Below are 112,513 nucleotides of genomic sequence, written 5' to 3'. Positions count from 1 at the left end.
CTCGGAAGTCGGCATTACCGCTGAAACGCTTTCCGAAGTGGCCGATGTCGTCCTTACGGCCTTTGCGCAATGGCAGCAGATCGGCGCAATGATCGAAAGCATCCGCCTCGGCGCGAAACGCGACATTGATGCAGCCGAAGACGAAGCTGAGGCCCGCGCCATTGTTGATGCCATCATCTGGCCTTCTGCACAGGTGCAAATATGACGGCCGTAGTCGGGGTGCTCCTGGACGAGTTGCGCGGCCTGTTATCGATCGAGCATGACGGTTCGATCACGTGGGACGAGCTTCAGGAACTGAAAAACGAGTATTTCGGCGCTGATGCTGTGGCGATCGAGGTTTATCCACCGCACAGCCATGTCGTGAACAGTCTGCCTATGCGCCATCTCTGGAAGCTCGGATCGGGCGAATATTGGCCCGATCTGACCGGCCAGAAGCTGGTTGGCGATCTGACCTTGCGTGATCGCGAAATCCTCACACGGTCAGAGATTGAGTTTCACCAACAGAGAGCCGCTTCGCGCGCGACGGAGAATGGACGGGCATGACGGCTTCACGATATGGGACTTCACCTAATGCTTTTGCAGTGGAAGTGTCGCCGGAAATGGCGACAGCGATCCATCAGGGCGTATGGGAAGCAATCGCCGGTCAATGGTCCTTGCCCCGCCTAAAAGAAACATTAGCAGCAAGGCGCGTGCCCGGCTTTGCCGATCTGACCTTGCGTGACCGGGAAATTCTCACGCGAACCGAACTGGAGTTTCTCGGCCGCAAGCCGAGCTAGGGACGGCCACGTCAATTCGTGGCGGCGGGCCGATCCGGCAAGATAGAACCCGCCCGACAGCCATACGAGATAACCGTCGCATCCGCGCCCTTTCGGGCAAGCGGCTTGTGACTGATTCTTGGATATCCGTACATATGAACCTTCAATCGAACTTCACCGCCGTTGATCCGGTTTCGCCGCCTGCTGCTTACATCGGTGGCAAGCGGCAGCTTGCACGACTCATCTGCGAACGCATCGCGGCGGTGCCTCATTCAATCTATGCAGAGCCGTTCGTCGGCATGGGCGGCGTGTTCTTCCGGCGCTCGTTTGCACCTCGCGCCGAATTCATCAATGACCGCTCCGGCGATGTGGTGAACCTGTTCCGCATCCTTCAGCGGCATTATCCGCAGTTCATGGATACGCTTCGCTTCCAGATCACCAGTCGCCGCGAGTTCGAGCGCCTGAAGGTCAGCGACCCGGCTACCCTTACCGATCTGGAGCGTGCTGCCCGATTCCTTTATCTCCAGCGCCTATCGTTCGGCGGGAAGATTGTCGGTCGCACATTCGGTATAGATCGCAGCGGCGGTTCCCGGTTCAACCTGACCACGCTTGCGCCTTTGCTTCAGGATGTGCACGAACGCCTTGCGTCGGTCGTAATTGAAAACCTCGACTGGTCCGCGTTCATTGATCGGTACGACCGGCCAGAAACGCTGTTCTATCTCGACCCGCCATATTGGGGGACGGAGGATTATTACGGCAAAGAGCTATTCGGGCGCGATCAGTATGAAGTCATGGCCGACCGTCTCGGACGACTGGCAGGCCGCTTCATCCTTTCGATCAACGATGTGCCGGAAATCCGTGCGATCTTCGCGGGCTTCAAGATCGAGGAAGTCGCACTAACTTATACGGCAGCAGGTGGTACCGGAAAGCCTGCTCGTGAAGTGATCATTTCTCACTGAGGGTAAAACCATGGAGCCTACGCTCGGCAGTCTGTGGCGTGATGAAAACGAGACACCGACTATTTGGTTGTGCGGATCGCAACTGAGGATATGGCGAGCCGCTGCAAGAATGGTGATCAGGCTTATCTGTGGGGTTGGTCCGATACCAGGGACGCATACAGCCTGATTGCTATCTCCCTTCGCAACACGAGCAATAACTCGACAGTGTTCATGAAGGTGCCGGTTACGATTCGTTTGGAGGATGACACCGCCCGGTGGGGATTGATCGTGCTGTATCAGGATAGGAAGGACAATCGCCTCTGGGCGGAATATGCCGACGAGTTTCTCGACGGCCGATACCAGCAGCTCACCGATGCCGATAGATGAAATCGTGTACGCCACAGCATGCCTTGACGTTCGCACAATAAGAGGGGCTTAAATGCCCCTCAAGCTATCTTTAAAAGGACGCTATTGGAAACGCGGTTTGCTGCAAAACCCGGTGTCAAACACTGCAAAATGCGACGGCGCGCTACAGTTGGAAAGAGAATTTTTCGGTAGCGGTTAGCGAATGGTAGCGGAGGAGGGATTCGAACCCCCGACACAAGGATTATGATTCCTCTGCTCTAACCTACTGAGCTACTCCGCCACGCGTCGCTTTGCAGAAGTTTTGTCGTCGCCGTTTCCGGTGGGACAAAGCATTGTTCCTGCAAGGAATGGCGGCGGTATATGTGGGGAATGAAACCCTGTCAAGCACTCTTCGCACAGGTTTCGTCTTGTTTTCCATCATTTGCACCGATAAGGAACTGTGCATAAGCAAAGGCATAGTTTCATGGCACCTCGTATTGCGGTTTTGGGTTGCGGCTATTGGGGCGGCAACCACATTCGTACCCTGAAGAGCCTCGGCGCCCTTCAGGCGGTCTCCGACGCCAACCCGGCAAATGCCGAACGATTCGCTTCCGAATTTGGCGTTCCCAATGTTCCGGTTGATGAATTGTTCACCCGTCCCGACGTGGACGGCATCGTTCTGGCCCTGCCTGCACAGTTCCACGCGCAATATGCGACCGAAGCTGTGAAGAACGGCAAGGATGTTCTCGTCGAGAAACCTATTGCGCTCGACGTCCCTTCGGCGGAAGCCGAAGTTGAAGCCGCGCGCGAAAATGGTCGCATCTTCATGGTCGGCCATGTTCTGCGGTTCCATCCGGCCTTCGAAAAGCTTCTCGACATGGTCAAGAGCGGTGAACTCGGCGATATCCGCTATGTTCATTCGCATCGCGTCGGTCTTGGCAAGTTCCACGCGCAGTTCGATGCGCTGTGGGACCTGGCGCCGCACGATCTGTCGATGATTCTCGCCATCACCGGCGAGGAACCCAGCGCCATTCGCGGCGAAGGCACGGCCATCATCGACCATCTGAACGATTTTGCGCATGTTCACCTGGAGTTCCCGAGTGGCATTCGCGGGCATCTTTTTGCCTCGCGGCTCAATGCCTATCGCGAGCGGCGCCTGAGCGTGACCGGCACCAAAGGCATGGCCGTTTTCGACGACGGCGAGCCGTGGGACCGCAAGCTCGCCTTCTACAAACACGAAGTCTGGCGGGAAAACGACCAGTGGGCTTTCAAGTCGGCAGAGCCGATCTATATACCCGTCGAGGAAGGCATGCCACTCACCCGCGAGTTGCAGCATTTCCTGCGTTGCATCGAAACCCGTGAAACCCCGCGGACTGACGGCAAGGAAGCCATCAGTGTCTTGCGGATCTTGACCGAAGGCTCGGTGCAGCACACCAGATAAGACGTTCGCGGACGGAGCTTTACGTTTCGTCAAGCGGTGTTACAGCATTCGCAAAACTTTGAACGCCCCGGCCATGGCAGGACGGCGCGCAAGCGAATAAATAGGTGCCAAGGATTCGCACGTTGGTTCGTGCGAGGCCAACTCTATGGAGCCAACATGCAGTTTATTGATCTTGGGGCGCAGCGCGCGCGTATCGAAGACCGTCTCAATGCCGCCATTTCCAAGGTTGTTGCGGAAGGCCGCTATATTCTCGGGCCTGAAGTGGCCGAGTTCGAGCAGAAGCTCGGTGAATATCTGGGCGTTGAACATGTGATCGCCTGCGCCAATGGCACTGACGCCTTGCAGATGCCTCTGATGGCGCGCGGCATCGGTCCCGGCCATGCCGTTTTCGTTCCGTCCTTCACCTTTGCTGCGACTGCGGAAGTTGTGGCGCTGGTCGGAGCAGAGCCTGTTTTCGTTGATGTCGATGCCAACAGCTACAACATGAATGTCGAACAGCTTGAAGCTGCCATTGCCGCTATCCGCAAGGAAGGCCGTCTGGAGCCGAAGGCAATCATTCCGGTCGATCTGTTTGGCCTTGCTGCCGACTATAACCGCATCACCGCGATTGCCGAGCGCGAAGGCCTGTTCATCATCGAAGACGCTGCGCAGTCCATCGGCGGAAAGCGCGACAATGTCATGTGCGGCGCATTTGGCCATGTAGGTGCGACCAGCTTCTACCCGGCCAAGCCGCTCGGTTGCTATGGCGACGGTGGCGCGATGTTCACCAACGATGCCGGGCTTGCGGATACGCTGCGTTCGGTGCTGTTCCACGGCAAGGGCGAAACCCAGTACGACAATGTGCGCATCGGTATCAATTCGCGTCTCGACACGATCCAGGCTGCAGTTCTGCTGGAAAAGCTTGCGATCCTCGAAGACGAGATGGAAGCACGCGACCGTATCGCCAAGCGTTACAACGAAGCGCTGAAGGATGTGGTGAAGGTTCCGGCTCTTCCCGCTGGCAACCGTTCTGCCTGGGCGCAATATTCCATCGAAAGTGAGAACCGCGACGGGTTGAAGGCGCATCTTCAGGCTGAGGGCGTTCCGTCGGTGATCTATTATGTGAAGCCGCTGCATCAGCAGACGGCCTATAAGCATTATCCGGTTGCGCCGGGCGGCCTGCCGGTTTCTGAAGCTCTGCCATCGCGCATTCTGAGCCTGCCGATGCATCCCTATCTGTCGGAAGCCGATCAGGACAAGATCATCGGCGCCATCCGTGGTTTTCACGGTAAGAAGGCCTGATCTGATCAGTTCGTTGAAGAAAAAACCCGGCGAAAGCCGGGTTTTTTTATTTGCCAGTTTTTTCCAGCCGTTTTTCGACGCGTTTGGCGACGAAGCGGGCAATCGCCGGTCCGGCGAAAAGCACCACGAAGAACCGGCTTGTCTGCATGGCGATGATGAAGGGCAGGTCGACATTGGTGGATGCCGCGATAATGGCAACCGTGTCTGCGCCACCGGGGCTTGTCGCGAGGTAAGCGGTGAGGGGATCAAGATCGAGCAAGTGGCCAAGCGCCATACCGAACAGACCGCAGACGGCGATCAGGATCAGGGTCGAAGCCAGAACGGCGGGAAAAGCCCGCGCCGCATGGGCGATGATTGCGCGTGAGAAGCCAAGCCCGATGCGCCAGCCAATCAGCGTATAGCTGATCGCCAGCAGCCATGGCGGCAGATCGATGGTCATGATGCCGGTATCTTGCAGGATCGCGCCCAACACCAGCGGCACCAGCATGGCGCCCGTTGGTATGCGCGAGATATGCCCCAGAAAGGCACCGCCAAGGACGAGAAGCAGCGTTGCGCCGAGGCTGGACGGGTTGAGTGGTGGGAACCAGTCTACCGCGGCAGGGGCCGCCATCTCCACGCCCGCGCCAAGGCGCACGACGAGCGATGCTGTGGTCGCAACCAGCACGACGCGGAGATACTGCATGAAGGCGACGAGGCGCGCATCCGCGCCGAAGGATTCCGCCATCAGCGTCATGGCGGTGGCAGCACCCGGTGACGAACCCCACACGGCGGTGGTTCCCGGCAGGACGCGGAACCGCGCCAGCAAATAGCCGATCAGTGTGCTGGCAAACAGCACGAAGAGCATCGAGACCAGGATAATCGGCAGGTGCCTGCCCATATTGGAGAAGAACTCGGGCGTGATGGCGCGGGCAATCAGCAGACCGACCACCGCCTGCGCAAGTGTCGAAAGCTGGCTGTGGACGCGCACGGTACTTTCGCCAGCCGCCATCAGGATGCCGCCGACCATTGCGCCCAGCAGCAGGGCTGCCGGAAGATGCAGAACTTCGCCTGCAAAAATCAGGACAGCCGACACCAACAGAAGCAGGCCCCACTGGAGCAGCTTCGGGATTTTCCTGAAATTGAATTTGTCTGGGGCTGGTTGAAGCCCTGAGGGGGCGGATTTTTGCATTGCGCTTCTTCCCTACATGCGGGTGAGGCGGGATGCAAACCAAGTTTCCATGACTGCGACGGCGTTTGTTGGTAACGGATTGCCGTTCGGTGGGCAGGCTATGCATAGACGAAAAGACGCCGCCCCTCGCAAGAAGGGCGACGCCTGAAAAAGAACAATCGTTTTGCCGTGGATCAGCCGATCATAGCGCGACGCTGATTGGCCGGGCGCTCGACGACTTCGCGTGGCGCCTTGCCGCCGTCGCGCTCTTCCAACGCTTCCGCCTTGGAGAGTTCGATCTCGGCCACGGCCAGTTCTGCCTCGGCTGCTTCCTTCTGCGACATCAGATCGCCGATCGAACCGAACAGGTTGTCACGCCGCTGGCGTGCAGCCTTGGCGAAGGTCGGATAGGCAAAATGATTGATATCGGTGATGCCAGCCTTCTTTTCTTCCGACAGGATCTGAGCGTCGAGTTCCCCCGCCATTCGCTCGAACTCGCCGATCATCAGGTCAAGCTGGCCCAGTTGACGGCGCTTTTCCTTCACCTGGAACAGTTTAAGCCTCACCAGGCTTTCACGTGGCTTCATACGCAATACTCCTTGAACACCAACCAGCTTCCATGTGTTGGGGCGTTCCCCCCGGACTTGAAGCACAATCGTATCGACTTCATTTCAAGTCGATCTGATTGGGCTTTATTAACAGGTGTGAATAAACAAAAAACGTCCGTTCACACCGCGAATCCCCCGCGAATCCAGCCCCTACAGGGGGAAAGCGTCGCGGCCGTTGTCAGAAATCACCGTTTACAACGAAACAAAAAGTTAAGATTTTGCTCGTTTGGTAACCATTCCTTTACCGGCGAGGTTAATCATACGCGTTAGGACTTAAGGCTCGGTAAACCTAATGTGCTTTTTGAGCAACAGGTGAAAGCTAGAGTCGAATGAATCGCTTAGCGAAGATTCTTAAAGCGATGCTTTAGAGTCGGGGAGACGTGAATCTCTTTACGATTCAAATCGCTATAAGAATTTTCTAAACAGGGCATAAATATGCTTGCCAACCAGAATCATATTTTGTTAACCATTTGCTGGCACCTTCATACAGAGGCAACGACGGTTCCGTGTGCCGCCTTGAGGGACATCTGGTCGGCTGCGGAAAGGGGATAAGAGATGCGCGTCCTTTTGATTGAAGACGACAGTGCTATCGCACAGAGCATTGAGCTGATGCTCAAGTCCGAGAGTTTCAATGTCTACACGACCGATCTGGGCGAGGAAGGCATCGATCTCGGCAAGCTTTATGACTACGACATCATCCTGCTGGATTTGAATCTGCCGGATATGTCTGGTTACGAAGTTCTTCGTACATTGCGCCTTTCCAAGGTGAAAACGCCGATCCTGATCCTCTCCGGCATGGCCGGCATTGAGGACAAGGTTCGCGGCCTTGGCTTTGGCGCCGACGATTACATGACTAAGCCTTTCCATAAGGATGAGCTGATCGCGCGTATTCATGCGATTGTTCGCCGCTCGAAGGGCCACGCACAGTCGGTCATCACCACGGGCGACCTGATCGTCAATCTGGACGCCAAGACGGTGGAAGTTTCCGGCCAGCGCGTTCACCTGACGGGCAAGGAATACCAGATGCTCGAGCTTTTGAGCTTGCGCAAGGGTACGACGCTCACCAAGGAAATGTTCCTCAACCACCTTTATGGCGGTATGGACGAGCCGGAACTGAAGATCATCGACGTCTTCATCTGCAAGCTGCGCAAGAAGCTTGATGCGGTTTCCGGTAGCCAGAGCTACATCGAGACCGTCTGGGGCCGCGGCTATGTGCTGCGCGAGCCGGATGCCGAACTGCGCGAAAGCGCCTGATCGGCCCCGGCCTTACGGTCAACGAACAAAAAAGCTCCGCTTCGGCGGAGCTTTTTGCTTTTGGTGCTATTGTATCAGGCTGCCTTATCGCGGCGTTTCGCCAACAGTCGGGCGAGGGCGTTTTTGCGGCTCGGCGCTCATCAGAAGAGCGAATTGCTCGGTGAGATAAGCGCGGTCGAAGGGCTTCAATATATAGCCATCGGCGCCGGAACGCTTGGCGCGCATGATGCGCGTGACGTCGAGCTCATAGAGGCAAACGATAATGCGCGGATGCTGGCCGTCGGGCAGGGCGCGCAGGTCGGGAATGACTTCAAGGGCCGTCATATCCGGCAGATCGAAATCGAGAAGAATGATATCCGGCATGCGCGATGCGCAACTGTCGAGCGCCTCATGCCCGGTGGAGACTTCGGCAAATTCTGCGATGGAATCGGACAGGATACGGCGTGCGACCTTGCGGATGACGGATGAATCGTCAACCAGCAGGCAATAACCGGCCATTGCTTCGTCTCCCATCAACTTTCCCCCAGAGCGGCAACGAAGCTGCCGAAACACCTCACCGCGACACGATATTTGCCTGCTGTCTTGTCAGCAGGAGCGCGGGCGGACCCGCGCGCCTAAACCGCTCACTCGGCGGAGAATACGATATCTTCTGCCGTTGCGTGAATGGAAATCGTCATGCCGGCTTCTTCAGCGAGCAGCAGGGTGTAATAAGGCTGGACGGAATGCGCGTCGATCGGCTCTTCCGGGGTGGCGCCGGAATGCAGCTCCAGGAACTTCGGCGGAACACGCAGCATGCGGCCCTTGACCGTGATGACAAAGCGCGGCTCTGTATCACCGCCTTCCAGGCGTACGGCCAGCGAGCCGCCACGCGGGATCGCGCCATTGGCGATCAGAAGCATGTTGAGCAGCAGCTTCACCTTGTTCTTCGGCAGAAGCACGCGGGTGCCTTCCCAGGTCAGCTCCGGCTTTTCATTCTTGAAATATTCGGTGGCGACAGTCTGCGCGTCACCCGTGTCGATCTGCACGCCTGCCGAACCGGCGGCGCCAAAGGCAATGCGGGCGAACTGGAGGCGGGCCGAAGCGTTGCGCGCGCTCGACTTGATCAGCGCCATCGCATCTTCGTCTGCGCCGCCTTCTTCCAGCAGTTCAAGACCATTGTTGATCGCGCCAACCGGCGAGATTATGTCATGACAGATCCGGCTGCACAGAAGCGCACCGAGGTCGAGTGCGGAAAGGGTAACGGGTAGTGGCATGGCGCTTTCTCCGGAACGCGGATGGACCCGGCTCCGCGGCGCTTCGGCCGGACGGTCGCGTCCTGATCGGTTAACGAAACCGCACGTAAACTTGTCGTTTCCCGCGCGGCATGATGGCGGGCGAATCGCCCTGAATGTCGGTTTAACTGGATACACGCCATGCTGGAAAGCCGCAACAAAGCTGTCTTTTTCGAAAGCCGGATCGCCTGTCGTGCGCTAATGTTTTCCGCGTCGGCTTTTCGCCTTTCAAACGCCAATTTCGTTTCATAAAGATTTGGACAACATATTAGCGCGTACAATATGCGCGATTCGACGCGAAAGCCCGGAAGAGGCAGCGTCATGCTTTTAACAGGGCGTCAGACAGAGAAGCGGTAGCCAGAAGGAATTAAAAATGGCCATACCATCCCTGTCGCAAACCAGTTTCCGCAATGCGGCGTATTCTATTGCGTTTCTTGCGGCACTGATTGTCTCCATCCTCGCTCTGCCGCATCAGGCACGGGCGCAGAACACCTACACCGCCGAGGAAATCGTCGATTCCGGTCATCGGTTTTTCGGTTCGGCTTCAGGCGGACTTGCCAGCGCTGTCGAAAAAGCGTTCCAGAGCTTCGGCCTGCCGAACGGCTATGTTCTTGGCGAAGAAGGTTCCGGCGCTTTCATCGGCGGCCTGACCTATGGCGAAGGCACGCTTTATACGAAGAATGCCGGTGACCATAAGACCTACTGGCAGGGGCCTTCCCTTGGCTGGGATTTCGGCGGTCAGGGCTCGCGCGTCATGATGCTCGTCTATAATCTGGACGATATCCAGAACCTCTACGGTCGCTATGCGGGCGTTGCCGGTTCGGCCTACGTGGTCGCAGGCGTCGGGTTCAACGTGCTGAAGCGCGAAAACATCGTGCTCGTACCGATCCGCACTGGCGTCGGCGCAAGGCTCGGCGTGAATATCGGCTATCTGAAGGTTTCAGCTGCCCCGACCTGGAATCCGTTCTAAGTCGTTGTGAATTGCTGGTTGCGCGAAGGCTGTTCTGCACCCGGAATGTTTCGGTGCTAGAAAGCCTTTTGCGCATTCCAGCCCTATGCGCTACCATCGCTTGATGGTTCTGTTTGGCTGCAAAAAGCTCAACTTCGTGTGAAACCTTGATCCAGTCGGCACTTTTCTTCCTGCTTGGCGTTCTTGTGACGGTTTTCGTCCTGATCCTGCTCGGGCCATCGGTCTGGCGGCGCGCTTTCTTTCTGGCGCGACGGCAGGTTCAGGCCGAGTTGCCGATTACGCTTGCGGAAATTCGTGCAGACAAGGACGGTTTGCGCGCCGAATTTGCCGTGGCCATCAGCAAGCTGGAGCAGCAGTTGAAGCGGGAACGCCAGAAGGCTGCCGAACAGGCCGTCGTGCTTGGCCGCCAATATGAAGAGCTGAAGCGCATTCCCTTGCTTGAGGAAGGCCAGTCCGCCATTGAAAAGAAACTGGCTGAACAGGATCAGATGCTGTCGGACGCCAGGGCGTCCCGGCAGGCGGCATCGGAAAAGTCTGAAATCCTGCAAGCCGAGCTAGAACGAATGCAAAGCCATTACACTGCGCTGGAGGGGCTTGCGGATACGCTGCGTATCGAGATAAGCGCTAACGAGGCCGAACGTGGCCGCTTGTCGAGCGAGATGACAGAAATGCGCCGTGACCGTAAGGAAGCAACTGCCCGCTATAACGAGCTTTCAACGCAGCTCACTTCGGCGCAGACGGAATTGAAGAGCGAGAAACGCCGGAATGGCGATTTGCAGCAGAAGCTGGAAAAGCTGATTTCCGAACTATCGGATGCACAGGAAAAGCTGGAACGTTTTTCGCGTGCTGGTGCCGTGGCCCATGCGCTGACCGATACGGATCAGGCGGAGATCATGCGCCAGAATGCAGCTCTTCGCGAAGAAATGGCGGAGCTTGCTGCGCGCATGGTCGCTGCAACCGCTGAAAAGGAAGGTCCCGATTCGCCCATTCATGGCATTCTGCAAGCGGCAGAAACAGCGGCGGGCGGTAAGAGCGTGAAGAACGGCAAAGCCGTTTCCAAAAGTCTCGCAAGCCGCATTCAGGAATTGCCCAAAGCCTGATCGATCCCTGATCCGTTATGAATCGGAAACACCGGGCCAGAGCGGCTACGATTAAGACGGAATCGTGGAGCCTCACTATCTATTTGTTTTTACGCATTATCCTGCGCATCGAAGCGGGACCAGAAATCAGTCCAGTGGACTGATTTCCCCGCGTAGGCGCTACGCACTTTTGCTGGAAATGCTTCAAATGCGTCTGGCCGGTGTTTCTGTTGTTTGGCGATTCGTATCAGCCGTTGGTAATCACATCCGACCAGTCAGGGTGACGGGTCGCCTGCGCATGCATGAAGCTGCAACGCGGAATGATTTTCCAGCCATTGCGGCGCGCATCAAGAATGGCGTTCTTGGCCAGCGCCTGTGCGGCACCTTTGCCACGCATCGCTTCGGGCACGCGCGTGTGATCGACGGAAATGAGGGACGGCCCCAGCCTGGTGTAGGTCATTTCGGCTTCGCTGCCATCCAGCGACGCCACATAGCGTCCGCCATCGGAACTGTCTTCCTTGCGAATGTCGATATTTCCGCTCATGCCATCCTCCAGTGTGAACGCATACAGTCTTCAACATAGCACTACAGTTGCATTCTTCGTGATGCCGGACTGCAAAGAGCAATTTTCTGCGTTCCGGTGCTCACGTACCTTGAAGTACGCTCCGCTCCGGTACTCGAAAATCACTCTTTTCGCCGCGGCCTGACGAATTTGCAACTGTAGTGATAGGAATGAATTGCGCAAACAAAAACCGGCCCAGTGGGCCGGTTTTCAATTTATCAGATCCATAGGCTGGATCGGCGCGGATGATTGAACACAAGGGTTCAAGCCCGGCCCGATCCATCAGTGCCGATATTGCTGAATTCTGGTCGTCCTGAGACCGGCGAGACCATGCTCGTCGATTGAGGATTGCCAGCCAAGGAACTCCTCCACCGTCAATGTATAACGCTGGCATGCCTCCTCAAGGCTCAGAAGCCCGCCGCGAACAGCAGCGACAACTTCGGCCTTGCGGCGGATGACCCAGCGCCTTGTATTGGCGGGGGGAAGGTCCGCAATGGTCAGCGGGCTGCCATCGGGACCAATTACATACTTTATACGCGGTCTTACCAGATCGGTCATTGTACTCTCTACACAACACTCAAGGACCTAATCGAGTGTGAGACTAGCGCCACAGCTTTAAAAATTACCTAAACCGCCGGTAACACTCTGGTAACACTTGAAAAAATTTTGACGAAAAATGAGCCGACCGAAGCAATTCGGCCATTTTTCTGCGAATTTCACGGGGAAGTGTGGGGGCTGGGTCGCAATTCGACCAATGTTTATTCTGCGACACCTTGGCAAATTGCCGCAGTTTCGCCTATATAGGCCTTAGAAATCTGAATTTTGAGAAGCAGGGCGCATGCCCGGAAGCTGGAATCAATCATGAGCCTGAACAGCCTCGATCTGCCGGGAAAGCCGGAAGACACGCGCGTTGTCGTCGCCATGTCGGGCGGCGTCGATTCATCTGTTGTGGCCGGGATTCTCAAACGTGAAGGTTATGACGTCGTTGGCGTGACGCTGCAGCTTTATGATCATGGCGCAGCGGTTCATCGCGCCGGCTCCTGTTGTGCAGGACAGGATATCGAAGACGCCCGCCGCGTTTCGGAAAGCCTCGGCATTCCCCATTACGTCCTCGATTACGAAGCGCGCTTCCGCGAAGCCGTGATCGATCCGTTTGCGAATTCCTATGTCAGCGGCGAGACGCCGATCCCATGTGTCTCGTGTAACCAGACGGTCAAGTTTGCTGATCTTCTCCAGACCGCGCGCGATCTTGGCGCCGACGCTCTGGCGACCGGGCATTATATTCGCAGCCGTGCAAATGGTGCGCATCGCTCGCTCTATCGTCCCGTCGATACCGACCGCGACCAGAGCTATTTCCTTTTTGCGACCACGCAGGAGCAGATCGACTATCTGCGTTTCCCGCTCGGCCATCTGCCAAAGGCGCAGGTGCGTGAAATCGCCGAGGAAATGGGCCTGACGGTTGCCAAGAAGCAGGATAGCCAGGATATCTGCTTCGTGCCGCAGGGCAAATATTCCGACATTATCTCCAGGTTGAAGCCTGAAGCCGCCAATCCGGGCGATATCGTCCATATCGACGGTCGCACGCTTGGCCGTCACGACGGCATTGTGCATTACACGGTCGGCCAGCGCCGCGGCATCGGCGTGGCCACCGGCGAGGCGCTTTATGTTGTGCATCTCGATGCCGCCAATGCGCGCGTCATCGTTGGTCCGCGTGAGGCGCTGGAAACGCACAAGGTGTTCCTGCGTGATATCAACTGGCTGGGTGATGGCCCGATCAGTGATCTGCCGGAAGGTGGAATGGAAGTTTTCGCCAAGGTTCGCTCCACGCGTCCGCCGCGCCCTGCCGTTCTGCGTCATGGGGATGGGAAGACCTGGGTTGAACTGGTCGATGGCGAAAGCGGTATTGCTCCGGGACAGGCCTGTGTGCTTTATTCCGACGAGAGCAATACGGCGCGCGTCTTCGGCGGCGGCTTCATTGGCCGGTCCGAACGCGAACCGCAGGCGGAAGAAATGCTGCGTCGTCTGGTGGCCGGAACGGCAAACGCTTCGGCAGCCTGATCCGTTTCAGAAGCGATTGAAAAACATCAAGGCGGGTGTGAAAGCACCCGCCTCTTTCTTTGCGCGCGAATTATTGAAACCGGCTGAAGCGCGACAGGGCGATGCCGGAAGCTGTGGCGACATTCAGGCTGTCGAATTCCTTCGACATGGGAATGCGGGCCGTCTGCAGACGCGCCAGAAGCCGTTGCGGCAGTCCTTCGCCTTCGGTGCCAAGCAGCAGTGCCTGACGATCATGTCCGGTTGCCTGATAGATGCTGGTTTCCGATGACGGGCTCAGCGCCAGCACGTTGAAATCGGCATCTTGGAGCGCACCAAGAATCTCATCGATACGCCCGCCATGAAAATAGGGTACTTTCAGCGTTGCGCCGACTGAAACGCGAATGGCCTTGCGATAAAGCGGGTCGCAGCAGGTTTCGTCCATCACCACACAATTGGCCTCGAAGGCGGCAGCGTTACGGAAAATGGAGCCGACATTGTCATGATTGGATATGCCGCACAGCACCGTGACCAGTGACCGTTGCGGAAGCGTGGCAAGCAAGTCAGCCAATTCCGGCTGCGGCTTGCGGCGACCGACGGCGAGAATGCCGCGGTGAACGTGAAAGCCCGCGACGGCATCCATGACGGTCTGCGGCACGCAATAGACCGGGGTGCCCGCAGGAATCTGTTTCAGCTGTTCCGTCAGTCCGTCGAGACGATTTTCCAGCACGAGCAACGATTCTGTCTCAAAGCGCGCGGTGGAAGAGAACAGCACATTGATGACGACCTTGCCTTCGGCGATGAAACGCTTCTGGCGTCCGACGAGGTCTTTTTCGCGAATGTCGCGATAGGGGAAAAGACGTTCGTCAGCCGGATCGTCTATTCTTTGGAGACAGCCGTGCAAATGATCTTCTTGTTTCATTGCACGGCTGTAACCTCATGCTTTAGGCGATGGCTAATACCGGCTGTTCCTGCCGGCGCGGTGCCGGACTCATATAGAGACTTGAGAGCGTCGACAACATCAACTCGATATGCGGTGACGAAACCATGTAGTAAATGGTCTGGGCATCGCGTCGGGTCGAAACAAGGTCGAGAGCGCGCAATTTGGCCAGATGCTGCGACAAGGCCGACTGACTGAGGTCAATGGCTTTGGCGAGCGCGCCAACAGACATTTCATTGTGTAGCAGCTTGCATAAAATCAATAGTCGCTTGTTGTTTGCGAGTGCTGAAAGAAAATCTGCTGCCTGTTCTGCATTTTCTGTTAAATCACAAAAAGTATGTTCTTTATTCATCTGCTGTCATACCCCCGTAAGACCGCTGGTAGGTTCAAATGACGGCCCCTTTTTGGAACACGCAAGTCAAATTTAATGGTTGGTATTTGGTTTGAAAAGACCTTGCTTAAATTCGCCCATGTTTAAATCGCGCAAATTTGTCCCAAAAAGAGCATGAATCCGTTTCAGGCGGGCGAGGCGGTCATTTTTAGCAGTTCTGCGCGCACTTCGGCTGCGCTGGCGCAGCTCCGCGAGAAGGGGAGTCGAACGATCTCATTGCCAGCTGCGATGTCGAGACCATCGGGGTCTATCCCCACCACCTTCAACGGCCTAGTCGCTGTGCCGGTCATCTGGCTGATGCGGGCAGCGATGGCATCTTCTCCGTTTTCTTTGACACTATCAAGAATGTCCTGTTCGTTGGGAGCTATACTTTCGGCGGTGGCTGCGGGACAGATCAGGTCCTCGGTTGCGAGGATGAAGGCTTTGCCGAAGCCGCCATTCAGGCTGGCGCCAAGCACATTCATGCGGAAGAACGCGAAGTCGCCAAGATCGACATAAAGCGCGCCTTTTGGATTGTGGTTGAGATAGCGGCGGCGCAGGCGTGGATAATCATCCGCTGTCCGCTCGACCCTTTCGGCGTCGCAATGCAACGTAATACGCGGATGGGCAAGCGGGTCGCCCTTGCCGGGTTCGCCCAGCAGCAGAGAGCAGGCGGGATTGGCGATGAGGCCCGGCGTGTGCGCGGCCAGCCCCGAAACCAGAATGAGCGGCGTGCCGTCCGTGTCGGTCGCGACTGCAACGCGGCTTGCCAGCGGGCGGCCTGTTTTCGCATCCAGCACGGCCAGCGCGCCATAGCGCGCCGTGCGCATCAACGTCTTTGCCAGCTGAATGGCTTCCGGCGTTGTCGGCCTGATGGGAGAATCGATTGGCTCTTTGGTCTGGTTCATCGCGCTGTCATAAACTTGAGTAAGATAATCCGCTATTAGCTGGTTTCTGCACAATGGAACAGGCCTGCGCACTGATATTTGCCCGCAATTTCAGCGATTCCAAAGATGCCGTGCAACCGCTGCGTGACGTTATGCGAAAATTTGCGCAAATAATATTATGATTTGACCGCCTTTAGCGCAATATTCCGCAATATGGCAATTTGAAGAAATTAAAATCTAAAAATATAGGTGATAAACGCATAAGAATGTGAACTGGTTCTAACAATTGCGCTTGCAAAGTGGGGAACCAAGCGTTTCGATAGGCCAGGCTGCGGGCAATGGGGCGCGCGCGGCACACTTTTCCGTGGAGGCGGACAATAAATGAAAATGTACAAAACACTCCTGGCTGCAACCGCGCTGGTGGCTCTTATGAGCGGTGCTGCTTCGGCAAAGACTTTTGTGTATTGCTCTCCGGCATCGCCTGAAGGCTTCGATCCGGCGGCATATACGGGCGGTGACACGTTCGATGCGTCTGCGCATCCGGTTTATAATCGTCTTGCCGAATTCGAGAACGGAACGACCAAGGTTGTGCCGGGTCTCGCTGAAAGCTGGGACGTTTCCAGCGACGGTCTGGAATACACCTTCCATCTGCGCAAGGGCGTGAAGTTCCATTCGAACGACTATTTCACGCCGACCCGCGAGTTCAATGCGGACGATGTGATCTTCTCGTTCGATCGCATGCGCAACAAGGACAATCCATGGCACCAGTATACCGCAGGGATCACCTACGAGTATTTCGACAGCATGGAAATGGGCGCGCTGATCAAGGACATCGTCAAGGTTGACGATTACACTGTCAAGTTCGTGCTGAACCGTCCGGAAGCACCGTTCCTCGCCAATATCTCGATGCCTTTCGCTTCGATCATCTCGAAGGAATACACCGACAAGCTGGCTGCCGACGGCAAGAAGGACGATCTCAATCAGATTCCGGTCGGCACTGGCCCGTTCCAGTTCGTCGCCTACCAGAAGGACGCCGTCGTTCGCTTCAAGGCCAATCCCGACTATTGGGGTGGCAAGCCGAAGATCGACGATCTCGTCTTCGCAATCACGACCGATCCAGCTGTGCGCGCGCAGAAGTTGAAGGCTGGCGAATGCCACCTGATGTCCTATCCGGCTCCGGCTGACATCAAGGGCCTTCAGGCCGATTCCAACCTCAAGGTTGACGAACAGGCTGGCCTGAACGTGGCTTATTTCGCGTATAACACGCTGAAGGCGCCTTACGATAAGCCGGAAGTCCGCAAGGCGCTGAACCAGGCTATCAACAAGCAGGCCATCGTCGAAGCCGTGTTCCAGGGTCAGGGCCAGGTTGCCAAGAACCCGATCCCGCCGACAATGTGGGGCTATAACGACAAGGTCGAAGACGACAAGTACGATCCGGAAGCTGCCAAGAAGGCTCTTGAAGCCGCTGGCGTCAAGGATCTCAAGATGAAGCTGTGGGCGATGCCTGTCAGCCGTCCGTACATGCCGAACGCGCGTCGTACCGCTGAACTTATGCAGTCCGATCTTGCCAAGGTTGGCGTCAGCGCCGAAATCGTTTCGATGGAATGGGGCGAATACCTCAAGAAGTCGTCCGACAAGGACCGCGACGGTTCCGTCATCCTCGGCTGGACCGGCGACAATGGCGATCCGGACAACTTCATGGGCACGCTTCTCGGCTGCGCTGGCGTTGGCAACAACAACCGCGCCCAGTGGTGCTACAAGCCGTTCGAAGACCTGATCCAGAAGGCCAAGGTTTCGACCAGCCAGGAAGAACGCACCAAGCTTTACGAAGAAGCGCAGGTGATCTTCAAGGAGCAGGCTCCTTGGAACACCATCGCTCACTCGACGGTCTTCGTGCCGATGTCGGCCAAGGTTACGGGCTTCAAGCAGAGCCCGCTTGGTGACTATCGCTTCGAAGATGTTGATATCTCCGAGTAAAGTCTAACAACACGAGTGTGGTGGATTTGAGGTTCCTTTTTTGCGTGGCATGCGCGTTCAGGAACCTCAAATCCGCAAACCACACTCGATTCAATTGGTTGCCGGTTTGGTTTGAAACCGAAATTCGTTCACGCCTCATCCAAGAGGTATACGAATTTCGGTTTCGTCAAACCGGGGGCCGGGTGTGGAGGGTTCCTCCGCACCCGGTCGGAGTTTTTGTATGTTTCGTTTTATATTAAACAAACTCATCTATCTGGTGCCGACCTTCATTGGCATCACGATCGTTGCTTTCGCTTTCGTCCGGGTCCTGCCCGGCGATCCCGTTCTGCTGATGGCAGGCGAGCGCGGCGTCAGCCCGGAACGCCATGCAGAACTGATGGCGCAGCTCGGCTTTGACCGCCCCATCTGGCAGCAATATCTGGATTATGTCTGGAACCTGCTGCACGGCGATTTTGGCCAGTCTCTGGTGACCAAGAAGCCTGTTCTCGTTGAATTTTTCACGCTGTTTCCAGCTACGGTAGAGCTGTCGATCTGCGCGATCATTGTGGCGATCTGCCTTGGCATTCCGGCAGGCGTCATCGCCGCCGTCAAGCGCGGTTCCTGGTTCGATCAGGGCCTCATGGGCATTTCCCTGGTTGGTTACTCGATGCCGATTTTCTGGTGGGCGCTTTTGCTCATCATTTTCTTCTCGGGCATATTGCAGTGGACGCCGGTTTCAGGCCGCATTTCGCTCCTCTATTTCTTCCCGTCGGTGACGGGTTTCATGCTGATCGACAGCCTGATGTCGGACCAGAAGGGCGCGTTCCTTTCGGCGGTCTCGCATCTCATCCTGCCGACCATCGTGCTGGCGACCATTCCGCTCGCGGTCATTGCGCGCCAGACGCGCTCGGCGATGCTGGAAGTGCTGGGTGAGGACTATGTGCGCACCGCCCGCGCCAAGGGTCTGCCGACGCGCCGCGTCGTGGGCATTCACGCGCTGCGCAACGCCATGATCCCCGTCATCACGACAATCGGCTTGCAGGTCGGTGTGCTGATGGCCGGTGCGATCCTGACGGAGACCATCTTCTCCTGGCCTGGCATCGGAAAATGGATGCTCGATTCCATTTTCCGCCGCGACTATCCGGTCGTGCAGAGCGGTCTGCTGCTGATTGCCGCCATTATCATGGTGGTCAATCTGGTGGTCGATCTGCTGTACGGCCTGATCAATCCGCGTATCCGGCATAAGTGAGGGTATCATGACACACTCAGCTATTCAGCCGGAAGCCGCAAACGACATCGGCAAGATGCGCGCGCTGAAGGATTTCTGGTTCTATTTCAGCGTCAATCGCGGCGCGGTTATCGGCCTCTACGTCTTCATGGCGGTCATTCTCGTGGCCATTCTGGCGCCGGTCATTGCACCGCATAGTCCTGTCGATCAGTTCCGCGACTACATCAAGCTGCCGCCTTTCTGGCAGGAAGGCGGTTCGACCCAGTTCCTGCTTGGAACGGATGAGGTGGGCCGTGATATTCTGTCCCGCCTGATCTATGGCGCACAATATTCGCTGCTGGTCGGTTTCGTCATCGTCATCATTTCGATGTGCCTCGGCATCACCATCGGCCTCATCACCGGCTATTTCGGTGGCGGCGTCGATACGGTGTTCATGCGCATCATGGACGTGATCCTGGCATTCCCGTCGCTGCTGCTGGCGCTGGTTCTGGTGGCTATTCTCGGGCCTGGCCTCATCAATGCCGTGCTTGCGATCACGCTTGTCTTGCTGCCGCATTTTTCTCGTCTCACCCGCGCCGCCGTCATGGCGGAAAAGGAACGCGAATACGTGACCGCGGCCAAGCTTGCCGGAGCAAGCAGGCTGCGCCTGATGTTCAAGACCATCCTGCCGAACTGTCTCGCGCCCCTCGTGGTGCAGGCAACGATGTCGTTTTCCAACGCCATCCTCGACGTGGCGGCATTGGGCTTCCTTGGCATGGGCGCACAGCCGCCAACGCCGGAATGGGGCACCATGCTCGCATCGGCGCGCGAGTTCATCACCAGCGCCTGGTGGATTGTGACCTTCCCGGGTCTGGCAATCCTGATCACTGTTCTCGCCATCAATCTGATCGGCGACGGTCTGCGCGATGCGCTTGACCCGAAACTCAAGAGGAGCTGATCGATGGCTTTGCTTGAAATCAAGAACCTTACGGTTTCGTTCGATACTTCGACTGGTCCTTTCAAGGCGGTCGATGGCATCGATATCACGGTCGACAAGGGCGAAGTTCTGGCCATTGTCGGCGAGTCCGGTTCGGGCAAGTCGGTCGGCATGCTCGCAGTGATGGGCCTTCTGCCCAAGACCGCGACCGTGACGGCGGACAAGATGTCGTTCGACCGCAAGGATTTGCGCACGCTTTCCAGTTCGGAGCGCCGCCAGATCATTGGTCGCGACATTTCGATGATCTTTCAGGAGCCGGTTGCGAGCCTCAATCCGTGCTTCACGGTCGGTTATCAGCTTGAAGAAGCGCTCAGGCAGCATATGGGCATGAATGGTTCGGCGAGCCGTGCTCGCGCGATCGAGCTTCTCGAACTGGTTGGAATCCGCGATGCCTCTGAGCGTCTCGGCAGCTTCCCGCATCAGATGTCGGGCGGCCAGTGCCAGCGTGTTATGATTGCTATCGCGATTGCCTGCAATCCGAAGCTACTGATCGCTGATGAGCCGACCACGGCTCTCGACGTGACGATCCAAAAGCAGATCCTCGATCTGCTGATGCGGCTTCAGGTGGAGCATGGCATGGGCCTGATCATGATCACCCACGATATGGGTGTCGTCGCCGAAACGGCGGATCGTGTCATCGTGCAGTATAAAGGTCACAAGATGGAGGACGCCGACGTGCTGTCGCTGTTTTCCGCACCGAAAAGCCCTTACACGCGCGCGCTTCTGTCGGCTCTGCCGGAAAATGCGACAGGCGACCGTCTGCCGACGGTGTCGGATTTCGCTTTTGACGAGACCAGTGCAGGAGAAGCGCGATGAGCGAGATCGTTCTCGAAGCGCGCGATATCAAGCGCGATTACCATGTCGGCGGCGGCCTGTTCGGCAAGCCGAAGGTGGTTCATGCCGTCAAGGGCGTCAGCTTCAAGCTCGAAAAGGGCAAGACGCTGGCAATCGTTGGCGAATCGGGTTGCGGCAAGTCCACACTGGCGCGCATCCTCACCATGATCGATCCGCAGACTTCCGGCGATCTGATGATCGGCGGCAAGGATGTGAACATCGCTCGTGACGGGCTGACCGCCGAAATGCGCCAGAAGGTGCAGATCGTGTTCCAGAACCCTTACGGTTCGCTCAATCCACGCCAGAAGATCGGCGATGTGCTGGCCGAACCGCTGCTGCTGAACACGAATATGTCGGCGGAAGAGCGTCGCGCCAAGGCGATGCAGATGTTGTTGAAGGTTGGTCTCGGTCGCGAGCACTTCAACCGCTATCCGCATATGTTCTCGGGCGGCCAGCGCCAGCGTATCGCCATTGCGCGCGCGCTGATGCTCAATCCGAAGCTGCTGATTCTCGACGAGCCGGTTTCTGCGCTCGATCTGTCGGTGCAGGCGCAGGTGCTGAACCTGTTGTCCGACCTGCAGGAAGAGTTCGGTCTCACCTATGTCTTCATCAGCCACGACCTTTCGGTGGTGCGCTATATCGCTGACGAGGTGATGGTGATGTATTTTGGTGAGGTGGTTGAATACGGGTCGCGTGACGACGTGTTCAACAATCCGCAGCACGATTACACGAAGAAGCTGTTTGCCGCGACGCCGCGTGCGGATGTGGATGCCATTCGCGCCCGCGTCGAGGCGCGTGCCGCCGCCAGACAGGCCGCACAGGCTTAGAGCATTTCCAGCAAAAGTGCGGAGCGCCTACGCGGGGAAATCAATCCACTGGACTGATTTCTGATCCCGCTTCGATACGTAGGATAATGCTTAAAAACAAATAGCTAGAGCGGTTCCACGATTCCGTATTAAACGGAACCGCTCTAGCCGCTCGATAATCCATTTATTGGAAATTCAGAGCTTGGTATAAAATAAAAACGCCGCATATTAAAACGTGCGGCGTTTTTGTTTCGTTTACAACTTGAGTGCGAGGACATTTACGATACACTGGCAAAATTTAATTCATACGGTGATCAGATGCGTATTTTATTAATACTTTTGTTTTCTGTCCTTATTCTTGTTGCCATTGCCGCCGTCTCTTTATGGGGAATTTTTCATTGATGTAGGCGCATCAGCGTTGTTGGTGCCAGGCGAGCGCCCGGACGATATCATCGGCCGCGACCTTTCCGATGATGTTGCCATTCTCGACGATGCCGACATCGCCGCTGCTGTCGGCAACGGCATTCATCAGCTCGCGCACCAGCGTTTCCCGTCGCGCTGTGGCCGCAAAGGGGCGAGGGGCGGCGTTACGGTCGAACGGCGTCATGATATCGCCCGCGCGCAGCACGCCAAGCGGATTCATGTGAGCGACGAAATCGGCGACATACTGGTCGGCGGGTTGCAGCAGGATTTCCTGCGGCGTTCCGCATTGCACGATGCGCCCACCCTCCATAATGGCGATGCGATTGCCGATCTTCATGGCCTCATCAAGATCGTGACTGACGAAGACAATGGTCTTTTTCAAGCGCGACTGGAAGGCCAGAAGCTCGTCCTGCAACCGCGTGCGGATCAGCGGATCAAGCGCCGAGAAGGGTTCGTCCATCAGCAGGATCGGCGCGCCGGTGGCAAAGGCGCGGGCGAGACCGACGCGCTGCTGCATGCCGCCGGATAATTCACCGACCTTTCGCTTGGCCCAGTCCTGAAGCCCGACTAGTTCGAGCTGCTGGCGGGCCTTGGAAATGCGCTCTTCTTTGCCCATACCGGAGATTTCCAGCCCGAAGGCGACATTCTCCTCGACGGTGCGCCAGGGCAGCAGGCCGAATTGCTGAAAGACCATCGAAACAAGTTCGGTGCGCAGATGGCGCAGCGTGTTGCGATCCGCCTTGCCGACGTCGATGCCCCGGTCGCCATCCCGCACCGTGACGCGGCCGCGCGAAATCGGGTTGAGCCGGTTGATGGCGCGCAGCAGCGTGGACTTGCCGGAACCGGACAGGCCCATCAGAACAAGGATTTCGCCTTCTTCAATGTTGAGCGTGCAGTCGTGGACGCCAAGCACATGGCCGGTTTCGGCCTGAATCTGGGATCGCGTTGCACCGCGATCAGCAAGCGCCAGCGCATTATCCGTGTTCTTGCCGAAAATGATGCAGACATCTTCAATTGCGATAATGGTCATCCGCGATCTCCTATTTCTCGCGCCCAGCGCGGAAGATGCGGTCGAGCACAATGGCGACCACGACGATGACAAGGCCAGCCTCGAAGCCGAGCGCGGTGTTGACCGAGTTCAGCGCGCGGACGACCGGAACGCCAAGACCATCGGCACCCACGAGAGCGGCGATAACCACCATCGAAAGCGACAGCATGATTGTCTGGGTCAGGCCCGCCAGAATTTGCGGCATGGCATAGGGCAGCTCAATCTTCCAGAGAAGCTGGGACCGGGAAGCGCCGAAGGCTTCGCCAGCTTCGATCAAGGAGGATGGCGTGGACGAAACGCCGAGATGTGTCAGACGCACCGGCGCGGGCAGAACGAAAATGGCTGTGGCGAGCAGGCCGGGCACCATGCCAATGCCGAAAAAGACGATGGCCGGGATCAGATAGACGAAGGTGGGCAGCGTCTGCATCAGATCGAGCACCGGTCGCATGGCCGCGTAAAGCGTCGGACGATGCGCTGCGGCAATGCCGAGCGGAACGCCGATGGCCATGCAGAGAACACAGGACGAAAGCACAAGCGTCAGCGTTTCCAGCGTGCGGTCCCAGTAACCCTGATTGAGAATGAACAGAAAGCCCAGGATCGTCAGCACGACCACCGAAATGCGGCGCTGGATCAGCCAGGCAATCACTGCGAATATGGCGATCAGCAGCAGCGGGTGCGGCAGTTTCAGGACGAAAAGCAGGGCGTCGATCATGCTTTGCATGACCGCTGCCAGCAGGTCGAAAAAGCCACCCATATTGTTCGTCAGCCAGTCAACGACCGTCTTTGCAGTCGGTCCAACCGGAATTTTATAGTCCGTCAGCCAGTTCAACGATGAAGTCTCCTGCTGCGTGCCTGAGTATCTACAGATGGAAAGGCCGCGGGTTTAACCGCGGCCTGCGAGTGCTTCACATCAAAGGCCGAGGGCCGATTTGACGGCAGGCAGACCATCCTTGCCGTCAACCGTCGTCACGCCTGCGAGCCACTTGTCGAGCGCAGCGGGATTGGCCTTGAGCCAGTCGGTCGCAGCCTTCGAAGGCTCTGCGCCATCGTCCAGAATCTTGCCCATGATCTCGTTTTCGAGGTCGAGGTTGAATTCGAGATTGGTCAGGAACTTGCCGACATTTGGGCATTCCTGCGTGTAGCCTTTGCGCACATTGGTTTCGACCTTGGCGCCGCCGAGGTTCGGACCGAAGAAGTCATCGCCGCCGGTGAGATAAGTGATCTCGAAGCGCTTGTTCATCGGATGCGGTTCCCATGCGAGGAACACAACCGGCTCTTTGCTCTTGATGGCGCGCGCAACCTGCGCAAGCATGCCCTGTTCGGAGGATTCCGCCAGTTCGAACGACTTCAGGCCGAAAGCGTCCTTGTTGATCATGTCAAGGATCAGGCGATTGCCGTCATTGCCCGGCTCGATGCCGTAGATCTTGCCGCCGAGCTTGTCCTTGAAGGTGGCGATATCCTTGAAATCCTTCAGGCCTTCGTCGGCGGCATATTTCGGCACGGCAAGCGTATACTTCGCGCCGGTGAGGTTGGTACGCAGCGTCTCAACGCTCTTGTCATCGAGATAAGGCTTCAGATCAGCGCTCATGGAAGGGTTCCAGTAGCCGAGGAAGACGTCGATGTCCTTCTTGCTCAGCGATGCATAAGTCACCGGCACGGATAGAACCTTGATATCGGTCTTGTAGCCGAGGCCTTTGAGAATTTCGGTCGCAACCGCAGTCGTCGAGGTGATGTCGGTCCAGCCGACATCGGAAAAACGCACGGTCGAGCAGCTTTCCGGTTCGGCCGCGAAGCTGGCAGCAGGTGCCGCGAGCATTGCCGTTCCCGTGGCAAGCGCAGCAAAGGCAAGCGTATAGGTCAGTTTCATTGTTCTCTCCATTTCCGGGCCGTTTTGACGGTTTGCTTATTTTTCCGGTTCCGGCTTTAGCAAACACCAAAGATTGCGCCGTTCAAGTACCACAGCGGCGAAAATATTCTCGATTGCGACGTCTGTCTCTTTTGTCGTGATGAGAACGAAAAAATATCCCGCACTTTTACCGGAACGGCTCCAAGTTGCGCCATGTTACGGATCGGCCCCCCGGTTTCAACCCTGTCGCGCCAAAATGCCGGATAAAATCAGTTGGATGAGCGATCGCGGTTGTCGAAAAGACGAGCGCACTCTATTTGAAGAGGAACAGCGTTTCTTGCTCGCTGCTTTTCGGGAAACGGCGTTTTTTACGACGGCCCGATGTGCGAGCGAGAATGGTTCGAAGCCCCGGAATTGCGGGCCAATGGAAGGATGATTGATAGTGTGGAATGCAGTACGGGCCGTTTTCTCCTTCCTTGGTCGCATGATTGCGGGTTTGGCCCGGCTGATAGCCGTTCCACTGGCCGCTTTATGGCGGGTTTATCTGAAGTTCGGAATATTGTGGAAAGCCGTGATTGGCGTCGTCGTGGTCGGTCTGGCCGCGCTCTATATTTATTTTATCTGGCAGACTCAGGTCTGGACCAATTTCGACCCGGACTATCCGGCAAAGTATAGCTATCAGACCGCAAACACGCCCGGCGAGGAAGTAAACTCGACGCCTGCCGTCGCGCCGGAGCCAGCACCTTCCACCGCGCCCGCGACCGAGAACAGCAATCAGCCATCTGCTGAAACACCGGCGGCAAGCCAGCCGGTTCAGGCGGCGCAGATACCGTCATCGGCCCGCAAGTGCTCGCGTTCGGCGATTGCCGAGGTTGCCGCCGACCTTACCGATTTCAACGTGAACCAGAATGCGTGGATTTCTTCCATGCTGCTCTACAAGACCGGTTTCTTCGGTCTGGACTGGGATCGCACACCGTTCCTCGACAATAAGGCTTCGTTCCAGCGCGGCATCAATGCCGCTGTGCGCCGCACGGCGATTGAACTGGTGGACAATATAGGTCGTCTGCGCGGCACGTCGCAGATTGATGGCGATCTGCAAAAGGCCCGTGGCAATCTGCAGTTTGCGGAGGATTCCTGGTATTTCGGCCTGAGTCCGTTCGGCCCCAAGACCCCGACGCCCAGCTATTATCGCTCGGCGATCAAGGATCTGCGTTCGTTCAACACGCGTCTTGAAAACTGTCAGGCGACCTTTGATGCCCGCGCCGACAATCTGATCCAGTTTGTCGATCGCATCGCCAGCGACCTTGGTTCGACGTCCGCAATTCTCAAGGACCGGGCGGAAAACTATCATAATGGCTGGTTCGACACCCGTGCGGACGACCGTTTCTGGTTCGCCTATGGCCAGCTTTACGCCTATTACGGCCTGCTCCGCTCGGCGCATTCCGATTTCCGCGGCGTGCTGGCCGAAAAGCACCTTGATGGCGTGTGGGACGAGATGGAAAAGCAGATGCGCTCGGCGCTCGACATGCAGCCTTTCATCGTTTCCAACGGTAGCCCGGATGCATGGTTTACACCGTCGCATCTGACCACGATGGGCTTCTATATTCTGCGCGTTCGTTCCAATCTGGTCGATGTGAAGCAGGTTCTGGAGCGCTGACGGGCAATGGAACTGCCTCCGATTTTGCGTCAGGCGGTGGATGCCGCGCTTGAGGGCGTGGCATTGGCCGATCTCAAACGCGCTTCCGATCTTCTGTCGCGCCGCTATCGCGCGGAGACCCGGGACGGTCGCCTGCATATTTCCGACGATCTGGCCGCGAAGGCCTATCTGGCGGCGCGTCTGCCCGCGACTTATGCGGCGGTGCGGGCCGGTCTCGACGGTGCTGCTGAAGTCCGCCCGGATTTTGCGCCGCAATCCATGCTCGATGTCGGGGCAGGGCCAGGGACGGCCCTGTGGGCAGCCCGCGGATGCTGGCCGTCGCTTGAAAACGCCACGATGATCGAGGCAAGCCCGGCCATACGCGCGGTCGGCAGCAGCCTCGCCGGAAACAGTGGCTTTGCATCGCTCGACTGGCGGGCGGGCGATGTGGTGAAGGAAAAGCTCGATTTTCCGCAGGCCGATCTCGTCACCATCGCCTATGTGCTCGATGAACTGGCCCCCGATGACCGTCGCAAGCTGGTTGCGCAGCTTTGGGCGTCCACGCGGCAGATGTTCGTGATTGTCGAGCCAGGAACACCTGCGGGCTGGCAGCGTATTCTTGATGCGCGCAGGGCGCTGATCGAATTGGGTGCCGTGATTGCCGCGCCCTGTCCGCATCAGCTGGAATGCCCGCTGGTCGCACCGGACTGGTGCCATTTCTCGCGGCGCGTGGCGCGTTCGCGCATTCACCGCATGACCAAGGATGCGGAAGTGCCGTGGGAAGATGAAAAATTCATCTATCTGGCGGCAGTGCGCCAGCCGTCCGAGGCGGTTGAAGCGCGGGTCATTGCGCCGCCGCGGGTCGGCGGCGGCAAGGTTTCAGTGAAGCTCTGCAAGGGTGACGGAACAGCGGAAGAGCGCCTGTTCACCAAACGCGATGGCGATTTCTTCCGCTGGGCGCGCCGCGCCGATTGGGGCGACGCTTATCTTGAAGAGCCTGCGCGTTAGAGCGGTTCCTGTTTTGATGGAATCGTCGGAACCGCTCTATCTATTTGTTTTTACGCATTATCCGACGCAAAACCGCTTCGCACTTTTGCTGGAAATGCTCTAGGAAGCCTGCAACACCACACGCGGGGCAGGGCGGTTGATGATGAACACCATCGCCGCCGCCGCAAGGCACATGGCGCCAGCCAGAACGAGTGCCGGCGTATAGCTGTCATAGTCGGTGCGGACGAATCCCGCAAAACCGGCAGCCGCTGCCGCGCCGATCTGGTGTCCGGTAAACACCCAGCCAAAGACCAGACCGGCCTTTTCCGGGCCGAAACGTTCGGCGGCGAGCTTTACAGTCGGCGGCACCGTTGCGACCCAGTCCAGACCGTAGAAGACGGCGAACAGCGCCAGTTCATAGACCGAGAAGTCGGTGAAGGTCAGATAGATCAGCGACAGGCCGCGCAGCGCATAGAACCAGAACAGCAGCCAGCGATTGTCGAAACGGTCCGACAGCCAGCCGGACATGATCGTGCCGATCAGGTCGAATGCGCCGATGACGGCAAGGATACCAGCCGCACCGACCGGCGCGATGCCATAGTCGCCGCAAAGCGTGATCCAGTGGGTCTGGATGAGGCCGTTTGTCGAAAAGCCACAGACGAAGAAGGTCAGGAACAACACCCAGAATGTGGCCGTGGAGGATGCTTCACGCAGGGTGACGAGTGGCGAGGCGAGCATGGCGCCAAAGCTCTTCTTCGGTTCCGGTGCGGGCAGCGGTGCCGTGCGGCCATAGGGCTTGAGGCCGATATCTGCCGGGTGATCGCGCATCAGTGCCAGAACCAGCAGCAGCGCAACGGTCAGAAACCCGATGACGATGGTGAGCGACGTGCGCCAGCCGATGCTCTGGCTGACACTGGCGAGGATCGGCATGAAGACGAGCTGGCCGGTTGCATTGCTGGCCGTCATCAGGCCAACAACGAGGCCACGGCGCTTTTCAAACCAGCGCGCGGCAACGGTCGCGCCCAGCACAAGCGCAGTCATGCCGGTGCCGACGCCGATGACGATGCCCCAAAGGCCCACCATCTGCCATTCCTCAGTCATGAAGATGGAACCGACGAGGCCGCTGGCGATCAGGATCAGCGCTGCGGTTACAACGCGGCGCAGGCCGAACTGGTTCATGAAAGCAGCGGCGAAGGGACCCATCAGGCCGAACAGAACCAAACGCAGCGCCATGGCGAAGGAGATATTGGCGTTGGTCCAACCGAATTCGCGCTGGAGCGGTTCGATCAATATGCCTGCCGAACCCATGGCGGCAGCCGTTGCCAGCATGGTCAGGAAGGTGATGGCGGCGACAACCCATCCATAATGGATGTTTCTCTGTTCGAGAACGCGTGCGAGGCGGGCAGATATCATCTTGAGCGCTTTCGGTTAGGACCATTTTTGCCAAAATGGCCACGGATAGGAAGGCGAGCGGCGGCGTTCGTAGCGATCACAGCCCGCTCCGTCATTGTTTCCAGTCAATTTTAAGTAGGGGATCGCGTCCACCGACTTCAGAGTGCCTGAAGCAGCGCCTGCAACTGTTGAACCCCATCATTTCCAAGTTTGGTCTCGATTTCTTCCTGGGCTTTGTCCCAGAGGGGACCGCCACGGGCGAGAAGGTCCCGGCCCGTATCGGTCAATCTGATATTGGTTTCGCGGTGATCCTGACCGTCGCCGGGCTCGATCAGGCCCATCCGCTGCAGCACCTTGGCATTGCGCCCCATGGTTGAACGATCAAGCTCCGCCATGCGCGCCAGTTCGGTGATCGACAGCGTTCCCGCACGGTCGAGCCGACGCAGCAGACTGAACTGTGCGACATTGATGCCAAGCGGTGCCAGCGCCTCGTCATAGATGGCCGAGGTCTTGCGTGATGCCTGACGCAGAAGGATGCAGAAACAGGAATGTGCCATGATGCGGGTATATACCCGTAATCATCTTTTGACAAGCACTCTCTTGCAGGGAAGGTGATGATCCTGACAGCAGCTGACCGCGATAAGCGGCCTTTTAAACCGCGATATGCGCGGTTTCCTTGACTTCTTCCATGACGGCATAGGTGTGCGATTCCCGCACACCGGGCAGCGAAAGCAGCGCTTCAGAGAGAAAACGACGATAATGGTCCATATCGGAAACGCGGGCTTTGACGAGATAGTCGAAGCCGCCCGCCACCATATGGCATTCCAGAACGTCGGGATTGTTGCGCGTAAAAGTCGCAAAGGTCTCGAAGACTTCCGGCGTCGTGCGGTCGAGTTTGATCTCGATGAACACAAGCATGGCGCGGTCGAGCATCTTGGGCGACAGCCGTGCCGAATAGCCCAGAATGTAGCCTTCGCGCGTCAGGCGCTTGACGCGTTCGGCTGTGGCTGTCTGCGAGAGATTGATGCGATCGGCAAGCTCGGTATTGGTCAGGCGCCCGTTCTCCTGAAGGGCCTGCAGGATATTCCGGTCCATGGCATCAAGGTTCTTCATGCGTGTGTCCCCAAATGGTCGCCTGTTCGTGGCGACTCTTTTCTTCATGCATTCATTCTGAATTAAGTCACGGGAATGAATCTGAAATCGGGGCTGGGCGCAAGACGAAACTTGGTGGAAGGCCGACAAATTTACGGGGGCAGTCGCGGCTTGTGTCAAATACGAACAGGTAAGATCGAATCAATTACTAGTTGCCAAGATTATGCAACCCATGGTAGTGTTTGGCCATACTAAAAATCGTATTACACTTATAAATTTAGTCATTTGGGGGGCGTGGAGCCTCGTTGTGATCAGGCAAGGCACCCCGCTTCCTTGTCTGTATGTCCTCATTAAGGACAGGGAAAAGTCCGGACCTTCCGTGGTGTCCGGACTTTTCTTTTGCCCGCTGCGCAGGTCTAGCAATAATTCTGACAGGTGTATGCCTGACAGAATTATCAGGTATCGCATTGCTGCCGCCGTGGAAAAAGCGGGCTTGAAATTTTCCGGTTGCAAGGGGCGGGGCGGAGCGCTAACACTAGCGCCCATGAACATTTCGCACATTCGCATCAACGGTTGGTGGTGGGCTCGCTAAAAGCGGCCACGCAGGCGTTTGCGCATATGCGTTCAGGAGACAGGGCCGCTGGGATTATCCGGGCGGCCTTTTTGTTTGGCTGCCCGAATGGGACCGAAGCCCGGAAATATTCGAAAAACCAAAGCAATTGGGATTAGCCGACCATGAATGCGAAGATAGCGGATAGCGAGATATTTCAGCACGAAACGGCCGGCGGCATTGTCGTCGAGCGCGTGCGCCATCTCACTGCGTATAAGGGCGCCATCGAAACCTACATCGATGTGCTCAATGAAAGACGCGGTGCAGTGTTCTCGTCCAATTACGAATATCCGGGCCGCTACACGCGATGGGATACGGCAATCGTCGATCCGCCGGTGGTCATCACCTCGCGCCAGCGCACCATGCGCATCGAGGCATTGAACGCCCGCGGCGTGATCCTGCTACGCCCCATTCTGGAGACCGTGCAGGCCTTGGGCGAAGTGACGGTGGACGCATCCACCGAGGACCGCATCGAACTGACCATCGCGGAGCCGACCGGCGCATTCACCGAAGAAGAGCGCTCGCGTATGCCTTCGGTATTTACCGTACTGCGCGCCATTGTCGGGCTTTTCTTCTCGGAAGAAGACGCCAATCTCGGCCTCTACGGTGCTTTCGGCTATGATCTGGCATTCCAGTTCGATCCGATCCAGTACAAGCTGAAGCGCCCCGAAACCCAGCGCGATCTGGTGCTGTTCATTCCCGACGAGATCTTCGTCGCCGACCATTACGCCGCACGCGCCTGGGTGGATCGCTATGAGTTCAGCTGCGGCGGGTCTTCCACGCATGGTCTGGCACGGGCAACGCCTTCCGAGGCGTTCAAGCCATCGGAGCGCACCTTGCCACGCGGCGATCACAATCCGGGCGAATACGCAAAGCTCGTCGAGCGCGCCAAGGATAGCTTCAAGCGGGGCGACCTGTTCGAAGTGGTACCGGGCCAGACTTTCTATGAGCGCTGCCACACCGCACCGTCGGAAATCTTCCGCCGCCTGAAGACGATCAATCCGTCGCCTTATTCCTTCTTCATCAACCTTGGAGAAAACGAATATCTGGTCGGCGCATCGCCGGAAATGTTTGTGCGCGTCAATGGCCGCCGCATCGAGACCTGTCCGATTTCGGGCACGATCAAGCGCGGCGAGGACGCGATTTCGGATTCGGAGCAGATCCTGAAACTGCTCAATTCAAAGAAGGATGAATCCGAACTGACCATGTGTTCGGATGTGGACCGCAACGACAAAAGCCGCGTCTGCGAGCCGGGTTCGGTGCGGGTGATCGGTCGCCGCCAGATTGAAATGTATTCGCGCCTGATCCACACGGTCGATCATATCGAAGGTCGCCTGCGCGACGGCATGGACGCCTTTGACGGCTTCCTCAGCCACGCATGGGCTGTGACCGTGACAGGCGCGCCGAAATTGTGGGCGATGCGTTTTCTGGAAGAAAACGAGCGCAGCCCGCGCGCGTGGTACGGTGGCGCCATCGGCATGATGCATTTCAACGGCGACATGAATACCGGCCTGACGCTGCGCACCATTCGCATCAAGGATGGCGTGGCTGAAATCCGCGCCGGTGCGACGCTGCTGTTCGATTCCAACCCGGAAGAGGAAGAAGCCGAAACCGAGCTGAAAGCATCGGCTATGATCGCGGCTGTCCGTGAGGCACAGAAGAGCAATCAGATCGCGGAAGAACGCGTTGCCGCCAAGGTGGGCGAGGGCATCTCGGTCCTGCTGGTGGATCACGAAGATTCCTTCGTGCATACGCTGGCCAATTATTTTCGCCAGACGGGTGCAACCGTATCCACGGTGCGTTCGCCGGTTGCCGACGATATTTTCGACCGCGTCAATCCTGATCTCGTGGTGCTTTCGCCCGGACCCGGCTCGCCGCAGGATTTCGACTGCAAGGCGACCATCGACAAGGCCCGCAAGCGCGAACTGCCAATTTTCGGCGTCTGCCTTGGGCTGCAAGCGCTGGCGGAAGCCTATGGCGGCACACTGCGCCAGTTGCGCATTCCGATGCACGGCAAGCCGTCGCGCATTCGCGTGTCGAAGCCGGAACGCATTTTCTCCGGTCTGCCGAAGGAAGTGACGGTCGGACGTTATCATTCGATCTTTGCCGATCCGGAGCGTCTGCCGGACGATTTCCTCGTCACGGCGGAAACCGAAGACGGTGTGATCATGGCTTTCGAGCATAAGAAGGAGCCGGTGGCGGCTGTTCAGTTCCACCCGGAATCGATCATGACGCTCGGCCATAATGCCGGTATGCGCATGATCGAAAATGTGGTCACGCATCTGGCGGGCAAGCATAAGAAGCGCCGCAGCAACTACTGAGCGGGCCCGTAATCATCGGCATACTCAACCGGTCGCAGGCACCCTGTGGCCGGTTTTGTTTGGGGTGTCGAGGGCGCATTTTCGCTGCTTGCTGTAGCAACTCATTTGCAACTGTAATGCCTTGCATTTGCAGAAGAAAATTAAATGCGATAACTGAAAAAACAGGGGTACGAACTTGGACCAAACTGGGCTATAGAGCGGTCATTAAAATGCTATTGCATAGGACTTGACCGGCTTCGGGAAGTTATCCCGGGTTCGAGTCGATACGCATGAGTGATGGGCCTCGAATTGGCCAATTCCCGATTTTCGGGCCGTAATTAAGACAAATCAAAGGTTCGTCATGGACGCGAGTGCAAGAGTTCGGCGGCTAGCCGCGTGGTCGATTCCGGTTGCTCTGGGAGTGATGGGTCTGAAATATGTGGCCTATCTGCTCACAGGCTCCGTGGCCCTTTATTCGGATGCGCTCGAATCCATCGTCAATGTAATTGCGTCCATGGGCGCGTGGTGGGCGATCAGCGTCAGCTATAAGCCCGCCGACGAAAACCACCCCTTCGGCCATCATAAGGCGGAATATATATCGGCTGTTGTTGAAGGCGTGCTGATCAGTGTCGCGGCGCTGTTGATCTTTCGGGAAGCCTGGTTTGCACTGGAAACGCCACGCCAGCTCGAAGAGCCATGGCTTGGCCTTGGCATCAACGCTGTCGCTGCCGCCATCAACGCTGTTTGGGCGATGCTGCTGATCCGCATCGGGCGCAGCGCGCGCTCCCCGGCGCTGGAAGCCGATGGCAAGCATATCATGACCGACGTTGTCACCTCGGCTGGCGTGCTGGTTGGCTTGGTTGGGGCGGTCGTCACCGGCTGGGCGATACTTGATCCACTGCTCGCCATTGTCGTGGCGCTGAATATTCTGTGGCAGGGCTGGCATGTGATCAATTCGTCGGTACAGGGCCTGATGGATATTGGCGTCGAGCCTGTCGAAGAAATGCGCATCCGCGATGTCATTTCGGCCAATGCCGCTGGCGCCATCGAAGTGCACGACCTGAAAACCCGTATTGCCGGACGCGTCACCTTCATCGAGTTTCATCTGGTTGTCGCAGCCGACATGAGCGTTGGCGATGCGCATGTGATCTGTGACCGCATTGAGGATGCGCTGAAGCAGCAGATCAGTAGTGCCCGCGTGGTGATCCATGTCGAGCCGGAGGACGAAGCGAAGCTGCCTTTGGGGACAAGTGCTGTGCCATTCGCCTGATTTAAAAACAGGTATGACTGAGGCAGCTGTCGTAAATCCATCTTGCGTCGGCCAAATCGCGCGTGTAAAAGCTTGACCATGATGACGAAGAACGCAACATCTCTGGAACATTCGGCTGCCGCCACTGGCGCGCGCGTCGATGTTTGCGTTCTCAACTCGCTTCTTACCCTCGGCCTTAGCGGCGATCGCCGGGCTCGTTGAAGGAGCGTCCGGCGGTCGAAAACGGTCCCGCTGGCCTGTGCTCCTTTTCAGAAAACCCTTATAATCGATCATGAATATCCGTGCTTGACGAGCTGTAATGCCGTCCAGAAGCCGGGAGGAAACGAGAAATGAACCAGTCCGTTATCACGCCGCAATCCGTAGCCAAAGCCGAACGTAAAGGCATGCGGGACGCAGCCACCAAATATTCGCCGTTCCCGGCCCCGAAGCTCGATGACCGTACCTGGCCATCGAAGCGGATCGAAAAGGCGCCGATCTGGTGTTCGGTCGATCTGCGTGACGGCAATCAGGCGCTGATCGACCCGATGGGCCATGACCGTAAGGAGCGCATGTTCCGTTTGCTGGTCGATATGGGTTTCCCGGAAATCGAGATCGGCTTCCCATCCGCTTCGCAGACGGATTTCGACTTCTGCCGCTGGGCGATTGAACAGGGCAATGTGCCGGACGAACTGGATTTGCAGGTTCTGGTGCAGTGCCGCCCGGAACTGATCACCCGCACGTTCGAAGCTTTGGAAGGCGCAAAGACGCCGATCATCCATTTCTACAATTCCACCAGTGAATTGCAGCGCCGCGTGGTTTTCGCCAAGGATGTGGGCGGAATCAAGCAGATCGCGACCGATGCCGCCAAGATGATCATGGATATGGCTGCCAAGGCAGGCGGCGGCTATCGCTTCCAGTATTCGCCGGAAAGCTTTACCGGCACGGAACTGGATGTGGCGCTGGAAATCTGCAATGCGGTCATCGAGATCGTGAAGCCGACGGCGGACAACAAGCTGATCGTCAATCTGCCGTCCACGGTGGAAATGAACACGCCGAATGTCTATGCCGACCAGATCGAATGGATGTGCCGCAATCTCGACAATCGCGAGAACCTGATTATTTCGCTGCATCCGCACAATGACCGCGGTACGGGCATCGCTGCGACGGAACTGGGCCTGATGGCCGGTGCCGACCGCGTGGAAGGCACTTTGTTCGGCAACGGCGAGCGCACCGGCAATGTGGACGTGGTGACGCTGGCGCTGAATATGTACACGCAGGGCATCGATCCCGAGCTGGATTGCACCGACATCAATCGCATGAAGGATGTCTACGAATATTCGAACCAGCTGAAGATCGCGGAGCGCCACCCCTATGTCGGCGAGCTGGTCTATACCGCCTTCTCCGGTTCGCATCAGGATGCGATCAACAAGGGCATGAAGGCGCGCAAGTCGGCCAATTCGCCGGTTTGGGAAGTGCCTTATCTGCCGATCGATCCGCAGGATGTGGGCCGCTCCTATGAAGCGATCATCCGCATCAATTCGCAGTCGGGCAAGGGCGGTATCGCCTATATCCTGCAGGCCGATTACGGCTTGAACCTGCCGCGCAATCTGCAGGTCGAGTTCCGCGAAATCATCCAGCAGATCACCGACGACGAAGGCAAGGAATTGCCTTCGAAGCGCATTCATGAAGAGTTCCAGAAGCTCTATGTGACGCAGTCCGATGCCCGCATCAAGTTCGTGGATCACCACACCATTCCCGATCCGGAACAGAAGGGCCGCCGCATTCTCACCGCCGAAATCACCGATAACGGCGTGACCAAGAATATCGAAGGCAAGGGCACCGGTCCGATCGACGGTTTTGTCGACGCGCTGTCCAAATATCTCGGGGTGAAAATGTCGGTGGTGGATTATTCCGAACATTCGCTCCAGCAGGGTTCGGACGCATCGGCCATCTCCTATGTCGAAATGGCGCATCCGGGTGGCAAGCTGTTCGGCGCGGGCATCAATGACAATATCGTCAGCGCCTCGCTGGAGGCCATCGTATCGGCGGCTAACCGCGTGATCGGCAAATAGGCCGAACGTCTGTACGAGTTGAAAAGGCGGCCATTGGCCGCCTTTTTCATGTGTAGAGTTCCTGTTCGGAGATCTTGAAAATGCGCTCGCTCACATCTTCAATGCCGTGCTGTTCCCACAGGCAATACCAGCCGCCGTCCGGTTTGCGGTCGATGTTGAAAATATTGTAGCGGGCAGGGGGCTTGTGGCCGCCATAGTTCTGGCTGGCCGACGGGACACAGATCACCGGCACTTGGCCGTTCGGTCCGTCGATTTCATATTTCGTCGCCAGATGGGTGTGGCCGTGAATGACCAACTCCGCGCCGTGCTTTCGAATGATCTTCTGAAAACGGCGGATACCGTATAGGCGCTTGTGGGTCGGCGTTGCGCCGTGGATCGGCGGATGGTGGATCATCACAACCCGGAAAAGCCCGCGCGCGCCTGCCTCATCCAGTGCTGCGGCGAGGCGCTTGGCCTGCGCGGAGCGAAAATCGCCGCTCGCCATGAAGGGGGCTGTGGCGCGCGCCGACGAGACGCCGATCATCGCGACATCATCGCGCACCCGCATATAGGGAAATTGCGGCCGCTTGCCCTTGTTGTCGATGCCGTCGCCGCGCATCCACGGTTCCCATTTGCGGCAGGACCGGTCGAGTGCGCCGGGCACATAGGCGTCGTGATTGCCGGGCACGACCGAAACATCGTTAGAATTGCCCAGCTTCGACAGCCATTCGGCGGCGATGTCTATTTCCAGATTGAGAGCCAGATTGACCAGATCGCCGGTGACGGCAATATGATTCGGCGCTTGCGCCAGCATGTCGGCTACAAGTTTATCGAGTACCGTTCCATGCATTGCACCCTTGCGGTTGCGCAGCCAATTGATATAACCAGTGATGCGCTTTGATGCCAATTCGCGATATCTCACACGCGGCAGTGGCGAAAGGTGGATATCGGAGATGTGAGCGAGGCGAAACATATGGCCCGTTTACTGGATAATTTCTGAAATAGAAACCGTATTTAGCGACTTTTTGTTGATGCGATTGCTGCATTGATAGCTGCATATAATGTTTGCTGGAGAGTCGGAATGCGCTTTCGTCATTTTATATTTCATTCATATTTTCTTTTGCGACGCCCCATGACCCTTGGGGTGCGGGCAATTGTGTATGATGAAAAGAATAACTCGGTTTTTTTAGTGAGACATACTTACGTGCCGGGTTGGCAGTTACCAGGCGGCGGTGTTGATAGTGGGGAGACTTTTCAACAGGCGCTGGAAAAAGAACTGCGGGAAGAAGGTAATATTATCCTGAAAAGTCGCCCGCAACTTCTTGCTCTTTACAAGAATGCCCATGCTTCGCCACGCGATCACGTTGCACTTTATGTATGCCGTTCCTTTGAACAACTTGCGCCCAAAGAGCCGGATAGAGAAATCGCCGAAAGCGGTTTCTTTCCTCTGGATGATCTACCAGAAGGCACCACGGCCTCCACCAAGCGGCGCTTGCAGGAAGCGCTGTATGATCTGGAACCGCTGCCGATGTGGTAATACCACGGGCGCCCAGCGTTATTGTTTGATTCTGAGCGGGGATACTGAGTAATACTTTGGTATAAAGGGCGCGCAGCGCGCGCCCTTTTTAATAGCACTGAATTAAAAGCGGTAGGTAATACCCGTACCGATCAACCAGGGATTGAGCTTGGCCTTGCCGCTCAATTCCTGCCCGCCGACGGTGACGTCGAATTTCGGTTCGAGGAACAGCTTCTTCACGTCGAAGTTCAGGCCCCAATGTTCGTCGATCATATAATCGACACCGAACTGGAGCGCGCCGCCAAACGTGTTCTTGACCTTCAGGTAATCCGCGCTGCCCGCATCCTGATTGTAGAAGATCGTATAGTTGACGCCTGCACCGACATAAGGCTTGAACGCGCCGAAATTGGTGAAGTGGTACTGCAGCGTAAGCGTTGGTGGCAGAATCCACGTCTTGCCGACCTTGCCCAGACTACTGATCGAGCCTGCGCCATTGATATTGGCATAGGTCGTGCCGAGAATGAGTTCGGCGGCGATATTGTCGGTGAAATAATAGGTGATATCGAGTTCCGGCGTGATCGACTTGGAATAGTCGAGATCGGAACCCGGAACGCCGTTCACATGACCCTTGTTTTCCGCAATCACGCCGAGCGCGCGCACGCGAATCTGCCAGGGCGAAAGCGCTTCGGGCACCGCCTGAATTTCAGAGGCCGGCGGGGCGACCACACTATCGGCGGCAAAGGCTGCCGGTGCGGCAAAGGTCAGCGCGGTTGCTGCGAGCAGCCCTTTCGCAAAACGGTTCATCAAATCTCTCCTTGGTCACGGTCTCAGTCTTGGATTTCGTCCTTGGGGGATGCATCCAATCTGAACTGCGTCGCCTCGCGCCCCATTGATCGAGATCAAAGGGGCACGAGAGAATGAGAGAGAGCTGAATTAGGAATCCTGACTGTTGCAGGAAAGGCGCAGTGCGGGTCGGAAGGGTTAGCTCTTTGAAAACCGATCCCGGTCATGCGGGGCGGCAAAGTCTATCTCAGGGCCTGTTGGCACAATGCCGGTCGGGTTGATCGTCTTGTGACTGCGGTAATAATGGCCCTTGATGTGCTCCATATTCACCGTCGAGGCAACGCCCGGCACCTGATAAAGCTCGCGCGTATAGTTCCACAAGTTCGGATAATCGGCGATCCGGCGCAGATTGCATTTGAAATGGCCGACATAGACCGGATCAAAACGCAGCAGCGTCGTGAACAGACGCCAGTCTGCTTCCGTCAGGCTTGATCCCGCCAGGTAGCGCTGGCGGGACAGACGGTCCTCCAATGTGTCGAGTGCGGCGAACAACTGCTTGAACGCTTCCTCATAAGCATCCTGCGAGGTGGCGAAGCCTGCGCGGTAAACGCCGTTATTGATATTGGGATAGATGAAATCGTTGAGCGCATCGATCTCAGCGGCCAGCGCGTCCGGGTAGAAGTCGAGCGAGGCATCGCCGAATTCATTGAACGCTGTGTTGAGCATACGGATGATTTCTGACGATTCGTTGGAAACAATCGTCTGGCGCTGCTTGTCCCACAGAACCGGCACGGTAACGCGACCGGAATAATTCGGATCGGCGCGGGTGTAGATTTCATAAAGGCGCTTGGAGCCGTACAGATCATCACCGGTGCTGCCGGTGGTGCCGTAAAAGGTCCAGCCTTCTTCCACCATCAGATAGTCCACGACCGAAACTGAAATGACATCTTCAAGCTTCTTCAGCGCGCGGAAGATCAGCGTGCGATGCGCCCATGGGCACGCATAGGAAACATAAAGATGGTAGCGCCCCGGTTCAGCCTTGAAGCCGCCTTCGCCCGTTGGACCGGCACTGCCATCCGCGGTTACCCAGTTGCGGAATTGCGATTTCGAGCGCTCGAAGCGGCCTTTTGTGCTTTTGGTGTCGTACCAGACATCCTGCCACTTGCCATCGACCAGAAGTCCCATGTGATTTCTCCTTTTGGAACTCAAAATAGAGCGAAACCGGCGATTTTACAGCACGACAAGTCGTGAACAGTGCGTCACGCTGCCAAAAAGAGAAGCAGAAACTGCCAATTTGAAAAAAATGGTTTTACCGCTGCTCATTTTGGTGTAATGGGGTTTCCAATTTGCGATCATCCAAAGGTTAGGTCGCCCAGGAGACACGTAATGGAAATGCTTTTCATCCGACGATGAAACTCAAACCGCGCTGCGAGCGCGGCGTGCATTCCATTGACCTGACGGTCCCCGAAGTCTCCAATTGTGATCTTAAGCCCATGCAACAGCTTGAACTGACCTACGCGCAGGAATGCCCGGCGCACGACATTGAAATCGAAGCCATCAATGCCGAAGCTTTCGGACCGGGGCGCTTTACCCGCGCTGCGCATTTCATTCGCGAAGGCGGTCCGCATGATCTGAATCTTTCCTTCGTTGCCCTGATGGGCGGCATCGTGGTGGGTTCGGTACGGCTGACGCCGGTCGTGATCGGCAAGACGCCAGCGCTTCTGCTGGGTCCGCTTGCCGTGCGGCCGGAATGGAAGAAGCGGGGCATTGGCGGCACGCTGATGCGTCTATCGCTGGAAGCGGCGACGAAGTCCGGTCACAAGCTGGTTATTCTGGTCGGTGACGAACCTTATTATGGACCGTTCGGCTTCAAGATGGTGCCTTCTGGCACCATGGTCATGCCAGCGGCGGTCGATCCGCGCCGGATGCTCGCCTGCGAACTCACCCCCGGCGCCGCAAGCGGCGTCAGCGGCATTGTGCGCCACGCCAACCGGGCCTGATTTCAGTTCAGCGAAAACGTTTGCTTTCCCCTCATCCTGAGAAGCCGTCGAAGACGGCGCATCATCCTGAGATTTTCGAAGGATCGAAGGAGAGGGGAAATCAGCGCGTGCCCTCGCCCTTCGACACGGTGCTTCGCACCTGCTCAGGATGAGGGGGCAACGGGGGTGTCAGACGAGGAACGGTGCGTGAGGACGGATTACCGCCCTTCGCGATACCACATGCCACCGAACACAAGCAGCAGGGCAGCGAGCGCCAGGAAGCCGGAGAATAGCGGCAGACGGTTCACGCTTTTCAGCTGCGTATCGGCGGTTTCGCGCAGGCCGATCCAGTCATTGCCACTGGCGGTACGATTGGCGGCGACAGCCGTAATCGCTGGCACCCGCACTGCGCTGTCGGCGCTTGCATGAACCCGATAGACCGACCCGCCGGTCGCCTCGGCGAGCGGCTTCAGACGATCCACCGTCGAAATGCTGTCGGCAAATTCCGGCGCATCTACGGGTCCGACATGGGCCAATGTTTCCAGATCGCCATTCCTGATCCGGAAGACACCGATTTCGTCGGTCTGCAACGACCCTTCGAACAGCCCCGGCTTGCTCTGGGCGAGATTGACCGGCAATTCCTTGCCCGAAGGCGTGCTGACGGTCGCGGTGCCGGGATTGTCCCCCATGGTCTGGCGGCGGATGGAAAGCACACGGCCATTGCCTGCTGCGGTGAGCGCTTCTTCTTCCAGCTCCGGCTCCTGCATCAGCCAGTGGGCGATGCGGCGATAGAGCGCCGCATAGGGACCACCGCCCTCAAAACCGCGCGCCCATAGCCAGCCCTGATCGGACAGGAACATGCCGACGCGGCCTTTCCCGACGCGGTTGAGAACGAGAAGCGGCTTGTTGTCGGCACCGCTCATCACCGTTTCACCCTGCGGCGCGGTGATGTCGATGGTGCGGAACCAACGGCTCCAGCGTGGTGGCTCCTGCTCGCTGCCGTCCAGACCGCGCGTGACGGGATGGCGTTTGCCGAGATCGGTCAGGCGCGGATAGAACGCCTTTTCGGTTACAGTGCCGGTCGGCATGGCGGGCAGGGCGTTATAAAGCGGTGTGCGGGCAATCGACATTTCGCCCGCATATTCCGGCCCGGCAGCGACCAGCAGCGCGCCGCCATTTTCCACATATTGCGCGATGTAATCGTAATAGAGCAGCGGCAGCACGTCGCGATGCTGGTAGCGGTCGAGAATGATGAGATCGAACTCGTTGACCTTGTCCACGAACAGCTCACGCGTCGGGAAGGCGATCAGCGACAGTTCGTTGATCGGCGTGCCGTCCTGCTTTTCCGGCGGGCGCAAAATGGTGAAGTGGACGAGATCGACCGCAGCGTCGGATTTCAGCAGATTGCGCCAGGTGCGCTCGCCATTATGCGGCTCGCCGGAGACGAGCAGCACGCGCAGATTTTCGCGAATGCCGTCAACGGTTGCAACCGCACGGTTGTTGGAGTCGGTCACTTCACCGGGAATTCCAGGCGTGGCGATTTCAACGATATTCACACCGGCGCGGGGCAGGGTGATGGTGACAGGCGTTTCCTGTCCCACCTGCGCGTCTTCCTGCGAAACTGCTTCGCCATTGACGCGGATTTCGACGCGAGCCGGGCTGCCGAGGTCTTTGCCCTCGTCAATGACCGTGAACGACATTTCCAGCGGTTTGCCGCTGATGCCATAGCGCGGGGCCTTGTTGAAGCGGATACGACGGTCGAATTCGTCCGGCTTGCCGGTCACCAGCGCATGCAAGGGCGCGTCGAAGCCCAGCGCATTCTTGTTGGCGGGGGTATCGTGCACCTGCCCATCGGTGATCATGATCGCGCCCGCGACACGCGTGGGCGGTACGTCGAGCAGGGCGCGGGCCAGCGGCCCGAAAAGCCGCGTCGCATAACCGTCCTCGTTTTCGCCCGGCTTGCCGGTTTCCACCACGCGCGTTTCGAATTGCGGCATGGTGGCAAGCTGATCCTGCACGGCTTTCAGCGCGGCATCGGTATCGGCGCGGCGCTGTCCCAGTTCCTGGCTCTGGCTGCGGTCCACCACGACGGCGACAACGCTTTTCAGCGGCTCGCGTTCTTCATTGATCACGACAGGGTTGAAGAGCGCCAGCGCCAGCGCCGCGGCGGCCAGAAGACGGATCAATCCCCCGCGCATGCGCAGGGCGACAGTTGCCAGCACCAGCAGCGCCAGTGGAACCAGAATGCCAATGAGCCACGGCGTGGAAAGGAACGGTTCGAATTCGATGTTCATGCCCGCCTCCTATCGCCGTAGGTTCCTATCTTTACGGACTGCAACGCTCCCCCCTCATCCTGAGGTGCGGAGCGCAGCGAAGCCTCGAAGGATCGAGGGCCGGCGCGCCGTGCGTTTCCTCTCGCCCTTCGATCCTTCGACAAGCTCAGGATGATGCGCCGTCTTTGACGGCCCCTCAGGATGAGGGGAAAAGGGAACCTGGATCTGCTGACGGCTTCGCTAAAAAACATCATGCTCTAATTCCCCAGCCGTTCGAGCAGGGCCGGGACATGGACCTGATCGGACTTGTAATTGCCGGTGAGCATATACATCACGATGTTGACGCCGCCGCGAATGGCATAGATGCGCTGCATCGGGTCGTTCGGCACGGTGGGGAGCAGGGGATTGCCCTGATCGTCCACGGCCCATGCGCCCGCCAGATCATTGGCGGTGATCATGATCGGCGTCACGCCGTCGCCGGTTCTGACGGGACGGTCACGCGGTGAGGCATTGGGTGCGGTCGCTTCCACCCAGAGCGGACTTCCCTCATAGCGGCCCGGAAAATCCGGCATGATGAAAAAGGATTTCGTCAGGACATGATCGTCCGGCACCGGTTCGAGCGGTGGCACATTCATGTCGTCCAGAATGGCGCGCAGGCGCTGGTTGGCGGGTGAGACCGACGGATCGAGGCTCGCGCCTGACTGCAACTGGTCGCGCGTGTCGAACAGGACCGTCCCGCCCTGCTGCATATAGGCATCCACCCTGGCGATGGCTTCCGGGCTCGGCATCGGTGCATTCGGATCAATCGGCCAATAGATCAGCGGATAGAAGGCCAGTTCATCCTTGGATGGATCGACGCCGATCGGGTCGCCCGGTTCCAGCGCGGTCTTGTCGGTCAGTGCAAAGGTCAAACCTTTCAGTCCGGCCTTGCTGATATTGTCGGTTTCCGCGCTGCCGGTGATGATATAGGCAAGATGGGTCTGCGAAACCGAGCCGATGATCGCCTCATCGCCGGGCTTGCTGTCGTCATGAATTTGTGGCGGCTGCGGCGAGGGTGCTTGCGCAAAGGCGCGGTCATGACCGGCAGAGAGGACAGCAAGACTGCCTGCGAGGAGCAAAGCAATCCCCGCCGTTTTGGCACGCACCTTCATGCGGCGGCGGAATGCGCCGCGCAGCCAGAGCATCAGCAGTGAATCGAGCGCCAGAAGCATGGCGGCGGCGGCAAAGAACGGGCCTGCCAGCGATATCGACTGATCTGCCGTATAAGAGACAGGCGTGACGCCGACCGACAGCGTCGGCTGCTTGATCGGCTCCAGCTTGGTGTTGCTGTCGGCAAAAATATTAAGTGCTTTCAAACCGTCCTCATTGCCGTAAAAACCGGGCGGCGTGTTGATGCTGACACTCGCTTGCTTATTGCGCTCGACGATCAGCGGCTTGGCTTCCGAGGTCGGCGGCGTCAGCGCACCGGCAGCCGAAAGCAACTGGAACGGCGGCAGCGAAACGGCATCCTGATTACCCTGCGCGCCGGTGCGCTGCGACAGAGACACGATGCGGCGGAGCATTTCCACGAAGGAGCCGGAAATCGGCAAACTCGACCAGGTGGCGTCCGGCGCGATATGGAACAGCACGATATTGCCACGACCACGCTGCTGGCCTGTCACCAGCGGGGTGCCGTCCTGAAGGATGGCATAGGCCTTGTCGTTGAGGTCGAAGGACGGTTCGGCCAGCACCTGCCGGTTGACGTTGACATCTTCGGGGATTGGCAGCCCGGCAAACGGACCCTTTTCCGGAAAGGCGCGCAGCTGTTGCGGTTCAGACCAGGATAAGGTGCCACCAAGCGCGCGCTCGCCCTTGCGCAGCCGCACCGGCAGCAACGTATCGTTGTCGCTCGCGCCCGCCAGACGCGGCCCGGCAAAGCGCACCAGCGTACCGCCTTCTTCCACCCATGCAGAAATCTGCTCGGCGACCGGCTGCGGCAAGGTGCCGATATCGGCCATGATGAGAATGGACGGCTTGGCATCCAGCAATTCCGGCACCGACTGAAGCAGATCGGCGGAACGTGGCTCGATCAGATTGGCGTAGGGCGACAATGCGCGCTTGATATAATGCAGCGGTGACAGAAGCGGCTGCGCGACATCGCCGTCGCCGCTGGCAATCAGGCCGATGGTGCGGCGCTCGGACCCGGCGTCGATCAGATGGGTGGCGCCCGCCTGTTCGATACCATCGATGCGGATGAGGCGGAAATCATTGCGCAATTCGACCGGCAGGTTGAACCGCGCCGTGCCTTCGGGGCTGCCCAGCGCAAAGGACAGCGGCGCTTCGGCGATGCGGCGGCCCTTGTCGTCATAGGCGGCAGCCGTCAGGCTGCGCGGCATGGTCACGCCTTCCGGGCGGATGGCGATGGCTTCGAGGCTGTCGGCCTTGTTGTCCACCCCGGTCAGCGCAAGGGTGCGACCGAGATCGGCACCATACCAAAGGACGCTCGCCAGATGGCCGGTCTTGTCCAGCGCGGCAAAGGTTTCGCTGTCGGCCGCGGTCGCCAGCCCGTCATTCATGAAGGCAAGGCGCACTTTCTCGCCATCGGACAGGGCGGATGCCAGCCGTTCCATCGTCGCCTTGCGGTCAACGGGGATCGGGCGTGGCTGCATGGCCTGCAAACGTTCCGTGGCGCGGGTGCCGTCATAGGGGCCGATTTCCGCATTGGCCGGCTCGGCGGTGCCAAGGATGTAAATCTGCGCGTTGGCGCTTTCCGCGTCGTCGATCAGCTTTTCAGCGGCGTTGACGCGCTGCTGCCAGTCTTCGGCGGCGGTCCAGCCATTGTCTATCACGATGGCCAGCGGTTCATTGCCGGTCAGCGCGACTGGACGCGGGTTCCAGATCGGCGCTGCCAGCGCCATGATCGCGAGTGCGGCGATCAAAAGGCGCAGAAGTGTCATCCACCACGGGCTTTTGGATGGCACTTCCTCGCGCTTGAAAACCTGCGCCAGAATGCGCAGCGGCGGGAAGGTTTCCTCCTGCGGGCGCGGCGGTGTCATGCGCAGCAGCCACCAGATCACCGGCAGGGCAACCAGACCGGCGAGGATCAGCGGTGAGCCGAAGGCGAGCGGCAGAAAATTCATGCGCCAGCCCCCGTTGCGCCCAATGCCCCCGTTGCGCTTAATGCATGATGCAGACGCGCAAGGGCTTCCGCCGCCGGACGGTCGGTGCGATGCACAGAATAGCTCCAGCCGAGCCTCTTGCAGAAGTCCGACAGGGTTTCGCGCCGGGCCGTGTAAAGACGGCGATAATCCTCGGCATAGGTTTCGGCGCGACCGGCAACCAGCGTTGCACCCGTCTCGGGATCGCGAAATTCGGTGCGCCCGGTATAGGGAAAGGTTTCTTCTGCAGGGTCGGCGACTTCGACCAGATGCGCACGCACGCCGCGTTTCGCAAGGCGGTCGAGAAGTTCTGTCAGTTCATCGAACGGGTGCAGGAAATCGGAGACAAGAACGACTTCCGAAAAACGGCGGATCTGCGCGATATCCGGCAATACGCTTACAGGCGCTTCATGCATGAGCGCGCCGGCAAGACGTTCTGCGCCGTTGCGGGCGGCAAAAGGCGGGATCAGCGCTGGAAAAGCAATGCGTTCGCCGGAACGCGACAGGATTTCCGCCAGCGCCAGCGTCAGCACCAGCGCACGGGCTTCCTTGGAAACAGGCGACATCTGCGAGCGATAGAGCATGGAGGGCGAGAAATCGCACCACAGCCAAACCGTATGCGCTGATTCCCATTCGCGGTCGCGCACATAGGTATGATCGTCACGGGCGGAACGCCGCCAGTCGATACGCGAAAGCTGCTCGCCCTGCACATAGGGGCGAAATTGCCAGAAGTTCTCACCGGGACCGCGTTTGCGCCGTCCATGCCAGCCATTCATGACGGTATTGACGACACGCTGCGCTTCGACCAGCAGATCGGGGATCGCCGCTGCCCGCGCACGTGCGCGGGCCAGCGTATCCTTGCGATCTGCGGTGGAAACTTGCGTGCCGATCACCATCAGACCGCGGCCTTTACCAGATTGGCGATGACATCGCGGATATGCATGCCATCGGCGCGGGCGGCGAAATTGAGCGCCATACGGTGTTGCAGCACCGGCTCGGCCAGCGCCTTCACATCGTCCACCGAAGGGGCGAGGCGGCCATCATAAAGTGCACGGGCGCGGGCGCAGAGCATCAGCGCCTGGCTGGCGCGGGGGCCGGGACCCCAGGCGATATGCTGCTTCGCATGATCGTTGTCGGCATCCGGGCGCGCCGAACGCACCAGTTTCAGGATCGCTTCGACGACACTTTCGGAAACCGGCATGCGGCGCACCAATGTCTGCATCTGCCTCAATCGTTCCGCATCGAGAATCTCATAAGGTTTCGCCTCAGCGACGCCGGTGGTTTCAAGAAGAATGCGGCGCTCTGCTTCCAGTTCCGGATAGAGAATGTCGATCTGCATCAGGAAGCGGTCGAGCTGCGCTTCCGGCAGCGGATAGGTACCTTCCTGCTCCAGCGGGTTCTGCGTTGCCAGAACGTGGAACGGCGCGGGCAGGTCATAGCGCTGGCCCGCGACCGTGACGTGATATTCCTGCATGGCCTGCAATAGCGCGGACTGGGTGCGCGGGGAGGCGCGGTTGATTTCGTCGGCCATCAGCAGTTGGGCGAAAATCGGCCCCTTGAGATAGCGGAACGAACGGCGCCCGTCGGCGTCCTGTTCCATGACTTCAGACCCGATAATGTCGGATGGCATCAGATCAGGCGTGAACTGGATGCGCTGGCCGGAGAGACCGAGCACCACGCCCAGCGTTTCCACCAGCTTGGTCTTGGCAAGGCCGGGTACGCCGACCAGAAGCGCGTGACCGCCAGCCAGAATGGCGACGAGCGTGCGCTCGATCACACTTTCTTGTCCGAAGATGACGGTGCCGACGCCTTCCTTGATGCGCGCAATATCTGCGAGCGCCCGTTCGGCTTCCGCAACAATCTGCTCGGAATTGGCGGTTTCAGGCGTGATGACGACGCTCATGGTGACCTCGCAATGTGTAACCGCTTTGGCGGAAGTGCCTTGGTGTCTTATCTAAAAGTCGCCATTCTCGGCCTGACGCTTTTTGATTCAGACACCTATAAATCGCATATAGTGCTGACAAGCCGTCAAACGGTGACTATTTCATGACTTCCATCATATTAAGCACATTCGAACAGGAATAACCGAGTCGGATGACAAAGAGCACCCCTATAGGCAAAGTTGCGCCGCAAAACGCGCTGCAAGACGCTGGGTCGACCAGCGGTCTGGAAGCCCTGATTGCACGCGCGCATGCCGATGCGCAAAGCGGACCGTCAACGAAAGAGCGCGGCATTCCGCCCGTCGAGCGCTGGAATCCCGATTTCTGCGGCGATCTCGACATGGAAATCAAGGCCGATGGCACATGGTTTTACATGGGCACGCCGATTGGTCGCAAACAGCTGGTGCGGCTGTTCTCCACCGTGCTGCGCAAGGACGCGGACGGCAAGACCTATCTCGTCACGCCGGTGGAAAAGGTCGGCATTCGAGTTGAAGATGCGCCATTCATTGCCGTTGAAATGCAGGTTTCCGGTGAAGACGCGGCACAGACACTGACATTCCGCACCAATGTGGGCGACGTGGTGGAAGTCGATGCCGAGCATCCGTTGCGATTTGTCGTTGAAGAAGCAAGCGGCGGGCTGAAACCTTATGTGCTGATCCGTGGGCGTCTGGAAGCGCTGGTGACGCGCTCGGTCATGTATGATCTGGTCGCGCTTGGCGAGGAAATCAAGATGGACGGTGTGGCCTTGTTTGCCGTGCGATCCGGCGGGGCGATATTCCCGATCATGCCTGCCGATGCGCTGGAGGCTGCCCTAAAATGATGGAGCGCGGCTTGCATTCCCTTTCGGCGTTTTCCGCCGGTGATTTTGCCGAGCGCGTTCGCAGCTGGCAGCCGGATCACAGTGACATTACCGGCGATCACGCGCTGAACCCGGAATTCGAGCAGGCCATGGTCACCGCAAAGATGCGCGATGCGGCGGTGCTGGTGCCGGTGGTGGATCGCGGTCCCGGTGCGACGGTGCTTCTCACCCAGCGCACCGATCGTTTGCGACAACATTCGGGCCAGATCGCCTTTCCGGGCGGCGCCATCGACCCTGAAGATGGCACGGCGGAACATGCAGCGCTGCGCGAAGCCAACGAGGAAATCGGGCTCGCAGCCGAGCGTGCCGAAATCATCGGCAATCTGCCGCGTTATCTAACCGGCAGCGGTTTTTCGATCACGCCGGTTCTGGCTGTGGTCAAAACCCCGTTCGACCTGCATGCGAACCCGGACGAAGTGGCCGATATTTTCGAGGTGCCATTGTCTTTCCTGATGAATCCGGCCAATCACCGGCGCGAAAGCAGGATACTCAACGGCAAGGAACGCTTTTATTACGCCATGCCCTATAACGAGCGATTCATCTGGGGAATTACCGCCGGGATCATTCGCGGACTTTATGAAAGGCTCTACGTTTGAGCGACAGTGTGAACATTGCCGACACGGCGCCCTGGTTGAAGTCGAAGTCTTTGCAGGCGCTGTTCAAGGCCTTGAACCGTGATGGCGGGGAAGCGCGTGTGGTTGGCGGTGCGGTGCGCAACACGCTGCTTGGAACCGCCGTCAGCGACGTCGATCTTGCCACCACGCATGTGCCGCAGGAAACAATCGGGCTGGTCGAGGAAGCGGGGTTCAAACCTGTCCCGACCGGCATCGAGCATGGCACCATCACCGTTGTCGCGCATGGACATGCCTATGAAGTGACGACATTGCGCAAGGATGTCGAGACCGATGGTCGCCATGCCAAGGTTGCCTTCGGGACCGACTGGAAAGCCGATGCCGAGCGGCGCGATTTCACCATCAATGCGCTCTACGCCACCGCTGACGGCACGATCATCGATCATGTCGGCGGACTTGCCGATATCGAAACCCGGACGCTGCGTTTCATCGGCGATGCTGAACAGCGCATCCGCGAGGACTATCTGCGCATCCTGCGTTTTTTCCGCTTCTTTGCCTGGTACGGTTCCGGGCGACCGGAGGCTGACGGTCTGCGCGCCAGCGCAAGGCTGAAGGACGGTATCAGCCAGCTTTCCGCTGAGCGGGTATGGTCGGAATTGAAGAAACTCCTGTCGGCTCCCGATCCGTCGCGCGCCCTTTTATGGATGCGGCAAGGCGGGGTCTTGAACCTGGTCCTGCCTGAAAGCGAAAAATGGGGCATCGACGCCATACACGGTCTCGTGCGTTCCGAAGGCGATCTTGGCTGGTCCGCTGATCCGCTGCTGCGGCTTGAAAGCATCGTGCCACCGGACGCCGTGCGCATGGAAGAAATGGGCAAGCGCCTCAAAATGTCCAATGCAGAGCGGGCGCGGCTCGAAGCATGGGCGCGGGCCGATGCCGTCAAGCCAGAGCTTTCCGAGCAGGCCTTGAAGAAGGTCGTCTATCGCGGCAGTAAGCAGGCGGTGGTGGATCGGATCAAGCTTGGTTATGCGGCGGCGCGGGCTGATGCGGCAGGCAGCGACGATGCGATGATCCGCGCCGGTGGCTTTTCGCGTTTGCTGGAAACGGCGGAGAAATATGAAGCCCCGGTCTTTCCCGTGACGGGGAGTGATCTTTTGGCGCTCGGCGTGAAAAAAGGCCCCGGTCTCGGACAGGCACTGCGGTCGCTCGAAACTTTCTGGATCGACTCCGGTTTTACCCTTGACCGTGCAGCGCTTCTGGAGAAACTTGATCGCGATAAAATGAACAGCTGACCGCTTGTTTGCAAAATTCAGCCGTAGTTTCATCAGTTTATGGCTGGGAATCTTTTCAGCGCCGATTTTGAAAGAGCATGAAATGTCCAATCCCGATACATCGATCCAAGATAAGGCAGCCTCTGATCCGAAACAGAAATTCGGCACGGAAGGTCTGGCCGCAATGGACCGCCCGAGCAAGATCACCCGGTTTTTCATGGGGATCGTATCCTGGGCCGAAGGTCTCAATCTGAAATATGCCAAGCTGGGCAATCCGCCGGTTTATGACAATGCAACCTTCCCCTGGGCGGCGGAGATCGAAAAGGAATGGCCAGCCATCCGCAAGGAACTGGACACGATCCTGCTGCGCCAGAGCGAGCTTCCGTCCTTTCAGGATATTTCAACCGACGTGAAGACGATTTCGACCGATAATCGCTGGAAGACCTTCTTCCTGCTCGGTTTCGGCGTGAAATCGGAACAGAACATCAAGACCTGTCCGGAAACCTGGCGCATCGTGAACAAGATACCGGGCCTGACTACGGCGATGTTCTCGATCTTCGAACCGGGCAAGCATCTGCCGCCGCATCGTGGGCCGTATAATGGCGTGCTGCGCCTGCATCTCGGCCTCATCGTTCCGGAGCCGAACGACAAGCTCGCCATTCGCGTGGACAAGCAGGTCTGCCATTGGCATGAGGGCAAGGTTCTCATTTTCGACGATGCCTATGAGCATGAAGCATGGAACCACACTGACAAGACCCGCGTGGTGCTGTTTGTCGACTTCGTGAAGCCGCTGAAATTCCCGGCCCGTTTCGTCAACTGGTGCCTGATGAACCTCGCCATCTTCACGCCCTTCATCAAGGAAGGACTGGACAACCACAATGAGTGGGAAAAGAAGTTCTATGCGGAAGCCGAAAAGCTCCGCAACCAGCCAAAAGCCTGATCGGGTTTGACTTTCGCCCCGTGCGATCTTACATGCGGGTCAGAGGGCCGACCGGCCCTTTGACCTATCCACCTCTGAAAGAGGAATTGTTGATGCTGGAGATTGTTGGAAGCCTTTAATCGTTCCGGACAAGGACTGCATGACAGGCGCTGATTGCGTCTGATCGGCAGGTGTTCAGGGACGGGAACGGCATTGGCCGTGGATAGCGAAACGCTGTCTGCGCGCGCTGGTGCTTGTCATGGTTTCCATCCAGGCATGAACAACAATGAATATCTCACGTATTGAACAGCGCGTGTTACACGTGCTGGCGCAAGGTGGCCATATCCGCCACTTGCGCGAAGACGGACGCGTCTGCAACATAGAATGCTATACCCGTGAGGGTTACCTGCTCGCCGATTGTACAATGGCTGTGTTCCAGCAATTGCGGCGCAAAAGGCTGATCGAATCCCGATCAGGCAGTCCCTATCGCATTTCGCTGAAAGGGCGCGAAAACGTTCGCGCCCAGCTCAATAACCGTTGAGGGAGCGCGTCATGTATCTTCGCAAGGAAAAGCCCGATGATAGTGCTGCAATCCGTCAGCTGACGGATGAGGCGTTCAGCAAGGTTCCTTATAGCAACCAGCGGGAGGGGGAGATCGTCGATGCGCTTCGCACGGCCTCGGCGCTCACCTTGTCGCTGGTTGCCGTGGACGGGGATGCTGTCCTCGGCCATGTGGCCTTTTCGCCGGTTCTGATCGGAGGCGAGGACAAAAGCTGGTATGCGCTTGGCCCCATCTCGGTTCAGCCCGAAAGGCAAGGCGAGGGGATTGGCGGGGCGCTCGTCCGTGAAGGTCTCGCCTTGTTGCGGGCCGATGGCGCAAAGGGCTGTGTTCTGGTGGGCGATCCTGGCTATTACGGGCGGTTCGGTTTCAAAGCCGATGCGCGGCTGAAAATGCCGGATGTGCCCGCGGAATATGTCCAGTGTCTGGCCTTCGGGCCGGACATGCCGCAAGGCGATATCACCCATCACCCCGCTTTTGGCATATAAGAAAGGGCCGGTTATCCGGCCCTTTCCTTTTGGTTCATTTGCTGGAAATGCTTTAAGGCCATTTCACCACGGGCGGCATAGACGACAGAATGGAGTTCACATTGCCGCCGGTCTTGAGGCCGAAGATCGTACCGCGATCATAGAGCAGGTTGAACTCCACATAGCGTCCACGACGCACCAGCTGCTCGTCACGGTCAGCCTGCGTCCAGTCCTGATTGAAGTTCTGACGCACCAGATGCGGATAGACGACGGAAAAACCGCGTCCCACATCCCGCGTATAGGCGAAATCGGCGTCCCAACCGCCTTTCTCATCCGACGAATGCAGCCAGTCATAGAAGATGCCGCCGGTGCCGCGCGGTTCATTGCGATGCGGCAGGAAGAAATACTCGTCGCACCAGTCCTTCACGCGCTGGTAGTCGACGACATTCTTGTGCTTTTCGCAGATGAAGCGGAACGCCTTATGGAAAGCGAGCGTGTCGGCATCTTCCTGCGTGCGCCGGCGGTCGAGAACCGGGGTCAGGTCGGCACCGCCGCCAAACCACTGGCGGCTCGTCACGACCATGCGCGTGTTCATGTGAACGGCTGGCACATGCGGGTTCTGCGGATGCGCGATCAGCGAGATGCCGCTTGCCCAATAACGCGGGTCTTCTTCCGCGCCGGGGATTTGCTTGCGGAATTCCGGCGAGAATTCGCCATAGACAGTGGACACGTGAACGCCGACTTTTTCAAAAACGCGCCCGTTCATGATCGACATGACACCGCCGCCGCCCTTGCCTTCTTCCTTCAGCCAGGGCGTGCGCACGAAGCGGCCGGGCTCACGGTCGGACAGGGGGCCTTGCAGCTCGTCTTCAAGCTGTTCAAAACTTGCGCAGATGCGGTCGCGCAGTTCTTCGAACCAGCGTTGCGCCGCCTGCTTCTTTTCCTCGATATCGTGGGGGATGATCGCAGGAATTTCATCGCGTTGCATTTGTTATTTCCTCTCGGCGCAATCTGCCGGATCGCTGCGTGCAGCCAAGGTTAAATGGCAAGGTGAAATAGACTTTGCTATATCCGTTGGCTTAGCAAGTTCCGTCAGCGGCGCATAGGGCGAAGAGGGACTTCGCTGCCGTCGCAAAATCGCTCTCCCCAAGAAAAGACTCGTCTTTGTAAAATCGCTACCCTATCTTTTGTGGTCAAGGGGCTGGAGACGTGTGTTTCCAGCCAGCCGGGAGGCAATCGCATGACAGCAGCACCGCCCCGTCCTCCGCTCGAAGGCTTGCGCAAGCAGCTTGAGAAGAGCCGCGCCGAAAAGAACCGGATGCCGCGCGACGGCTTCATCCGCGAAACCTTCACCCTGCCGCGTCAGGCAGCACGCGACAAAGCGCGGGAATGGTTCGACACATTTCCGAAATCCGCATACTGGACCGAGATTGAAAGCTGGTGCGAACGGCCCGACGACGTGATCGAATTCACCATGCGCCGCCTGCCAACTGCAGATTGAAGATCTGAATCAATATCTTCCGCCAAGTGCTTGAAACCGGATTCAGATTTGCTCCCAATAAAAAGGCACCCGATGTTTGATGCATCGGGTGCCTTTGATTTGAATCGTTATACCGTTACGGACCTTATTGCGCAGCGAGTTGCGGCGCCTTTTCCCAGGCATCCCACTTGCCGATGATGCTGTCTGCATAGGCCTTGCCGACGCGGTAAGCATTGGTGGTCGCCAGCGGGAAACCGCCCGACTTCGCGCCGAGGGATTCGATTGCTGTCTGGTCCTGGCCCTGTCGGTCGAAATTGGATGACGTGCGCAGCACGGCGATGCGGCTGAAATCCAGCTTGCCCGCATCGGCAGCGCGCTTGAGCGCCGTCAGCGTGGCATTGTCTTCCATCTGCGAGGTACAGTAATCCGCCTTGCCGTCGGTCAGGAGCTTGGCCCATGCGCTCACCGCTTCGCCGAGCTTTGCGCCATGCCAGTAGGTATCGGCCGAGGCCGTGTCGCAAATGCTGACTTTCGGCGCGCCGGTGGCGGCTTCCTGCGTGTAATGCTTGCGATATGCCTTCGCATCGTCGCCATCGAGAAGCGCGACATCCTTCGTTGTGGCCAAAGCATAATCGGCAAGCTTGCCGTTCAGTTCGAAGACTTCCGTGCCTGCGCCCCATTTGGCCTTTTCGCCGGGCTTGGCCGTGCCGAGACCGAAGAAATCCGTGCTCCAGCCTTCGGGCGCTTCGCGGATATCGATGCGGTGGCTCAGATTGGCGTCGATGACATATTTCGCCCAATGGGCCGAACCGAGCGTGCCGTGCTGCGGATCGACGCCCGCAATGCCAGCAATCAGGAAATAGGTATGGCTGAGATCGAGCTTGTCGCTGAGCGCCATGGCCGCCGTCGAGCTTGCAGCATTGGCAAAGCCCATGGCCGTCGTCATGTGGCAAAGGCCCTCAGCGGTACAGTCCACTTCCGGATATTCAGGGCTCAAGCCGGGCAGCTTGATCTTCTGCGTGAAGTTTTCACCTTCCAGCCACGGCTTGGCTTCTTCACCGAACATGGTGATGACCATCACCTTCGGCGCAACGCGCTCGACGTCTTTGGCAAAGGCCGGTGCGGTGGCGAGCAGGGAAAGAGTGGAAGCCGCGAGAACGGCGGTGCGTGCAGACAGTTTCATGGAATGAAGCGCGCCTTTCGAACCGGAAACGGGGAACAATGCGTGGCGATCCGGTCAATCCGCGACGCATGTTGAGAGCAATTCGAGTATTGATTCCGCCAAGACGCCTAAGGTCTTGAGCTAGAATCACTTTCACTTCTCATCTGGCGCAGAGCTTCCCCTGCCGTCATGGCGACCGAAACTGCAAGATTGAGGGAGCGGGTGCCGGAAACCATCGGGATCAGCAGGCGCGCATCGGCGCTGTTGTGGACTGCATCCGGCACACCGGACGATTCACGCCCGAACAGGAGAATATCGTTCGCCTGAAAACGGTAGTCGGTATAGGGGATTGCGGCCTTGGTCGAGAGCAGTACGATGCGGCGGCCTGCCTGTTTGCGCCAGTCTTCGAAGTGGTGCCAGTCGGCATGTCGCGTCAGTGCGGCCTGCGCCAGATAATCCATGCCCGCGCGCTTCAGCGAGCGGTCGGAAATGTCGAAACCGGCAGGCTCAATCAGGTCCACGGCAAAGCCGAGACATGCGGCCATGCGCAGTATCGTTCCCGTGTTGCCGGGAATGTCGGGCTGGTAGAGGGCGACGCGCAGATCCATATGAAGCGGGTAACGCGAAACGCCCGTCATCGCAAGACTGCATATCGGGCGCGGTTCATGCGTCAACATCTGTATGAGGATGAACTTTAAAGAACCGGTCGGATTGCAAAATATTCATGTTTTGTTCCGAACAAGTATTGGCAATTGCTTAATGTCCGCCTAAAAGGAGCGCCATGTTTAAGTGGTTCGAACATCGGCTCAACGCCTATCCAGATGATGCCCCGCAGGAACCTCCGCGCGGTCTGGTCGCGTTTTGCCTCTATTACACCCGCGGCGCCTGGCCGTGGATCATCGGTATGGCGATCTTCACCACCCTGATCGCCATTATCGAGGTTTCCCTGTTTGCCTTTATGGGCAATATCGTGGATTGGCTTTCCCACCAGTCGCGCGAAACGTTTCTAAGCAATGAAGGCTGGCGGCTGGCATTGATTGCCGGGGTGGTTCTGGTCGGCCTGCCGGGCGTGGTGCTGGTGCATTCGCTGGTGATCCATCAGACGCTGCTCGGCAATTATCCGATGCGCGTGCGCTGGCTGATGCATCGTTATCTGATCCGACAGTCGATGTCGTTTTTCCAGGACGAATTTGCCGGGCGCATTTCAACCAAGCTGATGCAGACCGCTCTTGCCGTGCGCGAAACGGTGATGAAGCTGCTTGACGTCTTGAACTATGTCATCGTCTATTTCGCGGGCACGCTGTTCATCGCCGCCGCCGCCGATCTGCGACTGATGATCCCGTTCGTCGTCTGGCTCGTGGTCTATCTCATGTTGCTGCGCTTCTTCATTCCGCGCCTGCGGGTGGTTTCGGAAGAGCAGGCTGATGCGCGCTCGACGATGACGGGCCGCATTGTCGACAGCTATACCAATATCGCGACCGTGAAGCTGTTCTCGCATTCGAGCCGCGAGGAATCCTATGTGCGCGAAAGCCTCGATGGTTTCCTCGGCACGGTGCATCGCCAGATGCGTCTGGTGACCATGTTCCATTTCACGCTCTATGTGTCGAACTGCCTTCTGCTCTTCGCGGTCGGCGTGATCGGCATCGGCCTGTGGATGAACGAAGCCGTGACGGTGGGTGCGGTGGCGGTCAGCATCGGTCTGGTGCTGCGCCTCAACGGCATGTCGCAGTGGATCATGTGGGAAATGTCGGCGCTGTTTGAAAATATCGGCACGGTGGAAGACGGCATCACCACGATTGCGCGCGCGCATGAAGTGGTGGATGTTCCCAATGCTCCGGCCCTGCAGGTGACCAAGGGCGAGCTGGATTTCGACAAGGTAGGCTTCCATTACGGCAAGGGCAAGGGCGTTCTGGAAAACCTGACGCTGAACATCCCCGCCGGACAGAAAGTCGGTCTGGTCGGTCGCTCCGGCGCGGGCAAGTCCACGCTGGTCAATCTGCTGCTGCGCTTCTACGATCTGGAGAAGGGGCGCATCCTGATTGATGGTCAGGACATTTCAAAAGTGTCGCAGGATTCGCTGCGCGCCAATATCGGCATGGTCACGCAGGATACTTCGCTTCTGCACCGCACGGTGCGCGAAAACATCATGTATGGCAGGCCCGACGCCACCGAGGAAATGTTGCAGCAGGCGATCCGGCTTGCGCAGGCAGACCAGTTCGTTCCGCTCCTTACCGATCCGAAGGGACGGCGCGGGCTGGAAGCGCATGTCGGCGAGCGCGGCGTCAAGCTGTCCGGCGGACAGCGTCAGCGTATCGCTATTGCGCGTGTGATGCTCAAGGATGCGCCGATCCTCATTCTCGACGAGGCGACATCCGCGCTCGATTCGGAAGTGGAAGCGGCCATTCAGGACAGCCTCAATACGCTGATGGAAGGCAAGACGGTTATCGCCATCGCGCATCGTCTTTCCACTATCGCCGCGCTTGATCGCCTGATCGTCATGGACAAGGGGCGGATCGTCGAAGACGGCACGCATGAGGAACTTGTTGCGCTCGGCGGCATTTATGCAAGTCTATGGGCGCGTCAATCCGGCGGGTTCCTTGGCTTCGAAGACAATTCCGAGGATGCGCTGGTCAAGTAAGGAAAAACGCTATTGATGAAAGCGGTCTACAGCCTGTTCGAACGTTGGGTTGATCCCTTCCGCGAACCGGACAATCTCAGACCGCCTTCAACCACAATGGCTTTCCTCTGGCATTACGCGCGCCAGGCGAAATGGCCGCTTGTGGCAGCACTTGCCGCTGGCGGTCTTCTGCCGCTGGTGGAAGCGGGGCTGTTTTATTTCACCGGACGTCTGGTCGATATTCTGGATCAGGCTGGCAAAGGCGGCATAGAGCGCAGCTGGTCGGCGTTGATCGAGGCCGCCGGGCCTGAGCTTCTCTTCATGGGGTTCACGGTTCTGGTGATCCGGTTGATCGTCACCGCTGCAACGACCCTGCTGGACGACCAGACCATGTCGCCCGGCTTCTACAACATGATCCGCTGGCAGGCGAATTCCTATGTGCTGCGCCAGTCCTATGCCTTCTTCCAGAATGATTTTGCCGGACGTATCGCCACAAAAGTCTGGCAGGCCGGGCAGGCGGCGGGCGACCTGATCGAAAGTCTCATTCAGGTCGTCTGGTTCATGGCGATCTACAGCGTCACCACGCTTTTTCTGGTCGGGCGGCTCGATTGGCGGCTTGCCGCCGCCGTCATTGTCTGGATCATCGCTTTCGGCTTCATCGCATGGCGCTATCTGCCGCGCATCCGCAAGAATGCCGAAGCCTCCGCCGAAGCGGGGTCGATGATCAACGGGCGGATTGTCGACAGCTATTCCAATATCGAGACCATCAAGCTCAACACGGCGGATGATGACGAGCGCTATCTGCGCGACGGCTTCGAACGCTATCTTGCGGCGATCCTGCCGTTCATGCGATCGCTGACTGGTGTGCGCCTGTCGCTGACGGCTTTGTCGGGCCTGATGATCGTGACAGTTGCGGCCATCGCCATCGATCTCTGGACGCAAGATGCCATCACGGTTGGTGAGGTGTCGTTCACGCTCGGTCTGGTGCTGCGTCTCAACATGCTGCTTGGACGCCTCATGATGCAGCTCAATGGCATGTTGCGCCAGTTGGGGCTGATCGAAAACTCAATGCGCCTTGTCTCCGCGCCGCTCGGTCTCGAAGACCGGCCCGGCGCAAAACCGCTGGTGGTTCGCGATGCCCGCATCGACGTGCGCGACGTGACCTTCCATTACGGCAAGGGTGCTGGCGTTCTGCAGAACATCAATTTGACTGTGCGGGGCGGCGAGCGTGTGGGGCTGGTCGGCCATTCCGGCGCGGGCAAGACCACGCTCGTCAATCTTATCCTGCGGCTTTACGATGTGGAAAAGGGCACCATCACCGTGGACGGGCAGGACATACGCGATGTCACGCAGAACTCGCTGCGGCGGGCCTTTGCCGTGGTCAGCCAGCAAACCGCACTTTTGCACCGCTCCCTGCGCGATAATATCATGTTGGCTCGTGACGATGCCACCGATGAAGAATTGCTAAAGGCGGCCCGGCAGGCGGAAGCGGACGGCTTCATCGCCAAGCTGGAAGATTTTCAGGGCCGCAAGTCCTTCGATGCTTTCGTGGGCGAACGCGGCGTCAAACTATCGGGCGGCCAGCGTCAGCGCATCGCCATTGCCCGCGCCATTCTCAAGGACGCACCGATTCTCATTCTCGATGAGGCGACCTCGGCACTCGATTCGGATGTGGAAGCCTCGATACAGGAGAATCTCAAGCTACTCATGGAAGGCAAGACGGTGATTGCCATTGCACATCGTCTTTCGACCATTGCCGCACTCGACCGTCTGGTGGTCATAGACGCTGGCCGGATCGTCGAGGAAGGCACACATGAGGAATTGATCGCCAAAGGCGGCATCTATGCCGGGCTCTGGGCGCGCCAGTCTGGCGGGTTTCTCGGAGAGAACCACGAAAACTAAAAACTTCCGGTCATCTCCGGTCATCCGGGCAGGTCTTTGGCCCTGACCGCAGCTTTGCTGTGTATCCGTCAAATTAATCAAGCAAATCCGCCTGCGACATCGTGCCGTCATAAGGGGTTGGTGTCTGGACAAGCGTTTTTTACGCGCATAAACCGGATAGTGAGATGGAGGGAATTTCGTCCTGCGAGCACTTGCGGGATAACTTTTGCGCAGGTGCAAAAGCGGACGAGGGGAGAGTTCAATTGAACATGCAGATTAAAAGGGAGTTGGCACGTGAGCGCACACGACACGGCTGAGCCGACACGGCGTGATTTTCTCTATATTGCGACGGGAATGGCCGGTGTGGTCGGTGTTGGCGGACTGGCATGGCCGTTTATCGACCAGATGCGTCCAGACGCTTCGACACTCGCAGCCGCTTCCATCGAAGTCGACGTTTCTTCTCTTGCAGAAGGCGCGTCCCTGACCGTCAAATGGCGCGGCAAGCCGGTATTCATCCGCAACCGTTCCGCCAAGGAAGTGGAAGAAGGCAAGAGCGCGGCTCTCGGTGACCTGAAGGACCCGATCGCCCGCAACGCAAACCTTCCATCGGATGCGCAGGCAACCGACGTTGCTCGTTCGGCAGGCGAAGGCAAGGAAAACTGGCTCATCATGATCGGCGTATGCACGCATCTCGGCTGCGTACCGCTCGGTGAGTCCGGTTCTTTCGGCGGCTGGTTCTGCCCATGCCATGGCTCGACCTATGACACTGCGGGTCGTATCCGCAGCGGCCCGGCACCGGAAAACATGCACATCCCGCAATATGCGTTCACTTCCGATACGGTCATCAGGATCGGCTAAAACAGGTCTTGGGGAGAGAAGACATGAGTGGTGGACACTCCACATATACGCCGAAGACCGGCATCGAAAAATGGGTCGACGAACGGCTTCCCTTGCCGCGTCTGGTCTATGATTCCTTCGTGGCCTATCCGACGCCGCGTAACCTGAACTACATGTACACCTTTGGTGGCATTTTGAGCTTCATGCTCATCTCGCAGATTCTGACCGGCATCGTTCTGGCGATGCACTATGCTGCGGATACGGGCATCGCGTTCAATTCCGTCGAAAAAATCATGCGCGACGTCAACTCCGGCTGGCTTCTGCGCTACATGCACTCCAACGGTGCATCCTTCTTCTTCATCGCCGTTTATCTGCACATTGCACGCGGTCTGTACTACGGCTCCTACAAGGCGCCGCGCGAGCTTCTGTGGATCCTCGGCGTGGTGATCTTCCTTCTCATGATGGCGACCGCCTTCATGGGTTATGTGCTGCCATGGGGCCAGATGTCCTTCTGGGGTGCAACGGTTATCACCGGCTTCTTCACGGCCTTTCCGGTCATAGGCGAGCCGATACAGCAGCTTCTCCTTGGCGGCTTTGCGGTCGACAATCCGACGCTGAACCGCTTCTTCTCGCTGCACTACCTGCTGCCGTTCATGATTGCCGGCGTTGTCGTCCTGCACGTCTGGGCGCTGCATGTCACCGGCCAGACCAACCCGACCGGCATTGAAGTGAAGTCGAAGACCGATACGGTTGCCTTCACGCCTTATGCGACCATCAAGGACGCTTTCGGCGCGCTCGTCTTCTTCGTGTTCTTCGCCTATTTCGTCTTCTACATGCCAAACTTCCTCGGCCACCCGGATAACTATATCCCGGCCGACTCGCTCAAGACGCCTGCTCACATCGTTCCTGAATGGTACTTCCTGCCGTTCTACGCGATGCTGCGCGCCATCACCTTCAATATCGGCCCGATCGATTCGAAGCTCGGCGGTGTTCTGACGATGTTCGGTTCGATCGCTATCCTCTTCGTGGTTCCCTGGCTCGATACGTCGAAGGTTCGTTCGGCTGTCTATCGCCCGTGGTTCAAGCTGTTCTTCTGGCTCTTCGTGATCAACGCCATCTTCCTTGGATGGCTGGGTTCGCGTCCTGCAGAAGGTTCCTATGTCTTCATGGCGCAGCTCGGTACGCTTTACTATTTCGCTTTCTTCATCGTCATCATGCCGGTTCTCGGCCTGATCGAGACGCCGAAGCGTCTGCCCAACTCGATTACCGAGGCGGTGCTGGCGAAGAGCGAAGGCAAGGCCGAGATTGCCCCCGTGGAAATCAAGGGCTGAACCAGCGAGAGATATGAAGGACGTAATGATGAAAAACATCCTCAAGAGCTTCGCTGCCTTTGGTATCGCTCCGCTGGTCGCACTTGGTCTTTCCATGAGCGGTGCCTTCGCTGAGGAGGGCGGCAATGCGGCGGAACCTACGCATTTCCCGATCCACCACCCGACGCAGGAAAAGTGGAGCTTTGCCGGTCCGTTCGGCACCTATGACAAGGGCCAGCTGCAGCGCGGTCTGAAAGTCTATAAGGAAGTATGCTCGGCCTGCCATTCCATGAACCTGGTGGCCTTCCGTACGCTGGAAGACCTCGGCTATACGCCGGAACAGGTCAAAGCCTTTGCAGCCGAGTATGAAGTGCAGGACGGTCCGAACGCCGAAGGTGAAATGTTCACCCGCAAGGCGCTGCCGACCGACCATTTCCCGTCGCCATTTCCAAATGCGGCCGCAGCTGCTGCCGCAAACAATGGTGCGGCTCCGCCTGACTTCTCGCTGATCGCCAAGGCGCGCGCCGTGGAACGCGGCTTCCCGACCTTCATCTTCGACATTTTCACGCAATATGCCGAAGGTGGGCCGGATTATATTCACGCGCTTCTGACCGGCTTCGATGAGCAGCCGCCAGCGGGGATGCAGATTGCCGAAGGTACGCATTACAATCCGTACTTCATTTCGGCAAAGGCGCTTGCCATGGCCAAGCCGCTGAACGATGGTCAAGTGACCTATGATGATGGCTCGCCGCAGACGGTGGACCAATATTCGCGCGACGTTTCGGCATTCCTGATGTGGGCCGCTGAGCCGCATCTGGAACAGCGCAAGCGCACCGGCTTCCGGGTGATTGTGTTCCTGATTCTCTTTGCAGGTCTGGCCTATATCGCCAAGCGGTCGATCTGGTCTGATGTGAAGCACTGAACATTCAGCTGACCGTTGAAAAGAGGGCGCCAAAAACGGCGTCCTTTTTGTTTGTGCGGGGCTGAATTACAATCGGCATCAGCCAAACCTGGCGCCGGAGCTGCCGTTTTGGATAAGTCTGCCCGCTCATGCGCGAATAAGCTTGGCGTGGCTGCGATATCGTGGTTGAAAGAGCGTAATAGCAAGATGCGCGCTCAGAGATGTCTCAGTTGGGACATCACCACCATGGACAAGCGCTGGCAATGTTTCAACTGAAAGGACTGAACATGGAATCCGGGCTCAACGCCAGTTTGAAGGATGCCATCAGAACCATTCCGGATTATCCCAAACCCGGCGTGCAGTTCCGCGACGTGACGACCCTTATGGGCGATGCGCAGGCGTTCCGCCGCGCGGTCGACGAACTGGTCTACCCCTATGCCGGTAACAAGGTAGATAAAGTCGCGGGCATCGAAGCGCGCGGCTTCATTCTGGGTGGCGCCATTGCTCACCAGATTTCCGCCGGTTTCGTGCCGATCCGCAAGAAGGGCAAGCTGCCGCGCGATACGGTGCGTATTGCTTACAGCCTTGAATATGGCATTGACGAAATGGAGATGCACCGCGACGCCATCGAGAAGGGCGAGCGCATCATTCTCGTGGACGATCTGATCGCCACCGGCGGCACGGCTGAAGCCGCTGCCAAGCTGTTGTTGCAGATGGGGGCGAATATCGTCGCCGCCTGCTTCATCATCGATCTGCCGGACCTCGGCGGACGCAAGAAGCTGGAAGCGCTCGGCGTACCCGTGCGCACGCTGGTTTCGTTCGAAGGCGATTGAGCACAAATATCTGCTTATGAAAAAGCCCGCTGCATGGCGGGCTTTTTCATGTCAGGCATCGAGCTTGGGCGGCAACTTGACCATGGCCGCATTGTCGAAGGACAGCACGTCTTCACCATTTTGATTATGCGCTCGCAAGGACATGGTCAGCATCGACCAGCCCGGACGCGACGCAAGCGCGCGCATCGCGTGAACGGTGCGCTTGAAGGTGATTGTGTCGCCCGCATAGACCGGCTTTGACCATTTCAGGTTTTCGAAGCCCGGCGAGGGGCCGAAAACCGGCGGGGTCTCGCCGCGCTTGAGGGCCTCGTTGGTCGCCTGCACGATGGAGGCGACATTCAGCTTCATGAATACAGCCGTCGTGTGCCAGCCAGAGGCGCACAGGCCGCCGAACAGACTGTTCTTTGCCGCTTCCGCATCGAGATGGAAAGGTTGCGGATCATATTTCGTGGCGAAGTCGATGATCTCTTCGGCGGTAAATGTATAGCTGCCGATATCCTGCTCGCGACCGAGATTGTCTTCAAGATAGCTCATCATGCACCCGCCTTGGCTTCCTGTGACGCAACGTAATCGCGGCGTCCCATCATACAGGGATGCTGCATTTCGCACACGGTTTCACCGCGCTGATTGACGAGCGCGTGGTGCAGCGTGACGAGACCGATTTCCGGGCGGCTCTTGGAAAGGCGACGGTCGATGACGGTGGTAACACCGCTCAGCGTATCGCCAGCCAGAACCGGGCGCTTCCAGCGCGTGAATTCGACGCCGGGGCCGCCTTGCGATGTGGAATTGGTCAGAAAGGCGTCGCAGACCAGACGCATGATCAGCGATACGGTCTGCCATCCCGAGGCGGCAAGACCGCCAAGTACGCTGGCTTTGCCCGCTTCTTCATCGAGGTGGAAGGGCTGCGGATCGAACGCGCGCGCGAATTCGATGATCTCTTCCTTGTTGATCGTGCGCGGGCCGAAAGGGATTTTCAGTCCCGGCACCATATCCTCATAGGCGTATTTCTGCTGGGGCTTGCTCACCCTCTATCTCCTCCAAATCGGTTTCAGGAAATGCTCTGAATATGCAAAGGCCGCCGGGAAACGGCGGCCTGATCGTATCAGGTGTTGAAGCGGAACAGCATCACATCGCCGTCATGGACGATGTATTCCTTGCCTTCGTCTCGGGCTTTGCCCGCTTCCTTGGCACCGACTTCACCGTTGTATTTGACGTAGTCTTCATAGGCGATAGTCTGGGCGCGGATGAAGCCGCGCTCGAAATCGGTGTGGATCACACCGGCAGCGCCGGGAGCCTTGGTGCCGCGACGGATGGTCCAGGCGCGGGTTTCCTTCGGTCCAGCGGTGAAATAGGTGATGAGGTCGAGAAGCTTGTAACCGGCACGGATCAGGCGGTCGAGGCCCGGTTCCTCAAGGTCCATGCTTTCCAGATATTCCCTGGCTTCCTCATCGGGCAACTGGGCAACTTCCGCCTCGATAGCCGCGGAGATGATGACCGTCTGCGCGCCCTGTTCCTCGGCCATCTTTTCGACGGCTGCACTATATGCGTTGCCCTTGGCGGCATCGCCTTCGGCGACGTTGCAGACATAGAGTACAGGCTTGGAGGTGAGAAGGTTCAGGCCCTTCAGCGTCAGCAGGTCTTCTGCGGCGATATCCTTCAGCATCAGGCGAACAGGCTGGCCGTTCTGCAGCAGTTCAAGCGCTGCTTCCATCACCGGCAGGATGGTCAGCGCTTCCTTGTCCTTGCCGGTGGCGCGCTTGCGGATCTGCACGATGCGGCGCTCGATGCTTTCGAGGTCCGACAGCATCAGTTCGGTTTCAACGGTCTGCGCGTCCGATACCGGATCAATGTGGCCTTCGACATGGGTGATGTCGTCATCTTCGAAGCAGCGCAGCACATGCACGATGGCATCGACTTCGCGGATATTGGCGAGGAACTGGTTGCCGAGGCCTTCGCCCTTCGAAGCACCGCGCACAAGGCCGGCGATATCAACGAAGTTGATGCGGGTCGGGATGATTTCCTTCGAACCGGCGATCTTGGCAATATCGTTCTGGCGCGGATCGGGAACGGCCACTTCGCCGGTGTTCGGCTCAATGGTGCAGAACGGATAGTTTGCGGCCTGTGCGGCGGCCGTTTTGGTCAGCGCGTTGAAAAGCGTCGACTTGCCAACATTTGGCAGACCGACGATGCCGCATTTGAAACCCATGATCGTTCCTGTCAGACTAGAATAGAATTACCGTCGCTATGCGACATTGAGGTGTGAAGCGTCAAGAGGCGCAGCCGTCGCGAAGGATTAATCCTTCTTCCCCAGCAGCTTTTTCAGCATTTCAGCCATCGGACCGCTTTCGGGAATGGCCGGCTTCTTCTGGTTCTGCCGCGCCTGACGGATATGGCTCTGCGCCTTGGGCGGGGCCTTTTCCAGTTGCGCGGGGTCGGCCTTGAAACCGTTGGGCCGCTGATTGCCGTCGCCCATGGCGAGCGCAATGCGGTTCATGAAGCTGTTGTCATCGCCCGGCTTGGCGAGCAGGCCAATATTGTCGGCGACAGCGCCTAAGAGCGTGTCCAGCCATTCATTGTCGGCCTTGGCGAAATCGCCGAGAACATAATTATGCACCAGTTCCTTCGCGCCCGGATGGCCGATGCCAAGCCGCATGCGGCGATAATTCTGGCCGCCGGGGAAGGACTGTACATGCGCGTCGATGGATTTGATGCCGTTATGGCCGCCGGAGCCGCCGCCGGTCTTGATCCGCAGCTTGCCCGGAATGAGGTCGAGTTCGTCATAGATGACGACGAGATCGGCGGAAGTGAGCTTGTAGAAGCGCATAGCCTCGCCGACAGACTGGCCCGAGAGGTTCATGAAAGTCAGCGGCTTGATCAGCAGCACTTTCTCGCCGTCAATCACGCCATCGGCAATCTCGGCCTGAAATTTCTTCTGCCAGTTGGAGAAACGATGGCGGCGGAATATTTCATCCGCCGCCATGAAACCGATATTATGCCGGTTATGCGCATATTTGGGGCCCGGATTGCCAAGACCTGCGATGAGCAGCATGGTTCAGAGTCCCCAAAATACGGAAAGCGATTATTCGCCGTCCTTGGCTTCTTCTTCAGCGCCTTCAGCAGCAGCTTCGTCCGACTTCAGGCCGGCAGGAGCAGCAATGGTGGCGATGGTGAAGTCGCGGTCCTGAATGGCAGCCGACACGCCCTTTGGCAGCTTGATTGCCGAAATGTGGACGGAGTCACCGATTTCAAGGCCGGTCAGGTCGAATTCGAGCGCTTCCGGAATTGCATTGGCCGGAACGATCAGTTCAACGTCGTGGCGAACGATGTTGAGAACGCCGCCGCGCTTGATGCCCGGTGCAGCTTCTTCGTTCTTGAAGTGAACAGGAACGTTCACGTGAACGACCGACTTGGCGGATACGCGCAGGAAGTCGACATGCTGCGGGAAGTCGCGGACTGGGTCCAGCTGGTAGTCCTTCGGGAGGACCTGAATCTTCTTGCCGTCTACTTCGATCGTGGCAACCGTGGTCTTAAAACCACCGCCATGAATCTTGTAGAAGATCTCCTTATAGGAGACGGCGATTGCGAGGGGCTCCTGCTTGTCGCCATAGATGACTGCAGGAATCTGGCCGTTGCGACGCAGTTCGCGGGAGGACCCCTTACCAACCCGGGTACGCAGATCGGCCTTGAGCACGTAAGTCTCGCTCATGGCATTTCCTTTCAAAGTTACTGGAGTGTCGCTCGCTTTCTGCGCATGATCTTGTCCGAAAACCGGTTTCGACTTTTCGGGATCATGCTTCAACAAACGACATGAAACAGCCCGTATCGTCTGTCACAAGGTGAAAGACCGGACCGCTCCATTCCGCGTTGCCTCCAAGGGTGTCTACGCGGATGACGGTGGCTATAGACCATAGCGTGCGGCTGCGCAAGTTTTTCGGATTTGCCGTTAGGTGGGAGCTGACGAGGCCATAGTTGAAAAAATAGTCCCGGTAGCCTATATTCGGGTCGGTAGCTGAAGCGCGAACTCCAGCTACCGTGTTCTTAGATAAAGAATTGTACCCGCACTGTAGCTCGCCAGCTGGTGCGGGTTTTCTTTATTCTAAGCGTGAATCTAATGGGTATAAACCACATAGAGTTCACCTCCGAATAGAAAGCAAAGCCCTTGCCAAGGTCGGAGCGGCTCATCCTCCCCGACGCGCCCGCTGGCTGGGCGCTTGCTGCTTTTGCCCCCGTTCAGATTGCTATCAAAACTTCTGATTGAAATCTACGGTCCAGCATCTGTGGGCATTCCGCATAACCGGTGGCATTGACGGCTTTAAAGATGTTAAGCGGATGCCTGATCGACCGCAGGCATAGCCGTGCGAGTCGTTTGTTTCGGTCATTCTTAAACAAGGAGGCGAGATGCAGGTCGGTATCGACATGGGTGCTGTTGCTGGAAGCGGTTCTGCCTCGGCAGCGGCGCTTGGCGGTGGCAAGCAGGCCATGCTTGATCTTGAGGAGCTTCTCGCCACGCGCCTGCTCGTGCAGGGCAATTCAGGCTCCGGCAAGTCGCATCTTCTGCGCCGCCTGCTTGAACAGAGCGCGCAATGGGTGCAGCAATGCATCGTCGATCCGGAAGGCGATTTCGTCACGCTGGCCGATCTTTACGGCCATGTCGTCGTTGACGCCGCCCGCACCGAAGCCGAATTGACCCGCATTGCCGGACGCATCCGCCAGCATCGTGTTTCGGTGGTACTCAATCTGGAAGGTCTCGATGTCGAGCAGCAGATGCGCTCGGCGGCGGCGTTTCTCGGCGGTCTGTTCGATGCCGAACGAGACTACTGGTATCCGATGCTTGTCGTGGTGGATGAGGCGCAGCTTTTTGCGCCTGCCGCCGCTGGCGAAGTGTCCGACGAAGCGCGCAAGCTTTCGCTCGGTGCGATGACCAATCTCATGTGTCGCGGGCGCAAGCGTGGTCTCGCCGGTGTTATTGCAACGCAGCGCCTGGCCAAGCTTGCCAAGAACGTGGCTGCCGAAGCCTCCAACTTTCTGATGGGCCGCACCTTCCTCGATATCGATATGGCGCGCGCCGCCGATCTGCTGGGCATGGAGCGCAAACAGGCAGAAATGTTCCGCGATCTCGAACGCGGGCATTTCGTGGCGCTTGGACCGGCGCTGTCGCGGCGTCCGCTGCCGATCCGCATCGGCAAGGTGGAAACTTCGGCCCGTTCGTCGTCGCCGAAGCTGATGCCGCTGCCCGATGCGCCGGAAGATGCGCTTGATTTGATCTTTACGCCCGCGCCACAGGAAATCCGCACCGTCGTGCGTCGGACGCCCCCACCTCCACCGCCGCCATCCACGGCGGAAATTCTGGCACAGGTGGCCAAGCCCAAGCCCGAAGCAGAGCCCGTGGAAGCGCCGCTTTTCCCCGGTATCGTGGAAGCGGAACGCGACGAGCTTCTCGATAAGGTCATGCGCGAGATCGTAGACGACCCGGAAGCCTCGTTCCGGTCTGTGGCGGTTCTCTATCAGGACTTTCTGGTGCGCTGTCGCATTCACCGCGTTCCGGGCGAACCGCTGGCACTGCCTGCCTTCCGCCGCAGGTTGGCGGTGGCGCAGGCCAGCATTGAAAGCGATGTGGCGAGTGGCGAGACATGGCAGCAGGCGCTGTCGCTGTCGGAAAGCCTCACCGACGATGTGCAGGGCGTGTTCCTGATCGTGGCGCAGGCAGCCGTCACCGGTGCGCCTTGCCCCTCCGACGCGGCGCTGGCGCGGGCCTATGGCACGCATTCGTTCAGCCGTGCCCGGCGTTTGCTGACTTATTTCGAGGAGCGTGGGCTGCTGGTGGTCCGCAATGATTTCAAGGGAATGCGCATCGTCAATTTCCCTGATCTTGGCTGCGAAACGGCACCGGGTGATCCCAGTGCTCCGGACGATATGGTGGAAGAGGGTGCTGCCGCCGAGTAGGCTGTGAAGACCGTCATGAACCTGTAATGATTATCGCCGACAGCTTGCGGTGGAATCAATCAGGACGGTAACGTGACAGAGCCAGTAAAGCAGCCAGATTTCAGAGAACTTTTCACGACTTTTGGCAAAGTGGGTCTGCTGTCTTTCGGTGGTCCGGCGGCACAGATCGCCATGCTGCAACGCATCATCGTGGATGAGAAGAAATGGATGGATCAGGAAAGGCTGATCCATGCGCTGAACTTTTGCATGTTGTTGCCGGGGCCGGAAGCCATGCAGCTTGCGACCTATTCCGGCTGGGCGGTTAAAGGCTGGCGCGGCGGCCTGCTGGCGGGGCTGTTGTTCGTGCTGCCCGGCGCTGTCGTGATGCTTGGTCTCTCCGCGCTCTACATCGCCTTCGGGCATGTGGAGGTCGTGGCCGGCTTGCTGTTCGGGCTTAAGGCAGCGGTGCTGGCTGTGGTGTTCGAAGCGCTTTACCGCATGGCCAAGCGGACACTGACTTCAGGCTTTTCCTACGCCGTGGCGATTGCGGCGTTTATTGCCATCGCGCTTTTGAAACTGCCGTTTCCGCTTGTTGTGCTGCTTGCAGCTTTGGCAGGCGGTCTGCGCCATATCGTGCAGGGCAGCGGGGCGGGAACTGGTCTGGGCGAGGCGACGCCCGGCGCACTGCGCGATTTCACGCAGCAAACGCTCGTCTGGGGCGGGCTTTGGCTCGCACCACTCGTTCTTCTCTATCTGGCCTTCGGCGGCGCGCATGTCTTCGTGCAGGAAGCCGCCTTTTTCTCAAAGCTTGCCGCTGTGACTTTCGGTGGCGCCTATGCGGCCCTTTCCTATACGGCGCAGCAGGCGGTCGAACATTTCGGCTGGATGAAGCCGGGCGAAATGCTGACCGGGCTGGGGCTGGCCGAAACCACCCCGGGACCGCTGATCCTCGTGCTGGTTTTCGTGGGCTTTGTGGGGGCTGCGAACCTGTCCGGCCTGCCGCCCATTCTGGGCGGCTTTGTCGGCGGCTTCATTGCGCTCTGGTTTACCTTCGTGCCGTGTTTTCTATGGATATTGGCGGGAGCGCCATTCGTGGAGCGGCTGCGTCAGGTGCGCTGGCTTTCCGCCATGCTGGGTGGCATCACGGCGGCGGTGGTGGGTGTGATCGCCAATCTGGCGCTATGGTTCTCGCTGCATGTGCTGTTTGCACAGGTGCTGGATAAGACGGTGGGGCCGTTCAGCGTGCCCTTGCCGGTCTGGAGCACAATAGACAATGCCGCCGTCCTGATTGCAGGCGCGGCGGCATTGCTGCTTGTCGTCTTGAAACTCAACATGCCGCTCGTGCTGTTGCTGGCGGCATGCCTCGGAATTGCTATCCGACTGGTGTTTTAATCGAACAGGCTCGAAACGGACTCTTCCGCTGCGGTGCGCGCAATGGCTTCGCCGATCAGATCCGAGATCGAGAGAACGCGGATATTTGGTGCATCGTTGATCGCGGTGGTCGGCTGTATGGAATCGGTGATCACCAGTTCCTTCAGCTTCGACGCAGCGATACGAGCAACCGCGCCACCCGAGAGAACGCCATGCGTGATGTAAGCGGTGACGCTGTTCGCGCCCTTGGCCAGCAGGGCCTCGGCTGCGTTGCAGAGCGTGCCGCCGGAATCGACGATATCGTCGAACAGCAGGCAGTCCTTGCCAGCCACTTCACCGATGACGTTCATGACTTCCGATTCACCCGGACGTTCGCGACGCTTGTCCACGATGGCGAGCTGCGCGTCGATGCGCTTGGCCAATGAGCGGGCGCGAACCACACCGCCGACGTCCGGCGATACGACCATGCAGTTGCCTGTGGCGTAATTGGCCTTCACGTCGCGCGCGATAACCGGAACGGCATAGAGATTGTCGGTCGGGATATCGAAGAAGCCCTGAATCTGACCGGCATGAAGATCAAGGGTCAGAACGCGGTTTGCACCGGCTTCAGTGATGAGGTTGGAAACCAGCTTTGCCGAAATCGGCGTGCGCGGGCCGGGCTTGCGGTCCTGACGGGCATAGCCGAAATAGGGCAGGACAGCGGTGATGCGGCGCGCCGACGAACGGCGGAAGGCATCGATCATGATGAGCAGTTCCATCAGGTGATCATTTGCCGGATAGGACGTTGATTGCAGAACGAACACGTCTTCGCCGCGCACGTTTTCCTGAATCTCTACGAAAATCTCCTGATCGGCGAAGCGGCGAACGCTTGCCTTGCCGAGCGGGATGTTGAGATATTTAGCAACGGATTCGGCAAGTGCCCGGTTGGAGTTGCCTGCGAAAAGTTTCATTCTTTTTGCCTCTGAGCCGATGCGATAGGTTTGCGGTTTCGTTCTGTCGCAAAAAGTCCGTATAACGGACGTAATCTTGTTTCGCGCATGGACCGCAACGATGCGGGGCCCAGCAACGTCATCCTTTAAAAACTTTAAAGCCGCGTACTTTTGGCCGGTCAGGTTAAGTACAGCAGCTTACAAGGTTTTCTCGAATGTGGGGCCTATTGCAAAGAGTCACCGTCATTGCAAGGCCCGACTGTTCACAATTGTTGAAAAAGGCCGGAAATCCGGCCTTTCCGCGTGTCAAAAAGCGGGGATTCAGTAAGGGATTTCAGTTCCTTGCTGAAAATGCTCAAAGTTTATGCGCGATTTGCCGCAAGCCAGGTAGAATATTCCTGCATGGTGCGGTCGGCGATGGCCTGCATGGTGGCGGGCTGCACCACGCTCCATGAGTCTGCCGCTGCACCTTGCACTTTCTCCTGTCCCTGAATGCGGTGCAGCCGGTTGCCGGAAGCATCCAGCACATCCCAGACATAGAGAACGGTCGTCTGGTTGTCCTCGGAGAGAACCGAGAAGTACCCCTTCATGACATAGGCTGCACTGGTGTCATTGGAGCCTGCCAGCTCGACGCCCTTGGCTTTGGCGTCGTCATTCATGCGGTGCGTCAGCGGCGTCACCACATTGACGGGGGCGCCGACAATGGGCGCGATGTGCAATTTGCCCGGCTTCAGTGTCGCCGTTCGCGCCGATGTCGTGGGCGGTGTTGTGGAAGGCGGTGTTGTCGTATTGGCAGTTGCGGGCGCAGTCGTGCCGGCGGGCGTGGTCGCCTGTCCGTTAGCTGGTTGCCCGGCAGTTTGGCCAGAGCCCTGCACATTCAGTGCGGATTCGGTGCTGTTGCAGGCAGCGAGCGCTCCAGCAAGCAACAGCATCATCGAAATATGTGCCTTGTTCATGGTCGGCTTCATGCTCCTGAAAACACATGGTCCTGAAAATACAGGCGGTTCTCACGTCAGGCCGATTTATCGCCGATCGTGGGCCGTTTGACAATGATGTCAGGCGATAAGCATATCAAGAGAATGGCGGGATAATGGCTGAGCCGCACCATTTGTTGTGAGATATGTCTGTCCGAGCGTCATCGCGGCGCCGCTGTCGGAGTCCATGATGATCATATGCGCAAAGAGCGTCATGTCCGGCTGGATGCTTTCCGGATTGCCCGCATAGAACATTTGCGGGTCCATCCAGGAGGGTGTGAAGCGTGCCCCGACCGAGTAGCCGCAGGCATTCAGACGGTGGCGGGTCAGCCCGTGTGCTTCCATGGTGCGGGCATGGGCGTCGAACACATCACCGAATGTTGAAGCCGGTGTCATCGCCGCCTCGACGGCCTCCAGCGCCTCGCGGGCGGCATCGTAAAGCTTGACGTGGTGTTCCGTCGGCTGGCCAATCAGGATCGTGCGCATCATCGGCGCGTGATAATGGCGGAACACGCCCGACCATTCGAGCGTAAGCTGGTCGGTGGCATCAAGCGTGCGGCGACCGGATTTATAGCGGCAGAGCAGGGCGTCTTCGCCGGAGCCGATGATATATTCATTGGCCGGATAGTCGCCGTCACCGGAAAAATTGGCGCTCATCATGGCGGCCAGAATATCGGCTTCGCTTGCGCCCGCGCGGGTGGTTTTCAGCGCGGCGTCGAGCGCATCGTCGCTCAGTTGCGCTGCGCGCTTGGCATAGGCGATTTCCGCCGGGCTTTTCAAAAGGCGCAGGCGGTCCACCATGCCGGATGCGTCGAACAATTTGGCAAAGCTCTGCAATTGCTCGTCGAGCCTGCGGGCATTCGCGCCGGTGAGGCCGTGGGTCTGGTATTCGATGCCGATGCGTGTGCCGAGCAGATCAAGCTCGGTCAGGATATTGCGCAAATCCGCTGCCGGATTGGCATTGTCGCGGTCGGTCCAGACAACGATGTTCTCGATATTGGATGTCTGGCGCGCCTGGCGCAAATCCGCCGAGCGCGTCATCAGCACCATCGAGCCGTCAGCCTTCACCACAAGGCACTGGAAGAAGCAGAAGCCGAACGTATCATAGCCGGTCAGCCAATACATGCTTTCCTGTGCGAACAGCAGCAGGGCATCAAGCTTGTCCTCCTCCATCTTCAAGATCAGACGGTCGCGGCGTGCGGCGAATTCTTCCGGCTCGAAGTGAAGGGCCATGCGGTTCTCCTCAAATGGAATCTTTGGTGTCCAGAATAGCAATGGCTGCAATCTGGCGTCCATAATCCGGCTCTTTGCGGTGCGTCGTGCGCCGGTAGGAATAGAACTGGTCTTCGTCGGCATAGGTGCACTGGCGAAGGGATTCTGCCTGTACGCCCGCTTTGGTCAGACGGTCGGTGATGAAGGTCCACAGATCGAAAAGCTTGTGATCCGGCTTGTCCGAGGCGCGGAAATAGCGTGCATAGGCCGGGTCTTTGCTCAGAAACTCCGTATAGAATTCCGGTCCGACTTCATAATTGTCGGGGCCGATGGTCGGCCCAAGAACCGCGACGATGTTCTCGCGCTTAGCGCCAAGCCCGATCATCGCGTCAATGGTGTTTTCCAGCACGCCGCTGAATGCGCCCCGCCAGCCCGCATGGGCGGAACCGATGACACCCGCCTCGTGGTCTGCAAACAGGACGGGACCGCAATCGGCAGACAGCGCGCCGAGCGCAATGCCGGGAACATTGGTCACCATGGCATCGGCCTTGGGGCGTGGCGAATCAAAAGGCGCGGTCACATGCAGCACGTCGGGCGAATGAACCTGATGCACCGTCAGGAGATGATCCGGTGCGACGCCAAGCGATTCTGCCACACGGCGGCGGTTTTCCGCGACATGTTCGGCCACATCATCCGATCCGGCTCCGACATTCAGCCCGGCATAAATACCGTCCGAAACGCCGCCTTTTCGCGTGAAAAAGCCGTGCGCAATGCGCTTGCCGGCCTGACCGGCGGGCTTGTCGAGCAGAGGCGAGCGGAGCGGTTGCGGCATGTCGGTCATAGCATATTGGCCTTATTAAACGGCGGGATGGTGGGGGAGGCAGGGTGGCTTGTCAATTGCAGCTTTTTGAAGGGCAATTGGCGCTAGCTTTGTTCGAACGGTATGAGCCGGGTGTCGCGATCGCTGAACGCCAGCACCTTGAACAAGGTGCCCATCTGTTCAGGTGCTGCCAGGCGTTCCACATCCTGCCGGATCTTTTCCTGAAAAGCAGTGTCGCGCCCGCTACCCAGACGACCTGCGCGGTCGAGCAGGCCCATGGCCAGCAGGAATTCGCCTTGGGTCATGGTGCCGGTCTTGCAACGCGAGGCGCGTGCTGTCTGCTCCAGAATATCGAAATCGACATGACTGGTCAGGTCGGCTTCCCCCGGGTGAGCAAAAACATCGTCATAGCCGTGTTTGAGCATGGCTTGCAGCGTGTCGCCAAAGCCGGATTGAAGATGGCCGTAATCGATGTTGAGCGCCGCGCCGCGCGTCTTAGCGATACGCTGCGCGATTTCCTGCAACAGAGCGGTTCGTGCGGGAGCAGCTTCGAAGATTGTGCCGTCAGGGGCCTGCGCATGGTCTTTTGGTAGAAGTGCCGGGTCGATCCCGCCTACGCCGCTGACAAAATGAAATTCATCATTTTCATCAAGCGAAATCAGCCGTTCCACAAAACGTCCGTTCGACTTGACGAATTGCCGGAATGGGATCGCGTCGAACAACTCGTTCGAAACGAGGATCAGTGGGCCGGTGGGGATGTCGGCAAAACGTTCGAACCAGGTGACGGAGACGCCCGTATCGGCGAGCTTCTGCTTCTGCTTTTCGACAAGGCGCGGACTGGTCTCGACCATCGCAACCTGCAGGCTCGCCAGCACTTGCGGGGCAAGCTTGCCAATGCTGCGCAACATGTCGCTCATCAGCGTCCCGCGTCCGGGTCCGATTTCGCACAGCACAGTGTTGGCAGGGCGGCCAAGCGCATCCCATTGCGCCACACACCAGATGCCGATCAACTCGCCGAACATCTGGCTCACTTCTGGCGCGGTGATGAAATCCCCCTCGCGACCGAACGGTTCGCGGGTCGAGTAATAGCCGGATTCCCGGTCACCGAGACATGCGGCCATATAGTCGGCAACGCTGATCGGTCCCGTCGTGGCGATCAGCCGTTTCAGCCGGTCTTTGAGCGAAGTTTCAGGCATCTTTGGCTGCTGCGCGGTTGGCGCGCCACATCGCCCACAGGCCGATCAGCACCATCGGCACCGAAAGCACCATACCCATGGTCAGCCAACCGCCAACCAGATAGCCGAGCTGTGCGTCCGGCTCGCGGAAGAACTCGACGGCAATGCGGCTGAGGCCATAGCCGGTCACGAAAGCGCCCGCGATGAAGCCCGGCTTCTTGAGCTTGCGACCGACCCAGACCAGCAGGAGCAGAACGAAAAACAGCACGAACCCTTCGAGGAAGGCTTCATAAAGCTGGCTTGGATGGCGCGGCAGCGGTCCGCCATTCGGGAAATAGACAGCCCATGGCGCATCGCTGACGCGGCCCCAGAGTTCGGAATTGATGAAATTGGCGATACGCACCACGCCGAGGCCGACCGGCACACCGGCGGCGACCACATCGAACATGCTCCACACCTTGATGCCGCGTGAGCGGGCAAACAGGATCATGGCGATGGTGGTGCCGAGAATGCCGCCATGGAACGACATGCCGCCATCCCAGACAGCGGGAATGGCAAGCGGGTTGGAGAGATAATAGGAGAAATTATAGAACAGCACATAGCCGATGCGACCGCCCAGCACGACGCCAAGTGCTGCCCAGATGACGAAATCGTCGAGCGCTTCCGGCGCCATCGGCGGGTTGTTATGTGTCCAGAGACGATGGCTGCGCAAAAGCTTCTTGCCGTACCACCATGCGAACATGATGCCGACGACATAGCCAAGGCCGTACCAGTGCACCGCCAGCGGTCCGATGGAAAAGATCACCGGATCAATATTCGGAAAGGCGAGGGCCGACGCGGGCAGCAACGTCTCTATCATGAAATCACTCCATTTTGTGACGGAACATGCTGGACGAACCGGCAACGGTCAAGCTGTCCCGCAAACGCCTTACAACACGATCACTTTCTATAGCTGCGCTTGCATCGGAACTGAGACGGCCCTATTTCAATTTTATGTTTTCAACAGGTCTCTCCTGCAAAGTAAGGAACGATTGCCATGACCAGCGGACAAAACCGGGTTCTCGACGAACTCGCCAAGCTTGTGACGGATGCGGCAGGCGCTGCGCAAGGCGTGCGCCGTGAAGTGGAAACGGCCTTGCGCTCGCAAGGGGAACGTGTACTCAACACGCTCGACGTCGTGCAGCGCGAAGACTTCGAGGCGGTGCGTGAAATGGCCATCAAGGCACGTGCCGAAAACAGTGCATTGCTGGCAAGAATCGAAGCACTTGAAGCACGACTTGCCAAATTTGAAGTTGATTCTGATGCCAAATCGGCAAAATCGGCATCTTCGACGGCAAAATCCAAAAATAATTCCTGATTATTTATTAACAGGCCGCGGGCGGTAAAAACCCTTGTCTTAGAGTCGCTTAAGGCAATGCTCGCGGCCAGTCCCTTTCATGTTTCCACATGCTTTCATGTCTCTTTTCTGAAAAGGGACTGGCGTTCAGATTCAGCTTCAATAGACTGAAAACACTACATGATTCGAAGTGTGGTCATGTAGGCGGCGGCGAGGGGCTGTAGTTCTAGTTTTCGCGTCTTTCAGGCTGCTTTCCAGTATCAGTTGCGTATGTGCGTGTGCCATTGAGGCGCTTGCATGCTGTTTGGCATGCCGGTTCCTCGACCGATCAATTCGTGCCTGTTTTTCTGCGCTTGTTGTTGCGCGGCGGCGGGTGCGGGCGAGCAATTCTTGCGCGCCGGGAATTTGAGATATCCGGCTTGAGGGTGTCTCACAGAACAGGAAACGGACATGAGCCTTCTTGAGCTTGAATTCGCACGCGAGGCGCATCCGGTGGATGTGATCGAGCAGGTTGCGCATTCAAACGACTGGACATTCGAGCGGACTGGCGACGATGAAATCGCAATTTCGGTTGCGGGCAACTGGACTGACTATCACATCTCATTTTCCTGGATGGAAGATTTCGAGGCGCTGCATCTGGCTTGCGCCTTCGACATCAAGGTGGCGGAACCGCGTGTGAACGAGGTGATGCGCCTGCTTTCGCTGATCAACGAAAAGCTCCTCATGGGGCATTTCGACCTTTGGCAACAGGAAGGTGCCATCATGTACCGCCAGTCGCTGTTGCTGGCCGGTGGTGCAGAACCGACCAGCCGTCAGGTGGAAGTGCTGCTGGCCGCAGCGCTTGAAGCTTGCGAGACCTATTTCCAGGCCTTCCAGTTCGTGGTCTGGTCGGGTGTCAGCGCGCGGGAGTCGCTGGAAAGCGTTGTGTTCGAAACAGTCGGACGCGCCTGATCAGAATCAAACGATAGCCCGGCGGGAAAAGCGCGGGGCTATGCACGGCAGACGAAAGCGGACGGATATGAGCGAAGACGCGACCATCACCTGGGCTGATTTCGAAAAGGTCGATATCCGGACGGGTACGATTGTGGAGGCGGTGCCCTTTCCGGAAGCGCGCAAGCCCGCCTATAAGCTGAAGATCGATTTCGGCGATAAGATCGGCGTGAAGAAGTCTTCCGCACAGATTACCAAACATTATCAGGCGGAAGAGCTGATCGGTCGTCAGGTGCTAGCCGTGGTGAATTTTCCACCGCGTCAGATCGGACCCTTCATGTCGGAAGTTTTGACGCTGGGCCTGCCCGATGAAGCCGGTGAAGTCGTCCTCGCAGCCATCGACAAGAAAGTGCCGAACGGCGGCAAGCTGTTTTAGCAAACTACGCTTTTCCGAATAATCACGTCCCCCCTCGTCTTGAGGAGGTTCCTGAGCTTGCGAAGGAACCGTCTCGAAGGACGAGGGGTTTTGGTGCGTTTTCCTTCGCCCTTCGAGACGCCGTTTTTAACGGCTCCTTAGGATGAGGGACCCTTCGACAAGCTCAGGGTGAGGGGCGGTGTCTCTCGTCACGCCGGAATGTGGATGATGGCGCGCAGGCCGCCGGTGGGGGCGTCGGCCAGCGTAATGTCGCCGCCATGGCTACGCGCAATGTCGAGCGCGATGGCAAGGCCAAGGCCGCCTGTGCCGCCCGAATCCTGCGTTCGCGCTTCATCAAGCCGCACGAAGGGCTTGAACACATCTTCGCGCCGGTCTTCCGGAATGCCCGGTCCGTCATCGTCCACCACGACCTTCAGCCAACCATCCTCATGCGAAATCGAAAGCTCGACATTTTGCGCATGGCGAAAGGCGTTGGACACCAGATTGCTGACGAGCCGTGAGAAAGCATTAGGGCGAACGTGGATTTCACTGTCGCCGTCGATGGAATATTTGAACCCGCGCTCACGCAGGCGTGCTTCGTTTTCAAGCTTCTCGCACAGGCGCTTCACATCGTAGCTTGCGGTTTCTTCCGCGCCTTCGCCGCGCGCAAAGGCCAGATAGCCCTCCAGCATGGTCTGCATGTCGGCGATATCCTGATTGAGCGGCTCGACGTCGATCGAGTGCCCCGTCAACGCCAATTGCAGTTTGAAGCGGGTGAGAATGGTGCGCAGATCGTGGCTGACGCCCGACAGCATCGCTGTGCGCTGTTCGATCTGGCGCTCGATGCGGGAACGCATCTGAATGAAGGCGATACCAGCCTTGCGCACTTCTTCCGCGCCGTGCGGCTTGAAACCTTCCGGCATGGAGCGGCCCTTGCCGAAACTTTCGGCAGCGTCTGCCAGTTGTTGGATCGGCTTGATCTGGTTGCGAAGGAAGGCAATGGCGATGATGAGAAGCACAAGTGCAGTGCCCACCATCCAGGTCAGGAAGATGCCGGTATTCGACGCATAAGCCTGACTACGCCGGGCGAAAACACGCAGCACCTTGTCATCGAGCTTGATGCGGATTTCGATCAGGTCGGAATCGCCGACCGTATCGACCCAGAACGGCCGGTTGATCTGACGGGTGATCTCTTCACTGAGGAAGTAATCCAGAATGGCGAAGAACGGCTTCGGCCCCGGTGCGGGCAGGGGATCGGGCGGCAGGATGGAAATGTTGAGCGCAAGACGCTGCTGCGCGAGGCGGATCAGATTGTCGTAGCCCGGTTCCTGCGGATAGGTTTCCAGAATGTCGATGATGGCCGAAATATCGCGCACCACGGCAGTCGAAAGCCGTTCCGTCACCATCTGCCAGTGACGTTCCATGAACACATAGGCGATCACGGATTGCAGCAGAACCATCGGGGCGATGATGATGATGAGCGACCGCGCATAGAGACCTTTCGGCATCCGGCGCGCCAGCCAGCGCGAGAGATTTTTCCAGAGCGTCATCGTCTCAGAACGTCCCAAACAGCTGCCAGTTGCGTCAAATCACAACTATTCGATGCTGAGCTTGTAGCCGATGCCGCGCACGGTCTGAAGCCAGACCGGATTGGCCGGGTCCTGCTCGATCTTGCGGCGCAGACGATTGATCTGAACATCGATTGTACGTTCGCCGACATCGCCGTCCTGTCCGGTCAGTTCATGACGTGGAATGGTTTCCCCCGCGCGTTCCGCGAAGATCGCCATGATGTCCTGCTCACGATCCGTGAGCTTGATGGTTTCGGTGCCTTTCTTCAATTCGCGGCGCGGAATGAAGAATGTGTAAGGCCCGAACACGATCTGTTCGATCTTGGGCTGGGCAGGCGGTGCGCCGCGGCGCAGAATATTGTTGATGCGCAGCGTCAGTTCGCGCGGATCGAACGGTTTTGGCAGATAATCGTCTGCGCCCGCGGAAAGGCCATCAATGCGGTTGTCGGTTTCCGACAGCGCAGTCAGCATCAGGATCGGCACGTTCTTTTGTTCGCGCAGCGAGCGGGTCAGAGAAACGCCGGTCTCGCCGGGCATCATCACGTCGAGAATCAGAAGGTCGAAATCGATACCTTCCAGCTTGCGGCGCGCTTCGGCAGCGCTTGCGGCAATGGTGACGCGAAAGCCGCTATTGGTCAGATATTGCGAAAGCAGGCTGCGAATTCGCGTGTCGTCATCGACAACGAGCAGATGCGGGGCGTCATCCGAGAGTGATTTTTGTTCTTCTACGGTCATGGCGTCTTTCGATCCCATTCAGTTTCTGTTCGCTGACGACACAGGGCCGTCGGAGGCGCATATTATCGACTGGAATGTGGCGCGTCTATTCGCAGTGCTTGTGTATATGTTTTTACACAAGCACTTAGTATTCCGCCGCGTAACACTTATTTCACTGCCGTTCTTCACCGGAAAAGCTGTCGATCTGAGCGCGGCGTTCCGGATTGACCATATTATACAGAAAGCGCTCGATGATGGCGCGATCTTGCGGAGCGCATCCCTCAAGGGCGCGGGCAATGCGATGCGACTGCGGCAAGGCGAGGGCAAGCGTCAGCTGGCGTCCGCTTTTCGTGGGGTAGAGCTTGCGGTGGCGACGGTCGTGGAGACCGGTTGCCTGAACCACATGGCCGGTATCGATCAGCTGCTTGAGAACACGCGACAGGCTCTGCTTGGTGATGCGCAGAACTTCCAGAAGTTCGGCCACCGTCATGCCCGGCTTGCGATTGATGAAGTAAAGCACCCGGTGATGGGCGCGGCCAAAGCTGATCTTTTCGAGAATGAGATCGGGATCGGCGGTGAAGTCGCGATAGGAAAAGAACAAAAGTTCGATGACGTTGAGATCGGCCGCCTCCTCGGCTGTCAACGGATTGCTTATATAATTCATGTCGTTCGTCGAATTCACATTGAGGCTCCGTACTGCTGCGATAAATATGTCAGCATTATTGACATAATTCAACCGCCCAGATAATTTTCGGTAAGCGTGAGCTGGCTTTTTGGAACAATGTTTACGCTGGCGTATGCTGGAGGAGAGATAATTACGCGACCGGGTTCCGATCACTGCCGTCAAGGCCGTGAAAAGGAAATCTGCAACCGCATGATCCCGCTGGTCGGGAGGATTATTTTTTGTCCATGCGTGCTCCGATAAGGTTTTGTGCAAAATCTTTGCTCAACCTCTAAGCATTTCGCACCAAAAGGCCAGTATTCGCGTGGAAAAAGGCGCCTGTTTTGCCGGTAATATCGATTTAACCGACAAAATGGGAATGCGGAGACGTTTGCCCGAGCAGAATCTGCCCTGAGACAGCGCCGCAAGTGTAATATTTAGGAGCAAGAAAATGGCTGCGATTCCATTCGATCAAAGGGACGGATATATCTGGCTGGACGGTGAATTCGTCGACTGGAAAGATGCGAAAATTCATGTCCTCACCCATGGCCTGCATTATGCAAGCACGGTTTTTGAGGGTGAGCGCGCCTATGGCGGCGAAATCTTCAAGCTGAACGAACATACCGAGCGTCTGCATGAATCGGCACGGCTTCTCGGTTTTGCGCTGCCTTACAGCGTTGAAGAAATCAACGATGCCTGCCGGGCGCTGATCAAGAAGATGGGCTATGTCGATGCCTATGTGCGCCCGTTTGCATGGCGCGGTTCGGATTCGCTCGGCGTTTCGGCCCAGAACAACCGCATTCACGTGGCAATCGCCTGCTGGGAATGGCCAAGCTATTTCTCGCCGGAAGAAAAGATGAAGGGCATTCGCCTCGACATCGCTGAATATTGCCGCCCGGATCCGCGCACCGCGCCGTCGAAGTCCAAGGCATCCGGCCTCTACATGATCTGCACGATCTCCAAACACGCAGCCGAAGCCAAGGGCTATGCCGATGCGCTGATGTTCGACTGGCGGGGCCAAGTGGCGGAAGCGACTGGCGCCAATGTGTTCTTCGTCAAGGACGGTGCGCTGCATACGCCAAAGCCGGATTGCTTCCTCGACGGCATCACCCGCCGCACCATTATCGATCTGGCAAAGCGTCGTGGTATCGAAGTCATCGAGCGCGCGATCATGCCCGAAGAAATGGCCGATTTCACTGAATGCTTCCTGTGCGGCACGGCAGCCGAAGTTACGCCGGTTTCGGAAATCGCCCAATACCGGTTCACCCCTGGTGAAATCACTGCTGTTTTGATGGATGCTTATACAGCGGAAGTGCAGCCAAAGCGCCAGGCGGCCGAGTGACTGGGTTTTAAACAGAAAAAGAGCGGCTTTCGGGCCGCTTTTTAGTATCTTTACTGCTTACTGTTTGACATTGGAAAGTTTCGGCTCAACATCTTTGTGCCGGAATCGCGTTGTTCCGGTATTGGAGCGGCCTCAGATCTGATGACCTCAAATCGACGCTCTGATTTTTGATCAGGCGCGCAAATATTCCGAACGGTTCATTCTTGTCGGAAAGCGCTCTAACAGAGATGGGGTGACGACTATGGAATCTCTATTGCCTATCATTCTCCAGCTGGTTGCCGGCGCTGTCGGTGGCAATATTGCTGGCGCTGCCAAGAACATCAGCCTTGGGACAACGGGTAACACCGTGGCTGGCGGTATTGGCGGGGTCATTCTCGGCCAGCTTCTTCCGATGCTCTCCGGCGGTGGTCTGGATTCGGTTCTCAATGGTGTTGTCGGCCAGCTCGCTGGCGGCGGTATCGGCGGTATCGTTCTGACTGCAGTTGTGGGGCTCATCAAAAACGCAATGGCTGCCAAGGCCTGAGGAATGCATTTGACCGGGTGGAAACATCGGGTCGCGCAAGGATGCACTTGAAATAAACAACTTGGAGCGCGCGCCAATTTCCGGCAAGCGCTCGGGGTAGACGGCACAGTTTTCAGAGCCACCGGCAAGACGAACTGTTTGAGAGGGATAGAACGGACGGCCATGCGCCGTCCGTTTTTTTAGAGCGCATCCCGAAAAGTGTGAAACGCCTCCGTAGGGAAATCAGTTCACTGGACTGATTTCTGATCCTGCTTCGATCAGAAAAGATGCGCGTTAAAGCAAACATTTAGAGCGCCGATCTGATCCAATCAGATCGAAACGCGCTCTAATTGCGAGTTGAAATATCCGCAGCGATCGCGACGATTGTTGGGGCGGTGCGAGATTTTAAGCTCTTTCCGTATCGGGCCGGGGCCATTATGTGTGGAGCAACACAGGCGGCGGTTGATGCGATCTTCGCCGATCCACAGATGCGATGGAGTATCCACCATGGGCCAGCTACAGGCGATTATCGTCCCCGTTACCCCGTTTCAGCAAAACTGCACCATTCTTTTCGACGGCGAGACCAAGAAGGGTGTCGTCATTGATCCGGGTGGTGATCTGCCGAAGATCGAGGAAGCGATCCAGTCGCAGGACATCGAGATCGGGGCCATCTGGATCACCCATGGTCATATCGATCATGCGGGCGCTGCGGCCGATCTGAAGGAAAAGCTCGGCGTGGAGATTATCGGCCCGCATGTGGACGATCAGTTTCTGCTCGATAATCTGGTGGCGACCGGCCTGAAATACGGAATTGTCGACGGTGTGCGCAACGTCACGCCGGACCGCTGGCTGGAAGAGGGCGACAAGGTCACCGTCGCCGGACATGCCTTCGACGTATTTCATTGCCCCGGTCATTCGCCAGGCCACGTCGTCTTTTACAGCCCGGAAGCCCGCTTTGCGATTGTCGGCGATGTGCTGTTCAACGGTTCGGTGGGACGCACCGACTTGCCGGGTGGCGACCATGCTGCGCTGATCCAGTCGATCCGGGAGGAGCTTCTGCCGCTGGGCGACGATATCGGCTTTATTTGCGGACATGGTCCCGGCGGCCGGTTCGGCGAAGAACGCCGCAACAACCCGTTTCTGATCGGAATTGCGTAAAGGTTACAAAAAAGCCGCCCATTGGGCGGCTTTTTCCTTATCGATTTTGCACTTAAAGCGTATCGCGTTCAATCATATTCACGAGGCACGCTTTAAGCTTTTGTTTATACGCATGTCTTTCTCCCGAAACCGGTTCCCACTTTCGGGAGGTATGCTTTAGTTGGCGGTGCAGAAATGGTCGCGACCATCATAACCGCGATAGGTGCCGCTGCGTGGATTGAACGAGCGGTAAGTTTCCATGCAGTAGTCCTGCCAACCCTCGGTCCATGGCTCCAGATTCCGCGGACGATAGTAAGTCACGCGGCGCGGTGGAGGTGCCGGATAGTAAGCACGTGGCGCTGGGTAATACGCAGGTGGCGGAGGCGGCGCATCATAGATCGGTTCCGGCTGCACATAGGTCGGCTGCGGCTGGCTCAGCGCGCTGCCGATCAGCGCACCGGCTGCAAGGCCGATCACACCGGCGGCGACTGCATCGCCGCTGCCATGGTGATGACGGCGGCCCCAGGAATCTGCCGAAGCGGAAGCAAGAGGAGCAGCAATCGCTGCCAAAGATGCAACGGTCAGAATGGTTGTCTTCGCAAATCGGTTCATTGTTCGCTCCTTCAGAAGCTCGACTGCAATTCCTCTGGTGCAGACCGCTCGAAAGACGGAGCACCAATCATGGATAATGGGTTAACTCTTTCGACATGAATGGAGGCTGAACAATGGTGAAATAGGGCGCCGAGCTCTCAATCGTCGGTAAAATACGCGCAGCGTCTGTAACAATTCGCGGGCGGGTTATGAGGGGGGCCTGGCTCGTTAATTGCCGGATGCGCTCTTACGGACCGCCGACACTCCATTGAAGAAATTTGGGCAATAAAAAACCCCGGCGTGAACCGGGGTCATAATTGGTATTGAGAACAATCAACCGGTAACGGTGATGTTAACGGCCTTCGGGCCCTTGCCGCGACGATCCGGTTCGGTTTCGTAGGAAACCTTCTGATTGTCTGCGAGGCCCGTCAGGCCCGAAGCCTGTACAGCAGAGATGTGCACGAAGATATCCGCGCCACCATCATCGGGCTTGATAAAACCAAAGCCCTTTTCATTATTGAAGAATTTGACCAGTCCGGTCTGTGCCATTGGATCCGTTCCTTTTCCTTGGCGCCACCATTTCTTTCAAAAACGATGGAATTACGTCTTCTGCCGAGCGCACCACACACCCGACAGAGGGTCATGCAGGCAGTTCTCGACATTGGGAAGGAACCGATCATTGTCTGGGTATTCCCAGACCCGGAACTTATAGCGGCCCCGGCGCGCCGTTCTTCCAGTCTTCCATTTGTTCGCTAAATGCCCGAACGAGTGGAGACTGATCTATGACGCGAATTTTGGCAAGCAAATTCTTTGCGCCCCCGATGTTTTGTTATCTTTGAACCGGAACGCGGGTTTATTTTTTCGATTATTTCTAGAATTTCTGAAGCGGTATACCGAAATAGAACAGCCTATCCTTGATATATAAGAGATCTTATAGAGAAGGCGCGTGTTTAAATAGCCGGATTAATTGGTGCGTTTAATAAAGTGCCCCATCTTTGCGGGCGCAAAAATGGTCACTTTCATCGATGCCCTAGCGATTGCGCGAAACAATGCATGCGCCGCCGGCTGCGCGCAACTTGCTACAAATACCATCGGCTTCCGCCCGGCTGTTGGCGCCGATCCGCACCGCATAGATGCCGCGCCGCCCCATCGGGGTGCGGATGCGGCTGATGACCGGGCTATGGCCGCTCAGCACAGAGGCGAATTGCTTGCTGAGGCGGCTCCATTGATTGACAGCCGCACCGCGGCGGAAATTCCCCGCAACCTGTATTCCCCATGGCTTCGGCTTGACGCGCGACATGGGTATCGTCGCCGAGCGGATGATCGGCAGGCGGCGGCAGGCTTCCGTAAAGGAACGCCCCGAATCAAGAGGCCGGTTCTGCACCTCCCTGCCGGAAGCGAAATCGTCGGCGGGTGCGCCGGTGATGTCCAGCACATAGTCCTCGGTTTCGAGCGGCAGGAAACCGCCCGAGCGCATCCAGCTGGAAACACGCCCCGGCCCGGCATTATAGGCCGCAGCGGCGAGACCCCAATTGCCGAAGGCTTTTTTGAGGTCGAACAGGAAACTGGCCGAGGCCGGAATTGCCTGCTCGATGTCGAACGGATCGGCCAGACCGCGCTCCTTTGCCGTATAGGGCATGAACTGTGCAATGCCTTGCGCGCCGACCGGGCTGACGGCCTGATGGTCGAACCGGCTTTCCTTCCAGATCAGGCGGGCGAAGAAATCCTTCGGTATGCTATGCGTGGATGCGCTGGTCTCGATCAACTGGCAGATTCGATTGACGGTGGGCGCTTTCTTTTCCGGCGGTAATGGTGGCGCCGATATGCGCGGATTGGGTTCGCTAAAGCTTGCCGGTGCCGGTTCTGCCTCGGCGGGAATGAGTGAAAGCGGGACGATCAGAAACGATGCCGCCAGAAAAGTTCCGAAACGCCGCATGTCGTCTTTCTGTTCGCTTTTGCCCCATGCTGTGACCCGGATTGTTCGGGCCGAAAGCTTGACTGCAGAGTAACGCAACTTGGCGACTTGTCGATACGTGGCGTCCAATCTTCCCATTTAAATCTTGCCCTTCGGAACATCTGCTCCATTCTAGATGGGGACAAAAGACGGATAGACGTTTCTGGAGAGGAGGAAACATGTCGAGGGGTTTGTCGTGGACCGGCTTGATTGCCGGTGTTCTGTTGTTGAGCGGTTGTGTTGCGGAAGGTGGTCCCGATCACAGGCCGCCGCCGGTCCGGCCCGGTAATCCGGGCCATGTGCAGGCCTGCCCGATGATCTATTCGCCGGTTTGCGGCGAGAGAAGGGGTGTCCGGCGGACATTCGGCAATGCGTGTTCAGCACGGGCGGAAGGGTTCCGCGTGGTGTCGAATGGTCAGTGCAGCAGTCGCCCGGGTTCCGGCTGGAATGGCCCCGGCGTCGGTCCGGCTCGTCCGCCGCAGCACGGCGTCCGACCGGGCATGGGCGCATGCACGCGGGAATATGCACCCGTTTGTGCGCGACGCGGCAGTGAACGGCGCAGCTTCTCCAATCGCTGCGAAGCGGAACGCGCCGGTTTCCGCGTCACGGGTGGCGGTCGCTGCTAGGTGAACGGCGAGGCGGATCAGCGTTCACGCGGCTCCGCCTCTCTATATCGCAAGGCATCGACCAGAAGCGCGAAGGCCGGGGAAGATTGTCTCCGGCTGGGGTAATAGAGATGAAAGCCCGGAAAGGGCGGGCACCAGTCTTCCAGCACGCGCACCAGCGTGCCATCGGCAAAACCGTCCCGCATATAGTATTCCGGCAAGCTGGCGAGGCCGAAACCGGCCTTGGCGGCTTCGACGATCATGGTCGGGGAATTGAGAATGAGCTGGCCTTCGACGCGCACCTTCAGCTCTCGCCCGTTCTTCTCGAATTCCCAGGCATAAAGCCCGCCATAGGTGAGCAGGCGCAGATTGATGCAACGATGCGCGGTCAGTTCCTGCGGAGTGCGGGGCACCGGATGACGTTTGAAATAGGACGGCGCGCCGACCACGGCCATGCGCACGTCAGGGCCGATGGGCACGGCGATCATGTCCTGTGCGATCTGCTCGCCAAGGCGAATACCGGCGTCATAACGATCGGCTACGATGTCGCGCAGCCCGGAATCGACGGCCACTTCGACGTGGATATCGGGATAGTCCGGCAGAAGTCGTTCCAGAGCGGGCCACAGGATGGACTGCGCCGCATGTTCGGGAGTGGTGATGCGAATGGTTCCGGCAGGCTTGTCGCGCAATTCGCTCAGGGCGTCGAGTTCGGTTTCGATCTCTTCGAAACGGGGCCCGATGGTGCGCAACAGCCTTTCGCCAGCCTCGGTCGGGGAGACGCTGCGCGTGGTGCGGGTGAGAAGACGCAGGCCGAGCCGTTCCTCTAGCCCGCGCATTGTGTGGCTGAGCGCTGATTGGGAAACGCCAAGTTTTGCCGCCGCGCGGGTGAAACTGCCCTCGCGGGCAATGGCCAGAAAAGCTAGCAGATCGTGAATATTGTCGCGCCGCATTGATGAATCCACTTCATGAGTTCATGCCGATTATAGTGTCTAATCATCGGCAGCAGAAGTTTTTAAGTTTGCCGCGATTTCAGGCGGGGAAAGAAAGGAAACACATCATGCAGATCAAGCGCATCGGGTCTCAGCCTTCGACCAAGGGTTCCGCCGATTATTTCACCGGTACGGTCCGGCTCGACATGCCGTTCAGCACGACGGCACCGGCGCGTGTTGGCGGCGCTACCGTGTCATTCGAGCCGGGCGCACGCACGGCGTGGCACACGCATCCGCTGGGCCAGATGGTGATCGTGACCGCAGGGCTTGGCTGGGCGCAGCGCGAGGGCGGCCCTGTCGAGGAAATCCGCCCCGGCGATATCGTCTGGTTCGAGCCGGGCGAACGGCATTGGCACGGCGCGACGGCCACCACGGCCATGACCCATATTGCCATCGCGGAAGCGCTCGACGGCAAGGTGGTGGACTGGCTGGAACATGTCAGCGACGAAGATTATCACGCATAAGGATATTGACCATGAAGAAGAGAATATTGGGCCGCAGCGGCCTTGAGGTTTCAGCCATCGGTCTTGGCTGCATGGGCCTTAGTTTCGCCTATGGTCCGGCCATGGAAAAGGCACAGGCGGTCGGGTTGCTGAGAGCTGCATTCGACAAGGGCATCACGTTCTTCGATACGGCGGAAGCCTACGGACCCTATGTGAATGAGGAAGTTCTGGGCGAAGCGCTGGCGCCGATTCGCGACCGGGTGGTGATCGCCACCAAGTTCGGTTTCGAATTCGACGACAAGGGCGGCCAGAATGGGGTGAACAGCCGTCCCGAACACATCCGTGCGGTTGCTGAAGCATCGCTGAAGCGGCTGAAGACGGATGTGATCGACCTTTTCTATCAGCATCGCGTTGACCCGGCGACGCCCATCGAGGATGTGGCCGGAACGGTTCGCGATCTGATCCAGGAAGGGAAGGTCAAGCATTTCGGCCTTTCGGAAGCTGGTCCGCAAACCATCCGACGCGCCCATGCCGTGCAGCCGGTCACGGCGTTGCAAAGCGAATATTCGCTGTGGTGGCGTGAGCCGGAACAGCAAATCCTGCCGGTTCTGGAAGAGCTGGGCATCGGCTTTGTCCCGTTCAGCCCGCTGGGCAGAGGCTTTCTGACCGGAACCATCGATAGCAAGACGAGCTTTGCGGCCAATGATTTCCGCAATGTCGTGCCGCGCTTTTCGACCGAAGCCCGTGATGCCAATCAGGCGCTGGTCGATATGCTTGGCGAGATTGCAGATGCCAAGGATGTCACCCGCGCCCAGATCGCGATTGCGTGGTTGCTGGCGCAAAAGCCATGGATCGTGCCCATTCCCGGTACGACGAAGCTGCATCGTCTGGAAGAAAACATCGGTGCCACCACTGTCGAACTGAGTGCCGAGGATCTGAACCGCATAGAAGCGACACTTGCCGCAATCACCGTGCAGGGCGACCGCTATCCGGCGCATTTGCAACAGCGTGTCGACCGGTAGCCCCGTTCAAGAGGAGACAGGACCATGCAGCGAATTCAGGACAAGGTCGTCATCATCACTGGCGCAAGCAGCGGTCTCGGTGAAGCGGCTGCACGGCGGCTGGCCGAAGGCGGGGCCAAGCTTGTGCTCGGCGCGCGCCGTCTCGATCGGCTACAGGCGCTGGCCGGTGAACTGAAACTGGCCGAAGGCGCGGTTCTGCGAACGGACGTGACCGACCGCCTTCAGGTTCAGCATCTGGTCGATCAGGCAGTGAAGCTGCACGGTCGTGTCGATGTGCTGATCAACAATGCCGGGCTGATGCCGCATTCGATGCTCGAAATGGGCAAGGTGGATGACTGGGATCGCATGATCGACGTCAATATCAAGGGCGTGCTTTATGGCATCGCCGCCGCCTTGCCGCATATGCGCGACCAGAAGAGCGGTCACATTATCAATGTCTCGTCGGTGGCGGGGCATAAGGTGGGACCGGGCGGCGCTGTCTATTCGGCCACCAAACATGCGGTGCGGGTCATTTCGGAAGGATTGCGTCAGGAAGTGAAGCCGTACAACATCCGCACGACGGTGATATCGCCGGGCGCGGTGGCGACGGAGCTTCCCAACAGCGTTACAGACCCGCAGCAGGCCGAGCGCGTGAAGGCGCTTTATAACAATGTGGCCATTCCGGCGGAGTCTTTCGCGTCCATGGTGGCTTTCGCGATGAGCCAGCCGGACAATGTTGACGTTAACGAGATCCTGTATCGTCCAACCGCGCAGGAATATTGATGGCAAAATAAATGCGGCTCCGGGTGGAGCCGCATTTTTATCTTCCCGGACGACCGGTCTTGCCGGGCCGCCGCTTCTTGCGGGCGACGTCCACCGGGTCTTCGTAAGAGCCGATACCGGCGCGTTCGCGGCGGACCGGGGCCTCTCCACCGGCGGGCACTTCCGTCCGCTTCACCGTCATTTCATCCAGCGAGTTCTTGCGGAATTTCGTGTCCGGCGCTGCGGGCAGCGGGCCATCGTGGCGTGGCTTCGCCATGTCCGTGCCCGGTCCCATATTGTCCAGCGACGGCTTCTGGAACAGAGACTTTCCGCTGGTGTCATCAACCGTTCTATGCACCTTGCGCCCGGCATTGTGGCGGCCCTTTGTGCGCCCGGTGACCGGGCTTTCCAGTTCCACCTCCCGCGCCATCGGATCGTCGGCAATGGCGAGTTCCGTCTCGCGCAGGCGCTTGATTTCGTCGCGCAGACGCGCGGCCTTTTCGAAATCCAGATCGGCAGCGGCATCGCGCATCTGCTTTTCCAGATATTCCAGATGGGCTTGCAGATTGTTGCCCATCATGCCGCCTTCTTCGGCAAAACCCGAAATATCGGCGCGGACATGGTCGCGTTCGTAGACCGAGTTCAGAATATCCGAAATGTTTTTCTTCACCGAGGCCGGTGTGATGCCGTGCTCTTCGTTGTAGGCAATCTGCTTCTCACGGCGACGGCTGGTTTCATCCATGGCACGCTGCATCGAGCCGGTAATGTTGTCGGCGTAAAGGATAACCTTGCCGTCGACATTACGCGCGGCGCGACCGATGGTCTGAACCAGTGAGGTTTCAGACCGCAAAAAACCTTCCTTGTCGGCGTCGAGAATGGCAACGAAGCCGCATTCGGGAATGTCGAGACCTTCGCGCAGCAGGTTGATGCCCACCAGCACGTCAAATGCGCCAAGACGCAGATCGCGGATGATCTCGATACGCTCCAGCGTGTCGATATCCGAGTGCATGTAGCGCACCCGTACGCCCTGTTCGTGCAGATACTCGGTCAGGTCTTCCGCCATGCGCTTGGTCAGCACCGTGACCAGCGTGCGGTAGCCCTTCTTTGCCGTGTCGCGGATTTCGCCAAGCACGTCGTCCACCTGCGTCTTGGCAGGGCGGATTTCCACGGGCGGGTCGATCAGGCCGGTCGGGCGAATGACCTGTTCGGCAAAAACGCCACCCGCTTCTTCCATTTCCCAGCTGCCCGGCGTTGCCGAAACGGCAATAGTCTGCGGACGCATCGCGTCCCATTCCTCGAAGCGGAGCGGGCGGTTATCCATGCAGGACGGCAGGCGGAAGCCATATTCGGCCAGCGTCGCCTTACGGCGGAAGTCGCCGCGATACATACCGCCGATCTGCGGGACGGTGACATGGCTTTCATCGATGAAAACCAGCGCGTTGTCCGGGATATATTCAAACAGGGTCGGCGGCGGTTCGCCGGGATTGCGACCCGTCAGATAGCGCGAATAGTTTTCGATGCCCGCGCAGGAGCCGGTGGCTTCCAGCATTTCTAGATCGAAAGTCGTGCGCTGTTCCAGACGCTGCGCTTCCAGCAGACGCCCGGCATTGTTCAATTCGACAAGGCGATGCTTCAGCTCGTCCTTGATCGACTTGATGGCCTGATTGAGCGTCGGTCGCGGCGTGACATAGTGCGAATTTGCGTAGATCTTGACCGATTTCAGATCGCCGGTCTTCTGGCCGGTGAGCGGGTCGAATTCGGTGATGGTTTCAATCTCGTCGCCGAACAGCGAAATGCGCCAGGCCCGGTCTTCCAAGTGGGCCGGGAAAAGTTCGATCGTGTCGCCACGCACGCGGAACGAGCCGCGCACGAAATTGATGTCCTGCCGCTTATATTGCTGCGCCACGAGATCGGCGAGCAGTTGCCGCTGGTCGAGCCGGTCGCCGATCTTCATTTCGAAGGTCATGGCCGTATAGGTTTCGACCGAACCGATACCATAGATGCACGAGACCGAAGCGACGATGATCACGTCGTCGCGCTCAAGCAGCGCGCGCGTGGCCGAGTGGCGCATACGGTCGATCTGCTCGTTGATCGAGGATTCCTTCTCGATATAGGTGTCTGAGCGCGGCACATAGGCTTCCGGCTGGTAATAATCGTAATAAGATACGAAATACTCGACCGCATTGTTCGGGAAGAAGCTCTTGAACTCGCCGTAAAGCTGCGCAGCCAGCGTCTTGTTGGGCGCGAGGATCAGCGCCGGGCGCTGGGTCTCCTGAATGACCTTGGCCATGGTGAAGGTTTTGCCGGAGCCGGTGACGCCGAGCAGCACCTGTGTGCGGTCGTCATTGGTCAGCCCTTCGACCAGATCACGAATCGCCGTCGGCTGGTCGCCGGACGGTTCGAATGGCGTCTCCATCTCGATGGAAATGCCGCCTTCGGATTTTTCCGGGCGGGCAGGGCGGTGCGGTGTCCAGAGCTGGCCGTTTTTGAACAGCGGATTGCCAGATTCGATCAGATCGGACAGCGCCTGCACGGTTGCGGTGGCGCCCGAGGCATTGAGCCCGGCAGCATCTTCAAGACTGATATCGAGACCGGCCACAGGATTGAGCCCTGCGGCTGCGCGCTCCTTGGCGGAAGCTGCGCCGCCCATCGAGGTGCCACGACCGCTGCGCGTCGCTTCCTTGCTGCGTTCGGGAATTTTCTTCGGCGTCTTGGCGGATTTCGATGCTTTGGCAGCAGGCTTTGCCGCTTCGTCGCCGATTTCCTTCGCCCAGTCGGCGATGGAGCCGGTCAACGGCGCGCCAGAAAGCTCGGCCTGCGGCATTTCGCTGAAGCCGTCAGCCGTATCGTGCGAATCCTGTGTGTATTTGTCTTTGGAGGAAGCCATGTCGCTAATATGGAATTTCGACATGCAAATGAAAAGAGCACGGCGGCAAAATCCGCCCTGTTGCCGGATCCTGGCAGGTGGCTCCTGACAGAAGGTTGTCAGGAAGTCGCGCCCGATAAATGCAGGTTGCGATGCCGCATGTTTTTCAGGATTGGTTTGTCCCATACTCCGGCAGAATCATTTGTGTTTAAAGGATTGATTGATGAGCGTTGCAGATAAGCCCAAAGGCGAACTGACCTTGCGCGTTCCGGCCATGCCGAAGGACGCCAATTCGGCATTCGATATTTTTGGCGGCTGGGTCATGTCACAGATGGACTCGGCCTCCGGCATTCGTGCGGAAGAACGCGCCCGTGGCCGCGTCGTCACCGCAGCCGTGCGTGAGATGTCCTTTGCCAAGCCGGTCAAGATCGGCGACGTTTTGTGCGTCTATACGGAAATCACCAAGGTGGGCCGCACTTCGATCACCTTGCGCGTCGAAGCCTGGGCGCAGCGCGCATCCCAGCAGCGCATGGAACTGGTGACGCATGGCGAATTCGTCATGGTGGCGCTGGACAAGGACGGCAAGCCGTCTCCGGTCCCGGAAGAATAGCCGCTCTCCATCTACATCGCAGAAAAGCCCGGTTTCGACCGGGCTTTATTTGCAGGCGCGATAGCCGCTTCGACGCTGCATCAGGTCGAAGTGAAAGTGATCTGCATGTTCAGGATTATAGCCCGGCCCAAGCACCGTGGTGAAATAATCGCAGGCGTCGGAACGAACGCTGTTAAGCAGGCCTTTTTCGCGGAAAGCGAAGAAACCGGGTCTGCGCACCGAAATATCCTTGCCGTTGTTCAGCTTGATCCGCGTCACGTCGATGGCGTTGCCGCGTGAATGTTCCGACATTTTCGCGCCGCGACGATGATTCATCGTACGGCAGGAATAGCCGCCCGCATTATAGATCGTGTTGATGCCGGACAGATAGCGCAGGCGCGCCGCCGGTTGCAGATCGCCCTTGATCCAGCGCGCAAAGGCTTCCGTCACCTGACAGTTCAGCGTTGCCGCCGGTTTGAAGGCGATGGAGCCGCTGTTGAAGCCCGACACCTCAATCGGATTGCCGATATTGCAGGATGCGCTGCGATAGATCGGCGGCTTTTCCTTGAAGACGACGCCGAGTTTTTTAAGGCGTGTGCGGCACGCCGCTTCGGAATTCGACATGGTGTAGATGTTTTCAGCCGCCGTAACCGGGTTCTGAACCGGCGTCGCAAAGCCATAATCGCCTGCATATTGCGGCTCGCTTTGCGGTGCTGGCTGCGCGGTGTGGGTTTCTTCTTCCTCGGCCAGCCCCACAACACGGTCTTGCTGCGGCGTATGCGTCATGGGAGGCTCGGGTATCGGCGAACTCATTACCGGCGCGGCTTGCATCGGTGCATCGGCCAAGGGAGCGGATGGCATCGGAGCGCCGGCCACGTCGGTGCTTGGCACCATGATATCCGAGTTTCCCACATCGGCTTGCGGGCGCGGCGGGCGGTCGCCGGAACAGCCAGCGGCCAGTATCAGCAGGAGCACGGACGCCGCCGGACCAAGACGGCGCAATCGCGAACGCGCATGATCGTGATCTGTTGTGGCGGACAACGCAAAACTCATGTCCTTGCCTTCTGCTTGTGGGGCGGTGTTTCCTGTATCCTATGAGAGAAGCGTAAAGGAAGAGTCAGTGCCTCTGTTAAGCGCTGTGGCGCAATCAGGGCAACGAAAGGGCGAGCTTGTGATGCTCTCTATCTTTTGACTGACGGCACGGCTGTTTTTTGCACTGCGCCATGTAAAATCGCTTCCCACTTTTGTCGGAAATGTTCTATCGCTTACCGCCGTGGTTCAGGGCCAAACCGCGCATCAGACCATCCTCCCGGTCCCAAAAGTTTCACCCATGTCAGCACTGATTTCGCCAAGCATCCTGCCGATCCTGCTTCTGGTCGGCTCGAATATTTTCATGACCTTTGCCTGGTACGGCCATCTGAAATTCACCAACACGCCGCTGGTCGCGGTGATTTTCATCAGCTGGGGTATCGCGCTGATCGAATATTGCCTCGCGGTTCCAGCCAACCGTATCGGGCACGAAGTTTATTCGGCGGCCCAGCTCAAGACCATACAGGAAGTCATCACGCTGGTGATCTTCAGCCTGTTCTCGGTGTTCTATCTGAAGGAAGCCTTCACCTGGCACCACCTGCTGGGCTTTGCCTTCATCGCAGGCGGCGCGGCGCTGATTTTCAAGGCTTGATGGTTATTCTGCCGGTTCCGCTGCCGGGACCGGTTCCGCCTTGCGGTTCCAGAACATCGGGACAAGTTCGACGGCCAGCATGGCCGCAAAGAGCATGCCGCAGCCGATGAAGCCGATGAAGGTCAGCCGGTCGCCGAGGAAGATCGCGCCGAACAACGCCGCAAACAGCGCTTCCGAAGACAGGAAGATCGCAGCCTGCGCCGAGGTCGTATAACGCTGGCCGATGGCTTGCAGGGTGAAGGCGATGCCGGACGACATCACGCCGGTGAACAGGATTTCCTTCCATGTCAGGCCGATGGCGTTCCAGTTGAAGCCTTCGAGCAGCGATGCGCCAGCCAGACCGATAATGGCTGCGGTGGCAAACTGAACGCAGCTCAGCATGATCGGGCGTCCGGCGCGGTTGGCGCGACCAATCAGCAGCACTTGCATGGCCCAGAAAATCGCTCCGCAAATGACCAGCCAGTCACCGGTCTTGAGCGCGGTCAGTTCACCGCCCGACAGCAGGAAAATCCCCGCCAGACAGATGACGGCGCAGGGCCAGACAACCGGGTGCGGCCATGTGCGGAACAGCAACACCCCCAGAACCGGCACCATAACGACATAAAGGCCAGTCAGAAAACCGGCATTGGTGACCGAGGTTGTGATGAGGCCAATCTGTTGCAGCAGCAGGCCGGTGAAAAGCACGGCGCCCACCAGCATGAAGGAACGATAGTCGGAAGGTTTCAGACGGGCGGACGAGCGACGGCCTTCGGCAAGTGCCCAGGGCAGCACGGTGAGGGCTGCAATGCCGGAACGAACGCCGATGAACAGGAACGGGCCGATGCTGGCCATGGCGGTCGATTGGGCGACGAAGCCCATGCCCCAGATCACGCCAGCCAGAAGCAGGACAATATTGGCTTGCGTGCGCGTCATCATGGCCTCGGATTGCGAAGAAGAAGGTCCGGCCCCATAGGATCGCCGGAAATTGTCTGTCCTATAGGCAATAGCCGGGCCTCGCGGCAAGCGGCGTCTGTATTCTGCGACAATGGTGCAGATGCGTCTTTAAGAGCCTGTTCCAAAAGTCGCCCTGTGTGGCTGCAAATGGCAATTTTCTCCATTCCGGTGCTCACGTACCTTAAGTACGCTCCGCTCCGGTACTCGAAAATCACCATTTTCGCACACACATGCCGCTTTTTGATTCAGGCTCTGAGCTGGCTTCTTGTCTGGAGATTTGACAGGGTTCGATTTTTTCCGCGTGAAAAGATCGCCAGAAATGCTATAGTTCGGCGAATTAGTCGTTTGAACGGTTCCGAAACGGGTGTTTCGGTGACCGTTTTCTTTTTGTGTATCGGGGGGTGTTGCAGCTCCCGGAAGGGCACCTTGCAGCGCGGTTGTGCAGGCAGGGTGCGGCGGGCAACCAAACTGCCGGCGCGTTCAGTTCTTGGGAAGAGACGGGCGCCGGGCGAAGGAAAGGACTGGGTATGGAAAAGTTCCCTATGACCCCTCGCGGTTTCGAAAAGCTCAAGGAAGAGCTCCGCTGGCGTCAGCAAAACGAGCGTCCTCGGATCATCGAGGCTATCGCTGAAGCGCGTGCCCATGGCGATCTGTCGGAAAACGCCGAATATCACGCGGCCAAGGAAGCCCAGAGCCTCAACGAAGGCCGCATCAACGAACTGGAAGATGTCGTTGCGCGCGCCGAAGTGATCGACGTTACCAAGCTGAGCGGCGACCGAATCAAATTCGGCGCGACGGTCACGCTGATCGACGAAGACACCGAAGACGAGAAAATCTACCAGATCGTTGGCGACCAGGAAGCTGACGTGAAGGAAGGCCGCATTTCGATCTCGTCGCCAATCGCGCGCGCCATGATTGGCAAGACCGAAGGCGATACGATCGAGGTCAATGCACCGGGCGGCTCGCGTTCCTACGAGATCGTGACACTGAAGTTCATCTGATCACCGTGCCCCATTCAAATCCGGTTCCGGTTGAGAGCGTCGAGGTTGTAGCTCCCAACTTCAAGCAGCGCCTTTCCGGCGTGACCTCGACGATTGTGCAGCTCATTCCTTTGCAACGTGCGAAGGGGCTGAACATTGCCACAATGGGACCGGGTTTGCCGGAAAGCCTGCCGCATTTGGGCTGGGGCGCGCTTTTGTCCTTCTGGTCAGCACCGAAAAACCGCCGCTTCCGGATCTGGCATGCGCGGCGTAATATCGAAATGCTTGCCGGTATTTTCATGCGCGATGTCTTGCGCATGAAGCTGCGGCTGGTGTTCACCTCGGCTGCCCAGCGCAACCACAAGCCTTTCACCAAATGGCTCATCCGCCGCATGAATGCGGTCATCGCCACCAGCGGGCGCTCGGGCAGTTTTCTGGAAGTGCCGCATGAGGTCATCATGCATGGCGTCGATCTGGAACGCTTTCATCCCCCGGTTGGTGAGGAAGACATGTTTGCCGCCTCTGGTCTTCCGGGCAAATATGCTGTCGGTTGTTTCGGGCGCGTGCGGCATTCCAAGGGCACCGATCTCTTCGTCGATGCGATGATTGCGCTTTTGCCGAAATATCCTGAATGGACGGCGATCATCACCGGACGGACGACCGCTGAGCATCAATCCTTCGAGGATGGCCTCAAGGCGAAGATTGCCGCCGCCGGTTTGCAGGACCGTATTCTCATTCTCGGTGAAGTTCCCGATATTCGGGTCTGGTATCGCCGCCTGACGCTTTATGTTGCGCCGTCGCGCAATGAGGGATTTGGCCTGACGCCGCTGGAAGCCATGGCGTCGAAGACCGCTGTAGTGGCAAGCGATGCCGGGGCCTATGCCGAAATGATCGTCGACGAAACCGGCAGTTTCGTGCCCGCTGGAGATGGCGAAGCCTTGCGCAAGGCCATTGAGCCTTATCTCGCAGACCCGGCCAAGGCCGAGCGTGACGGCGAAACCGCTCTTGCGCATATGCGCGCCAATTTCCCGCTCGAAAAGGAAGCCGCTGCGATCAGCTGTGTCTATGAGCGCGTATTCGCCGGGCGTGTCTGATCCAAAAGTCGCCATGCCGGTCTACAAATGGCGATTTCTGCGCTTCCGGTGCTCACGTACCCAAATGTACGTTGCGCTCCGGTTCTCGAAATCACCATTTTCGCCACGGCCTGCCGCTTTTTGATTCAGACACTAAAGCATGTCGCGGAAAAGTGGGAACCGGTTTTCCGGTACCGACATGCGTAGAAACAAATAGATAAAGCGCGTCGTATGGGTGGGATAAACGCGACGCGCTTTAAGGGCCGTGGTGTTCAGAGAATCATCAGCGGTTCGTCCTTGACCGGACGAATGGTCAGCGCGGTGCGGACGGAGTCCACATTTGGTGCTGCGGTTAGTTCCTCGATCACGAAGGTCTGGAACGTGTTCAGATCACGTGCAACGCAATGAAGCAGGAAGTCGGACTCGCCCGAAACCATCCATGCGCGGCGTACCAGCGGCCACTGCTTGGTTTTCTCCGCAAAAGCCTTCAGATCGGCATCAGCCTGACGGTGCAGACCGACCGAACAGAATGCGACCAGATCCTGACCCAGCGCATTGCCGTTGAGAATGGCGCGATAGCCCCGAATGACGCCGCTTTCCTCGAGTTTACGGACCCGGCGAAGGCAGGGAGGTGCCGAAATGCCGACCCGTTCGGCCAGCTCGACATTGGTGATGCGCCCGTTGTTCTGGAGCTCCCGCAGGATTTTCCAATCGATTTCGTCCAGATCGGCCTTGATCGGCATGCATGACTCCGCGCGCAAGGAAATTTCATTCAAGGGTAATTATAGAATATGTGACGCCGTCATGGCGCAATCTAATCATGCTAATATCAAATGAATCCGTGGCGTGTAAACCGTCTAAAGCTCTGTCAACGCACCCAAAAAGCGCGTGTGAACAGGATATATACCGTCACAAGCTCCAGTCGTCCTGCCAGCATCAGGAAGGACAGCACCCAGAGAGCCGGGTCCTGGATGGTGGAAAAATTGCCAACCGGACCGATTGTTTCACCAAGGCCGGGGCCAATATTGGACAGGGCGGTCAGTGCGCCGGTGAAGGCCGATACGAAGTCGAGGCCGAGTGACGCCAGCAGCACCGCGCCGATCACCAGCGATGCGCAATAGAGGAAGAGATAGAGCAGCACGTTCTGGGCGATTTCGCCCGAGATTTCCGATGAGCCATAGCGCATCTTGGTGACGGCATGCGGCACGATGAGGCGCGACAGGCTCGCTTGTGTCAGGCTCCACAGGATGATGAGGCGGTTCATCTTGATACCGCCCGACGTGGAGCCCGCGCAGCTTCCCAGAAACGAGGCGAGGAAGAAAATGCCGAGAGCGGGTGGCCCCCAGAGCGAATAGTCTTCGGTCGCATAGCCGGTGGTCGTGATGACGGACACGAAATGGAACGAGGCCGAAATCAGCGCGTCGCCAAAAGGCACGTCCAGACCAAGCCGCAAGACGACGGCGAGGATGAAGCTGAAGCCGATGACGATGCTGAAGAACAGTTTGACCTGCGGATCTGCCAGCGATTCCAGCCGCTTGGGCATGAAAGCCTTGATGTAGAGCACGAAGGGCAGGGCCGAGAGAATCATGAACACCGTCGCGACAACCAGCAGAAGGCGGTTGCCGTGGTAGAAACCGAGCGAGTTGTCATGCGTGGAAAAGCCAGCCGTGGCTACCGTCGTCAGGCCATGATTGATGGCGTCGAACACGCTCATCCCAACCATGAAATAGCTGATGATGCAGGCAGCCGTCAGGCTCAGATAGGCGAGAATAATGCCAAGCGCGATCTGGTTCATGCGCGGCAGGATTTTTTCTGACTTGTCGGAATTTTCCATGTGAAAGAGCGCAAGGCCACCGGCGCGCAGCGACGGCAGCATCAGAAGCGCCAGGCCGATGAAGCCGATACCACCGATCCAGCAGAGCAGCGACCGCCAGAGCAGAATGCCGCGCTGCATATTATCCAGGCCGGTCAGCGCCGTTGCGCCAGTGGAGGTCACGCCGGACATGGCTTCGAAAAAAGCGGTGGCATAGCTGATCGGCAGATGCGAGAAATAAAGCGGTATCGAGCCGAGGAAAGCTGCGGTCAGCCAGATGCAGACCGTGAGCAGAAAACCGAGGCGGGGCGTGAAACGCACAGACTGGTTCTGCGTCGCAAAAAGGATGAGCGCGGAAAGCGCGCCCGTCGTTGCTGCCGAACGCAGGAAAATCAGCCAGTCGTCGCTGCCGTCGCGCAAGTCGATTGCGGCGGGCAAAAGCATGGCGGCCGCCATGATGAGGCCGAAGCGCGCGCATATGTTGGCGACAGTCTTATAGATGGCGGTCGTCTCCGGCCGTTTGTGGGGCGATTGGCGGACAGTTGAGCGTTGTTTTTCCTGTCTGTTTAACGCGAGATCGACCCGGTCGCAATGCGGGGAGGCGCTTCCTATCGCCTAACTGTCACAAGCTGTGGCTAAAGCGCAGCAAATGCCCGTCAAACCTTGCAAACGGAAAAGGGCAGACCTACCTTGGCCATAATATCAGGGCACAGTTAGGCCGGGTGCGCAGGCGATTCCGGTCAGTCGTGCACCCGCTGCTTTAAATCGATTTTAGGACCGGAGAGGAACCTCATGTCACAGCGTCATGCGCCCGTTATTGTTATCGGCTCAGGTCCTGCTGGTTATACCGCCGCGATTTACGCAGCGCGCGCCATGTTGAAGCCTATCGTCATTGCCGGTCTGCAGCAGGGCGGTCAGCTGATGATTACCACCGATGTGGAAAATTATCCGGGCTATGCCGAGCCGGTGCAGGGCCCGTGGATGATGGAACAGATGGCCAAGCAGGCAGAACATGTCGGCGCGGAAATCGTGCACGACATCATAACCGAGGTTGAAACCACGGTGCGCCCGTTCCGCCTGAAGGCCGATTCCGGCGCGGTCTATACCTGTGACGCGCTGATCATCGCGACCGGCGCGCAGGCCAAGTGGCTTGGCCTCGACAGCGAACAGACCTTCATGGGCGGTGGCGTTTCGGCTTGCGCGACGTGCGATGGGTTCTTCTATCGCGGCAAGGACGTGGTTGTGGTCGGCGGCGGCAATACGGCTGTCGAAGAAGCGCTTTACCTGTCGCATATCGCCAAGAGCGTGACCGTGGTGCATCGCCGCGACGGTTTCCGCGCCGAAAAGATCATGCAGGATCGTCTCCTGTCGCGCGCCAATGTCAGTGTGGTCTGGAACAGCGTGATTGACGAAATTCTTGGCACGGAGGCCAAGCCTCCGATGGGCGCGACCGTTACCGGTGTGCGGCTGAAGAATGTCGTGACGGGTGAGACCACGGAAGTCGATACGCATGGCGTCTTTGTCGCCATCGGTCATGCGCCTGCCGTGTCGCTGTTCGAAGGCAAGCTGAAGCAGAAGCCGAACGGCTATCTGTGGACGGTGCCCGATTCCACCGCCACGGATGTTCCGGGCATTTATGCCGCTGGCGACGTCACCGACGATATTTACCGGCAGGCCGTGACCGCCGCCGGTATGGGCTGCATGGCAGCGCTCGAAGCCGAGCGCTGGCTGGCCGCACAGGAACCGCTGCACGAAGCAGCGGAGTAACGAGGGGGAAATCGTGGTCGCACCGCTCGACTGGGATAAACTGCGCATTTTTCATGCTGCGGCAGAAGCAGGGTCGTTCACCCATGCCGCGCAGACATTGCATTTGTCGCAATCGGCCATTTCGCGTCAGGTCAGTGCGCTGGAACAGGATGTCGGCGTGCCGCTGTTCCACCGCCACGCGCGCGGGCTGATTTTGACGGAACAGGGCGAAACGCTTTATCGCACGGCGCATGACGTGTTGATGAAGCTGGAAAATGTTCGCTCCAAACTGGCCGAGAGCAAGGAAAAGCCGACGGGTCGTCTGCGTGTCACCACGACGGTGGGGCTCGGCTCCGGCTGGCTGATTGAGCGTATTCAGGAATTCGTTGAGCTTTATCCGGATATCCAGCTCCAGCTCATTCTCGACAATGAAGAGCTGGACCTGACGATGCGCCATGCGGACTGCGCCTTGCGTCTGCGTCAGCCGCAGCAGCCGGACCTCATCCAGCGCCGCCTGTTTACAGTGCATATGCACCTTTACGCTTCGGCGGGCTATGTCTCGAAATACGGCAAGCTGAACTCGATCGATGAGATCGACCAGCATCGCATCGTGACATTTGGCGAACCGGCTCCGAGCTATCTGACCGGCCTGAACTGGCTGGAAGTGGCAGGCCGCACCGATGGCAGCACGCGCATCCCGGCCTTGCAGGTCAATAATCTTCTGTCGGTGCGCCGCGCCGTACAACGGGGCGTCGGCATCGCCGTACTGCCGGATTATATGGCCGACAAGGAATCCGGTCTGGTGCAACTCGTGCCGGAACTGGAGGAAATCCCGTCCTTCGATACATTCTTCTGCTACCCGGAAGCATTGAAGAATTCCGCCAAGCTGCACGCGTTCAGGGATTTCCTGTTCTCCAAGGCGCGCAACTGGACCTATTGATCTCATCCATATGAATGCAAAAGGCCGCGTTGGAGCAACCAACGCGGCCTTTTGTTTTTGGTGTGGCTGCTGATGTGCTGGCCAGCTATTAAGGCAGGGCTGACACCGCCGCCCGCGCTCCCTCATCCTGAGGAGCCGCCGAAGGCGGCGTCTCGAAGGGCGAGGGAGCCTAGACTGGACCTCCCCCTTCGATCCTTCAACGGGCTCAGTATGAGGCTTCGCTCCGCTCCGCACCTCAGGATGAGGGCGTGCGTTGACGCGGAGCGCCCGTTTGCCTGTTACTGGCGCGGCAGGAGACGCTGCACGTCCTTGGCGGTGTCGGCGAGGACGTCTTCCGGGGTGGCGGACTGTTCGACCAGACGGGAGAGACCGTCCACGATGGTCTGCGTTACCTTCACGCCGTTGGAGCCGGGGAAGGCATACCACGGCACCATGATCGACATCTGGCTGAGACCGGCCTTGAAGAGCGGGTTTTCTTCGTAGAACTTGCCGAGATATTCATCCGACTTGGCGGCGAGATCGTTGTTCGGCACGTAGCCGGTGCCCGGAACCACGACCGAAGCGCCGTAAGGACCGGCGGCGAACTTGGCGAATTTCCAGGCGGCATCGACCTTGGACTGGTCTTCGGTGAGGATTACGACCGCGTTGCCACCGGTCGGCAGACGACCCTTTTCCGGGTTGATGAGCGGGATCTTTGCGGTGCGCAGATCAAACTTGTCGCCGACATTCTTGATCGTGTTGCGCAGTGCGCCGGTGGTCTGGAAGGCAAAGCCCACCTTGCCAGCGGCAAAGGCCTGTTCGCCCGCAGCCTTGGTCAGAACCGGCATGCCGCCTTCCTTGACCATGCGGTCAACGAGCTTCAGCGCAGCAAGGCCTTCGGGTCCGTCGAAGGCGACCTTCTTCTCGTCTTCGGTCAGCATGGTGCCGCCTGCGCCGAATAGAAGAGCGGAGAACATCCAGTCATCGCCCTGCCAGCGGAAGTCGATGCCTTCATTGCCGTTGCCGAGCGCCTTGATCTTGCCGCCGAGCGCGATCACTTCGTCCCAGGTGGTGGGCGGCGTGTCGGGGTTGCCACCGGCAGCGCGCACCAGATCGGCATTGTAGTACATGATAGGGTTGGAGGTCGCGAAAGCAAGGCCGACCTGGCGGTCGCCGACGCGGGCGAGACTGAGGATATGATCGGTGAAGCCCTGCGCTTCCATATCCTTTTCCTTCTCGACCAGCGGCTTCATGTCGACGCCGATATTGCGTTCGGCCAGAACGCGCAGGCGATTGAGACCGGTGAAGGTGATATCCGGCATTTCCGACGTGCCAGCCTGACGCATGATCGTCTGGATGCCTTCTTCATAGGTGGCGGAAGGGCTGACGAAGTTGATCTTGATGTCCGGATTTTCTTCCATGAATTTTTTCGAGATGTCGGCCATGACATCCTTGAAGAAGCCGGGCATCGGATAATGCACATTGAGCGTGGTGTCTGCGAAAGCGGGCGAGCCGAGGCCGGTTGCGATGGCCAGAGCGGCAAAAGTGCTTGCGAGGCGTTTCATGGATAACTCCTGTATGTGAGATAGGCGAAAGAGGTCAGCCTTTGAGGCCGGTCAGGGTGATGCCCTCGATGAAGCGGCGCTGGGCGGCGAGAAAGGCCAGCAGCAAAGGCAAGGTGATGATGAGCGTTGCCGCCATCAGCGCGCCGTAGTCGTCACCGGCTTCGGCAGCGCGGAAATAGAGCAGGCCGAGCGGCGGCGTGGCGCGTTCCATGCCGTTGACGACGATCAGCGGCCAGAACAGATCGTTCCAGTGCGCAACAACCGAGAAGATCGAGAATGCGGTTATCGCGGGCCAGGCATTCGGCACGATCACGCGCATGACGATGCCCGCTTCCGACATGCCGTCGAGGCGTGCCGCGCTGATGAGATCGTCGGGCATGGCGCGGAAGAATTGCAGGAACAGGAATATGCCGAATACCGAGATGAAGAACGGTGCGCTGAGCGCAAAATAGCTGTTCAGCACGCCAAGCTGGTTGAAGCCGACATAGAAGGGCAGCGCTGTGGCGTGGATCGGGACGAGCAGGCCCAGCATGACGAGAACCATCATGGTGCGCTGGCCGCGAAAGTTGAGTTTCGCCATGGCATAGGCGCATGGAATGGCGATCACCACCTGCACCACCAGCACCAGTCCACAGACCACAACGCCGTTGAAGAGCAGCAGCCCCATGGGTACGCGGGTGAGGGCTTTGGCGACATTGTCCCAAAGCGCCCAGTTCTGCGGGATCAGCGAGAGCGACGACGAGAAAATGTCCTGCTGCGACTTGGCTGCGGTGGACAGCATGAAGATGTATGGCGCGAGGAAAAGCAGCGCGCCGAACGAGAGAAGGCCGAGGCGAAACGAGCGGGCGAATGACATATCCGTTTCCTCAATAATGCGTGCGGCGGTCCAGCACACGGAACTGGAGCAGCATCAGGACGATCAGCACGGCGAGGAAAATCACGGTCATGGCCGAGGCGTAACCGACGCGCAGGAACACAAAACCTTCCTGATAGATGCTCCAGAGCAGGACTTCGGTGGCCTTGTTTGGCCCGCCTTCGGTGAGCGTCTTGACGGTTTCGAACACCTTGACCGCATTGATGATGCTGATTGTCGTCACGAAGAGCGTCGTGGGGCCGAGCAGCGGCCATGTGACGAGACGAAAGCGCTCCCAGCTGCTTTTCACGCCGTCCACTTCGGCGGCGGAATAGAGTTCGCGCGGAATGGCAGTCAACCCGGCCAGAAACAGCACCATGTTGAAGCCGACGCTCTGCCAGACGCCGATCAGCGCAAGGCTGAATAGCGCCGTATCGCTGGAGCCGAGCCAGTTGGGGCCGGTAATGCCGACCATGCCGAGAAGGGTGTTCACGGGGCCAAGGGTCGGATGCAGCAGATATTGCCAGACGGTCGCCATGGCGACGAGAAGCGAGGCAACAGGCAGAAAATAGACAGTGCGGAAGAAAGACTTTCCGCGCACTTCGCCTTCGATGAGAAGCGCGACGCCGAGGCCGAGAAACACCGAGGCCGGTGCGACAATGGCCGTATAGATCGCCGTGTTCTTCAAAGAGATGAGAAAAGTGCGGTCGCTAAACAGTTCGACATAATTGTCGAGGCCGATGAATTCGAAACCGGCATAGCCGAGTTCGTAATTGGTGAAGCTCCAGAACAAGACTGCTGCGGTCGGCAGCAGGATCAGCAGTACTGTCAGGAGAATGGCGGGGGAGGCGAGTTTCCAGGCCAGTCGCTCCTCGCGCCGCCGCGCATTTTCGGCGGCAGTGCGGGCGCTGACCGCGCCGGGCCGGGCAAGAGCGAGATCAGACATGAGCCGTAGCCTTTTCCGCCGGTGCGGTGGTCACCACATTTCCGGCAGGCTGGCGCAGGCGCGCGCCGTCATCGCCGAAAAGATAGGCGTTTTCCGCATCGAAATGCAGGCCAACAGGCAGACCGGGTGCAATCTGATCGGCCTTGACGGGGTCGAGCTTCACGATCAGCTCCTGCGCGGAGCCGGGCGCTTTCAGGTAAACCAGCACTTCGGAGCCGAGGAATTCGATGCGCGAGACGGTTCCGCTAATGCCGGTCTTGTCATGCGGGTGCAGACGGAAATGTTCCGGGCGGATGCCGACACGGATCGTTGTGCCCGCATAGGCGGCGACGTTTTGCAGGATCGGGCGGCCCGCGAAATGGACACTGCCCTGATCGCTGACCAAGGCGTCCAGAATGTTGATGCGCGGGGTGCCGATGAATTGCGCCACTTCGATATGGCGCGGATCGTTATAGATCGCGGTGGGCGTATCGATTTGCAGCAGCTTGCCGCCCATCATCACCGCCACACGGTCGGCCATGCTCAGCGCTTCAGCCTGATCGTGGGTGACATAGATCGTCGGAACCCCGGCGCGGCGATGCAGTTCCACAATCTCGGCGCGGGTATGAACGCGCAGATTGGCATCGAGATTGGACAAAGGCTCGTCCATCAGGAAAACGCCGGGCTGGCGCACGAGCGCACGGGCAAGCGCAACGCGCTGGCGTTGGCCGCCCGACATCTGGCCGGGCTTGCGGTCGAGAAGATGGTCGATTTTCAGGCTGGCGGCGGTGGTTTTCACCTGTTTCTGGATCGCGGCGCGCTTGGCGCGCTGGCCTGGAACCAGTGGTCCAACGACGGGCAGGCGTTCGGTCGTCGTCATGTCGCGCATGGCGAGCGGCACGGCGATGTTCTGCGCGGCGGTCAGATGCGGATACAAAGCGTAGGACTGGAAGACCATCGCGATATTGCGGTCGGCGGGATGCGCGCCGGTGATGTCGCGGCCAGCCAGCGCGACATTGCCTTCATCGGCATGGTCGAGCCCGGCAAGAATGCGCAAAAGCGTGCTCTTGCCGCAGCCAGACGGGCCGACGAGGGCGATGAATTCGCCCTCCGCCACGTCGATGCTGATGCCGTCCAGAATGCGGTTGCCGCCATAGGACTTCCCGATATCGCGGATGGCAAGCGTGCTCATTGGCTTGCCTCTTCCGTGACCTTCTCTCCGTCGCCCGCATGATGCGGATAGACCTCATGCACCACATCGTCGATCACGTAGGGCGTCAGTTCATCAATGCGCACGATGGCGCTGGTAGCTGCTTCGCCAAGTTCATGCACGACAGCGCCGAGAATACGGTCGCCCGGCAGATCGCGTTCCATCGCGCCGACGATGAAGGCCGCCGCCGGTCCCCAGACATAGCGGGTGCCGAACGCTTCGCCCTTCCATGCTCGGTGCAGGTGGCCGCTGGCGTGAAGCTGCACGTTATACTGCGCGAAGAGATCATAGAGACGCTGGCGCGCCACCGGGCGGATGCCCCAATAGCCGCTGTCGCCTTCTTCCGGATCGTCGACGAAGAGTGGCTTGTGCGCGAAAACGGCGACGGGCTTGCCGTCTGCGTTTTCCAGAACGTTTTCCAGCCACTGGAACTGGTCTTCTTCCTGTTCGCTGCCGGTGCCGATGATAAGGCTGTTGAGGCCGACGATCAGCCAGTCACCGAGGTCCTTGGCCCAGCGGTCTGGACCGATATGGCGCTGCCAGCGCGCAAGGCGCTCGGCATTGACCGGCTGGTGGCTTTCCGGCAGATGGCCGATGTCGTGATTGCCCGGCACGCTGAGGACGGGCGCGGAGAGCTGTTCGAAACAACTGCGGCAGAATTCGAGATCAGCTTCGATATCGGCGCCATCGACGGCAAGATCGCCGGTGTGAATGATGAGATCAGGCTTCTGCTGCTCGATCCACGCCACGAGCGGTTCCCAGTTCGGGTTGAAATGTGTCTTGATCGGGCTGAGATGGGTGTCGGTGATTTGAACGATCCGCATGGGCGCGCTCCCTCATGGCTTGTGAGATGTTCGCAGCGATCACCGTCTTCTCCGGTGGCCGCTTCACGCCGGATGCGTTCTCCCCGCATCGGCTCTGCCGGGGCTTTTAGGCCTGTTTTGTGACAGTCCTGATGCGCCGCAATGACAGTTGGATGACATCTTCTGTGGGGAATCAGCGGAAGGTGATTTGCTGATTTTGCAGGCAGTTAGGTTGTATCGATGCCTGTTCCATAGGCGCTCAGATTTGCGGCCAACCGCTCATTGGGAGGGCAAGATTTAGCTAACTATTTGATTGTATTTAAAATAAGTGCCTGAACGAGCTATGCGCAGGATGCATGGCAGCTTTGCGCTAAAGTTGCATTGCAAAAATGGTGAGCAGGGAGCATATAACAATCATCTCAGCGCCGCGTTTCCTCCTCCCATTTGCGCGGGCTGAGTGTTCCCCTCTGGAGGTTTGCCTCAAAGGCACCTTCAAAACTCAAAGCCAGACATTTGTCTGGCTTTTTTTTTGGCTTTTCGCCTGTTATTGGCCGCGACGGCTGAACACAACAAACTACAAATGCTGATCACCTTCCAGCTGTCTGTTCTGACAGGGCGAAGCCACGTGCTGTTTTTCCGTGAAAGTGCGGATACGAAATAGGGGCCTTGCGGCCCCTTTGTTATTCGCTATTCAGAAGCTTTTGTTCTTACGCATGTCTGTGTCCCGAAACCGGTTCCCATTTTCGGGACACATGCTTAGCGCAAGCTAGCGCAGAAGCGCTGAATGCGGTTGCAGGCTTCTTCGAGCAGCTCATCGGACGTTGCATAGGAAATGCGGAAGTTCGGTCCGAGGCCGAAGGCCGAACCGTGAACCACGGCAACACCCTCTGCTTCGAGCAGTTCGGTTACAAAATCTTCGTCCGTTTCGATGACCTTGCCAGCTTCGGTTTTCTTGCCGATCAGGCCAGCGCAGGACGGATAGACGTAGAATGCGCCTTCCGGTGTCGGGCACTGGATGCCCTTGGCCTGATTGAGCATCGATACGACCAGATCGCGACGAGCCTGGAAAATTTCCTTGTTCTTCGGGATGAAGTCCTGCGTGCCGTTCAGCGCTTCAACCGCTGCCCACTGGGCGATCGAGCAGGCACCGGAAGTCTGCTGACCCTGCACCATGTCCATGGCCTTGATGAGTTGCAGCGGGCCAGCGGCGTAACCGATGCGCCAGCCGGTCATGGCATAGGCCTTGGAAACGCCGTTCATAGTCAGCGTGCGGTCATAGAGCGACGGCTCGACCTGAGCAGGGGTCGTGAAGACGAAATCGCCATAGACCAGATGCTCATACATGTCGTCGGTCAGGATCCAGACCTGCGGGTGACGCACAAGAACGTCTGTCAGCGCCTTCAGCTCGGCTTCCGTATAGGCAGCGCCCGTCGGGTTCGACGGCGAGTTGAAGATCAGCCACTTGGTCTTCGGCGTGATCGCCTTTTCCAGATCGGCAGCGGTTAGCTTGAAATTGTCTTCGATCTTGGTGTTGATGAACACCGGCGTACCGCCGTTGATCGCAACCATTTCCGGATAGCTGACCCAGTAAGGGGCAGGCACGATGACTTCATCGCCGGGGTTCAGCGTGGCCATGAAGGCGTTGAACAAAATCTGCTTGCCGCCGGTGCCGACGATGACCTGATCCGGCGTATAGTCGAGGCCGTTTTCGCGCTTGAACTTGGCGACGATGGCCTTGCGCAGCTCAGGAATACCGGCCACAGGCGTGTACTTCGTTTCGCCGCGATTGATCGCATCGATGGCGGCCTGCTTGATATTGTCCGGCGTGTCGAAATCGGGTTCGCCCGCACCAAGACCGATCACGTCCTTGCCTTTGGCTTTCAGTTCGCGTGCTTTCTGGCTGACCGCGATGGTCGCAGATGGCTTTACACGGGAAAGGGCGTCGGCGAGAAATGCCATGATAGATCTCCATAGATGGCAGGCTCTGTTAACCGCACTGGGAACGGCGCGGTTTTGCGGATTTTCTATGTCGCATCGGCACGGGAATCGCAACAGATGGATTGACTTTTCGCCCGTGAATCCGGGTTTTCTCGAAATTGTGTTGCGAAAAGTGTCGGATAGATCAGTCTTGCTGACATAATATCTCAAAGAAACTGATTAGACAGGACGCAGTCCGCGCGTCGATATGGTTTTTGAAACAGGAGATTTTCATGCTGACCATTTACGCCCAACCCGATTCAGGAAATTGCTACAAGCCCCGCCTTCTGCTTGCCTTGCTGGGCAGGCCTTTTCGGCATGTCACGGTTTCGTCGCTCGATGGCTCAACGCGCAAGCCGGACTATCTCGCCAAAAATCCCAACGGAAAGGTGCCATTGCTGGAGCTGGAGGACGGGCGACTGCTGGCAGAATCGAACGCCATGCTGCTCTATCTGGCGGAAGGAACGCCGTTTCTGCCCAAGGACGCCTATGAGCGGGGGCTTGTCTATCAATGGCTGTTCTTCGAACAATATAGCCATGAGCCCCATGTGGCCGTGCGCCGGGCGCTGATGATCTATCCAGAGCGGGCACGGGATGCGACGCCGGAACGTCTGGCCTCAACGCTCGCCGGTGGCAACAAGGCGCTTGGCGTCATGGAAACACAGCTTGAAAAGACGCCCTATCTGGCGGGCGAGACTTATACGGTCGCCGATATCGCGCTCTATGCCTATACGCATGAGGCGCATCTGGGCGGCTTCGACATGCAACAATATCCGGCGGTTCAGGCCTGGCTCAAGCGCGTTGCGGCCCATCCGGGCCATGTGGCGCTCGACTGGCTGCCTTGAGAGCCTGTTCTAAAAGTCGCCCTGTGTGGCTGCAAATGGCAATTTTCTCCATTCCGGTGCTCACGTACCCAAAGTACGCTCCGCTCCGGTACTCGAAAATCACCATTTTCGCACACACATGCCGCTTTTTGATTCAGGCTCGGAGAATTTTCTCTGATTCCAAAAAATTAGAGCGCCGGTCAGACCGGCGCTCCAATGTTTTCATGTCACATTCGTGCACAAGCCAGATGAAACATCTGGCGGCAAAATGTCTTAGGCTGCGACGAGGTTGTCGGCAGACGAACGGCCCGAACGGCGGTCCTGCACGATCTCGTAGGTGACCTTCTGGCCTTCGTTGAGCGTGGCAAGGCCAGCGCGCTGAACGGCAGAGATGTGAACGAAAATGTCCGTGCCGCCCTGGTCAGGCTGAATGAAGCCGAAACCCTTGGTCGTGTTGAACCATTTAACTGTTCCCGTAGCCATGGGAATGTCCTTTGTAACGATAGTAATTTTTAGTCCGCATGCTCCGCATACGTCCCTGTGGATCGAATTTATGGACAGGAGATCGTCAGGAAGCACGGCAGGCCGCACGGGTCTCAAAGTCACTCGACCGAAAAATCGATTGCCGGACTATATGCGACAAATTTGACCAGCACAAGAGAGCTAGGATGTGTGTCTGGCCATGGTTTTGCTAAAAAAATCGCAGCTTTAACGTCAACGCTAGGTATTTTTTATCTAAAACGCCGCCGTATCAGCGATTGCGCGCATGGTCGCTCTTTATTGAAGGTGTT

The 112,513-nt window shown here is 58.2% G+C and carries 110 protein-coding genes and 1 tRNA gene (1 of these 111 only partly in view); 55 read left to right on the top strand and 56 right to left on the bottom strand.

The annotated features are described in order from the left end of the window. From FIC94_RS06005 to FIC94_RS05985, 5 genes are all read left to right on the top strand, one after another. On the top strand, positions 1–205 hold the end of the coding sequence (locus FIC94_RS06005) for a hypothetical protein (RefSeq protein WP_140024256.1). 446 nt of this gene lie to the left of the window's left edge; the window shows 205 of its 651 coding nt (coding positions 447–651); its start codon lies beyond the left edge, outside the window; it ends in the stop codon at positions 203–205. Then, positions 202–543, top strand: coding sequence for a DUF7694 domain-containing protein (locus FIC94_RS06000; RefSeq protein ID WP_140024255.1), 342 nt, complete (start codon positions 202–204; stop codon positions 541–543). Before FIC94_RS06005 ends, FIC94_RS06000 begins: the two co-directional genes overlap by 4 nt. Continuing rightward, on the top strand, positions 540–776 hold the full coding sequence (locus FIC94_RS05995; protein WP_140024254.1) for a hypothetical protein: 237 nt from the start codon (positions 540–542) through the stop codon (positions 774–776). Before FIC94_RS06000 ends, FIC94_RS05995 begins: the two co-directional genes overlap by 4 nt. A gap of 134 nt (positions 777–910) precedes the next feature. Continuing rightward, the gene (locus tag FIC94_RS05990; protein ID WP_140024253.1) at positions 911–1,714 is read left to right on the top strand and encodes a DNA adenine methylase; all 804 of its coding nucleotides are present in this window, start codon (positions 911–913) and stop codon (positions 1,712–1,714) included. Between the two features lie 63 nt (positions 1,715–1,777). After that, positions 1,778–2,080: a hypothetical protein gene (locus FIC94_RS05985; RefSeq protein ID WP_180917915.1), complete on the top strand. Its 303-nt coding sequence runs from the start codon at positions 1,778–1,780 to the stop codon at positions 2,078–2,080. 182 nt (positions 2,081–2,262) lie between these two features. Here FIC94_RS05985 and FIC94_RS05980 read toward each other — a convergent pair. Then, positions 2,263–2,339, bottom strand: a tRNA-Met gene (locus tag FIC94_RS05980). Positions 2,340–2,522: 183 nt separating this feature from the next. Here FIC94_RS05980 and FIC94_RS05970 point away from each other — a divergent pair. Then, positions 2,523–3,479 (top strand): Gfo/Idh/MocA family protein, encoded by a 957-nt coding sequence (locus tag FIC94_RS05970; RefSeq protein WP_140024251.1) that lies wholly within the window; start codon positions 2,523–2,525, stop codon positions 3,477–3,479. A 156-nt stretch (positions 3,480–3,635) separates the two neighbouring features. After that, a complete protein-coding gene (locus FIC94_RS05965; RefSeq protein ID WP_140024250.1) occupies positions 3,636–4,760 on the top strand; it encodes a DegT/DnrJ/EryC1/StrS family aminotransferase in 1,125 nt (374 codons plus the stop codon). Between the two features lie 46 nt (positions 4,761–4,806). Here FIC94_RS05965 and FIC94_RS05960 read toward each other — a convergent pair whose 3' ends face one another. Together FIC94_RS05960 and FIC94_RS05955 are read right to left on the bottom strand one after the other, a co-directional pair. Beyond that, a complete protein-coding gene (locus tag FIC94_RS05960) occupies positions 4,807–5,928 on the bottom strand; it encodes an AbrB family transcriptional regulator (protein ID WP_140024249.1) in 1,122 nt (373 codons plus the stop codon). Positions 5,929–6,101: 173 nt separating this feature from the next. Next, positions 6,102–6,494, bottom strand: a complete 393-nt coding sequence (locus FIC94_RS05955) for a flagellar export protein FliJ (RefSeq protein ID WP_078338800.1) — start codon at positions 6,492–6,494, stop codon at positions 6,102–6,104. Positions 6,495–7,070: 576 nt separating this feature from the next. On the opposite strand from FIC94_RS05955, the gene ctrA reads away from it, so the two are divergent. Beyond that, a complete protein-coding gene (ctrA, locus tag FIC94_RS05950; RefSeq protein WP_078338799.1) occupies positions 7,071–7,769 on the top strand; it encodes a response regulator transcription factor CtrA in 699 nt (232 codons plus the stop codon). Between the two features lie 84 nt (positions 7,770–7,853). Here ctrA and FIC94_RS05945 read toward each other — a convergent pair whose 3' ends face one another. Continuing rightward, positions 7,854–8,282: a response regulator gene (locus FIC94_RS05945; protein ID WP_140024248.1), complete on the bottom strand. Its 429-nt coding sequence runs from the start codon at positions 8,280–8,282 to the stop codon at positions 7,854–7,856. 110 nt (positions 8,283–8,392) lie between these two features. Continuing rightward, entirely contained in the window at positions 8,393–9,022 is a 630-nt protein-coding gene (gene chpT / locus FIC94_RS05940; protein WP_109369542.1) for a histidine phosphotransferase ChpT, read from the bottom strand. Positions 9,023–9,413: 391 nt separating this feature from the next. Between chpT and FIC94_RS05935 the strand changes: the two genes are divergently transcribed. Together FIC94_RS05935 and FIC94_RS05930 are read left to right on the top strand one after the other, a co-directional pair. Continuing rightward, on the top strand, positions 9,414–10,010 hold the full coding sequence (locus tag FIC94_RS05935; RefSeq protein WP_121536558.1) for a DUF1134 domain-containing protein: 597 nt from the start codon (positions 9,414–9,416) through the stop codon (positions 10,008–10,010). Positions 10,011–10,180: 170 nt separating this feature from the next. After that, positions 10,181–11,110 (top strand): coiled-coil domain-containing protein, encoded by a 930-nt coding sequence (locus tag FIC94_RS05930; RefSeq protein ID WP_180917921.1) that lies wholly within the window; start codon positions 10,181–10,183, stop codon positions 11,108–11,110. Between the two features lie 226 nt (positions 11,111–11,336). On the opposite strand, the gene FIC94_RS05925 is transcribed toward FIC94_RS05930, so the two are convergent. Together FIC94_RS05925 and sciP are read right to left on the bottom strand one after the other, a co-directional pair. Then, positions 11,337–11,633 carry a GNAT family N-acetyltransferase gene (locus FIC94_RS05925; protein ID WP_109369539.1) on the bottom strand — a complete coding sequence of 99 codons (297 nt, stop codon included), beginning with the start codon at positions 11,631–11,633 and terminating at the stop codon, positions 11,337–11,339. Positions 11,634–11,933: 300 nt separating this feature from the next. Next, a complete protein-coding gene (sciP, locus tag FIC94_RS05920) occupies positions 11,934–12,209 on the bottom strand; it encodes a CtrA inhibitor SciP (RefSeq protein WP_010659559.1) in 276 nt (91 codons plus the stop codon). A gap of 303 nt (positions 12,210–12,512) precedes the next feature. On the opposite strand from sciP, the gene mnmA reads away from it, so the two are divergent. Then, on the top strand, positions 12,513–13,709 hold the full coding sequence (gene mnmA / locus FIC94_RS05915) for a tRNA 2-thiouridine(34) synthase MnmA (RefSeq protein ID WP_180917913.1): 1,197 nt from the start codon (positions 12,513–12,515) through the stop codon (positions 13,707–13,709). 70 nt (positions 13,710–13,779) lie between these two features. Here mnmA and FIC94_RS05910 read toward each other — a convergent pair whose 3' ends face one another. The 3 genes from FIC94_RS05910 to FIC94_RS05900 form a co-directional block, all read right to left on the bottom strand. After that, a complete protein-coding gene (locus tag FIC94_RS05910) occupies positions 13,780–14,607 on the bottom strand; it encodes a TrmH family RNA methyltransferase (RefSeq protein ID WP_140024246.1) in 828 nt (275 codons plus the stop codon). Between the two features lie 22 nt (positions 14,608–14,629). Beyond that, positions 14,630–14,977, bottom strand: coding sequence for an ArsR/SmtB family transcription factor (locus FIC94_RS05905; RefSeq protein WP_140024245.1), 348 nt, complete (start codon positions 14,975–14,977; stop codon positions 14,630–14,632). A 164-nt stretch (positions 14,978–15,141) separates the two neighbouring features. After that, positions 15,142–15,903, bottom strand: a complete 762-nt coding sequence (locus FIC94_RS05900) for a HugZ family pyridoxamine 5'-phosphate oxidase (protein WP_109369536.1) — start codon at positions 15,901–15,903, stop codon at positions 15,142–15,144. A 360-nt stretch (positions 15,904–16,263) separates the two neighbouring features. Here FIC94_RS05900 and FIC94_RS05895 point away from each other — a divergent pair, with 360 nt between their 5' ends. The 5 genes from FIC94_RS05895 to FIC94_RS05875 all read left to right on the top strand — a co-directional run bounded on the left by FIC94_RS05895 (position 16,264) and on the right by FIC94_RS05875 (position 21,703). Next, complete coding sequence (locus FIC94_RS05895; RefSeq protein ID WP_140024244.1) at positions 16,264–17,859, top strand: ABC transporter substrate-binding protein; 1,596 nt, start codon at positions 16,264–16,266, stop codon at positions 17,857–17,859. Between the two features lie 220 nt (positions 17,860–18,079). Next, positions 18,080–19,087 (top strand): ABC transporter permease subunit, encoded by a 1,008-nt coding sequence (locus FIC94_RS05890; RefSeq protein WP_109369534.1) that lies wholly within the window; start codon positions 18,080–18,082, stop codon positions 19,085–19,087. Between the two features lie 7 nt (positions 19,088–19,094). Continuing rightward, complete coding sequence (locus tag FIC94_RS05885; RefSeq protein WP_104756074.1) at positions 19,095–20,003, top strand: ABC transporter permease subunit; 909 nt, start codon at positions 19,095–19,097, stop codon at positions 20,001–20,003. A 3-nt stretch (positions 20,004–20,006) separates the two neighbouring features. After that, complete coding sequence (locus FIC94_RS05880) at positions 20,007–20,858, top strand: ABC transporter ATP-binding protein (RefSeq protein ID WP_140024243.1); 852 nt, start codon at positions 20,007–20,009, stop codon at positions 20,856–20,858. Next, complete coding sequence (locus tag FIC94_RS05875; protein WP_124915830.1) at positions 20,855–21,703, top strand: dipeptide ABC transporter ATP-binding protein; 849 nt, start codon at positions 20,855–20,857, stop codon at positions 21,701–21,703. The genes FIC94_RS05880 and FIC94_RS05875 overlap by 4 nt, the downstream gene beginning before the upstream one ends. Positions 21,704–22,094: 391 nt before the next feature. Here the strand turns inward: FIC94_RS05875 and choV are convergent, their stop codons facing one another. The 3 genes from choV to FIC94_RS05860 form a co-directional block, all read right to left on the bottom strand. Further along, on the bottom strand, positions 22,095–23,135 hold the full coding sequence (gene choV, locus FIC94_RS05870; RefSeq protein WP_140024242.1) for a choline ABC transporter ATP-binding protein: 1,041 nt from the start codon (positions 23,133–23,135) through the stop codon (positions 22,095–22,097). Positions 23,136–23,145: 10 nt separating this feature from the next. After that, on the bottom strand, positions 23,146–23,982 hold the full coding sequence (gene choW / locus FIC94_RS05865) for a choline ABC transporter permease subunit (protein WP_109369530.1): 837 nt from the start codon (positions 23,980–23,982) through the stop codon (positions 23,146–23,148). 81 nt (positions 23,983–24,063) lie between these two features. Next, complete coding sequence (locus tag FIC94_RS05860; RefSeq protein WP_109369529.1) at positions 24,064–25,032, bottom strand: choline ABC transporter substrate-binding protein; 969 nt, start codon at positions 25,030–25,032, stop codon at positions 24,064–24,066. Positions 25,033–25,435: 403 nt separating this feature from the next. On the opposite strand from FIC94_RS05860, the gene FIC94_RS05855 reads away from it, so the two are divergent. Both FIC94_RS05855 and FIC94_RS05850 read left to right on the top strand, forming a co-directional pair. Next, positions 25,436–26,656: a DUF2333 family protein gene (locus FIC94_RS05855; RefSeq protein ID WP_109369528.1), complete on the top strand. Its 1,221-nt coding sequence runs from the start codon at positions 25,436–25,438 to the stop codon at positions 26,654–26,656. Between the two features lie 6 nt (positions 26,657–26,662). Further along, positions 26,663–27,643, top strand: a complete 981-nt coding sequence (locus FIC94_RS05850; protein WP_140024241.1) for a small ribosomal subunit Rsm22 family protein — start codon at positions 26,663–26,665, stop codon at positions 27,641–27,643. Positions 27,644–27,742: 99 nt separating this feature from the next. Here the strand turns inward: FIC94_RS05850 and FIC94_RS05845 are convergent, their stop codons facing one another. From FIC94_RS05845 to FIC94_RS05835, 3 genes are all read right to left on the bottom strand, one after another. After that, complete coding sequence (locus FIC94_RS05845) at positions 27,743–29,035, bottom strand: MFS transporter (RefSeq protein ID WP_140024240.1); 1,293 nt, start codon at positions 29,033–29,035, stop codon at positions 27,743–27,745. Between the two features lie 137 nt (positions 29,036–29,172). Beyond that, on the bottom strand, positions 29,173–29,571 hold the full coding sequence (locus FIC94_RS05840; protein ID WP_140024239.1) for a MarR family winged helix-turn-helix transcriptional regulator: 399 nt from the start codon (positions 29,569–29,571) through the stop codon (positions 29,173–29,175). A 94-nt stretch (positions 29,572–29,665) separates the two neighbouring features. Next, positions 29,666–30,127: an Lrp/AsnC ligand binding domain-containing protein gene (locus FIC94_RS05835; protein ID WP_078338776.1), complete on the bottom strand. Its 462-nt coding sequence runs from the start codon at positions 30,125–30,127 to the stop codon at positions 29,666–29,668. Between the two features lie 714 nt (positions 30,128–30,841). Here FIC94_RS05835 and FIC94_RS05830 point away from each other — a divergent pair. The 3 genes from FIC94_RS05830 to leuA all read left to right on the top strand — a co-directional run bounded on the left by FIC94_RS05830 (position 30,842) and on the right by leuA (position 36,337). After that, on the top strand, positions 30,842–33,037 hold the full coding sequence (locus FIC94_RS05830) for an anthranilate synthase component I (protein WP_109369524.1): 2,196 nt from the start codon (positions 30,842–30,844) through the stop codon (positions 33,035–33,037). Positions 33,038–33,377: 340 nt separating this feature from the next. Beyond that, the gene (locus tag FIC94_RS05825) at positions 33,378–34,286 is read left to right on the top strand and encodes a cation diffusion facilitator family transporter (RefSeq protein WP_121536542.1); all 909 of its coding nucleotides are present in this window, start codon (positions 33,378–33,380) and stop codon (positions 34,284–34,286) included. 329 nt (positions 34,287–34,615) lie between these two features. Next, the gene (leuA, locus tag FIC94_RS05820) at positions 34,616–36,337 is read left to right on the top strand and encodes a 2-isopropylmalate synthase (RefSeq protein ID WP_140024238.1); all 1,722 of its coding nucleotides are present in this window, start codon (positions 34,616–34,618) and stop codon (positions 36,335–36,337) included. Positions 36,338–36,383: 46 nt separating this feature from the next. Here leuA and FIC94_RS05815 read toward each other — a convergent pair whose 3' ends face one another. Beyond that, a complete protein-coding gene (locus FIC94_RS05815; RefSeq protein WP_140024237.1) occupies positions 36,384–37,289 on the bottom strand; it encodes a metallophosphoesterase family protein in 906 nt (301 codons plus the stop codon). A gap of 108 nt (positions 37,290–37,397) precedes the next feature. Here FIC94_RS05815 and FIC94_RS05810 point away from each other — a divergent pair, with 108 nt between their 5' ends. After that, positions 37,398–37,853, top strand: a complete 456-nt coding sequence (locus FIC94_RS05810; RefSeq protein ID WP_109369520.1) for an NUDIX domain-containing protein — start codon at positions 37,398–37,400, stop codon at positions 37,851–37,853. Positions 37,854–37,955: 102 nt separating this feature from the next. On the opposite strand, the gene FIC94_RS05805 is transcribed toward FIC94_RS05810, so the two are convergent. Next, positions 37,956–38,636: an OmpW/AlkL family protein gene (locus FIC94_RS05805; RefSeq protein WP_140024236.1), complete on the bottom strand. Its 681-nt coding sequence runs from the start codon at positions 38,634–38,636 to the stop codon at positions 37,956–37,958. Positions 38,637–38,813: 177 nt separating this feature from the next. After that, complete coding sequence (locus FIC94_RS05800) at positions 38,814–39,800, bottom strand: glutathione S-transferase family protein (RefSeq protein WP_140024235.1); 987 nt, start codon at positions 39,798–39,800, stop codon at positions 38,814–38,816. Positions 39,801–40,108: 308 nt separating this feature from the next. Here FIC94_RS05800 and FIC94_RS05795 point away from each other — a divergent pair, with 308 nt between their 5' ends. After that, positions 40,109–40,615 carry a GNAT family N-acetyltransferase gene (locus tag FIC94_RS05795; RefSeq protein ID WP_109370280.1) on the top strand — a complete coding sequence of 169 codons (507 nt, stop codon included), beginning with the start codon at positions 40,109–40,111 and terminating at the stop codon, positions 40,613–40,615. A gap of 197 nt (positions 40,616–40,812) precedes the next feature. Here FIC94_RS05795 and FIC94_RS05790 read toward each other — a convergent pair whose 3' ends face one another. From FIC94_RS05790 to FIC94_RS05775, 4 genes are all read right to left on the bottom strand, one after another. After that, positions 40,813–42,888: a hypothetical protein gene (locus tag FIC94_RS05790; protein ID WP_140024234.1), complete on the bottom strand. Its 2,076-nt coding sequence runs from the start codon at positions 42,886–42,888 to the stop codon at positions 40,813–40,815. Positions 42,889–43,124: 236 nt separating this feature from the next. Further along, on the bottom strand, positions 43,125–45,986 hold the full coding sequence (locus FIC94_RS05785) for a DUF4159 domain-containing protein (RefSeq protein ID WP_140024233.1): 2,862 nt from the start codon (positions 45,984–45,986) through the stop codon (positions 43,125–43,127). Beyond that, positions 45,983–46,900 carry a DUF58 domain-containing protein gene (locus FIC94_RS05780; protein WP_140024232.1) on the bottom strand — a complete coding sequence of 306 codons (918 nt, stop codon included), beginning with the start codon at positions 46,898–46,900 and terminating at the stop codon, positions 45,983–45,985. The genes FIC94_RS05785 and FIC94_RS05780 overlap by 4 nt, the downstream gene beginning before the upstream one ends. Beyond that, entirely contained in the window at positions 46,900–47,907 is a 1,008-nt protein-coding gene (locus tag FIC94_RS05775) for an AAA family ATPase (RefSeq protein WP_109369514.1), read from the bottom strand. The genes FIC94_RS05780 and FIC94_RS05775 overlap by 1 nt, the downstream gene beginning before the upstream one ends. 191 nt (positions 47,908–48,098) lie before the next feature. Between FIC94_RS05775 and FIC94_RS05770 the strand changes: the two genes are divergently transcribed. The 6 genes from FIC94_RS05770 to FIC94_RS05745 all read left to right on the top strand — a co-directional run bounded on the left by FIC94_RS05770 (position 48,099) and on the right by FIC94_RS05745 (position 52,612). Beyond that, complete coding sequence (locus FIC94_RS05770) at positions 48,099–48,764, top strand: DUF1285 domain-containing protein (RefSeq protein WP_140024231.1); 666 nt, start codon at positions 48,099–48,101, stop codon at positions 48,762–48,764. Continuing rightward, positions 48,764–49,399, top strand: a complete 636-nt coding sequence (locus tag FIC94_RS05765; protein WP_140024358.1) for a CoA pyrophosphatase — start codon at positions 48,764–48,766, stop codon at positions 49,397–49,399. The genes FIC94_RS05770 and FIC94_RS05765 overlap by 1 nt, the downstream gene beginning before the upstream one ends. Next, a complete protein-coding gene (locus tag FIC94_RS05760) occupies positions 49,396–50,667 on the top strand; it encodes a CCA tRNA nucleotidyltransferase (protein ID WP_140024230.1) in 1,272 nt (423 codons plus the stop codon). Before FIC94_RS05765 ends, FIC94_RS05760 begins: the two co-directional genes overlap by 4 nt. Before the next feature lie 82 nt (positions 50,668–50,749). Next, a complete protein-coding gene (olsC, locus tag FIC94_RS05755; protein WP_121536644.1) occupies positions 50,750–51,586 on the top strand; it encodes an ornithine lipid ester-linked acyl 2-hydroxylase OlsC in 837 nt (278 codons plus the stop codon). A gap of 265 nt (positions 51,587–51,851) precedes the next feature. Further along, complete coding sequence (locus FIC94_RS05750; RefSeq protein ID WP_109369511.1) at positions 51,852–52,106, top strand: YjhX family toxin; 255 nt, start codon at positions 51,852–51,854, stop codon at positions 52,104–52,106. Positions 52,107–52,117: 11 nt separating this feature from the next. Continuing rightward, positions 52,118–52,612, top strand: a complete 495-nt coding sequence (locus FIC94_RS05745; protein WP_140024229.1) for a GNAT family N-acetyltransferase — start codon at positions 52,118–52,120, stop codon at positions 52,610–52,612. Between the two features lie 52 nt (positions 52,613–52,664). Here the strand turns inward: FIC94_RS05745 and hemF are convergent, their stop codons facing one another. Beyond that, positions 52,665–53,579: an oxygen-dependent coproporphyrinogen oxidase gene (gene hemF / locus FIC94_RS05740; RefSeq protein ID WP_140024228.1), complete on the bottom strand. Its 915-nt coding sequence runs from the start codon at positions 53,577–53,579 to the stop codon at positions 52,665–52,667. A gap of 252 nt (positions 53,580–53,831) precedes the next feature. On the opposite strand from hemF, the gene FIC94_RS05735 reads away from it, so the two are divergent. Next, the gene (locus tag FIC94_RS05735) at positions 53,832–54,092 is read left to right on the top strand and encodes a hypothetical protein (protein ID WP_109369508.1); all 261 of its coding nucleotides are present in this window, start codon (positions 53,832–53,834) and stop codon (positions 54,090–54,092) included. A gap of 124 nt (positions 54,093–54,216) precedes the next feature. Here FIC94_RS05735 and FIC94_RS05730 read toward each other — a convergent pair whose 3' ends face one another. Continuing rightward, positions 54,217–55,254, bottom strand: a complete 1,038-nt coding sequence (locus FIC94_RS05730) for a purine-nucleoside phosphorylase (RefSeq protein ID WP_121536642.1) — start codon at positions 55,252–55,254, stop codon at positions 54,217–54,219. Between the two features lie 107 nt (positions 55,255–55,361). Continuing rightward, a complete protein-coding gene (locus FIC94_RS05725) occupies positions 55,362–55,841 on the bottom strand; it encodes a tRNA (cytidine(34)-2'-O)-methyltransferase (RefSeq protein ID WP_121536640.1) in 480 nt (159 codons plus the stop codon). Between the two features lie 173 nt (positions 55,842–56,014). Here FIC94_RS05725 and FIC94_RS05720 point away from each other — a divergent pair, with 173 nt between their 5' ends. From FIC94_RS05720 to FIC94_RS05695, 6 genes are all read left to right on the top strand, one after another. Continuing rightward, positions 56,015–57,871, top strand: coding sequence for an ABC transporter ATP-binding protein (locus tag FIC94_RS05720; RefSeq protein WP_109369507.1), 1,857 nt, complete (start codon positions 56,015–56,017; stop codon positions 57,869–57,871). A 15-nt stretch (positions 57,872–57,886) separates the two neighbouring features. After that, positions 57,887–59,752: an ABC transporter ATP-binding protein gene (locus FIC94_RS05715; protein WP_140024227.1), complete on the top strand. Its 1,866-nt coding sequence runs from the start codon at positions 57,887–57,889 to the stop codon at positions 59,750–59,752. Positions 59,753–60,025: 273 nt separating this feature from the next. After that, a complete protein-coding gene (gene petA / locus FIC94_RS05710; RefSeq protein WP_109369505.1) occupies positions 60,026–60,589 on the top strand; it encodes a ubiquinol-cytochrome c reductase iron-sulfur subunit in 564 nt (187 codons plus the stop codon). A 23-nt stretch (positions 60,590–60,612) separates the two neighbouring features. Next, entirely contained in the window at positions 60,613–61,899 is a 1,287-nt protein-coding gene (locus FIC94_RS05705) for a cytochrome b (protein ID WP_109369504.1), read from the top strand. Between the two features lie 28 nt (positions 61,900–61,927). Continuing rightward, complete coding sequence (locus FIC94_RS05700) at positions 61,928–62,800, top strand: cytochrome c1 (RefSeq protein ID WP_171318556.1); 873 nt, start codon at positions 61,928–61,930, stop codon at positions 62,798–62,800. Positions 62,801–63,066: 266 nt separating this feature from the next. Beyond that, complete coding sequence (locus FIC94_RS05695) at positions 63,067–63,612, top strand: adenine phosphoribosyltransferase (protein ID WP_109369502.1); 546 nt, start codon at positions 63,067–63,069, stop codon at positions 63,610–63,612. A gap of 51 nt (positions 63,613–63,663) precedes the next feature. Here FIC94_RS05695 and FIC94_RS05690 read toward each other — a convergent pair whose 3' ends face one another. The 5 genes from FIC94_RS05690 to FIC94_RS05670 form a co-directional block, all read right to left on the bottom strand. After that, positions 63,664–64,146, bottom strand: coding sequence for a MaoC family dehydratase (locus tag FIC94_RS05690; protein WP_109370275.1), 483 nt, complete (start codon positions 64,144–64,146; stop codon positions 63,664–63,666). After that, positions 64,146–64,637 carry a MaoC family dehydratase gene (locus tag FIC94_RS05685; protein WP_109369501.1) on the bottom strand — a complete coding sequence of 164 codons (492 nt, stop codon included), beginning with the start codon at positions 64,635–64,637 and terminating at the stop codon, positions 64,146–64,148. Before FIC94_RS05685 ends, FIC94_RS05690 begins: the two co-directional genes overlap by 1 nt. A gap of 77 nt (positions 64,638–64,714) precedes the next feature. Then, positions 64,715–65,818, bottom strand: coding sequence for a redox-regulated ATPase YchF (gene ychF, locus FIC94_RS05680; protein WP_140024226.1), 1,104 nt, complete (start codon positions 65,816–65,818; stop codon positions 64,715–64,717). A gap of 87 nt (positions 65,819–65,905) precedes the next feature. Continuing rightward, on the bottom strand, positions 65,906–66,661 hold the full coding sequence (gene pth / locus FIC94_RS05675; protein ID WP_140024225.1) for an aminoacyl-tRNA hydrolase: 756 nt from the start codon (positions 66,659–66,661) through the stop codon (positions 65,906–65,908). A 30-nt stretch (positions 66,662–66,691) separates the two neighbouring features. After that, positions 66,692–67,318 (bottom strand): 50S ribosomal protein L25/general stress protein Ctc, encoded by a 627-nt coding sequence (locus tag FIC94_RS05670; protein ID WP_109369498.1) that lies wholly within the window; start codon positions 67,316–67,318, stop codon positions 66,692–66,694. Between the two features lie 692 nt (positions 67,319–68,010). Between FIC94_RS05670 and FIC94_RS05665 the strand changes: the two genes are divergently transcribed. Together FIC94_RS05665 and chrA are read left to right on the top strand one after the other, a co-directional pair. Beyond that, complete coding sequence (locus tag FIC94_RS05665) at positions 68,011–69,555, top strand: ATP-binding protein (protein WP_140024224.1); 1,545 nt, start codon at positions 68,011–68,013, stop codon at positions 69,553–69,555. Positions 69,556–69,627: 72 nt separating this feature from the next. Continuing rightward, positions 69,628–70,926, top strand: coding sequence for a chromate efflux transporter (chrA, locus tag FIC94_RS05660; RefSeq protein WP_140024223.1), 1,299 nt, complete (start codon positions 69,628–69,630; stop codon positions 70,924–70,926). Here the strand turns inward: chrA and FIC94_RS05655 are convergent. The 6 genes from FIC94_RS05655 to lgt all read right to left on the bottom strand — a co-directional run bounded on the left by FIC94_RS05655 (position 70,923) and on the right by lgt (position 76,874). Next, positions 70,923–71,855, bottom strand: coding sequence for a ribose-phosphate pyrophosphokinase (locus FIC94_RS05655; protein ID WP_109369495.1), 933 nt, complete (start codon positions 71,853–71,855; stop codon positions 70,923–70,925). The two genes, chrA and FIC94_RS05655, sit on opposite strands and share 4 nt — an antisense overlap. 341 nt (positions 71,856–72,196) lie before the next feature. Next, positions 72,197–72,802, bottom strand: coding sequence for a hypothetical protein (locus FIC94_RS05650; protein ID WP_140024222.1), 606 nt, complete (start codon positions 72,800–72,802; stop codon positions 72,197–72,199). An 87-nt stretch (positions 72,803–72,889) separates the two neighbouring features. Continuing rightward, the gene (locus FIC94_RS05645) at positions 72,890–74,041 is read right to left on the bottom strand and encodes a M24 family metallopeptidase (RefSeq protein WP_140024221.1); all 1,152 of its coding nucleotides are present in this window, start codon (positions 74,039–74,041) and stop codon (positions 72,890–72,892) included. Between the two features lie 10 nt (positions 74,042–74,051). Then, entirely contained in the window at positions 74,052–74,861 is an 810-nt protein-coding gene (pgeF, locus tag FIC94_RS05640) for a peptidoglycan editing factor PgeF (protein WP_109369492.1), read from the bottom strand. An 83-nt stretch (positions 74,862–74,944) separates the two neighbouring features. Beyond that, entirely contained in the window at positions 74,945–76,036 is a 1,092-nt protein-coding gene (locus tag FIC94_RS05635; protein WP_140024220.1) for a class I SAM-dependent methyltransferase, read from the bottom strand. Next, complete coding sequence (gene lgt, locus FIC94_RS05630; protein ID WP_140024219.1) at positions 76,029–76,874, bottom strand: prolipoprotein diacylglyceryl transferase; 846 nt, start codon at positions 76,872–76,874, stop codon at positions 76,029–76,031. The genes FIC94_RS05635 and lgt overlap by 8 nt, the downstream gene beginning before the upstream one ends. Positions 76,875–77,051: 177 nt before the next feature. Here lgt and FIC94_RS05625 point away from each other — a divergent pair, with 177 nt between their 5' ends. From FIC94_RS05625 to FIC94_RS05615, 3 genes are all read left to right on the top strand, one after another. Then, positions 77,052–77,372, top strand: a complete 321-nt coding sequence (locus FIC94_RS05625) for an accessory factor UbiK family protein (protein ID WP_109369489.1) — start codon at positions 77,052–77,054, stop codon at positions 77,370–77,372. A 429-nt stretch (positions 77,373–77,801) separates the two neighbouring features. Further along, a complete protein-coding gene (locus tag FIC94_RS05620; RefSeq protein ID WP_078338736.1) occupies positions 77,802–78,302 on the top strand; it encodes a type III secretion system chaperone family protein in 501 nt (166 codons plus the stop codon). Positions 78,303–78,369: 67 nt separating this feature from the next. Then, positions 78,370–78,717 (top strand): tRNA-binding protein, encoded by a 348-nt coding sequence (locus FIC94_RS05615; RefSeq protein ID WP_121536496.1) that lies wholly within the window; start codon positions 78,370–78,372, stop codon positions 78,715–78,717. Positions 78,718–78,905: 188 nt separating this feature from the next. On the opposite strand, the gene FIC94_RS05610 is transcribed toward FIC94_RS05615, so the two are convergent. From FIC94_RS05610 to FIC94_RS05600, 3 genes are all read right to left on the bottom strand, one after another. Further along, positions 78,906–80,246 carry an ATP-binding protein gene (locus FIC94_RS05610; RefSeq protein ID WP_109369488.1) on the bottom strand — a complete coding sequence of 447 codons (1,341 nt, stop codon included), beginning with the start codon at positions 80,244–80,246 and terminating at the stop codon, positions 78,906–78,908. A 45-nt stretch (positions 80,247–80,291) separates the two neighbouring features. Further along, positions 80,292–80,999: a response regulator gene (locus tag FIC94_RS05605; protein ID WP_109369487.1), complete on the bottom strand. Its 708-nt coding sequence runs from the start codon at positions 80,997–80,999 to the stop codon at positions 80,292–80,294. Between the two features lie 151 nt (positions 81,000–81,150). Beyond that, positions 81,151–81,660, bottom strand: coding sequence for a MarR family winged helix-turn-helix transcriptional regulator (locus tag FIC94_RS05600; RefSeq protein ID WP_109370273.1), 510 nt, complete (start codon positions 81,658–81,660; stop codon positions 81,151–81,153). Between the two features lie 430 nt (positions 81,661–82,090). On the opposite strand from FIC94_RS05600, the gene FIC94_RS05595 reads away from it, so the two are divergent. The 3 genes from FIC94_RS05595 (at position 82,091) to FIC94_RS05585 (ending at position 84,641) form a co-directional block, all read left to right on the top strand. Further along, positions 82,091–82,981, top strand: a complete 891-nt coding sequence (locus FIC94_RS05595) for a branched-chain amino acid aminotransferase (RefSeq protein ID WP_140024218.1) — start codon at positions 82,091–82,093, stop codon at positions 82,979–82,981. Positions 82,982–83,222: 241 nt separating this feature from the next. Continuing rightward, positions 83,223–83,504, top strand: coding sequence for a hypothetical protein (locus FIC94_RS05590; protein ID WP_109369485.1), 282 nt, complete (start codon positions 83,223–83,225; stop codon positions 83,502–83,504). 486 nt (positions 83,505–83,990) lie between these two features. Continuing rightward, the gene (locus tag FIC94_RS05585) at positions 83,991–84,641 is read left to right on the top strand and encodes an MBL fold metallo-hydrolase (protein WP_140024217.1); all 651 of its coding nucleotides are present in this window, start codon (positions 83,991–83,993) and stop codon (positions 84,639–84,641) included. A gap of 156 nt (positions 84,642–84,797) precedes the next feature. Here the strand turns inward: FIC94_RS05585 and FIC94_RS05580 are convergent, their stop codons facing one another. The 3 genes from FIC94_RS05580 to FIC94_RS05570 all read right to left on the bottom strand — a co-directional run bounded on the left by FIC94_RS05580 (position 84,798) and on the right by FIC94_RS05570 (position 87,147). Beyond that, positions 84,798–85,232: a BA14K family protein gene (locus FIC94_RS05580; RefSeq protein WP_109369483.1), complete on the bottom strand. Its 435-nt coding sequence runs from the start codon at positions 85,230–85,232 to the stop codon at positions 84,798–84,800. Positions 85,233–85,544: 312 nt separating this feature from the next. Beyond that, positions 85,545–85,760, bottom strand: a complete 216-nt coding sequence (locus FIC94_RS05575; protein WP_109369482.1) for a cold-shock protein — start codon at positions 85,758–85,760, stop codon at positions 85,545–85,547. 481 nt (positions 85,761–86,241) lie between these two features. Continuing rightward, positions 86,242–87,147: a lytic transglycosylase domain-containing protein gene (locus tag FIC94_RS05570; protein WP_235891957.1), complete on the bottom strand. Its 906-nt coding sequence runs from the start codon at positions 87,145–87,147 to the stop codon at positions 86,242–86,244. A 197-nt stretch (positions 87,148–87,344) separates the two neighbouring features. On the opposite strand from FIC94_RS05570, the gene FIC94_RS05565 reads away from it, so the two are divergent. Continuing rightward, on the top strand, positions 87,345–87,791 hold the full coding sequence (locus FIC94_RS05565) for a Kazal-type serine protease inhibitor family protein (RefSeq protein ID WP_140024216.1): 447 nt from the start codon (positions 87,345–87,347) through the stop codon (positions 87,789–87,791). Positions 87,792–87,808: 17 nt separating this feature from the next. Here FIC94_RS05565 and FIC94_RS05560 read toward each other — a convergent pair whose 3' ends face one another. After that, entirely contained in the window at positions 87,809–88,720 is a 912-nt protein-coding gene (locus tag FIC94_RS05560) for a LysR family transcriptional regulator (protein ID WP_140024215.1), read from the bottom strand. 107 nt (positions 88,721–88,827) lie between these two features. Between FIC94_RS05560 and FIC94_RS05555 the strand changes: the two genes are divergently transcribed. The 3 genes from FIC94_RS05555 to FIC94_RS05545 are packed head-to-tail and all read left to right on the top strand — an operon-like array spanning position 88,828 to position 90,986. After that, positions 88,828–89,223, top strand: coding sequence for a (R)-mandelonitrile lyase (locus FIC94_RS05555; protein WP_140024214.1), 396 nt, complete (start codon positions 88,828–88,830; stop codon positions 89,221–89,223). A gap of 11 nt (positions 89,224–89,234) precedes the next feature. After that, complete coding sequence (locus tag FIC94_RS05550) at positions 89,235–90,224, top strand: aldo/keto reductase (protein WP_140024213.1); 990 nt, start codon at positions 89,235–89,237, stop codon at positions 90,222–90,224. 24 nt (positions 90,225–90,248) lie between these two features. Beyond that, positions 90,249–90,986 (top strand): SDR family oxidoreductase, encoded by a 738-nt coding sequence (locus tag FIC94_RS05545; RefSeq protein WP_140024212.1) that lies wholly within the window; start codon positions 90,249–90,251, stop codon positions 90,984–90,986. Between the two features lie 37 nt (positions 90,987–91,023). Here the strand turns inward: FIC94_RS05545 and uvrB are convergent, their stop codons facing one another. Next, complete coding sequence (gene uvrB / locus FIC94_RS05540) at positions 91,024–93,852, bottom strand: excinuclease ABC subunit UvrB (RefSeq protein WP_140024211.1); 2,829 nt, start codon at positions 93,850–93,852, stop codon at positions 91,024–91,026. A gap of 202 nt (positions 93,853–94,054) precedes the next feature. Here uvrB and FIC94_RS05535 point away from each other — a divergent pair, with 202 nt between their 5' ends. Next, positions 94,055–94,441, top strand: coding sequence for an acyl-CoA thioesterase (locus tag FIC94_RS05535; protein ID WP_109369476.1), 387 nt, complete (start codon positions 94,055–94,057; stop codon positions 94,439–94,441). Between the two features lie 45 nt (positions 94,442–94,486). Here the strand turns inward: FIC94_RS05535 and FIC94_RS05530 are convergent, their stop codons facing one another. Next, positions 94,487–95,473, bottom strand: a complete 987-nt coding sequence (locus FIC94_RS05530) for an extensin-like domain-containing protein (protein WP_121536480.1) — start codon at positions 95,471–95,473, stop codon at positions 94,487–94,489. Between the two features lie 277 nt (positions 95,474–95,750). Here FIC94_RS05530 and FIC94_RS05525 point away from each other — a divergent pair, with 277 nt between their 5' ends. Then, positions 95,751–96,101, top strand: coding sequence for a DMT family protein (locus FIC94_RS05525; RefSeq protein WP_109370271.1), 351 nt, complete (start codon positions 95,751–95,753; stop codon positions 96,099–96,101). Between the two features lie 3 nt (positions 96,102–96,104). Here FIC94_RS05525 and FIC94_RS05520 read toward each other — a convergent pair whose 3' ends face one another. Continuing rightward, the gene (locus FIC94_RS05520; protein WP_140024357.1) at positions 96,105–97,013 is read right to left on the bottom strand and encodes a DMT family transporter; all 909 of its coding nucleotides are present in this window, start codon (positions 97,011–97,013) and stop codon (positions 96,105–96,107) included. A gap of 548 nt (positions 97,014–97,561) precedes the next feature. On the opposite strand from FIC94_RS05520, the gene greA reads away from it, so the two are divergent. Together greA and FIC94_RS05505 are read left to right on the top strand one after the other, a co-directional pair. Then, positions 97,562–98,035 carry a transcription elongation factor GreA gene (greA, locus tag FIC94_RS05510; protein ID WP_109369473.1) on the top strand — a complete coding sequence of 158 codons (474 nt, stop codon included), beginning with the start codon at positions 97,562–97,564 and terminating at the stop codon, positions 98,033–98,035. 5 nt (positions 98,036–98,040) lie between these two features. Continuing rightward, positions 98,041–99,108 (top strand): glycosyltransferase family 4 protein, encoded by a 1,068-nt coding sequence (locus FIC94_RS05505; protein WP_140024210.1) that lies wholly within the window; start codon positions 98,041–98,043, stop codon positions 99,106–99,108. Between the two features lie 251 nt (positions 99,109–99,359). On the opposite strand, the gene FIC94_RS05500 is transcribed toward FIC94_RS05505, so the two are convergent. Continuing rightward, positions 99,360–99,830, bottom strand: coding sequence for an Lrp/AsnC family transcriptional regulator (locus tag FIC94_RS05500; protein WP_095447076.1), 471 nt, complete (start codon positions 99,828–99,830; stop codon positions 99,360–99,362). 125 nt (positions 99,831–99,955) lie between these two features. Next, positions 99,956–101,356, bottom strand: a complete 1,401-nt coding sequence (locus FIC94_RS05495) for a TrkH family potassium uptake protein (protein WP_109369471.1) — start codon at positions 101,354–101,356, stop codon at positions 99,956–99,958. Positions 101,357–101,692: 336 nt separating this feature from the next. Here FIC94_RS05495 and trxB point away from each other — a divergent pair, with 336 nt between their 5' ends. Beyond that, positions 101,693–102,667: a thioredoxin-disulfide reductase gene (trxB, locus tag FIC94_RS05490; RefSeq protein ID WP_140024209.1), complete on the top strand. Its 975-nt coding sequence runs from the start codon at positions 101,693–101,695 to the stop codon at positions 102,665–102,667. 13 nt (positions 102,668–102,680) lie between these two features. Next, positions 102,681–103,586, top strand: a complete 906-nt coding sequence (locus FIC94_RS05485) for a LysR family transcriptional regulator (RefSeq protein WP_109369469.1) — start codon at positions 102,681–102,683, stop codon at positions 103,584–103,586. A gap of 278 nt (positions 103,587–103,864) precedes the next feature. On the opposite strand, the gene FIC94_RS05480 is transcribed toward FIC94_RS05485, so the two are convergent. The 6 genes from FIC94_RS05480 to FIC94_RS05455 all read right to left on the bottom strand — a co-directional run bounded on the left by FIC94_RS05480 (position 103,865) and on the right by FIC94_RS05455 (position 110,880). Beyond that, entirely contained in the window at positions 103,865–105,130 is a 1,266-nt protein-coding gene (locus tag FIC94_RS05480) for an ABC transporter substrate-binding protein (RefSeq protein ID WP_140024208.1), read from the bottom strand. Between the two features lie 34 nt (positions 105,131–105,164). Further along, the gene (locus FIC94_RS05475) at positions 105,165–105,986 is read right to left on the bottom strand and encodes a carbohydrate ABC transporter permease (RefSeq protein WP_140024207.1); all 822 of its coding nucleotides are present in this window, start codon (positions 105,984–105,986) and stop codon (positions 105,165–105,167) included. Between the two features lie 10 nt (positions 105,987–105,996). Next, positions 105,997–106,929, bottom strand: coding sequence for a carbohydrate ABC transporter permease (locus FIC94_RS05470; RefSeq protein ID WP_109369466.1), 933 nt, complete (start codon positions 106,927–106,929; stop codon positions 105,997–105,999). Next, positions 106,922–108,100: an ABC transporter ATP-binding protein gene (locus tag FIC94_RS05465; RefSeq protein WP_140024206.1), complete on the bottom strand. Its 1,179-nt coding sequence runs from the start codon at positions 108,098–108,100 to the stop codon at positions 106,922–106,924. The genes FIC94_RS05470 and FIC94_RS05465 overlap by 8 nt, the downstream gene beginning before the upstream one ends. Then, the gene (locus FIC94_RS05460; protein ID WP_140024205.1) at positions 108,097–108,942 is read right to left on the bottom strand and encodes a metallophosphoesterase family protein; all 846 of its coding nucleotides are present in this window, start codon (positions 108,940–108,942) and stop codon (positions 108,097–108,099) included. The genes FIC94_RS05465 and FIC94_RS05460 overlap by 4 nt, the downstream gene beginning before the upstream one ends. A 735-nt stretch (positions 108,943–109,677) precedes the next feature. Beyond that, positions 109,678–110,880 carry a pyridoxal phosphate-dependent aminotransferase gene (locus FIC94_RS05455; RefSeq protein WP_140024204.1) on the bottom strand — a complete coding sequence of 401 codons (1,203 nt, stop codon included), beginning with the start codon at positions 110,878–110,880 and terminating at the stop codon, positions 109,678–109,680. A gap of 251 nt (positions 110,881–111,131) precedes the next feature. On the opposite strand from FIC94_RS05455, the gene FIC94_RS05450 reads away from it, so the two are divergent. Then, a complete protein-coding gene (locus FIC94_RS05450) occupies positions 111,132–111,743 on the top strand; it encodes a glutathione S-transferase family protein (RefSeq protein WP_121536464.1) in 612 nt (203 codons plus the stop codon). A gap of 252 nt (positions 111,744–111,995) precedes the next feature. Here FIC94_RS05450 and FIC94_RS05440 read toward each other — a convergent pair whose 3' ends face one another. After that, positions 111,996–112,205, bottom strand: coding sequence for a cold-shock protein (locus FIC94_RS05440; protein ID WP_109369461.1), 210 nt, complete (start codon positions 112,203–112,205; stop codon positions 111,996–111,998). Between the last annotated feature and the right edge of the window lie 308 nt (positions 112,206–112,513).

The sequence above is a fragment of the Ochrobactrum teleogrylli genome, assembly GCF_006376685.1.
In the GTDB taxonomy this organism is placed as follows: Bacteria; Pseudomonadota; Alphaproteobacteria; order Rhizobiales; family Rhizobiaceae; genus Brucella; species Brucella teleogrylli.
The sequence above is the reverse complement of the archived record's forward strand: the minus strand, read 5'-3'. Positions and strand labels throughout refer to the sequence as shown.

Excerpts from the sequence above, each read along its gene's own strand:
- FIC94_RS05995 (WP_140024254.1), top strand. The coding sequence starts at position 540 with ATGACGGCTTCACGATATGGGACTTCACCTAATGCTTTTGCAGTGGAA.
- FIC94_RS05655 (WP_109369495.1), bottom strand. The coding sequence starts at position 71,855 with ATGAAACTTTTCGCAGGCAACTCCAACCGGGCACTTGCCGAATCCGTT.
- FIC94_RS05850 (WP_140024241.1), top strand. The coding sequence starts at position 26,663 with ATGGAACTGCCTCCGATTTTGCGTCAGGCGGTGGATGCCGCGCTTGAG.
- FIC94_RS05935 (WP_121536558.1), top strand. The coding sequence starts at position 9,414 with ATGGCCATACCATCCCTGTCGCAAACCAGTTTCCGCAATGCGGCGTAT.
- FIC94_RS05955 (WP_078338800.1), bottom strand. The coding sequence starts at position 6,494 with ATGAAGCCACGTGAAAGCCTGGTGAGGCTTAAACTGTTCCAGGTGAAG.
- FIC94_RS05890 (WP_109369534.1), top strand. The coding sequence starts at position 18,080 with ATGTTTCGTTTTATATTAAACAAACTCATCTATCTGGTGCCGACCTTC.
- FIC94_RS05670 (WP_109369498.1), bottom strand. The coding sequence starts at position 67,318 with ATGAGCGAGACTTACGTGCTCAAGGCCGATCTGCGTACCCGGGTTGGT.
- FIC94_RS05585 (WP_140024217.1), top strand. The coding sequence starts at position 83,991 with ATGGGCCAGCTACAGGCGATTATCGTCCCCGTTACCCCGTTTCAGCAA.
- FIC94_RS05500 (WP_095447076.1), bottom strand. The coding sequence starts at position 99,830 with ATGCCGATCAAGGCCGATCTGGACGAAATCGATTGGAAAATCCTGCGG.
- FIC94_RS05625 (WP_109369489.1), top strand. The coding sequence starts at position 77,052 with ATGACCAGCGGACAAAACCGGGTTCTCGACGAACTCGCCAAGCTTGTG.
- hemF (WP_140024228.1), bottom strand. The coding sequence starts at position 53,579 with ATGCAACGCGATGAAATTCCTGCGATCATCCCCCACGATATCGAGGAA.
- FIC94_RS05645 (WP_140024221.1), bottom strand. The coding sequence starts at position 74,041 with ATGGCCCTTCACTTCGAGCCGGAAGAATTCGCCGCACGCCGCGACCGT.
- FIC94_RS05450 (WP_121536464.1), top strand. The coding sequence starts at position 111,132 with ATGCTGACCATTTACGCCCAACCCGATTCAGGAAATTGCTACAAGCCC.
- FIC94_RS05595 (WP_140024218.1), top strand. The coding sequence starts at position 82,091 with ATGGCTGCGATTCCATTCGATCAAAGGGACGGATATATCTGGCTGGAC.
- FIC94_RS05525 (WP_109370271.1), top strand. The coding sequence starts at position 95,751 with ATGTCAGCACTGATTTCGCCAAGCATCCTGCCGATCCTGCTTCTGGTC.
- FIC94_RS05805 (WP_140024236.1), bottom strand. The coding sequence starts at position 38,636 with ATGAACCGTTTTGCGAAAGGGCTGCTCGCAGCAACCGCGCTGACCTTT.
- trxB (WP_140024209.1), top strand. The coding sequence starts at position 101,693 with ATGTCACAGCGTCATGCGCCCGTTATTGTTATCGGCTCAGGTCCTGCT.
- FIC94_RS05580 (WP_109369483.1), bottom strand. The coding sequence starts at position 85,232 with ATGAACCGATTTGCGAAGACAACCATTCTGACCGTTGCATCTTTGGCA.
- FIC94_RS05905 (WP_140024245.1), bottom strand. The coding sequence starts at position 14,977 with ATGAATAAAGAACATACTTTTTGTGATTTAACAGAAAATGCAGAACAG.
- FIC94_RS05765 (WP_140024358.1), top strand. The coding sequence starts at position 48,764 with ATGGAGCGCGGCTTGCATTCCCTTTCGGCGTTTTCCGCCGGTGATTTT.
- FIC94_RS05910 (WP_140024246.1), bottom strand. The coding sequence starts at position 14,607 with ATGAAACAAGAAGATCATTTGCACGGCTGTCTCCAAAGAATAGACGAT.
- FIC94_RS05700 (WP_171318556.1), top strand. The coding sequence starts at position 61,928 with ATGAAAAACATCCTCAAGAGCTTCGCTGCCTTTGGTATCGCTCCGCTG.
- lgt (WP_140024219.1), bottom strand. The coding sequence starts at position 76,874 with ATGATAGAGACGTTGCTGCCCGCGTCGGCCCTCGCCTTTCCGAATATT.
- FIC94_RS05470 (WP_109369466.1), bottom strand. The coding sequence starts at position 106,929 with ATGTCTGATCTCGCTCTTGCCCGGCCCGGCGCGGTCAGCGCCCGCACT.
- FIC94_RS05720 (WP_109369507.1), top strand. The coding sequence starts at position 56,015 with ATGTTTAAGTGGTTCGAACATCGGCTCAACGCCTATCCAGATGATGCC.
- FIC94_RS05735 (WP_109369508.1), top strand. The coding sequence starts at position 53,832 with ATGACAGCAGCACCGCCCCGTCCTCCGCTCGAAGGCTTGCGCAAGCAG.
- FIC94_RS05550 (WP_140024213.1), top strand. The coding sequence starts at position 89,235 with ATGAAGAAGAGAATATTGGGCCGCAGCGGCCTTGAGGTTTCAGCCATC.
- FIC94_RS05695 (WP_109369502.1), top strand. The coding sequence starts at position 63,067 with ATGGAATCCGGGCTCAACGCCAGTTTGAAGGATGCCATCAGAACCATT.
- FIC94_RS05880 (WP_140024243.1), top strand. The coding sequence starts at position 20,007 with ATGGCTTTGCTTGAAATCAAGAACCTTACGGTTTCGTTCGATACTTCG.
- FIC94_RS05465 (WP_140024206.1), bottom strand. The coding sequence starts at position 108,100 with ATGAGCACGCTTGCCATCCGCGATATCGGGAAGTCCTATGGCGGCAAC.
- FIC94_RS05845 (WP_140024240.1), bottom strand. The coding sequence starts at position 29,035 with ATGATATCTGCCCGCCTCGCACGCGTTCTCGAACAGAGAAACATCCAT.
- FIC94_RS05615 (WP_121536496.1), top strand. The coding sequence starts at position 78,370 with ATGAGCGAAGACGCGACCATCACCTGGGCTGATTTCGAAAAGGTCGAT.
- FIC94_RS05965 (WP_140024250.1), top strand. The coding sequence starts at position 3,636 with ATGCAGTTTATTGATCTTGGGGCGCAGCGCGCGCGTATCGAAGACCGT.
- FIC94_RS05770 (WP_140024231.1), top strand. The coding sequence starts at position 48,099 with ATGACAAAGAGCACCCCTATAGGCAAAGTTGCGCCGCAAAACGCGCTG.
- FIC94_RS05725 (WP_121536640.1), bottom strand. The coding sequence starts at position 55,841 with ATGGATCTGCGCGTCGCCCTCTACCAGCCCGACATTCCCGGCAACACG.
- ychF (WP_140024226.1), bottom strand. The coding sequence starts at position 65,818 with ATGGGTTTCAAATGCGGCATCGTCGGTCTGCCAAATGTTGGCAAGTCG.
- FIC94_RS05520 (WP_140024357.1), bottom strand. The coding sequence starts at position 97,013 with ATGACGCGCACGCAAGCCAATATTGTCCTGCTTCTGGCTGGCGTGATC.
- FIC94_RS05875 (WP_124915830.1), top strand. The coding sequence starts at position 20,855 with ATGAGCGAGATCGTTCTCGAAGCGCGCGATATCAAGCGCGATTACCAT.
- FIC94_RS05750 (WP_109369511.1), top strand. The coding sequence starts at position 51,852 with ATGAATATCTCACGTATTGAACAGCGCGTGTTACACGTGCTGGCGCAA.
- FIC94_RS05495 (WP_109369471.1), bottom strand. The coding sequence starts at position 101,356 with ATGGCGGCCGCCATGCTTTTGCCCGCCGCAATCGACTTGCGCGACGGC.
- FIC94_RS05635 (WP_140024220.1), bottom strand. The coding sequence starts at position 76,036 with ATGCCTGAAACTTCGCTCAAAGACCGGCTGAAACGGCTGATCGCCACG.
- sciP (WP_010659559.1), bottom strand. The coding sequence starts at position 12,209 with ATGACCGATCTGGTAAGACCGCGTATAAAGTATGTAATTGGTCCCGAT.
- mnmA (WP_180917913.1), top strand. The coding sequence starts at position 12,513 with ATGAGCCTGAACAGCCTCGATCTGCCGGGAAAGCCGGAAGACACGCGC.
- FIC94_RS05925 (WP_109369539.1), bottom strand. The coding sequence starts at position 11,633 with ATGAGCGGAAATATCGACATTCGCAAGGAAGACAGTTCCGATGGCGGA.
- FIC94_RS05790 (WP_140024234.1), bottom strand. The coding sequence starts at position 42,888 with ATGAACATCGAATTCGAACCGTTCCTTTCCACGCCGTGGCTCATTGGC.
- FIC94_RS05480 (WP_140024208.1), bottom strand. The coding sequence starts at position 105,130 with ATGAAACGCCTCGCAAGCACTTTTGCCGCTCTGGCCATCGCAACCGGC.
- FIC94_RS05960 (WP_140024249.1), bottom strand. The coding sequence starts at position 5,928 with ATGCAAAAATCCGCCCCCTCAGGGCTTCAACCAGCCCCAGACAAATTC.
- FIC94_RS05730 (WP_121536642.1), bottom strand. The coding sequence starts at position 55,254 with ATGAAACTGTCTGCACGCACCGCCGTTCTCGCGGCTTCCACTCTTTCC.
- FIC94_RS05810 (WP_109369520.1), top strand. The coding sequence starts at position 37,398 with ATGCGCTTTCGTCATTTTATATTTCATTCATATTTTCTTTTGCGACGC.
- FIC94_RS05705 (WP_109369504.1), top strand. The coding sequence starts at position 60,613 with ATGAGTGGTGGACACTCCACATATACGCCGAAGACCGGCATCGAAAAA.
- leuA (WP_140024238.1), top strand. The coding sequence starts at position 34,616 with ATGAACCAGTCCGTTATCACGCCGCAATCCGTAGCCAAAGCCGAACGT.
- FIC94_RS05475 (WP_140024207.1), bottom strand. The coding sequence starts at position 105,986 with ATGTCATTCGCCCGCTCGTTTCGCCTCGGCCTTCTCTCGTTCGGCGCG.
- FIC94_RS05840 (WP_140024239.1), bottom strand. The coding sequence starts at position 29,571 with ATGGCACATTCCTGTTTCTGCATCCTTCTGCGTCAGGCATCACGCAAG.
- FIC94_RS05835 (WP_078338776.1), bottom strand. The coding sequence starts at position 30,127 with ATGAAGAACCTTGATGCCATGGACCGGAATATCCTGCAGGCCCTTCAG.
- FIC94_RS05570 (WP_235891957.1), bottom strand. The coding sequence starts at position 87,147 with ATGCGGCGTTTCGGAACTTTTCTGGCGGCATCGTTTCTGATCGTCCCG.
- FIC94_RS05460 (WP_140024205.1), bottom strand. The coding sequence starts at position 108,942 with ATGCGGATCGTTCAAATCACCGACACCCATCTCAGCCCGATCAAGACA.
- FIC94_RS05815 (WP_140024237.1), bottom strand. The coding sequence starts at position 37,289 with ATGTTTCGCCTCGCTCACATCTCCGATATCCACCTTTCGCCACTGCCG.
- FIC94_RS05555 (WP_140024214.1), top strand. The coding sequence starts at position 88,828 with ATGCAGATCAAGCGCATCGGGTCTCAGCCTTCGACCAAGGGTTCCGCC.
- FIC94_RS05610 (WP_109369488.1), bottom strand. The coding sequence starts at position 80,246 with ATGACGCTCTGGAAAAATCTCTCGCGCTGGCTGGCGCGCCGGATGCCG.
- pth (WP_140024225.1), bottom strand. The coding sequence starts at position 66,661 with ATGCTGCTCATCGCAGGTCTTGGCAATCCGGGCCCCAAATATGCGCAT.
- FIC94_RS05970 (WP_140024251.1), top strand. The coding sequence starts at position 2,523 with ATGGCACCTCGTATTGCGGTTTTGGGTTGCGGCTATTGGGGCGGCAAC.
- FIC94_RS05715 (WP_140024227.1), top strand. The coding sequence starts at position 57,887 with ATGAAAGCGGTCTACAGCCTGTTCGAACGTTGGGTTGATCCCTTCCGC.
- FIC94_RS05990 (WP_140024253.1), top strand. The coding sequence starts at position 911 with ATGAACCTTCAATCGAACTTCACCGCCGTTGATCCGGTTTCGCCGCCT.
- FIC94_RS05620 (WP_078338736.1), top strand. The coding sequence starts at position 77,802 with ATGAGCCTTCTTGAGCTTGAATTCGCACGCGAGGCGCATCCGGTGGAT.
- FIC94_RS05650 (WP_140024222.1), bottom strand. The coding sequence starts at position 72,802 with ATGAAGCCGACCATGAACAAGGCACATATTTCGATGATGCTGTTGCTT.
- ctrA (WP_078338799.1), top strand. The coding sequence starts at position 7,071 with ATGCGCGTCCTTTTGATTGAAGACGACAGTGCTATCGCACAGAGCATT.
- FIC94_RS05945 (WP_140024248.1), bottom strand. The coding sequence starts at position 8,282 with ATGGGAGACGAAGCAATGGCCGGTTATTGCCTGCTGGTTGACGATTCA.
- uvrB (WP_140024211.1), bottom strand. The coding sequence starts at position 93,852 with ATGGCTTCCTCCAAAGACAAATACACACAGGATTCGCACGATACGGCT.
- FIC94_RS05860 (WP_109369529.1), bottom strand. The coding sequence starts at position 25,032 with ATGGAGAGAACAATGAAACTGACCTATACGCTTGCCTTTGCTGCGCTT.
- FIC94_RS05440 (WP_109369461.1), bottom strand. The coding sequence starts at position 112,205 with ATGGCTACGGGAACAGTTAAATGGTTCAACACGACCAAGGGTTTCGGC.
- FIC94_RS05455 (WP_140024204.1), bottom strand. The coding sequence starts at position 110,880 with ATGGCATTTCTCGCCGACGCCCTTTCCCGTGTAAAGCCATCTGCGACC.
- pgeF (WP_109369492.1), bottom strand. The coding sequence starts at position 74,861 with ATGACCGACATGCCGCAACCGCTCCGCTCGCCTCTGCTCGACAAGCCC.
- FIC94_RS05690 (WP_109370275.1), bottom strand. The coding sequence starts at position 64,146 with ATGAGCTATCTTGAAGACAATCTCGGTCGCGAGCAGGATATCGGCAGC.
- FIC94_RS06000 (WP_140024255.1), top strand. The coding sequence starts at position 202 with ATGACGGCCGTAGTCGGGGTGCTCCTGGACGAGTTGCGCGGCCTGTTA.
- FIC94_RS05545 (WP_140024212.1), top strand. The coding sequence starts at position 90,249 with ATGCAGCGAATTCAGGACAAGGTCGTCATCATCACTGGCGCAAGCAGC.
- FIC94_RS05785 (WP_140024233.1), bottom strand. The coding sequence starts at position 45,986 with ATGAATTTTCTGCCGCTCGCCTTCGGCTCACCGCTGATCCTCGCCGGT.
- FIC94_RS05605 (WP_109369487.1), bottom strand. The coding sequence starts at position 80,999 with ATGACCGTAGAAGAACAAAAATCACTCTCGGATGACGCCCCGCATCTG.
- FIC94_RS05775 (WP_109369514.1), bottom strand. The coding sequence starts at position 47,907 with ATGAGCGTCGTCATCACGCCTGAAACCGCCAATTCCGAGCAGATTGTT.
- FIC94_RS05830 (WP_109369524.1), top strand. The coding sequence starts at position 30,842 with ATGAATGCGAAGATAGCGGATAGCGAGATATTTCAGCACGAAACGGCC.
- choV (WP_140024242.1), bottom strand. The coding sequence starts at position 23,135 with ATGACCATTATCGCAATTGAAGATGTCTGCATCATTTTCGGCAAGAAC.
- FIC94_RS05795 (WP_109370280.1), top strand. The coding sequence starts at position 40,109 with ATGCAACAGCTTGAACTGACCTACGCGCAGGAATGCCCGGCGCACGAC.
- FIC94_RS05560 (WP_140024215.1), bottom strand. The coding sequence starts at position 88,720 with ATGCGGCGCGACAATATTCACGATCTGCTAGCTTTTCTGGCCATTGCC.
- FIC94_RS05800 (WP_140024235.1), bottom strand. The coding sequence starts at position 39,800 with ATGGGACTTCTGGTCGATGGCAAGTGGCAGGATGTCTGGTACGACACC.
- FIC94_RS05565 (WP_140024216.1), top strand. The coding sequence starts at position 87,345 with ATGTCGAGGGGTTTGTCGTGGACCGGCTTGATTGCCGGTGTTCTGTTG.
- olsC (WP_121536644.1), top strand. The coding sequence starts at position 50,750 with ATGTCCAATCCCGATACATCGATCCAAGATAAGGCAGCCTCTGATCCG.
- FIC94_RS05825 (WP_121536542.1), top strand. The coding sequence starts at position 33,378 with ATGGACGCGAGTGCAAGAGTTCGGCGGCTAGCCGCGTGGTCGATTCCG.
- FIC94_RS05900 (WP_109369536.1), bottom strand. The coding sequence starts at position 15,903 with ATGAACCAGACCAAAGAGCCAATCGATTCTCCCATCAGGCCGACAACG.
- FIC94_RS05535 (WP_109369476.1), top strand. The coding sequence starts at position 94,055 with ATGAGCGTTGCAGATAAGCCCAAAGGCGAACTGACCTTGCGCGTTCCG.
- FIC94_RS05575 (WP_109369482.1), bottom strand. The coding sequence starts at position 85,760 with ATGGCACAGACCGGACTGGTCAAATTCTTCAATAATGAAAAGGGCTTT.
- FIC94_RS05895 (WP_140024244.1), top strand. The coding sequence starts at position 16,264 with ATGAAAATGTACAAAACACTCCTGGCTGCAACCGCGCTGGTGGCTCTT.
- FIC94_RS05530 (WP_121536480.1), bottom strand. The coding sequence starts at position 95,473 with ATGAGTTTTGCGTTGTCCGCCACAACAGATCACGATCATGCGCGTTCG.
- chpT (WP_109369542.1), bottom strand. The coding sequence starts at position 9,022 with ATGCCACTACCCGTTACCCTTTCCGCACTCGACCTCGGTGCGCTTCTG.
- FIC94_RS05665 (WP_140024224.1), top strand. The coding sequence starts at position 68,011 with ATGCAGGTCGGTATCGACATGGGTGCTGTTGCTGGAAGCGGTTCTGCC.
- greA (WP_109369473.1), top strand. The coding sequence starts at position 97,562 with ATGGAAAAGTTCCCTATGACCCCTCGCGGTTTCGAAAAGCTCAAGGAA.
- FIC94_RS05780 (WP_140024232.1), bottom strand. The coding sequence starts at position 46,900 with ATGGTGATCGGCACGCAAGTTTCCACCGCAGATCGCAAGGATACGCTG.
- FIC94_RS05590 (WP_109369485.1), top strand. The coding sequence starts at position 83,223 with ATGGAATCTCTATTGCCTATCATTCTCCAGCTGGTTGCCGGCGCTGTC.
- FIC94_RS05885 (WP_104756074.1), top strand. The coding sequence starts at position 19,095 with ATGACACACTCAGCTATTCAGCCGGAAGCCGCAAACGACATCGGCAAG.
- FIC94_RS05745 (WP_140024229.1), top strand. The coding sequence starts at position 52,118 with ATGTATCTTCGCAAGGAAAAGCCCGATGATAGTGCTGCAATCCGTCAG.